The following is a 111,809-nucleotide window of genomic DNA, read 5'->3' as shown; positions in this document are numbered from 1 at the left end:
CAATCGATGGAGCGGAAATCATGGAGCGTATACCAACCGTCTAACGTGGCGGCTGCGTGTTGCGTTTGGGTTGTCGGTGCTGGACGTTCTGACATTAAAAAAACTCCTTTCGAGACTAGGCTTCGCTGACTATTTTACCATACACGTTTGACCGTCTGGCAAATTTGACGCCGCCGTGAGGATAGTCACACTCCGGGCGGGGTAAAGAGATAGGGAGCAAGATTTTTGAAAACGGCTTCACAATGGGCTGTATCAGTCGGAAATGGTAAACTGTTCTATTCATATAATGATTGATTTCAAGCGATTTATGACGAAATGGGCAGAATAGTTTATTTTAAAAATCGTACTGTGTATAATAAAACTCGCATATGGACGAGAGCGTCCGAGAGAGAAAAAATCCGATTTCTTCTAATCGAAAAGGAGTTCATTCACTATGAAACTATTTGACACGTTGAAACAAAAAGTCAGCCCGATTCGCCCGACCATCGTCTTCCCAGAAGGGATCGATGAGCGCGTCCTCGGTGCCGCTGTCCGTTTGAAAAATGATGGCATGGTTGAACCGATCGTCATCGGACCAAAAGCTGAACTCGAAGCGGTCGCTTCGAAGCACGGCTTTGACATCTCAGGTTTGACGCAATACGACCCAGCGACGTACGAAGACATCGATACACTCGTCGAATCGTTCGTTGAGCGCCGCAAAGGTAAAGCGACACCGGAACAGGCACGTGAATTGTTGTCGTCAGACGTGAACTACTTCGGTACGATGCTCGTCCACACAGGAAAAGCAGAAGGTCTCGTCTCAGGTGCGATGCATGCGACTGCCGATACGGTCCGTCCGGCCCTTCAAATCATCAAGATGCAAACAGGCATCAAAAAGACGTCAGGCGTCTTCATCATGGTACGTGACGACGAGCAGTACGTCTTCTCGGACTGCGCCATCAACATCGCACCGGATGCGGCTGACCTCGCCGAGAACGCCTACTTGTCAGCGTTGACAGCGAAGACGTTCGGCATCGAGCCGCAAGTCGCGCTCCTCAGCTTCTCGACAAAAGGATCAGCGAAGTCGCCAGAGACAGAAAAAGTCATCGAAGCGACACGTCTCGCCAAAGAGAAGGCGCCAAACCTTCCAATCGACGGCGAACTTCAATTCGATGCGGCGTTCGTACCGAGCGTGGCGGCGAAGAAAGCACCAGGCTCTGAAGTAGCCGGAAATGCGAACGTCTTCGTCTTCCCAAGCCTCGAAGCCGGAAACATTGGCTACAAGATGGTTCAACGTTTCGGCGGATTCGAAGCGATCGGACCAATCCTTCAAGGTCTCAACAAGCCGGTCAACGACTTGTCGCGTGGCTGTAACGAAGAGGACGTCTATAAATTGACGCTCATCACAGCGGCACAAGCCATCGACGAGCGCAACGAAGCGTAAGTCGCAGCATCCTTCCTGAGCGGAGGATGCTTTTTTTGTGGTCACATTGTAAACTATTGGAAAAGGGGGCGAGGAAATGGATGAAGAGGAAGGCATCATCACATTGCCGGAAGGGCATCGGTACGCCATGTTCGGTGGCGGGGATGATTATCCAATTAAAACGTATTACAAAGGGGTGTTCGAAACAGTATTCGTCGTGTTTCATCCGTTTCTGGTCCCGAAAGACGACCCGACCGCGGTTGACCGTTATGTCGAGTTGGATAAAAACGAGGTCGAACAGCAATTTCGGGCCATCACATGGGCAGATATGCGCCGCCGACTTGATTTCGATGACATCAAACGCATCGATCACGCACTCCGGACGATGATTGCGGCGCTGAAACCGCACGCCGAAGATCAAGAAGGTGCGAATCGAATCATCGAATTTTGCAATCGCGAGAACGTACTTCCACCAGGCGAAGGGGAGCTGTCGAATCTTTTAGAGAATCAGGTGTTACGAGCACTTCTTGAGATGGGAGAAGAGTGGATGTGGAGCGGAGACGAGTTCTGCACGGAACGGCATCTCATCAACATTCGGGAGACGCTAACCTCCGATACGTGGGGGATGCGTCATCGGACGTTCTTCGGACATCAACATGATTGGCTCATCGTACCGCCTTGGGATAGCCATTTCACGTTGATTTGTGGCAGCCGAGCTTGGGTCGAGCAGGTGGTCGAGCGGTGCGAACTCGAAGGCTTCTATTGTGATGAAAACACGACAATCAATTGGAGTTTGCTTGATCGAAAACTGAGGTAAACTAGTAGGGGACAACACTATTAAGGGGGAACTACCATGCAAAACATCCATGCAACTGAATTACGTGAAAAGCTTGAGAACGGCGAAACGCTCCATATCATTGACGTGCGCGAACAAGACGAGTACGACGCGGGCCATATCCCGCACGTGCCGCTCTATCCGCTGTCTGAATTTCCTGGCGTCACGGACAAGCTCGCGAAAGATAACGTTTATCACGTCATCTGCCGCTCAGGCGGCCGCAGTGTGACGGCATGCGACTATTTGGAGTCGGAAGGCTATAAGGTCGTCAACGTCGAAGGCGGCATGCTCGCGTGGGACGGCGATATCGAGGCGTGATGCTCGACAATCCATGGGTCGTCATCCCGCTGTTAATCGCACTCTATTTGACCGTCTATACGTTCGTCAAACGAGTCGATGGCGATAAATGGAGGCTCGTCTGGGCTGTCTGGCTCATCGTCATCGTCATGATGTTGACGATTCAGCTCGTCCAAAGTCTATAAAAAACGAGTGAAGCCCGCACAGGCTTCACTCGTTTTTAGTTATCGCGCTTATCGAATGTGATTGAGGCAATCGCATCGTGCTGATGAATCGACTCTTCGTTGCGGCATTCGACGAAGAAGTTGACGACTTGTTTCATTTCATACAAGTCAGCCGCGATCAAGCGGACCATGTCTTCGACGAAACGCGGGTTCTCGTACGCGATTTCCGTGGCACGCTTCTCATCCGGACGTTTCAAGACAGGGTGAAGCGGGGCCGATGCGTTCGACTCAGCTGCCTCAAGAAGCGCGAGACGCCAGTCGAAACCGTCGAGCGATGCTTCATCGAGACCGGCTTCAATCGTGATGTAGCCGCGTTGGTTGTGGGCGCTGTACTCGCTGATTTCTTTCGAGCATGGGCAGAGCGTTGTCACGTTGATGACGAGACCGACCGTCACGCTTGCCATCCCTGTCTCGAGGTTGTACGTCACGTTGTGCATGACGTCCGCATTCATGAGACCGCTGAGACCTGTGGCCGGGGCTTTCCGGCTGAAGAACCATGGGTAACGGACCGTCAATTGACCTTCCGTCTGTTCCATGCGCTCGGCGAGTTCTTGCGCGAACTCGATGAGCGAGCGGTTCGATAACGTCCAGCCTTGCGTGTGGTACGCGTCGAGCTGTTCTGTCAGACGTGACATGTTGATGCCTTTACGGTCTTGGACGAGCGAAGTCGTCAACTCGAACGTGGCGACCGTCGCTTGGATGCCGTCTGGCGTCTCGATGTTGACTGGGTGTTTGACGTTTGAGATGCCGACGCTGTCAAGCGCGAACAAGAAGTTTTTTGGTGTGTTTTGTAGATCGACCATTTTATCTTTTTCAGTTGGTTTCGTGCCTTTGATGGGCGGGACCGAACCGAATAATTTATGTCGTTCTGCTTTAGTAGGTAAAGCGACATGGCTTGTAGACATAATCGGATTCTCCTTTTTTGAGAGGGCAAATGACTGCCACTCGTTCTTGTTAGGATTTTATCACGAAATGTACATCGACCGGGTACCATTTTGCTCTCTGAACATGCTTTGAACGTGCTTTGCATGTCCTCATAAATAAAAAAACTTCAGCAATTGAAGAAAAGAAGATTGATTTCGTGTTAAATCGGGAATAAAATGTTCCTGTGAACTTAAAAAATAGATCACTGTTAAATATGAAGGAACACAACAGAAAAAGGGGATGTTTTAATGGATTGGCAGTTAATCCTGCAGTACGCCTGGATCATTGTCGTACTCGTCGGTCTAGAAGGGCTACTTTCTGCAGACAACGCACTCGTCTTGGCGGTTATGGTCAAGCACTTGCCGCGGACGGAACAGAAGAAGGCACTATTTTACGGCTTGCTTGGAGCGTTCGTTTTCCGCTTCATCGCATTGTTCCTAATCTCATTCTTGATCAACGTCTGGCAAGTCCAGGCGCTCGGTGCGCTTTACTTGATCGGAATGAGTGCACGACATCTGTATATGACCTATAAGGCCCGCAAGCTAGAGCCGAAACAAGATCTCGCTGCTGAGGCGAAAGAAGAGACGGCTGTCACAGAGAAGCCGGTCACGAAGAAAGAATTCTGGTGGACGGTTGCTAAAGTCGAGTTTGCCGACATCGCCTTCGCGGTCGATTCGATTCTCGCAGCGGTCGCGCTCGCGGTCAGCTTGCCGCCACTCGGTCTCGGTGAAATCGGTGGGATCGACTCTGGTCAGTTCTTCGTCGTCTTGACAGGTGGACTCATCGGGGTCATCTTGATGCGTTTCGCTGCTCGAATTTTCGTCAAACTGTTGCATCAACGCCCATCACTCGAAACAGCTGCTTTCATCATCGTCGGCTGGGTCGGTGTGAAGTTGACGGTGCTCGTCCTTGAACACCCTGGCTTCAAGGAATTGATTGCCGGTACACCGTTCGCGTTCATGGGTCTTCCGGACGGCTTCGTCCACTCGACGGCGTGGACCGTGTTCTTCTGGTCGGTCATGGTCGGTATCGCGGTATGGGGTTGGTTCTCTTCAAAACCGACAGCCGCTGCCAAACATTAAAAAAATGGTCTCTCGCCTTTGAGCGAGAGACCTATTTTTATGCCTTCACGTCTTGTTTCTCGTAAATCGGCACCCAGCCCTCTGTCGTCACGAAGATGCGGACGGCGACGACTTTGCGGTCGTCTTGGAGCGTGAAGTAGTGGCGCGTGTTCACCGGCACCGAGATGAGGTCGCCGGGGTTGAGCTCGATGTTGAAATAGCCACGTTCGGCGTCATCGATGGCGAAGATGCCATGGCCGCTGACGATGAAGCGGACCTCGTCATCCGTATGATGGTGCTCCTTTTGGAAGTTGACGAGCAATTCGTCCAAGTTCGGCGTCGCGTCTGACAATGAGATGACGTCTGCCGTCTCATAGCCGCGGCGCTCCGATACATCACGAATCTCGTCACGGAACGTCGACAAGATCGCTTGTTTGTCCTCGTCCGTCAACTGATAGTTCTCTTGCAGGTTTTCCGGGAGCTTTGTGATGTCCCACTGCTCATATAAAATCCCGCGAGACTCTAAAAAGGCGCTCACTTCAGTTTGATCGACGTAACGCTCTTCGGTTTGTTGGAAATAGACAGTTGCCATGGTTGGTTCCTCCTTATGAATGGACGCCTAGGGCGCGTAGTTTTAATGTATAGCTGAACAAGAACTCGTAAGCCTCTAAATAGCGTTTGGCCGCGGCCGGGGTCTCGCCCCAGACGGTGATGCCGTGATTGCGAATGAGGACGGCACCGGCGTTTGCGTGAATGTGAGGGGCGAAAGCGGCCGCAAGAGTCGGAATGTCCGCATGGTTCTCGATAATCGGTACGCGGACGACCGCATCCTCGTCCCAGAAGCCGAGCGCTTTGATGATTTCTTGACCGGTGAAGACGACTTCGCCGGTGGCGGCATGGAGCTCGGAGATGACATTATTGTCGACCGTATGGACATGGAGCGAACACGTCGCATCCGTCCGATTGAACACTTCGACATGTAGCAGCGTCTCGGCGGATGGTTTTCCTGTCTGTTCGCCGATTAAGCGTCCGCCCGCATCGACATGAACAAAGTCGTCTGGCGTTCGTTTCCGTTTATCGCGTCCACTCGCCGTGACGAGAAATTCGAGCGGGTCGTCAGAGACGCGAATCGCCAAATTCCCACTCGTTCCGGGGAACCAGTCGCGGGCGGCGAGTTCGTCTTTAATCTCGGCCAGTTCAAGCCAACGTGCCGTAAGGCTCATACGGCCACCTCCTTCAAGTGATGGGTGATGTCGTCAAACGTCTCGAACGGGGCGTAACGGATGCCTGCGTCTTCGCAGAGCGTGATGAGTTGACCTCGGGCGTAGACGAAGTCGGCACGCTTCGCGACCTCGAAGTCGGTCACCGAGTCGCCGATGACGATTAAGCGGTCGGCGGGATTGACGATGCGGCGAGCGAGCGTCGGCTTGCAACAGCCGCAATCGTTCGTGCACTGTTCGTCGCAAGCGTGCGACCACGTGACGGTTACCGTCTCAGCAGAGAAGTCGGCGACGTTGCAGTAGATATGCTCGGGGTCGACGTGGCCTGCTAAAATTGGATGGACGAAAAAGTCCATCCCGCCGCTGACGACGTCAAACTTCCAGCCGTGGGCCCGAACTTGTTCTAAAAATGCCGGGAACCCTTGGCGGAGCGTGATCCGCTCCAACAAATAATCACGGTAAGCCCGGGCAGCCGCGCTCGGCAATAGTTGAAACAGTTGACCGACGCCGGAGCGGATTGAAATCCGTTGTTCGAGGACCGCATCTTTCAACTCGACCCAAGCCGGCGGGGCGAACGCTTTCATCAAGGCGATGATATTGTCTTCCGCCGTGATCGTCCCGTCGAAGTCGCACAGGATATGGATCGTCATCGCGACGCCCACGCCTTTAACGCGGTATCGAGTTCGTCCGTCTGTCCTTCGGTGTGACCGAGGACGTGAGTGATGGCTTGGCGGAAAGCACGGGCCCCGGCGGCTGCACCGTCCGGGTGACCATGAATGCCACCGCCGGCGTTGATGACGACATCTGTCCCGAAATCACGAATGATATCGGCGACAAGCCCCGGATGAATCCCAGCTGACGGGACCGGTAAAATTGGTTTCGACCAATGCGGTTCGGCGCTCAAGTCACGAATCGCGAACGCCTCGTCCCGTGGTGTCGCGAGCGAACCGTACGGAGACGGGAAGAGCGTCAAATCGGCCCCGGCGAGACGTGGGAGTTTACCGAGTAAGAGCGAATGACTGATGGACCCGGTCAAGGCGCCGGCAAAGGCCGGGTGGGCCAAAATCGGCACACGGATGTCTGGGTCGTTCGCAAGTTCGCGCAGTGCGTCAAGACCGTACGTATAGACGTTGAATAGGAGCGCCGTCGCACCGGCCTCGATCAGCCGGAGCGCCTGGTCGCGAAGACCGAACACAGGGCCGCTCAGCGTGATGGCGTAGAGGACACGCTTCCCGGTCGCCTCAAAGTGCGCTTGAATGACGGCCGCTCCGATCCGGGCCCGTTCGAGCGACGGCGTGAGCGGATTGTCGTATAAAATCTCGTCGTCTTTGACGATATCGATGCCGCCGGCGAACTGATCGCGGAGTTGCTGCTCGAGAAACGCGAGGTCACGCCCGATGACGCCTTTGAAGATGCTCATGACGAGCGGACGGTCATGGACACCGAGCAACTCGCGAATCCCGTCGACGCCGAACTTGGCGCCTTTGAAATGAGGGGCGAGCGTTTCGGGCAACGTCAAATCGGTTAACCGAATCGAATCGTCGAGGGATAGTTTCCCGAACGTCGTCGTCAAGATGGATGAAAAGTCAGGGCTGACATTATGTAACGGATAGCGGATCGTGAACCGGCTCGTCGTCTCCGTATGGGTGGTCGATACGACCTCACCCCGGTACGCCTGTAACTGCTCTTGCTCTAAATGACGCAGCTCGGTCCATGTGCCGACGGTCAGCTCGAGGGCGATTTTGTCGGCAATGCTTGCGACCGCATCCGTCCGTTTGATTTCATATGTGGCAGTGATACTCATATGGTTCCTCCTTCCAGGCAAACAAAAAATGACCCCATGCCGAGGCAAGAGGTCATCATAAAAAATGAACTCTTATCTCTCAGCTTTCGCTGCAAGAATTAGCACCGTGCCATCTCTGGTCGGTTGCTGCGACATCATCGGGCTCGTCCCTCCGTCTGCTCTTGATAAGAATGTGATTTGAAGTTGTGAAATTTAATTGAATTTTTACACAGATTCGTCACGTCGTCAATTCCTTTTTTTCCAAAAAAAATATTTTGGGAAGTTGTTTCCATATATGCACAAAAAAAAGACGAGTGGCACGGAGAAAAGGACGTTGACAATTGTGACGTCGAGTCCGTAATATTCATCACATAAGTTCACCGAATCGAATAAACCACTCTTATCGCGAGTTGGCAGAGGGAATTGGCCCGATGACGCCGCAGCAACCGACCATTAGGCACGGTGCTACATCCACCAGACGAATGTCTGACAGATGAGAGGAACAACCATTTTGGCTGTGCCTCTTTCTCGCGGAGAAAGGGGCTTTTTTTGTGGGCAACGTACAGGAAGGGGAAAACATCATGTCATATCAACCATTTACAGAACAGTCTGTCGTCGAGCACGTCCGTCAATTAGGATACTTGCAAGACGGAATCGCCGAGTGTGAGGAAATCGGGGACGGCAATTTGAATCTCGTGTTTCGGATTCGCCAAGGCGAACAGCGCCTAATCGTCAAACAGGCGCTCCCATACGCCAAAGTTGTCGGCGAGAGCTGGCCGCTTACACTCGAACGGGCATGGATTGAACAGTTGGCACTCCGTGAGTTTGCGAACGTGGCGCCGCGTTTCGTCCCGGACGTCCTCGGTAGCGACCGGACGCTCGCCTACACGATTTTAGAAGATCTGTCTGATTATGAGATTGTCCGCATCGGTTATTTGAAAGGGGAGAGCTATCCGGAACTCGCGCGTCATGTCGGTGAATTTTTAGGCGAGACGCTGTTCGCGACGTCGGATTATGCGGCCGGCCCGATCGCGAAGAAGCGGATTGAACGTGACTATTACAACCCGGAACTGTGTGACATCACCGAGAAGCTCATCTTCACCGACCCGTTCAAAGACGCGGAGTCGAACAACATCGAGGCGGCGCTTCGAGAAGATGTCGAACGCCTCTGGCAAGACCAGGCGCTCAAGGTCGAGGTGACGAAACTGAAAGTCGGATTTGTCACGAAACATGAGGCGCTTCTGCACGGTGACCTACATACAGGCAGCATCTTCGCGACCCAACAAGAGACGAAAATCATCGATCCAGAGTTCGCATTTTACGGACCGTTCGGCTTCGACCTGGGCCAAATCATCGCCCATTTGACGCTGTCGACGTTCTATGACCCGTTCAAACGCTTCGAACGTTTCACAGACGTCTTGACGGTGTGGGAGACGTTTGAGAAGACGTTCCGGGCCAACTTTGAGCGCGCCGTCGAACCGTTCAACACGGACGGTTTTGTCGACGAGTTGTTGCGGACGATCTTCAGCGACACGATCGGCTACGCCGGTTGCGAACTCATTCGCCGTGCCGTCGGACTCGCCGGTGTCGCCGATCTCGAGACGTTGCCGGAAGCGACGCGGCTCGAACGAAAACGTGACGCGCTTGCCCTCGGGACGGCGCTCATCAAAGAACGCCACAGCGTCGAATCGATTGACGACTTGGTGACGCTTTTGTCGGGGGTGCGCGTATGACGGTCCAAAACATCCGCTTTAATTCGCAAACGGACGAACTCATCGTATTGGATCAGACGTTGTTGCCGCACGAAGAGCGTTACGTGACAATCGAGACGCTTGAACAGGCCGAACATGCCATCGAGACGCTCCAAGTCCGCGGCGCACCGGCCATCGCTTACTTCGGGGCGTTCGTTCTCGCCAAAGAGGCGGGACGGTTAGTCGATGACCCGGACTTCACGCGTCGGCTCGACCTCGTCGGACGCCGCTTGATTGCGACCCGGCCGACAGCGGTCAATTTGCAAAACGTGATTGAATCGCTCCTTGATTTAAATGTCGGGGACGACTTTGAGGCGATTGCCGAGGAAATCAAACGGCGCGCCATCGCTTTGTACGACCGGGACGTCGATACGTATCGGGCCATCGGCGAGCATGCACTGACGGTGTTGCCGGCCGGAGGGAACGTGTTGACGATTTGCAACGCCGGTGCCATCGCGACATCGCGATACGGCACGGCGCTCGCGCCGTTTTACGTCGGAAAAGAACAGGGCGTATCTTTCAACGTCTTCGCCTGTGAGACGCGGCCGCTCCTGCAAGGGGCACGCCTCACTGTCTGGGAACTCGACCGGGCCGATATCGACGTGACGCTCATCACAGACAATATGGCGGCTTGGACGATTCAGTCAAAACGAGTCGACGCCATCATCGTTGGAGCCGACCGTATCACACGGACGGGTCACGTCGCCAATAAAATCGGGACGTTGCAGCTCGCCGTCCTTGCCAAACATTACGGCATTCCGTTCTACGTCGCGGCGCCGCATTCGACGTTCGATTTGACGGCGGATGACACGATTGAAATCGAGGAGCGGAACCCGTCAGAAGTGACACATATCGGCGGTCAACCGACGGCACCCGTCGGCATCACCGTCTTCAATCCGGCGTTCGACGTCACCACACCGGACCTCATCACCGGACTCATCACCGAGGCGGGTGTGTTCGAACCGACAGAGGCCGCCATCACACATCATGTAGGGGGAACGATTCATGTCTAAAAAACTATTGATTTTGTTATTCACATTCGTCTTGGCGCTCGTCGGTTGCACGAACGAGCAAGCGGCCCCATCGAAGCCGGCCGAGAAGACGGCAGAGACGAAACCCGTCTCGGTATCGAACGGGACGTTGCCGAAAGATATCGATGTCGCCCTCATCATGCAGATGTCGATTGGCACGTTCTCGTCGCAGTATATCAATGGGGTGACGGAACAGGTCGAATCGTTCGGCGGCAACGTGAAAGTGTACAACGCCGACAACGATCTGTCGAAGATGGCGAGCTACGTCGACACGGCGACGACGCAAGGCGTCGATGTCATCTTGATTGACCATGGCCGCGCCGATGCGTTGAAAGAACCGGTCCAACGTGCACTCGACAAAGGCATCAAAGTAGTCGCGTTCGACAACGATTTGACGAACGAAGGCGTGACGGTCATCGACCAGGACGACTATTCGCTCGCCTGGCGTTCGCTCAAGGCACTCGCCGAAGATTTGGACGGTGAAGGCACCATCGTCACGATTTGGGTCGGCGGCTTCACACCGATGGAACGACGCCACACGATTTATGATGCGTTCTTGAAACGCTACCCAGGCATTACGGAAGTCGCCAAGTTCGGTTCGGCGACGAATAATACGGCGCTCGATACACAGAGCCAGATGGAAGCGATTTTGAAGAAGTATCCGGAAGGCGAGATTGATGCCGTATTCGCGATGTGGGACGAGTTCGCCAAAGGAGCGAGCCGTGCCATCAAACAGGCCGGACGTGATGAAATCGCAGTCTATGGCATCGATTTGAGTGACGAAGACCTGCAACTCATGCAAGAGGACGGCAGCCCGTGGAAAGTGACGGCGGCGACCGACCCGGCTGAAATCGGACGCATCCAAGTCCGTTACGCGTATCAAAAATTAGCGGGTGAAAAGACGCCGTCGATTCATTCGGTCGACCCATATCTCGTCGACCGTGACGTCTTGCCGGACGAGAAAGTGACGATGGACGACCTCGGCCAATACGTCCCGAACTGGGGCGCATCAGACGCGGCCTGGTCGGACTGGATGAAGGGGACGGACTGATGTTACGGCTCGAACGTGTCACGAAACGTTATGGCGACGTGACGGTGCTCGACGATGTCAGTTTTACGCTCCGCCGTGGCGAGATTCATGGCTTGCTCGGGTTGAACGGGGCCGGAAAAAGCACGCTCGTCAAGCTGTTGAGTGGCGCCATCATCCCGACGTCTGGGACGGTCGAGCTCGACGAGACGGCGGTCACACTCACACCGGCCGAGGCGATTCGCCGCGGGGTCATCACGGTGTCGCAAGAAGTCGATGACGCTCTCTATCTCGATTTACCGATCTATGAGAACGTCGTGCCGTGGCAGGCGGTCGAACGGATTCGTCCTCGCGAACTAAAACAGCGAGCAGCTGTCTATTTGGAACGCGTCGGATTACAGATTGACGTGACCGAACCGGTCGGGCGTTTCCCGCTCAGTGTCAAACAACGTGTCTTGATTGCCCGGGCGCTCGCGAGTGATGCGGCTTACCTCTTGCTCGACGAACCGACGGCCGCACTGTCGACAGATGACGCGGCAGCACTGCTTACGTTATTGCAATCGCTCGCAGAAGAAGGCGTCGGCATTCTTCTCATCACTCACCGGTCAGATGAACTGTCGCGCGTCACCACGACGACGACGTTCCTCCGGGATGGGCGCATCGCTTACGAAGGGCCATTTCAGGCATTGTCAGAACGGGATATACATACGTATTTGAGCGGATCCGACATGGCAGAAGCGTTAGAGAAAGCCGTTCCGGAAACCGAGATACGGATTCAAGCCGACCTCACGTTACCGACGTTCGGAACCGAGTTGTCGTTCACGGCATATAAAGGCGAAGTCGTCGGCATTGGCGGCGTCACCGGGAGCGGGAAGACGGAGTTGATCGAGGCGCTATTCGGTCTCTCCGGTGTCGAACAACAAGTGACGTTGGACGGGAAACCGCTCAAGATTCGTGAACCGCGTCAGGCGGTCCGGTCCGGATTTGCCCTCGTACCAGAAGAACGCCGGAAACAGGGGCTTTTCCTCGACGATTCGATTGAACGAAACGTCCTCGCGATTGAAGGGAAGGCGAACGCGATCACACGCGTATTGGCCTCGCTGCGAGTGAAATACGACCAGGTCGGGCAACCGGTCCGAGAATTGAGCGGCGGGAATCAACAAAAAATCGTCCTCAGCAAATGGCTCCTCGAGGACCGGGACGTCTATCTGCTCGACGAACCAACGAAAGGTGTCGACGTGACGGCGAAACGGGACATTTATGAACTCGTCACCCGCCTTGCCAAAGACGGGAAGACCGTCATCTTCACATCGAGCGAACCGCATGAATTAGAATTGGTCGCCAACCGGACGCTCTGGCTCGACCGCGGCCGTTGGCAACAGAAAGGAGGCGTCTAACATGGCCCAACTCGTCATCAAACAACGCACGAAACGTTTCAGTGGCATCGGTCAATACGGAACGCTGTTCGCGATTCTCGCACTCATCGCCGTCTTCGGTGTGACGAACGACCAGTTTTTGACGTACGCGAACTTTAGCGACATCATCAAATCCGTATCGATCGTCTCCCTGCTCGCCCTCGGGGTGACATTCTCGCTCATCGTCGGCGGATTCGACTTATCGGTCGGCTCGACGGCGAGCCTCGCAACAATCGGGGCGGCATCGAGCCTCGTGTTACATAGTCAAGAACTGCTCGTCGCCCTGCTCGTCCCGATTGCGCTCGGTGTGCTCGTCGGGCTGTTGAACGCGCTCGTGACAATCAAGTTCCGGTTACCGGATTTGCTCGCGACGCTCGCCATCATGTACGTCATCAACGGGGTCCAATTGACGTATACGAAAGGTTTTTCAATCTACGACAACATGCCGATTGAAGGAGGGACGGCACCGGGACGTTTTATCCCGTCGTTCCTCTTCATCGGCCAAGGTTCAATCGGACCTGTCCCGTTCGTCGCCATCTTGATGATTCTCTTCTTCGCCGGGGCGCATCTATTTTTGACGTATTCGAAGACAGGACGCGAATTTTATTACGTCGGCTCGAACGTCGAGGCGGCCCGCCGCTCCGGCATCGCCGTCACGCGCATCAAGCTGTACGCGTATGTGTTGAGTGGTCTGTTCGCAGCCATCGGCGGCATCATCTTGGCGTCGCGCATCGGTACCGGACAAGTATCGGCCGGAGCACCGCTCCTCATGGACGCCGTCGCGGCCGCTTATATCGGTTACGCCGTCTTCGGGACCGGACGACCGAACGTCGTCGGCACGTTGATTGGTGCCGTCTTGATTGGGATTTTGTTGAACGGACTGACGATGTGGGACGTGCCGTATTACGCCCAAGACATCGTCAAAGGCACAATTTTGATTGCGGCGCTCGGCTTGTCATACATCCAAAAGAAACAGCTCACATAGGAAAAGTCCTCAGAACGGTTGGTTCTGAGGACTTTCTTGACGTTCCATCTGAATAAAATCGAACGTGCTCCCGTTCGTCGGTTGTTGAAACGAACCGGTCTGCTTGAACCCGCACGTCTCATAGACACGGATCGCCCGCACGTTGAAGGCGGCGACGGACAAGGTGATGCGATGCGATGAGTAAGTCGCTTTGACGAAGTCGAGAATCGATGTGACGAACGCTCGTCCGCTCCCGTTCCCGGTCAAATCGGGCTTCATGCCGAGACCGATATCGACCGTTTCAGCATCCGTTTGCGCGACGCTCACGAACCCGACGAGTGCACCGTCAGACGTGATGGCGAACACCGACTGTCCGCGCTGTTCGACGTCTAAAAATTCGGCTAAATCGTCTTTGTCGGCCGCCATATTGTAAAACGCATAATCGCCTTCGTAGTGCCATGTGTAGGCGATTGTTTCCGCCTGTGGCTGGGTCAGGACAGCGAATTGATGGGTCATTTGAATTTCCTCGTTTCACGAGCAGGATGTAGTGCTACACTCATCATAGCACCACCAACTTGGAAAATGAGGTGATCACATGGGAATCAAGCTAGATATGATTGGCATCGTCGTCGAAGACATGAAACGGGCGCTCGATTTTTACCGTTTGCTCGGCCTGTCGATCTCGGATGCGATGGATGGGGAAGCGCACGTCGAGGTCGATGACGGCGGTGTCCGGCTCGCCTTCGATACGGTCGAAGTGGCCGAATCGGTGTATGGGGAATGGAAACCGGCGACGGGGCACCGGATCGAACTCGCCTTCTTGTGCGACAGTCGGGATGAACTGGATGCGTGCTATGAAGCGATTGTCGGGCACGGCTATGCCTCACATCGCGAACCGTGGGATGCGTTTTGGGGACAACGTTACGCCATCGTCATCGACCCGGATGGAAACCTCATCAGTCTATTCGCCGCATGACAAAACCCGCGCCGGATTCGGCGCGGGTTTATTCGTCATGTGTCTCGCCCCAAGAGCAGAGCGCCTTCATGGCTGGTTGCAGGCTGAGTGCGTCCTCGGTGAGCGAGTATTCGACGTGAAGCTGTTTCTCGGTCGAATAGTCGATGCGGCGGACCATACCGAGCTGTTCGAGCTCGCGCAGTTGATCGGTCAACACCTTGCGGCTGACGTCAGGGATGGCGCGTTGAATCTCAGAAAAGCGGCGCGGGCCGTTCTCGAGCGTACAGTACACTTGAGGCCGCCATTTACCGCCGATGATGTCGAGCGCCTTATTGACGGGGAACGGGGTCGTCATGTTCAATTCGCCTCGCTTTCGGGTAGTTACTTGAATGTGCGTACTTTTTTTATTGCTTCGATGAAGGTATCGTATCGTTATCCATCAAATTGAGCAAACAAAAAGGAGCGGATGACAGTGACATATCCACGTACATTCTCACATATCGGACTATCGGTCCCGAGTGTGGCAGAAGCAGTCAAATTTTATGAGGACGTGATGGGCTGGTACACCATCATGCAACCATCGGACGTCGTCGAGGACGACTCGCCGATCGGTGTCATGTGCACGGACGTATTCGGACCGGGCTGGGGCAGCTTCAGAATCGCCCACATGTCGACGGGTGATAAGATTGGCATCGAGCTGTTCGAGTTCCCAAACAATGAGAAGCCGGAGAATAATTTCGAGTTTTGGAAGACGGGTATTTTCCACTATTGTGTTCAAGACCCGGACATCGAAGGGCTCGTTGAGAAAATCGTCGCCCATGGCGGAAAACAACGGATGCCAATCCGGGAATATTACCCGGGCGATAAACCGTACCGGATGGTGTATTGTGAAGACCCGTTCGGCAACCTCGTCGAAATCTACTCGCATTCCTATGAACTGACGTATTCGGAAGGAGCGTATTGAGCATGAAGGCTTGGCTACTTGATCAACCTGGATTAGAACATCTGCACATCGGTGAGGTGGAGCGACCGACACCAGATGCGGGCGAACTGCTCATCAAAGTCGAAGCGGTCGCCTTGAACCCGGTCGACTATAAAGTCGGCACGAACGGTAACCCGAACTGGTCCTATCCACACATTCTCGGCGTCGACCTGGTCGGGGAAGTCGTCGAAGTCGGTTCGAGCATCGCCAATATCATTACCGGTTCACGTGTCGCCGTCCACACGAGTCTTGGAAACAACGGCGGCTTCGCCGAGTATGCGGTCGTCGATGCGCGTGCTTGCGCCGTCGTCCCGCCGGAAGTGAGCGACGAGGCCGCTGCGGCCATCCTCTGTGCCGGCATGACAGCGTATGAGGCCATTATGCAGAAGTTGAACACACGCGACAAAGAGACGATTCTCGTCCACGCCGGAGCGGGCGGAGTCGGTGGTTACGCGATTCAACTTGCCAAAAAACTTGGGCTCAAAGTGTTCACAACCGCATCGCCGGAAAACTTTGACTGGGTCACATCGCTCGGTGCCGATGTCGCCATCGACTACAACGTCGAGGATGTGACGGAGAAAATCATGGAACTGACAGACGGTCGCGGTGTCGACTTGATTTTGAACACGGTCGGACGCGACGTGGCGACGGCCGATTTGGATCGACTCGCATTCAGCGGACAGCTCGCTTATATCGCCGGTCCACCTGACATGTCGAACATGAAAGGGTTCACGCTGTCGCCTTCGATTCATGAAGTCGCCCTCGGTGCGGCCCATGCGAGTGAGAACGAGCGGGCCATCCGTAACTTGTCCTATATGGCCGAAGAGATGATGAAGCTGCTCGAGGCGGATGAATTGAACGACCTCGTCACGGACGTCTTGCCGTTCGAACGATTAAAAGATGGTTTGGAACAGCTACAAACACGCAAAGTGCGCGGCAAATTAATCGTCCGCATGCGCGACTAACTTGAGAGCCTCCTGTCTACGGACAGGGGGCTTGTTGTGGAGGGGATGACATGGATTTACGCACATCGTATCAACAGACGTCGCATCAACTGAGCGGTCACGGGAAACGAACTGTCGGCGTCTTGCAACAGGCGTTCGCTGAGGTCGACTCGAATCAGGTGAGCGACCACTATGGGACGGGCGAGGTCATCATGCGGTTCGAGCAAAAAATGGCGCAAGAACTGGGTATGGAGGATGCGATTTTCTTCCCGAGCGGCACGATGGCACAACAAATCGCCTTACGGATTTGGGCGGACGAGACCGGAAATCGAAACGTCGCCTATCATCCGCTCTGTCACTTGGAGATTCATGAGCAGGACGGATTGAAGGAGCTGCATCACCTTGAGCCAATCTTGATTGGAGATGACAAGCGGTTGATGACGCTCGAGGAAGTGCAGGCGTTGCCCGACATCGCCTGCCTATTGATCGAGTTGCCGCAACGGGAACTCGGGGGCTATTTGCCACCGTTCGATGAACTTGAGGCGATTAGTCATTTGTGCCAGGAGCGAGGGATTCGTCTGCATCTAGATGGAGCGCGCCTCCTCGAGACGCTCCCATATTATGAGAAGACAGCGGAGGAAGTATGTGCGTTGTTCGATAGCGTCTACGTCTCATTCTATAAAGGCATCGGCGGTATTGCAGGTGCCATCTTAGCAGGACCTAAACCGTTCTGTGACGAGGCGAGAATATGGAAACGGCGGTACGGCGGTGATTTGATTGGACTGTACCCGTACATCATCCCGGCTGACTATTACTACGAGCTACGGAAAGACCGAATGGGGACGTATGTCGAGCAGGCGAAGGAACTGGCGCGCCGCTTCAATGCGCTCGACGGAGTGTGGACGACACCGGAAGTCCCGGTGACGAACATGTTCCATCTTCATCTCGAAGGGGACGACGAAGCGGTCGCGGCACGGATTCAATCCGTTCAAGAGACGACAGGGGTCGGCGTCACGGGCTATCTCGTACCACATGACGACTATTGTTCGACCGAGATCAGTATCGGGGATGCGTATGGAGAGATTGATGAACATCAACTCAATCGATTATTCGAACAATTAGAGCAATGATGAGCTAGAAAGAAGGGATATCGGTGAAACTAGATTTAGAGAAGACGGTCGATTCGCAGTACATCCAGCAACATCTCGCCAATGAGCGGACGTTCCTCGCCTGGATTCGGACGGCCATCACGGTCATCGGAATCGGCTTTCTCGTGACGAACTTCCACTACTATCGAAGTGAAAATTTGAGCGGGGCCGAGCACCAATTGATTACGGCGATTGGCATCTTGTCGATCATCTTTGGGATCGCGACGATCCTCGTCGGGACCCGGTCGTATTTGAAAAAGGTGCATACGATCAACTCTCAGCAGTTCAAATCGGCGAAGATGAGCCTTGTCGCGCTCGCCATCGGGATGGTGTTCATTTTCACGTTGATTTTGATTGTCAGTTACTTTTTATTTTGACGACAAACAAGCACCGTGCCTCGAGAGGGACGGTGCTTGTTGTTATCGAGAGATGATGGCGTCGAGCCGTTCGAGTTGCGAAGAGAAGCCTTCGACGGCCCCCATCTCGACGACTTGCTGGAGCGACTCGGCGTCCGTGAATTCGGAGCGGCTGATGAACAGTGTGCCGTTCGGGATGTCGACAAACTCGTTCGTGATCGTCATGACGGGAAGTTCGGGATTGACGTGTCCGTCCGCGTCCGAAAATGCGTCCGTATAGACGATTTTTCGGTGCGGATCGATTTCGAGGAACGTCGATTTCCCCCATGACTCCATACCGTAATAGTCACCCTGCTTCTTGTCGACACACGTCATTTTGTAATGCCATGTGCCACCTGCTTCGAACTCGAACGTACGAACCTCTGTCTTCCATCCGGCCGGTCCCCACCATGCTTCGAGGTGGGCCGGTGTTGAGAATGCCTCGAACACGAGCGCACGCGGCGCGTTAAAACTGCGTTCGACGACTAATGTTTTGCCTTCGATTTGAGATTTCACTTTTTCCATTAGAAAGACCCCTTTCTCGAGAAAGAAGATACATCTGTCTAATCAATGTAGTCTCTATTCCCGATTCATGGACCTCTTCAACCTCTTCCGTCAAATAACAAATCGAGCACGGTCTCGCCGATTGGCCGTTCCTTTCCTTCGTACGGGAAGGCGTGGATATGGATGGCCGGATTGAAGTTCAGCTCGATGATGCCGTAATCACCTTCACGCGCGAGCGACGGAATCATCATGTCGACGCCGCATATCGTCGCGCCAATCGCTCGGGCTGACTCGACCGCGATCCGTTTGTATGAATCGGAAATCTGGTCTGTATAGTCGATACTGTCACCGCCCGTGCTGATGTTCGAGTTCTCACGAAGGAAGACGAGTTCGCCATCGGCGAGGACCCTGTCTGGCGTCTTGCCTTGTGGACGCAGGAACGCGACGACGATGTCATCGATGTCAATTTTTTCGAGCGGTGTCTTATAGCCTTTCCCGCGGAGCGGATCCTCATTCTTTTTGGCGACGAGTTCACGAATCGTCGATACGCCGTCCCCGGTCACGTTCGCAGGGACACGGTGTAAAATGCCTGCGACCTCGTCACCGATGACGAGGAAACGATATTCTTTCCCGGGTAGGAACGTCTCGAGCAGGACGACGTCGTCAAACGCAAGAGCGTGACGAAACGCCTCGAGCGCCTCCTCGAACGTCGTCCCGTCCTTGAAGATGTGAATGCCGATCCCGAAGTTCGTCGATTTTGGTTTCAAGACGATTGGTTCATTCGCGAACATAGTCCAGGCGTCCTGTAAATCGGCTTCACTGCGGAGTTCGATTCCTCCCGGAACACGGATGCCATGTTCGGCGAGCACGTGTTTCGTCACCGTCTTGTTTTCCATCATGAGTACCGACACATAGTTGTCTTTCGACGTTTTCGTTGCCTGTTTGACGTACTCGGTCTGGTTGCCGTGTCGGATGCGTAGAAATTGGTCATCACGGTCGATGACATCGACCGCATACCCACGTTTCAGGGCTGCTTTCATCAAAATCTGTGTCGATAGCTCCATGTCCGTGTAGCCGTGCATCCGGAACCGATTGGCGTAGGCGTCTTGATAGAATAGTTCCGCTTGTCGGAGCGACCACTTTGTATAGCCGTCCGTCATCATGGCGGAGGTGAGGCGTGACGCGTAAGTCGCCTCGACATGGTCGATCCGATTACGGACAGAGGCAAAGACGTCGTCGAACCCGAGTGTGTATCGGTCATTGAACGCTTCAATCTCGTCGAGCAAATCACGAGCGTACGTCTGGAGCGGCACCGCCTCACCATCGCGGTACAACATGAGTGTTGGCGATAGACCTTGTTTCGCGACGCGTTGTTGGTTGTGGAACGCCTCGGCCTGCCAATCCACAAATCGTGTCTCGTCTTTCAACGTCAAGTAGAGCAAGAAGACGTGCAAGAACTTCAAATCGGACAGGGCGATACCGGTCTTCTCGAACGGGTTCAAATCGATATTGCGAATCTCGATGTAATCGATGCCGTTCGTCTCGAGTCGTTCCAAGTCATTGCCGCCCCGTGACGTCTTCAACCGAATCGGAGAGTAGAGCTCGTTCGGGTTGGCGATGTCACCTTGGGCGATGAAGCGGCGCACGCTCGCGGTATAGTCCGAGAGCGTTGAATAGTCCGGATAGAGCGGCTCGACATTCGTGTAGCCGCAGTCACTATTGCGGTACGATAACGCCGTCGTATTTGAATACACATCTTCGCTGAGCGCCTGCATTTGACTGACGCAGCGTTCTTCATAGCTCGTGTGGACGGCCGGAGTCCCGCCTAACAGATAGACGACGAGCCAGCGTGTCCGTAAATAGTTGCGGACGAGTTTTAAATACAGGTCGTCCTTGAAACGGTCGTATCGTTCGGGTGATCCTTCATAAAGGGAGGCAATCAACTCGTCTGCGAACGAGAAATTGAAATGGATGCCCGAGATGAGCTGTTTCTTCGCCCCGTATTTTTGGAGCAGGTGTTCCCGATAGCGGCCGGCCTCGAGTCCTGAATTGCCGAAATCCGCGAGCGGGATGACCCCGCCGTCCGGAAGCGCGCACGGCATCGACTGTGGCCAAAGCCGTTCATCGCCGATGTTCAGTGCCGTGACGTCGTACAGTGTTTCTAAGAAATTGTGCGCCGCTTCGACGGTCAGAAACGTCGGGGTGATTAGTTCGATCTGACTTTCCGAGAAGTCGGTCGTAATATATGGGTGCGTCGCTTTGTCTCCGAGTGCTGTCGGGTGCTTCGTAGCGGCGAGCGTGCCATCGGGTGTCACGCGGAGCATTTCACGCTCGATGGCGAAGCGCCCGTGCAACAATTGTTTAGTTAGTTGATTAAATTGCTTCTGCAAGGGAACTCACTTCCTTTTTCATTAGTCGGACATAGAGGGCAGAGACGAGCCCTTTGATGATGCTCGAGAGGGCGATGCTCCACCAGATGGCATCGATACCAAGATAAGGCTCGAGGGCAAGCGCGAGCGGGATGCGGGCGACGGTGAAGACAATGGAAATCGTCGCCGGAATTTTCGGTAGCCCGAGTCCGGAGAAGTAGCCGTTCCCAATCATCTCAAGTGAGGCGAAGATGAGCGAAATCCCGATGATCCGTAAATAGTTCGCACCGATGTCAATCGTTGTCGGGTCATCGACGAACAGCCCGATCAGGACGTTTGGAACGAAGAGGAAGACGAGTGTGATCAACCCGGTATACAAGATGCCGAGCCGCGTCGTCACCCGATACCCCTCATGGACCCGGTCCACTTTGCGGGCGCCGAGATTTTGCCCCGTGTAACTCGCGATGGCACCGTTCAATCCGCCGATCATCATATAGGCGATCGACTCGACTTGAAGCCCGATACGCTGGGCCGCGATTGCCTCGGTCCCGTATGAACCGATCATGCGGGCGAGGAAAATACTGATGACGGTGAACAAGACGCGCTGGATCGCCATCGGGAAGCCGAGGCGAAGAATTTCTCTATAGTCTGTGCGATTCGGTTCAACCGTCTCCTCCCAATCGAACAAGACGCGGGCCCGATGCCAGAAGAAGCCGAACATGACGACGTTCGCGACGAGCGTCGCCAGACCGGCCCCGACGACGCCGAGTCCGAGTGGATAGATGAAGAGCGGCGACAGAATCATATTGAGCGTGACCCCGGTCGCGTTGATGCGCATCGCCGTCGTCGTATTGCCATAAGCGCTGAACAGTCGGGCGAACAACAAGTTGAAAAACGAGAAGATGAGCATCGGTGCACTGACGAGCAAATAACTGTACGCCAACTGCTCGACAGCCGGTGCGTCCATGTTCAAAAAGCCGATAAGCGCCTGGCCGAACGCGGCGAGGACGGTGACGAACAACAGGCCGAGACCAAGATTCATCCGCCTCCCAGCCCGGATGTAGCGCTGAATCAACGCCTGATCCCGCCGTCCGACGGCTTGTGACACTTTGATGCCGGCGCCGACCACAATCAACGATTGGATGGCCTGACCGAGCATGATATAAAAGCTGGCCGCGCCGATGCTGGCGACGGCGTCGCTACCGAGCGCACCGACCCAGAACATATCGACGAGACTATACGTGAATTGTAAAAGCGAACTGCCGACGAGCGGGAGGGCAAGCGCCACGATGACGCGTTGAACCTGACCGGTCGTCAAATCGATGGTTTTCACGATGAAAGACCCCTTCAATACATTTAGTATATAACCGTTTAGTTATATATAAGCACGACGTGACTGAATTCGCAATCGTACGGAACGACTCGACGAAAAATCGACACAAAAAAAGGAATTCGATGTGAATTCCTTAATGGGTATAGGCGCGGATCCAAGTCGTCATATAAACGAGTGTCGAGATGATGAGTGTCGAGGCTAGTGCGTAAATCGGATAGGCGGGGAGCGCGTTCTCGAACAGCGGATAAAACATGAATGACGCCATGAGGAGCGGCACAGTAATCCCGAACGAGACGTAGGCGGCTTTCGTCGCTTTCGCCGTGATGATCTGCTCGCGTTCGTCGACTTCGCTAAATTCCGTCATCCGGACCGACCATTGGCCAAAGCTTAAGTTTTGGTTCGGGCGTGTCTTGAACGAATAGATTGTCCAAATGATAAAGAAGCCGACTAACAGCAAGAGCGGCAATAAGTTAAACTCAATTTCAAATCGGTCGGTCTCGATGACGGTCGACACGTCAGACAAGAACGAACTGAACAGAAATGCCATCAGGACGTACAAGATGATGCTGGAGATGGATTGGATGACGACGTGTTTCAATTTGTTTCCTCCTCGATTGTGAAAATAGATTCGACCGGTTCCTCGAACACGCGGGCGATTTGCATCGCCAGCAGAAGCGACGGCGTGTAGCTCCCTTTTTCGAGCGAGATGATCGTCTGTCTCGTCACACCGACTTTGGCCGCCAAGTCGCCTTGGGTCAATTGATGCCGGGCCCGCAACTCTTTGACGCGATTGATTAATGGCATGCCGCCACCTCATTTCTTGTTTCTATCCTTAGTGTAAAGTAAACTTTACTTAATGTAAAGCTAACTTTACTTATTTGTGGATGGTACAATATAATCAAAGTTGAAAGGGGAGAAGTCGGATGAAGGCGATTTTAGGACAACATCACGTGTCGGCGATGACAGGGGACGCGTCGAAGAACTTGCGATTCTATACGGAGGTACTCGGGATGCGACTCGTCAAAAAGACTGTCAACCAAGACGATCCATCGATGTATCACTTGTTTTACGCAGATGAATCGGGGACACCGGGGACGGATTTGACGTTCTTCGAGCTGCCTTTTCTCGGGCAAACGTATAAAGGGTCGAGCAGCATCTCGCGGACGGCGCTCCGGGTGCCGAACGGCGCATTGTCGTACTGGCTGGAACGATTTTCCGAATTCGGTGTACTCCATGCTCCGTTAGAGGATGTGCTCGGTCGTCCGACTCTTTATTTCGAGGACGAGGAGGGGCAACGGCTCTGTCTCATCGAGGGCGGGTCAGGGACGCCGTGGAAAAACGGAACGGTACCGGCAAACGTCGCCATCTTCGGCCTCGGGTTCAGCGAGTGGACGGTGCGGCGAATCGAGAAGACGGAACGCGTACTGACGGACGTGCTCGGTTATCGCTTCGCGTCTGAGTTCAAACGGAACGGGCAATCGGTTCGTGTGTTCGAGACGGGCGACGGGGGTGTGGCTACAGAGATTCATCTCGTCGACCGTCCCGATTTACCGTCGGAGCGGCCGGGCCGGGGCAGTGTCCACCACGTCGCGATTCGCGTCGAGGATGATGACGAGATGGCGCGTTGGGTCGAGCGGCTCGATTCTTTCGGTATCAGTCATTCGGGCCTAATCGACCGTTATTATTTCAAATCGATTTATTTCCGCGAACCGAGCGGGATTTTGGTGGAACTGGCGACGGATGGCCCTGGATTTGCGACGGATGAGCCGGTCGAGTCACTCGGGGAACGCTTGGCGCTGCCGCCGTTTCTCGAGCCGCGACGAGCCGAGATTGAGGCCAAATTAAAACCGCTATAACAGACAAACCCGACAGACTATTTCAGTCCGTCGGGTTTTGTATGCCTAGCAACATAGCCAGTTCGTTCGTCCGGTTGGCGACGAGGTCGGCAATCGTATAGCGGTCGAGCACGTGCAGGAACGCGAGCATCGCCTCGTTCAAGACGCTCCGCAGGTCGCACGCGGGGGCGATGACACATCGTCCTTCGCCGAAACATTCGACGAGCTCGAGCGGTTCAATCGTCCGGACGACGTCGCCGACATTGATGTCTTCCATCGGGCGGGCGAGCCGGAAGCCGCCGCCACGGCCGCGTACCGATTCCAGATATCCGTGCTTCCCGAGCTCATAGACGACTTTCATGACGTGGTTCTTTGAAATCTGATATTGGTCCGCCACTTCTTGAATCGTCACAAGACGATGGGAGAACGTGGCGCTATACATGAGTGTTCGGAGTGCGTAGTCGCACGTTTGCGTGAGCCGCATGATGATTCACCTCTTCATTCGTTCATTGTACAAGACATCTCGCGAAAGCGCGACGATGGAAGATGTGAAAAAAGCGTGGCGGATTCAAGGCGGAAATTTGAACTTGTATTTAAACAAGTATTTTATATATTGCTTTTGAAGTGACTTACCTCACATAATGAACATGAACTTTCAAAAAGGGGGAAATAAAATGTTAAATCAACAAACGATGGATATCGTCAAAGCGACCGCACCGGTCTTGAAAGACCACGGTGTCGCCATCACGAGTCACTTCTATAAGCGCATGTTCGAAAACAACCCAGAGGTCCGTCAATTTTTCAATCATACGAATCAAAAACGCGGTCGGCAGCCAGAGGCGCTTGCCAACGCCGTTTACGCAGCAGCCGTCCATATCGATCGTCTCGAAGCGATCCTTCCGGCCATCCAACCGGCACTCCATAAACACAAGAGCTTGAACATCCGCCCAGAACATTATCCGATTGTCGGCGAGAACTTACTCGGAGCGATTCAAGATGTGCTCGGTGAAGCAGCGACGCCGGATATCATCGACGCTTGGGCGAAAGCATACGGTGTCATCGCTGACGTCTTCATCTCGCTCGAGAAACAAATGTACGATGATGCACCATGGATCGGTTTCAAACCGTTCACGGTTGCTGAAGTGATTGAAGACACACCGGAAGTGAAACGATTCCACATCAAAGCGAACGACGGAGTCGTCGGGACGGCCATCCCAGGTCAATACATCTCGGTTCAAGCCCGTATCGCTGGGGAAGACATCTTGCACCACCGTCAATATAGCGTCGTCGAAACGACAGAAGACGGTTACTGGATTGCGCCGAAAGCGGAAGGGCTCGTCTCAAACTGGCTCCACGAGCAGACGGTCGGTACGGAGATTCCAGTGAGTGCCCCAGCTGGCGAATTCGTGCTCGAAGCATCGGATCGTCCGCTCACACTCGTCGCTGGCGGGATTGGTATCACGCCGCTCTTCAACATGGCGAAGACGGCACTCGGTCAAGGCCGTTCGGTCACGTTGCTCCATGCTGTCCGCAGCACGAGCCTCCGTCCGCTCGGTGAAGAGCTCGATGAACTTGTGAACGCTGGTCTCCAGCTCATCACACACGTCGATGACGTATCAGGTTGCATGAGTGCGACACAGCTCGAAGCACTCGATGTCGACGGACACGACGTCTACACGTGCGGTCCGACCGCGATGATGGAGACGGTCGTCCAAACAATTCCACAAGCCCGTTACGAGTTCTTCGGTCCATCGGCCGTACTCGCCAAAGCATAAGAAAAGACGACCGCGAAAGCAGTCGCCACACTACCGCAGACCGGTCATCGGTTTGCGGTTTTTCATAACTCAATCGAGTCAATGACTTGATTGTTCTGGTCTAACGTTTGAAGCGTCCAAATTTCTTCCGGCACGTTATGCAATTTCAAAATATGGTAGTTAGAGAATGAATCTTCTTCGGGACGGTTGAGGACGTGGTCTTCTTGCATGCGCTCTCCGATGATGCGGAACGAAGCCACGTGTTGAGGGTTGTTGTTGAGGCGAACGCCCATATAATAAGTGTCTTCATGTTCAAGCTCGATATAGTGAAATGGAGCCGCATCGAGTGTTTCGACAGTGCCGGCACCATAGCCGTCGCCACTCATCTCGGCGAGGCCGAGTACGGTCTCGTCCTCATTTGTGAATAGGGCGAGGTTAGATTTATCAAATTGATCGAATGTATAGGCGTGAAAGCCATCATTCGTCAAATAGTGATCCAGCTTTCGATTCTCAAAAAATGTAGGTCCGTTTTGTATCAAGGCGATAAGTGAGATACAAGCTAACAACACCCCAATGATTTTTCGTTTGAACATTCATCTCTTCCTTTCTTTAGAAACAGCCCATGCCTCTGTTCCGAGTGCATGGGCTGTTTGTTTAGTACGTTAAACTCGCGGCGACGATGATTCCGACGACGAGTGAGGCGGAGAACAGGCTGATGCCGATGGCGAGGTTGCCGTTCTCGACTTCTTTCTCTAAGTTCACGCCTGGTGTCAGGACGTATTCAAATGTCCAGAAGGCGAGCACTTGGGCAAGAATCCCGACGAGTCCCCAGATGAAGGCGTCGAGCAGGTTGACGCTGTTCGCCCACACCGTGTAGATGACGATGGCGAGTCCGATTGCTTTCCCCCAAAGTTTCAAGGCGACGGCGACGTTACCTTCTTTAATCAATTTACGTTCCGAATACTTCGTCGTAAGGGCGAAGACGACGAGTCCGGCTAAAATCAGGCCAAACCCTGTGCCGAGGTGAGCGAGGAAGCTCAAGATGGAATCGAGCGTGATGAACGTCATAAGTTATTCTCCTTTGTTGTGCCGATGGCTAAGTAGTAAGACTGGTTGTTCGTGATCATGCTGCCGGCGCGGACGCCGAGGGCGGACGGATGGCCGTTCAAACAAAAACAGCCGACCATGTAGTGCGTCTCGAGCGGACCGTTGACCGTGTTCGTCAGACGGGTCGGCAGCTCGATGAACTGTTGATACACCGCCGTCTCGTCCGCGTACGTCTGGAGCGCCTCTTTATGGAACGGGACGCCGGCTTGGTCATAGAGGATGACCGAGTCGCCTTCCCGGCCGAAGGCGGGCTTTTGCACGTACGCGCTCTGGCCGATAAACGGATCAGGCTCGAGATACGTCGGTAAAAAATAAGTCTCGATGATGGAACGTTCCGCTTCGTCGAAATATGTATCGACCTCATACAGTTCCCAAATGAGCGCTTGGACGCCTTTAGACTGCATGAGAAACGCCGAGAGCGGATTGAGTACCGAGACGCGTTTGGCCGCGTTTAGTTCGAGCAGGCGGATGCCGATCAAATCACCATTGGGTGCCTGGTCGTCGACCAGATGCTCGATCGGGTACGTCTGACGATATAACACGTCGACTTTTTCCCCAGATGGTGTGAAGACGCCGTCCGCCTCGACGAGCAATCGGTCGAGCGGGACGAATTCGGACGGCAAATCGAGCGTCTCTTGAAGGAAGCGCGTCGTCCATTTGTCCTCGATGTTGTCGTCATGGGCCGTGAAGACGATTTTTGGTGTCCCATCCCGGCCGAGTCGTTGCCACGCGGCGATGACGGCTTTTCGCAATTCGGTCTTGAGCTCAGCAGTCGACGCCGCATTCGGGTCATCGAGTCCGAATTCTGTCGTCACATAGCCGTTCACGTCGAACAGTTCTTTGATGAACGTCGGTGTGTCGGCATTGAATTCCATCAACTTGATGATGCCGTCTTTGACGATCCAGTCATAGCGACCGATAATCGTCTCTTGCGGCAGTGACTTGTCCCGGAGGAACGGCAAGCTCGCCTCAGGGTAACCGAGCAAACGGAGCGTGTCGTCCGGGAGCGTGCGCAGCAGGCGATTCGCCTTGCGGAAAATCGTATCGACGTCACGCGTCGCCTTCCGAATTTGTCTCACCGTGTCACCCGACATGGCGAGACAGTCGTAAAGGGCGTACTCCTCGTCGTTCAAGTCAGGCCAAAAGAAAGAGATTTGGCCGAACAACGCGTCGCGCTTCATCCCCCGAAGCCGCCTTTTGAGCCACTGCCGAGGCCCGAGTTAGAGCCTGAGTTCGATTTGTTCGGGGTGATGCTGCTGGCGCCGCCATTCGAACGGTAATTTTTATAAGACGAGGAATTCTTCAATGCACTCTTTGAATTGAACAGGCTGCCGAGCAAGAAGAAGCTGCCGAAGTGAGGAGAACGCTCATCGTCACAGTAATATGACTCCGTCTCATCATCCCAGTCCCAATCGTCACATTCGTAGCCCGTCGGTTCTTCCGGTAACGTCGCTTGCTCGGTTTCGTCGGTGCCACACGCCGCGAGCGAAGCGGTTAACACTGCGGCCGACAGACCGCTCAAGATTTTTTTGCTTGTCTTCATGTTGATTCCTCCAATGTATAACCTGTAGGGGTGACGTAAATGACATAGACGCCGCGATCCTCATCCGTCTCGGCCGAGTCACGTTCATATTCTTTGCCGGCGACGTACAAATATTGGCTGCCGAGCATGGCAAGGGCGTCGAGATGACGGTCGACGTAATACGCCTCGAGCATCGGATTGTCGAACCGGTCGTCGAGCGTCCGGATCTCGACTTTGATGTCGGTCGTCTCATGCTTGTCGACCGGGCCTTCCGTGTAACGGTCGACGTAAATCAAGAAGTATTGCTCGCCTTCGAGCGCCGATGAGCGTTGCTTGTAGGTCATGCCGTCCTTGACGAAAAATTCGCATTCGCGACGGGCAAGTACTTCATCGAGGCCGAGCGATGTATAATGGTAGAGTGGCTCGAATGAAAGTTCATTTTTATAAAGTCGATATTCCAAAACGATTGAGTTCATGACGTCGTCCTTTCTTTTTTCTTTCTATACGGAACCGAACGTAAGGTGGTTTCGTAAATCAAGTAAGTTGTCTCTAGTATATAGGAAAAGGAGGGGTTTTTCTGTGCATATCTTTTTTCGTGTCTGGCGCGGATTATCGAAATTATCGTTTTTGAACGTCGTCTTGGCATCGCTCGTCATCATCTTGACGGGTACCGTCCTCGGGTTTGTGCTCGAGCCGGAGACGTTCCCGTCGATGTTCGACTCATTCTGGTGGACGATGACGACGCTCACGACCGTCGGATACGGTGACTTTTTCCCGACATCGGTCGCGGGACGTTGGCTCGGGATTTTCTTGTTCCTGTTCGGGATCGGGATTATCGGGGCGTTGATTGGAAAACTCGTTGAAGTCGGCGCGACGTTTCAACGGTTAAAACGGGAGGGGAAGTTAGTGTATCGAGGAGAAGGGCATTACGTCTATATCGGCTGGTCGCCGAAGACGAAAAAGGCAATTGATGAAGTGCTCGTCTATGAGCCAAAGGCTGAGATCGTCTTAATCGATCAGTTGAAGGAAGAAGCGTACGACCACGACAATGTCCACTTCGTCCACGGTGACGCGTCGGATGAGGCCGTACTCTTGCAGGCCAATATTTTAAAGGCGCGCCGGGTCGCCATCTTCGCGGATGCCCGCATCACGGAGACACTCCTCGCTGACGGGAAATCGTTGCTCATCGCGTCAGCGGTCGAAGCGCTCTCGTCTGAACGTGGCGTCGATTTGCATACGGTCGTCGAGGTGTGCGAGGAACGGAACATCTCGAAATTCAAACACGTCCGAATCGACGACTTTATTCTCGCGAACGACTCGGTGTCACTCCTCATGGCGAAAGCGACGCTGCAGCCGGGGACGACATCGATTTTCCGTCAGCTGCTTAGTAAACAGTCAGGCGGCAACATCCAGGCGCTCGCACCGAAACCGGAATGGACGACCATCCGGGACGCTGCGGAAAGTTTGTTGCATCAAGGCGTCACGTTAATCGCCGTCAACGACCGTCTCGATTACGCGACGGTGCTCGATACACCGCTTCAGGCGAGCGATATGCTTTACATCGTCTGTCACGATGACTCGTGGGAGCGACTGAACCAAGGAGGAATTTGATGTATAACGGAACGTTTATCCGCAAGATGACACGCATGCAGAACGTGCAACGATGGGACGAGTATGCGCCGCATTATCATGACAACGCGGCAAGCCACAGTTTCCGCGTCGCTGTCTTCAGCTTGATCGCGGCATACTACGAAGAGAACAAAGGACGGGACGTCAACTTGCTCGACGTGCTCGGCAAGGCGCTGTTCCATGATATGAACGAAGTGCAGACCGGTCCAATCATGCACCGGACGAAAAAAGAACCGACGCTCAAAGAACATATCGAACGGATGGAGCGGACGGCGAGTCTCGGACTCGTCGAGTTGTTGTCGCAGTCGCTCCGGCCGCATTTTTATCGTTTCCTCGTCGAAGCGGAGGACGACTCATTCGAAGGACGGCTCGTCGATGGAATCGACTCGTTCGACGCGATGCTGTTCGTTCGTCGGGAAGTCGGCCACGGCTCGCCCCATTTCGTCGCCAAGCTAGAAGAGATGAAAGCGGCCCTGCGCGAACATCCGCTCGAATCGGTCCGTTGGCTGTATGAACAAGTCGAAGCGGAGACAGACGTGGCGACGTTCATCGAGAACGTCATGCGGATGGACAGTGTCCGGCGGTGGAAAGGCCGATTCAACACGATTGACGATAACGACGCCATCCATGGCTTCCGGGCGGCCGCGCTCGGGATGTTCAGCGGATTGCTCGAGCGTGAGAAATATGACGTCGATGTCGATGTCGCCGAGCTGACAGCGCGCCTGCTCTGTCACGATCTCGTCGAGGGGGTGACCGGGGACGTGCTCGGCCCGGTGAAACATTCAACTGCCGAGACCGGTGCGGCGTTCGAGGCGTATGAACGGGCCGAGAGCGAGGCGCTCTTGTCGCTCCTCCCGGGCTACATGCAGCCGGCGTTCCGGCGCTATATGGCCGATTCGAAAGATGACACGTATGAAGGCATGCTCGTCGACATGATGGACAAGCTCGACGCGCTCATCAAGATGAACATGGAGCGGAAGATGAACGGGGCCGAATATGAGGTCACGTATCGCGAGCAACTCCGTAAAGTGCAGATGCGTTACGAGAACCCGAGCATGTTGTTCTTCTTGGCGTACATCTTGCATGATTTAGATTACGTCACCAGTTAACCAGGTCGCAGACAAATTGTCTGCGGCTTTTTTTATATCATTCATTGACATATATCATTCAACGATATATATTAAGGGTAAGATATATCAATGAATGATATAGGAGGTGGCGGGATGCCGCGTAATGATACGATCGAGCTCGGCGAATTGACCGACAGCATGCTCTATATCCTGCTCGCCTTGACCGAGGCGCGTCACGGCTATTTGATTATGCAGTTCGTCGACGAGTTGACGAACGGGCGGATTAAAATCGGGCCGGCGTCGATGTACACCATCATCAAGAAACTCGTGAACGCACAGCTGATCGAGCCGATTGACGGGGACGGGAAACAGAAACGTTATGTGATCACGGCACAGGGGCGTGCGCTCGTGGCGGAAGACTTGCAACGCAGGCAAGCGATCGTCGATGATGCACGCTTCATTTTAGAAGGGGAGGGACAGCGATGAAACGGAAATATATGTCGAGTTGGGGACTGGCGTTCGCCGAAGAACGGGAAATGAAAAAATTGGAACGGATGGCCGCTCAAGGCTGGCATTTAGAGAAGTTCGCGCCGCTCGGCTACACGCTCGTTGAAGGCGAACCGATGGATGTGCGCTACAGTCTCGATTATCGGAAACAACCGGACGCGGAATATTTCGAGCTGTTCGCCGCGAGCGGCTGGGAGCATGTCACGTCGACAGGTGAAGAGATTCATGTGTTCAAAGGTCGTCCGGACGCGACGCCTCTCTATACCGATCGCCAGACGACCGAAGAGAAATACGGCCAAGTCGAGCGGACGATGGGCCGGGCGGCGCTCATTTGTCTATTGCTATCACTCGGATTCGTGTTCATGTTGCAATTGGATTGGCCACAGACGGCGGAAGCCATCATTTTGGTGTTACAGACGCTTGTCGTCATCGGGCTCGTCTTCACAGGACTCCCGTATCTCGGTTTCCTCGTGAAGCGAAAACGTTTGGAACGGAATGAATGACTAGGCGGATGGCACAAGCCATCCGTTTTGTTTTGGTCGACTGAACTATTCAAGAAAAAAATAGTTAGGCGCAGAGAACTGTTTTATGGAAATCCTCTATTCAACCAAAATAGAATCGGGCATGATAATTAATGAAATCGCTTGCATTCATTTTGAAGAGGAGGAACGGGCATGGGTAAAAGACGGAAAGGGTTAGCGATGACGGCTGGTGTCACCGCGATTGCACTGCTCGCCGGGCAACCGGTCGCACAGGCGGCGACGCCGCAAAACGGTACGATGATGCAGTACTTTGAATGGTACGTCCCGAACGACGGGCTGCATTGGAACCGACTATCGAATGACTCGCAGCACTTGAAAGACATCGGGGTGACGACGGTGTGGATTCCGCCGGCGTACAAAGGCACGTCACAGAACGATGTCGGGTATGGGGCGTACGATTTATACGATCTCGGCGAATTCAACCAAAAAGGGACGACCCGGACGAAGTACGGGACGAAAGCGCAGCTCCAGACCGCCATCTCGAACTTGCGCGGTAAAGGAATCGGTGTGTACGGCGACGTCGTCATGAATCACAAGGGCGGGGCCGATTATACCGAATCCGTTCAGGCAATCGAGGTCAATCCGTCGAACCGGAACCAAGAAACGTCCGGTGAGTATGGCATCTCGGCCTGGACCGGGTTCAACTTCGCGGGGCGCAACAATACATACTCGCCATTCAAATGGCGCTGGTACCATTTTGACGGCACCGATTGGGATCAGTCACGCAGCTTGAGCCGCATCTATAAATTTAAGAGCACGGGCAAGGCGTGGGACACGGACGTGTCGAACGAGAACGGCAACTATGATTATCTTATGTATGCCGACGTCGATTTCGAGCATCCTGAGGTCCGCCAAGAGATGAAGAACTGGGGTAAATGGTACGCCGACTCGCTCGGGCTCGACGGCTTCCGGTTGGACGCGGTCAAACATATCAGCCACTCGTATTTGAAGGAGTGGGTGACGAGCGTGCGCCAGACGACCGGGAAAGAGATGTTCACGGTCGCCGAGTATTGGAAGAACGACCTCGGTGCCATCAACGACTATCTGTATAAGACGGGCTACACGCATTCCGTCTTCGATGTGCCGCTCCATTACAACTTCCAAGCGGCTGGTAACGGCGGCGGGAATTACGATATGCGCAACATCTTGAAAGGCACCGTCACCGAACAGCATCCGTCGCTGTCCGTGACGATTGTCGATAACCACGACTCACAGCCGGGCCAGTCGCTCGAGTCGACGGTCGCCAACTGGTTCAAACCGCTCGCCTACGCGACGATCATGACGCGCGGTCAGGGTTATCCGGCCCTCTTCTATGGAGACTATTACGGCACGAAAGGGACGACGAACCGCGAAATCCCGAACATGTCGGGCACGCTCCAACCGATTTTGAAGGCACGAAAAGACTTCGCCTACGGGACGCAGCATGACTACCTCGATCATCAGGACGTCATCGGCTGGACACGTGAAGGTGTGACCGACCGTGCCAAATCGGGTCTCGCGACGATTCTATCGGACGGTCCGGGCGGCTCGAAGTGGATGTACGTCGGCAAACAGAACGCCGGCGAGGTATGGAAAGACATGACGAACAACAACGCCCGTCTCGTCACGATCAATGCTGACGGCTGGGGTCAGTTCTTCGTCAACGGAGGCTCGGTCTCGATTTATACGCAACAATAACGAAAACACCCGATCGAAGTGAGGTGATCCTCTCTTCGATCGGGTGTTGTTTGAATTTAGCGTTTCCAGACCCACTCGTCACTCTCATATTTGGCGACGAGCTCCTGAATCTCTTGTTGCTGCGCCTCGGTGAACGTCAGCGGTTCGAACGTCAAGTCGAACGCGTCACGGAACCCGTCCGTGAACGCCGCCGCGACCTCGTCGAAGGCGACCGGTCGACCGAGCGTCTCGTTCAAGGAGACGGCCTTGTCACCAAAGCGGGCTTTGGCCTCCACCTTCGCATCGGCCTCGAGATTGAAGCAGTCGAACAAGACGTCATCGTCAATCGACAATGGGATTGAGCCGTGTTGCAGGACGGCACCTTGGTGGCGCACTTGGGCGCTCCCGGCAATCTTTTTCCCGTCGACGGCGAGCTCATAGTACGAGGCGGCGTCAAAACAGACGGCCGACTTCGGTTTTCGAAGCGCCTCACGGTCGGCCTCGGTCAACGGCACCGAGAACTCGGCCGGGACGCCGAGTGCGTGATACCCGCGACGCACCCCTTCGGTCAGGAGGCGATAGCTCTCGATGACGTTCGTCGGCAAGGATGGCATCGTCTCAGGGAGAATGACGCTATACGTCAGCTCGTCCGCGTGCAAGACGGCCCGTCCGCCGGTCAAACGACGGACGACCGGGATCCCATTTAAAGCGAGCGCGTCGCGGTCGAGATCGCGCGTCGCCCGTTGGAAGCGCCCGACGCTGATGGCGTGCGGGGCCCAGGCGTAAAAACGGAGTGTCGGTTTTACGTCACCGCGCGCGACCCAGCCGGCGATGGCCTCATCGATAGCCATATTCTCGGCTGGGGACAGCGGGGCGGTATGAAGCAAATGCCATGTCGTTCCAATCATAAACGTCTCTTCTTTCTCTTAGTCGATTGGCAACATCGTGTGACGACGTGCCTTGTGGACTTGTTCGTCCGCGTGATACGAGGAACGCACAAGCGGTCCGGCCTCACAGTGGGAGAAGCCTTTCGCCAACGCGATCTCTTTCAGCTCGGCGAACTCATCTGGATGGTAGTAGCGCTCGACGTCGAGGTGCTTCTTCGTCGGCTGCAAGTATTGGCCGAGCGTGAGGATGTCAACGTGATGGGCCCGGAGGTCGTCCATCGCTTGAATCAACTCTTCCTTCGTCTCGCCGAGTCCGACCATGATGGACGACTTCGTCGGGATGTCCGGGTTCAGTTCTTTCGACCGTTTTAAAAATTCGAGCGTCCGGTCGTACGTCGCTTTGGCGCGGACTCTCGGTGTCAAACGACGGACCGTCTCCAAGTTATGGTTCATGATGTCTGGGCCGGCATCGATGAGCGTCTGGAGCGCCGAGAAGTCACCCATCATATCGGACGGGAGCACTTCGATTGACGTCTCCGGGTTCATGGCACGGACGGCGCGGACCGTCTCGGCGAATACCGTCGCTCCGTAGTCGTTCAAGTCGTCGCGGGCGACGGCCGTGATGACGACGTGCTTCAGGTTCATGAGGCGGACCGACTCGGCAACGCGTTTCGGTTCTTCCCAGTCGAGTTCGTTCGGCTTGCCCGTCGTAACCGCGCAGAAGCGGCAGGCGCGGGTGCAGATGCTTCCAAGAATCATGAACGTCGCGGTGCGGCGGACGGCCCAGCATTCATGGATGTTCGGACATTTCGCCTCTTCACAGACGGTATGTAGATTTTTCTCGCGCATCATCTTTTTGAGACCGGTGTATGTCTCGTTCGTGTTCAGTTTAATCTTTAACCATTCCGGCTTTCGTTTCAGTTCCCCTCGTGCCAAGATGATTTCCCCCTTTTTGAAAGTTAACCCCTAACAAAAAGAGTTTACCAAAGATGAGGACGAATTCGAACCAGCGAAATTATTGGCTTTGCCAATACAGCTTGGATGTGTGTCAAAACAGAATATATATTTCAAAATGGTTACGCTTTCATGTGAAGTGTTGTTTCCCATTTTTTGAATTGCTATACTGACGTTGACCACCTGAATAAGGACCATATGTAACTGATACGATCAGGCATGGGGTGAACGAGCGTTGGTGAGGCAACGCTTCTTCCTCCATGCCTTTTTGTTTGGGGGTCGGGGAAACTTTCAAAAAGGAGTGGGGAACATGAACAAAGCATTGAACTGGACGGCGACACTGGGGCTAACGACAGCGCTACTCGTCTCATCGGTCCCGATGGCGACTGCGGTCGTAGCGGAGGAGACGTCAGCAACGTCGATTGAGCAGCGTGTGGACGCCAAGCTCGCGTCGATGACGCTTGAACAAAAGCTCGGTCAAATGATCATGCCAGACTTCCGATTATGGAACGGGGCGAACCATACGGCACTCGCGACAGATGTGGCGCGCGTCGTCGATCGGTTTGACCTCGGGGGTGTCATCTTGTTCGCGGAAAACGTGACCGAGACCGAACAGACGACGAAACTCGTCCACGACCTCCAAGAAGTCGTCAAACAAGACGAAAGCAACGACGTACCGCTCTTCATCACGATTGACCAAGAGGGTGGAATCGTGACACGTCTCGGAACGGGCACGAACTTGCCGGGTAACATGGCGCTCGGGGCGACACGGAGCAGCCAGTACGCATACGACGCGGGGAATATTATCGGTTCGGAGTTGAACGCTCTCGGGGTGAACGTCAACTTCGGTCCGGTGCTAGACGTCAACAACAACCCGGCCAACCCGGTCATCGGCGTACGCTCGTTCTCGAGCGACCCAGAACTCGTCGGCGAGCTCGGCTCGGCGATGACACAAGGGATCCAAGACCAGGGCGTCGCCGCGACGGCGAAGCATTTCCCAGGTCATGGTGACACGGCGGTCGACTCGCATTACGGACTTCCGATCGTCGACAAATCGCTCGAAGATTTGCGCGGTCTCGAACTGTTGCCGTTCAAACGAGCCATCACCGAAGGCATCGATATGATCATGACGGCACACATCGGGATGCCACAAATCGAGGATGAGGTCGTCAACTCGCCGCGCGGCACATTCCCGCTCCCGGCGACGCTCTCGGACGACGTCATCACGGGCGTGTTACGGGAAGACATGGGATATGACGGGATCGTCATCACGGACGCTTTGAACATGCAGGCGATTGCCGATAACTTCACGGAAGCCGAAGCGGTCATCAAGACGTTCGATGCGGGCGTGGATATCGCGCTCATGCCGACGATTTTACGGTCGAACGCGGACGTCGTGAAGCTCGAGACGATCTTTGAAGACGTCATAGCAGCCGTCGACGATGGACGCCTGTCAGAAGAGAAGATTGATGCAGCGGTCGAGCGGATTTTGACGCTCAAAGCGGAACGCGGCATTTGGCAAGAATCGGTCGACACGACGACGCTCGAGGCGAAACTCGCTGAGGCGAATGCGGTCGTCGGCAGTGCCGAACATAAAGCGAAAGAACGTGAAATCGCCGAGGCGGCCGTCACGCTCGTGAAAAACGATGACAAGACGCTTCCGTTCAAACCGAAAAAAGGTGAGACGGTCCTCGTCTTGTCACCGGCGAAAGACCAGACGGACAGCATGATCAAGACGATCAAGTCGCTCGAGAAGAACGCCGGCAACATGAAAGACGTGAACGTCATCGCCGCGAACTATACGGCATCGACGAAGCACTTGGATCAAAACCCGGCATTGAAAGAAAAACTCGACGCGGCCGACTATATCATCGTCGGCTCGAACGTGAACAACAGCGCCAAGCTGAAATCGACTTCGGCTGACAATTACGTGCCGGCCGAAGTGTTCCGTTACGCCAACGAGACGGGCAAGAAGTCAGTCTTGCTCAGCCTGCGTAACCCGTACGATGTGGCGGTTCAGCCGGATGCACCGGCCCAGCTCATCATCTACGGCTTCAAAGGTGACCCGAACGGACCGGATTCAGAGGCGGGCAATGCCAAATCGGCAGGACCGAACCTCCCGGCCGGCATTCGCGCCATCTTTGGTGAAGTGAAACCGACGGGCAAACTCCCGGTCGACGTACCGACGTTTGAGAACGGCGTGTTCGGAGATGACTTGCACCTCGAGTTTGGTGACGGATTCCGTAACTGGAACAAGTAAACTAAAACCGCGAGCGCCCCATGAGGGTGCTCGCGGTTTTTCGTTTGATTGTCACGCCTCGAAATAGCCGACGACGAGAAGGCCTGGGCCTGTGTGCGCCCCGATGGCCGAACCGACGATCGTCTTCGTGACGCTCGCCGGGTTCACATGTTCCCGTAACAACGCCTCGAACTGATCGGCTTTGACCGGGTCGTCCCCGTGACCGATGAAGATATGCCCACCCTCGACGAGCGGTTTCGACTCGGTCATCCACTCGACGATGCGGCGTAACACTTTCTTGTGACCGCGCACCTTCTCGATTGGGACGAGTTTGCCGTCTTCGACTGTCAAAAGCGGTAAAATTGTCAACAAATCCCCGATGAACGCGCTCGCTTTCGAGACACGGCCGCCGCGCATCAAATACTCGAGCGATTCGACCGTGAACAAATGCCGGATTTTGCCGACGAGCGACGTCGCGTAGGCGACCGTCTCTTCATACGTATGGTCTTGGCCATACTCGGCGACCGTCTTGACGAACAGCCCTTGGCCGACGGACGCGGCACGCGTATCGAGAATATGGAACGTGCTGTTCGGGTATTCTTCTTTAAGTAGGTTGCCGACCATGACGGCCGTCTGGTATGTACCCGAGAGCTCGCCCGAGAAAGCGAGATATAGGAACGGGATTTCTGATTCGAGATGTTGGCGGAAACAATGCTCAAGTCGGGCCGCCTCGATTTGGAACGTCTTCGGTGTCTTGCCGTTCCGCATCGCGTCGTACACGTCTTTCGGTTGAATCGTTTCCCCGTCTAAAAATTCCTCGTTGTCGATGATGACGCCGAGTGGCAATACCTCGAGGCCGTACTCGATAACTTGGTCTTGGGTCAAATCGGCTCCGGTATCGGTTATGATTTTAAACATGCGGTCACTCCTCTGCTAATTGTTGTTCAATGTCGCGAATCGGTTCGTTGCGTTTCCACATCCGGTCGAGTTGGGTCGCGAGCGTCGTTTGTTCGTTCTCATCGAGCGTGCCAGGTATGAGCCGGCTCATGCCACCGAGGACGGTGTAGGCGCGACGCAACACGTCATCGACAGTGAGCGGGATTCCTAGCAAATCCTCGAGTGACGCCATCGTCTCAGGGACAATGGCCGGATAGGTAAAGCGCGTCGCTTCACCTTGGATGGCTTGCGCATAAAAGTCACGGATGAGCGCGGCCCGTTCACTTCCGCTCTTGCGGACGCTCAAGTAAATCTGGACGGCGACGCCGCCACGGACGCGGCGCTGGGAAATGCCGGCGAACTTCTTGCCGTCAATCGACAAATCGAAGCTGCCCGGGCAGTATGAGCCGACGATTTCGCCAGGCACGATCTCGTTCGTCACATCTTGGAACATGAGTTGGATGAGTGACGTCATCGCCTCGTAGCCGCTATCGATTTGAATCCCGTCTTTCTCGGGTAAAATCAAAGATAAGTTCAACACGTCCGCGTCTAAGACGACGGCCAGTCCTCCTGAATTGCGGACGACAGGACGGAAGCCGTGTTCATGAAGCAAACGGATGCCATCTGCCAAGTGGGGCAGACGGGCGTCTTGAATCCCGAGCACGACCGTGTTTAGATGAACCCAGGCCCGCAGGACGGCACCTGACGTCGCGGTCGAGGCACAGAGCGTATCGTCCGTCGCGAACGATTGCTCGGCTTGGAACGCCGGACCGAGCGAAGACTGGTCAATGACACGGTAGGTCGGTTGTCGTAATAATGGATGGGTCATATACATAATTCCTTTTCAATAAATAATTTCCTTCCCATTATAACATGGGAGGAACCACGCGCTAGAAGTCGAATCCAATCATTAATGAAACGTAGGGGGCAACGTCATGTATACGTCACGAGGTCAATTGTCAGGATCGAAAGTGTTCAAAGATCCGGTTCATCGATATATATACGTCTATGATCATCTCGTCTGGGAATTGATCAATACGAAAGAGTTTCAACGGTTACGTCGCATCAAGCAGCTCGGGACGTCGTTTTTGACGTTCCACGGGGCCGAGCATACGCGTTTCCATCATTCGCTCGGCGTCTACGAAATCGCCCGACAGCTAATCGATCAGTTCCATGAGTATCCGGAGTGGGATGACCGCAACCGGGAGTTGTTGCTCGCGGCGGCGCTGCTGCACGATGTCGGACACGGTCCGTTCTCGCACGCGTTCGAGCACGTCTTCGCCGTCCGTCACGAGGTGTGGACCGAACGCATCATCCTCGGGGACACGGAAGTGAACAAAGTGCTGTCCGAGATGGGGGTCGGCTTCCCGGAAGAAGTGGCGGCCATCATCAATAAGACACACCCGAACCGACTGCTCGTCAATATCCTCAGTTCGCAACTCGACGTCGATCGGATGGACTATCTGCTCCGTGACGCCCATTTCGCCGGTGTCAGTTACGGTAAGTTCGACCTTGAGCGCATGCTTCGGGTGTTGCGTCCCGATGAGGACCAAGTCGTCGTCAAACAGTCGGGCATGCATACGATTGAGGACTATATCATGCGGCGCTATCAAATGTATTGGCAAGTCTATTTGCACCCGGCGACGCGGTCGAGCGACCTGTTGCTCAAAGCCGTGCTCGAGCGGGCGCAAGAGCTGTACGAGTCGGGCTACGCCTTCGAGATGACGCCGAAGCATTTCTTGCCGATTTTCAATCATGAGGACATGACGCTCGAGCATTACTTGAAGCTCGATGAGACGATCGTCTATTTCTATTTCCAAGAATGGATGGACGAGGCGGACCCGATTTTGGCCGATCTCGCGAGCCGGTTCGTCAACCGCCGCCTGTTGAAGTATAAGAATTTCCCGGAAGCGAACCGCGTCCGCTACATGGACCGCTTGCGTTCGACGATGGAGTCAATCGGGTTGCCGACCCGCTACTACTTACTCGAGGACCAGCTCAGTCAACTGCCGTACGACTTGTATAAAGGGCATGGCAAATACGAAGGCATCTACTTGCAAATGAACGACGGCGACCGTCGCGAAATCTCAGAAGTATCGATGCTCGTCCAATCGATTTTGAACTCGCGCCAGTCAGACGAGAAAATCTATTATCCTGAGGACGTGCTCCTCAATTTGAAAGATTATGCGTCAGAAAAAACATGGATGTTGTCAACGTTACGGGGAGAGTGAATCGTTGAAAAGGAAGTGACACCATGGGAGTTGGCACATTGGTCGGCGGGGTCGGGATCTTCTTGCTCGGGATGATGCTGTTGACGGATACGTTGAAAAACATGGCCGGGGAAAGGCTCCGGCAACGCTTGAACCTGTTGGCAGAGGGACCGGTTTCAGGTGCGTTTCTCGGGGCTACAATGACGACACTCTTCCAGTCGTCGACCGTGACGACGCTCATGACGATCAGTTTCGTCAGCGCCGGTCTGTTGACGTTCACCCAAGCGCTCACACTCGTCATCGGAGCGAACGCGGGCAGCGCGACGACCGGATGGATTGTGGCGCTCTTAGGTTATAACGTGGATATTCGCGAACTGTTGCTCCCGCTCATCGGGGTCGGTATGGCGCTACGTTTGATCGGACGGCGCGTCAAGCGCATCGGTATGCTCATGGTCGGACTCGGTCTGATTTTCGTTGGCATCGGGACACTTCAAGAGGCGATGCGCGACGTCGTCACGTTCTCATTCGCCGGTTGGGAAGCGGACACACCGTTGCATCAACTCGCACTGCTTGGGACAGGATTACTGATGACCGTCCTATTACAGTCTTCGAGCATTGGTCTCGTCTTGACGATGACGGCGCTCGCGACCGATACGGTGACGCTCGCCCAAGCCTGTCTGCTCGTGCTTGGACAAAGCGCCGGGACGAGTCTCGTCGTCGCCATCGGGTCGATCGGAGGCTGGAAGTCGGCCCGCCGCATCGTCTTGGCGCACGTGCTCGTCCACGGCTCGATTTTACTCATCGGCTGGCTGACGTTCCCGCTCTTGTTCGGTGTCGTGAACGGTGTGGCCGATCGCCTCAATTGGAACGAACTGTTGCGGCTCGCCTTGTTCCACACCTCGTTCCATTTGCTCGGGGTGTTCACGTTCCTGCCGTTCCATCAGGCGTTCAGTCGTCAGTTGCTCAAGTGGATCCCGAGCCGGGCGGAAAAGCTGACCCGGTTCCTCGACCCGAATATGGCCCGCATCCCGACGGTCGCGCTCGAGGCGGCCCGGCGCTCGTTGATTGAGATTGAGCGCTATTTAGCCAAAGAGACGCAACTGTTGCTGAACGAGGCACGTAAACGCGACGACGAGCTTCAACTCGTCGAGAAGACGCTCGGCGACGTCCGTGTCTTTTTGAGCACGATTCAATTGGAAGAAGGGCGAGGACGCAACGACTACGGCCAACATCTGTCGCTGCTCCATACAATCGACCACTTGGAGCGGTGGCTGTTCGTCATGCGTGAAGTCGACCCGGTCGACGCGCTCCGCGATACGGACTTCCTGGTCGCGCGTCAGCTCGTCTTGCATGAACTCGACATGGTCGAGACGCTTAACCATCACACGCCCCCGGAAGAGTCGCGGCAGTGGAAGACGGCCTCGAAACAGCTCGCTGAATATCGAAAAGCGCATCGGGCCGAACTGCTCGAGGAGACGGCGGCGAATCAGCTCGAGATGGACCAGACGATTCAAAAAGTCCAGGCGCTCCTCTGGCTCGACCGGATCGGCTATCACGTTTGGCGCGCGACGCGTCATCTGATTAAACCGACCGTCCCGAGTGAGCGATTTGAAGTGAATCTGGAAGATTGAAAAACGACCGCCCTCCGAGATGGAAGGGCGGTCGCTGTGTTTACTTCTTATCTGCGTGCATGACGCCGGCTTGGCCGTAGTGCGTCGCGTCCATCTCTTCGATGAAGACGGTGATGTTTTCTTTCGGGGCGTTCGTCGTCTCGGAGACGGCGTCTGTCACCTTTTCAATCAACGCACGTTTTTGTTCGACCGTGCGACCTGGGAGCATTTTAACCGTTACGTATGGCATCACATTTCCTCCTTTTAGTTCGTTCCCTTTCATTCTAGTGAAAGGTGAGGCAAGTGGAAAGCAGAAAATCGATTGGGCGGACGGTACAAATAAAAAATGCAGGTGCGAAATATGTGAAAACGGGGTAAGGAACAAGACAGACTAGTCGTAGGAGGAACAGGCGGATGAAATGGAAGGGTAGACAAGCAAGTCGAAACGTCGAGGATCGACGGGGGCAACGTGTCGGAGGGAAAGGCATCGCAGGAATCGGTGGGGGCTTTGGTCTCATCTTAGTCATCGTCTTCACACTGCTCAACGGGGGCAATCCGGGCGATATCGTCAACAACATCGGACTCGGAGAACCGGAACAGTCCTCTGGAACGTATGAAGGCTCGGCGCGGGAAGAAGAGATGGCCGACTTCGTGTCGGTCGTGCTAAGGGATACCGAAGAAGTGTGGACCGATATTTTTGCGGAGAACGGATTGACGTATCGGGAGCCGACGCTCGTCATCTATAAAGATCAAGTCGAATCGGCGTGCGGGATTGCCGGATCGGCTGTCGGACCGTTCTACTGTCCGGGTGATCAGAAGTTGTATATCGATTTGAGTTTCTATGATGACCTGAGTCAACAGTTCAATGCACCGGGTGACTTCGCGATGGCGTACGTCGTCGCCCACGAGGTCGGTCACCACGTCCAGACGTTGCTCGGCACGACGGACGAGATTATGCCGCTCCGAAACGAGATGAGTGAGACACAGTTCAACAAATATTTGGTCCGCTTCGAACTCCAGGCCGATTATTATGCAGGCGTTTGGGCCCACCACGCTAAAGGGATGGGTTACCTCGAGTCCGGCGACGTCGAAGAAGCGATGAATGCGGCGCACCAAATAGGGGATGACACCCTTCAGAAACAGGCGCGCGGCTATGTGACACCGGATTCGTTCACGCACGGGACGTCCGAACAACGGAAACGTTGGTTCGATAAAGGGTTCCAAAACGGGACGATTCAAGGCGGCGATACGTTCAACGCTAAAAACTTATAACCATGAGGTCAAGCGATGGCTTGACCTTTTTCCATGTCCAAGTTGGCTTGTGAAGAAAGAATCCGCTATCATGGAAACAGAAACTAGAAGTAGGAAGGGGATGACCCGATGGAATCCTTACTCAAAAAAATCGAATTCGCCAAAAGCGAGATGACGTCCGTGGAGAAAAAAATCGCCGACTATATTTTATCCCACTCGACGCTCGTTCCGAATATGACGACGAAAGAGCTCGCTCAAAAGACGGACGTGTCCGAGGCGAGTATCGTTCGCTTTGCGCGTGTCGTCGGAATCGATAGCTTCAAGGCGTTCAAACTCGCCCTCGTCAAAGACTTGGCGATCACCGAGACGACGCTCACCGATTTCAACGTGTTGCAGCAGAAAGACACACCTTACGATTCGTTTCAAAAAGTCATCCATGTGAACAAAATGGCCATCGAGGCATGTGCCGAGGCGATGGACAAGCGTGAGCTCGAGCATGCGATCGATACGTTCGCCCGAGCGAACCGGGTCGTGTTTTATGGGGTCGGCGGTTCGTCGACGGCCGCCTATGACGCGCAATATAAATTCACAAAGCTCGGCTATGCGGCCCAGACATCGCAAGATTTCCATTACATGTTGTCGCTCATTCCGCATCTCGGCCCGAACGACGTTTTCGTCGCCATCAGTACGTCGGGTCGGACGAAAGACGTACTTGAACTCGTCCGCTTCGCCAAGAAAAAAGGGGTGCCGGTCGTCGCCATCACGGACCTCGATAAATCTCCGCTCTATCGAGAAGCGGATGTCCGACTATGCACGCCGAGCGTCGAACGTGATTTCCGGATTGCGAGCATCGCTTCACGGATGACACAGTTGACGATTATCGACACACTTTATATGGGGCTGTTGCACCGAAAAGGCGAGGGATTGATTGATCGCTACGCCGAGGCACGTGACGAGATGGTGAAGTTGCGCCGATGATTCACGTCTATGACGCAACGTGGCGCGATGCGGTGGCGGCGTTCCTCTTACAACAACGGTCGTTCGCGGAATTGAACGGACAGGCGCCCGAAACGTTCCGCGATGAAAACGTGGCCGATTTTGAGACGGAGGAGACTGTCAGCCTCGTCTTTGAGGACGGGGATGTCATCGCCGTCGCCGATTTGTTGAAAAAACACCCGGTCGACGGCTCGCTTTGGCTCGGTCTGTTCGTCGTCGATGAACGGCTGCACGGCACCGGGATTGCGACGCGGTTGTATGAACAGCTCGAACAAACATATATGCGTCCGTTCCAGACGGTGTTCCGACTCGGGGTATTACCTCACAATGAGCGGGCGCGCCGCTTTTGGGAGCGGCAAGGCTATGTGTATGAAAAAGATTCCATCACGGCACGCGGCGATCACGTCCACGTGCTGAAAAAAGTCATCAGCTAAGGCGCTCGGTCCAATAGGGCCGGGCGTTTTTCTATAGATGTATACACGTATACAAATCTAAATGTATACGCCTGACCTGCAATGAAATTTTATTTCCTTATTTTTTTAAATAAGTTTGACTTTTAATTTCAAGTTAGTACAATAAAATTAGAGAGAAGAAAGGATGGTGGCGATGTTAGACAAACTGGCTACTGAAAGACGAAATGAACGAACGATGCACTTGGACGAGATGGCGGTCGAGGAGTTCCTTGCAGTGATGAATGAGGAAGATCAATCGGTCCCACACGTCATTCAAGAAGAACTGTCGGTCATTGCCGAAGTGACGAAGCGTGCCATCGCATCCTTCAAACAAGGCGGACGTTTGATTTACATCGGCGCAGGGACGAGCGGACGGCTCGGAATCTTAGACGCGGCGGAATGTGTGCCGACGTTTGGCGTGTCACCGGACATGGTCGTCGGACTCATCGCAGGTGGCGAACGGGCGTTGATTAAAGCGGTCGAGGGAGCAGAGGATAGCAAGGATTTGGCGGTCAATGATTTGAAAGCGCTTCACTTGAATGCATTCGACACCGTCATCGGGATTGCCGCGAGCGGACGGACACCGTACGTCATCGGTGGACTCGATTACGCCCGCGAGGTCGGCGCGACGACAGCCGCGCTATCGTGTAACAAAGGTTCAAAAATCAGCGAACACGCCGAGTTCAAAATCGAAGTCGAGACGGGACCAGAAGTATTGACCGGATCGACCCGATTGAAAGCAGGGACGGCGCAAAAACTCGTCCTCAACATGATCTCGACGGCGTCGATGATTGGGGTAGGGAAAGTGTATCAAAACTTGATGGTCGACGTGCAGCCGACGAACGAAAAGTTGGAAGTGCGGGCCAAACGGATGATTGCGGAAGCGACAGGGGTCGACGAACAGACGGCCGCGCGTTATTTCGATTCATCCGGTGGTCACGTCAAGACGGCGATTGTCATGATTTTAGCCGACGTCCCGCATGCGGAGGCAGTCGAGCGATTAGAGCGTGCGAACGGATTCGTCCGTGACGCATTATAAGGGGGATTCGAGATGAAGAAAGAAGAGGTTCTTGCACATGCGATATTAGAGCATGTCGGGGGGAAAGATAACATTCGTCAACTCGCGCACTGTATGACACGTGTGCGTTTAGCGCTCAAAGATCCGACGAAAGCGGATCTCACTGCATTGAAACAAATCGATGGTGTCATGGGTGTCATCGATGACGAGACGTTGCAAATCGTCGTTGGCCCGGGGACGGTCAACCGCGTGGCGGACCATCTCAGTCGTGAGACGGGGCTCGCCATCGGGGAAGAGTCGGTCGATGCGAATTTGACGCCGGACGAACGGGCGGCCATCGAACGTCAAAAAGTGAAAGACAAACAGAAGTCGCCGTTCAAGCGCTTCTTGCGTCGCTTAGGGAACATCTTTATTCCGCTCATTCCAGGGCTTGTCGCTTCAGGTATCATTAACGGGGGAGCCAACTTCGCGAAGAACGCCGGCGTTGACCCGACCGAAACGTGGATGCAAATCCTCTTATTGCTCGGTAGCACAGTGTTCGCGTATCTCGCCATCCTCGTCGGTTGGAACACGGCCAAAGAGTTCGGCGGGACGCCGGTACTCGGTGCCATCGCCGGGGGGATTCTCTTCAACCCGGTGCTCGCGGACATCACCATTTATGGGGAACCGCTCGTTGTCGGGCGGGGTGGACTGTTCGGGGTCATCTTTGCCGCTTGGCTCATGACGTACATCGAGAAACACGTTCGTCGCTTCATGCCGACGGCGGTCGATATCATCTTTACACCGCTTCTCACGGTCCTCGTCGTCGGTTTCACGGCGCTCTATGCAATCATGCCGGTCGCAGGCATCTTGTCAGACGGGATCATGCAAGGATTGAACGCCGTGCTTGAAGTCGGTGGACCGGTAGCAGGGGCTGTCCTTGCTGGATTCTTCTTGCCGCTCGTCATGGTCGGGTTGCACCACGGACTCACACCGATTCACTTGGAACTCTTGAACACGGTCGGTAACACGGCACTCTTGCCAATCCTGGCGATGGCAGGGGCTGGACAAGTCGGGGCGGCGCTCGCGATTTTCGTGAAGACGCGCAACCAACGTCTCCGTAACATCATTAAAGGGGCCATTCCGGTCGGATTCCTTGGAATCGGCGAGCCGCTCCTTTACGGGGTCACACTCCCGCTTGGCCGTCCGTTCCTGACGGCTTGTATGGGGGCCGCGGTCGGAGGTGCCTTCCAAGCGACGATGAAGACGGCAGCACTCGGGATTGGGGTCTCGGGTCTCTCGCTTACGCCGCTCATCGACAACGGCATGTACTTGACGTACATCGCAGGTCTTGTCATTTCGTATACGGCTGGCTTCATCTTCACGTATTTCTTCGGCTTCAAAGAAGAAATGGCAGACGGGATTTAACAACTGAGGCGGCTCTTTGGAGTCGCCTTTTCATTTGATGAGGAGGAATTTCTGATGAAGGGATTATCGGTTTATTTGAGCGAACCGCTCACACCGCAGTTCAAGATATGGGTCGGACGCATGCGCGAGATTGGCTTCACCTCGATGTTCACGTCACTGCATATCCCCGAGGACGACACGTCGGTGTATACGGAACGGCTTCGTGACCTCGGGACGCTCGCACGAGAACTCGACATGGAACTGTTTGCGGATATCGCACCGACGTCGCTCGCCGCGCTCGGCAAGACGTGGGACGATGCCCATACACTTCTCGATTGGGGCGTGACGGGGCTGCGCGTCGATTACGGCGTGACGCCGAAACAAGTCGCCGACTTGTCGACCCGAATGACGGTCGCCTTGAACGCGAGCACGCTGTCTGAAGCGGAACTCATAGAGATGAAGCAACACGGCCTCGTGACGGACAACGTCGAGGCGTGGCACAACTTCTATCCGCGCCCGGAGACGGGGCTCAATCGTAACTGGTTCGATGCCAAGAACGATTGGCTGAAGCGGCAAGGGTTGAGCGTCCAGGCGTTCATCCCTGGTGACGGGACACTCCGAGGACCGCTGTTCGAACGGCTGCCGACGCTCGAGGACCATCGCCTGTTGTCGACGTTCGCCTGCTACATGGACCTCATGGATTCAGTCGATCGCATCTTAATCGGCGATCCGGGACTCACCGATGAGACGATTGAACAGTTCGCCTCACACGCCGACAAAATGCTCGTTCTTCGGGCCGAAGCGGAGACGACGATTGAGGCCGCCTTCTATCGTGTCCAGACGAACCGGATGGACCCGGCACGTGACGTCGTCCGCTCGGTCGAATCGAGGGGCTATGGACGTCCGGGGGACCGCTTGCTCGAGCCGATGGCAGCAAGACCGCGTCCGCTCGGAACGATCACGGTCGATAATGCGAAATACGGGCGCTATGCCGGTGAGCTGCAAATCACAAAACGCGATTTAGTGGCAGACGATCGGATCAACGTCCTTGGGCGCGTCATCGAGGCAGACCGGCCGCTCGTCCAATCGATCGGACCGGGCACGAAGTTTCGAATCGAGTGGTGTTGACGTTCCGGATTGCCACATTCCCTCGTCTTTGTGTACAGTAGAGAGGGAGGGAATGCCATGAAAGAGATTAATTTTAACATCGTCGCTGACGATTCGACCGATGGCCACGGCGGTTTTGGGGTCGGTTCGCTCAGTTTGAACAATATGTCTCCAGTCATCATCGATGTCGAGGCGGGGACCGCGGTCATCGATATGGGGGCCATGCATGCCAAATCGGCGATTGAGAAACGCATCAAATTTTTGACGGATCCAGAAGCGGTGCCGAACGGCAAACCGTATTGGATTGTCTGGGTCACGGTCGGACGAAAGCCAGAAGGGTTCTATTACGGCGGTGTCGCAGCTTGTGACATGTCGATCGACCTCGAGGCACGGCGCGGCTATAAACTGTTGCCGTATCACGTCAACCAGATGGACAAGTCGCTCAAAGGCCGCATCTTGATTGACATGATGGATGCACCGTCACGCGACGTGCTCGCTGCCTTTTTGAAAGAACATCGTCCTGAAATCTGGGAACAATCGACCGAACTTCAAACCGAGCTTGAGCGTTTGAGCGCCGAGTGAAAAGATTGGACCGTTTTGGTCTCCAATCTTTTTTGTTTTCATGTGCCCCGATTTGGGAACATGAATTTGTTATCATGTTGTGATTTCACCGTAATTGTATGAATATTCAGCATTATGCTATACTAAACGCACTTGTGTAAAAGAGAAAGGGTGACACGATGAGTGAAACTAAGAAAATTATGATTGGGCTACTGTTGGGGGTAGCCGTCGGTTTAGCATTAGCAGGATTACCGGGCAATATTTATGATATGGCCAATACGTATGTCCTCTCGCCAGTCGGAACCGTATTTTTGAACTTAATTAAAATGTTAGTCGTCCCGATCGTCTTCTTCTCGATCATTCTTGGTGTCATGGGTCTCGGTGACCCGAAAGAACTCGGTCGTGTCGGAACGAAATCATTGCTCTTCTTCTTGACGACGACGGCGCTCGCCATCGTCTTGGCGATGGGTGTCGCTTATGTCATCCAACCAGGAGAACGTGGAGATTTCCCGACGACGGGATTAGAGTTTGATGCGTCAGGTTCGGAAGAATCTTCGAATATCGTGCAGACGTTCGTCAACATGATTCCAACGAACCCGGTTCAAGCACTTGCCGAAGGCAATATGCTTCAAATTATCGTCTTCGCGGCACTCATCGGATTCGCGATGATCGCGCTCGGTGAAAAAGCGCGCACATGGCGCCGATTCGTCAAACAAGGTGACCGCATCATGATGTACTTGATTCATTTGGTCATGAAACTTGCGCCGTACGGTGCGTTCGCTTTGATCGCCTCAGCCATCGGTGGCATTGGATTAGAGGCTGTCCAAGCGATGGCATGGTATATGATTGCCGTCGTCTTGACGTTGGCGCTCCATTCAGTCATCGTCTATGGCGGTGCAGTGGCGTTGCTCGGGAAAATGAATCCCGTCTTCTTCTTTAAAAACTTCTACGAGGCGATGACGTTCGCATTCTCGACGTCTTCATCGAATGCGACACTCCCGGTGTCGATGGAAGTGGCTCAAACGAAACTCGGTGTCCCACGCTCGATTTCGTCGTTCGTCCAACCGCTCGGTGCGACGGTCAACATGGACGGAACGGCCATCATGCAAGGGGTCGCAACGATTTTCATCGCGCAAGTGTTCAATGCTGATTTGACGATGACAGAGCTCTTGACGGTCGTCATCACAGCGGTACTCGCCTCAATCGGGACGGCGGGCGTACCAGGTGTCGGACTTGTCATGCTCGCGCTCGTCTTACAATCAGTCAACTTACCGGTCGAAGGGATTGCCCTGATCATCGGTGTCGACCGGATCCTCGATATGCTCCGGACGTCGGTCAATATTACAGGGGACGCCGCGTGTGCGGTCGTCGTCTCGAAACTCGAAGAGAAACATCTTCCTCCAGTCGACGAAGACTCGTGGGATGAAGTGGACGCAAAATAACCTAAAGGCTGACCCGGTTCATACCGGGCCAGCCTTTTCAAATGAAGTGAGGTTTTAATGAATGGAGTGGGAAGTTCTGCCGATCCCGTTGTTTGTCGTGGTCAGCATCATCTTAAACAGCATCATCGCCATCGCGGGCGTGTTGCCGAGCGCCTTTTTGACGGCGCTGAACGTTCAATTGCTAGGATTCGGACCAGGCGTCGTCGTCTCCATCGTCGGTGAGGCCGTCGGCGCCGTGCTCAGTTTCGTCCTGTATCGCCAGGCGCTCCATCGCTACACGTCACCGGACGGAAAGCGGCTGCGGCGTCTCCGTGAGGCCGAGGGGGTCGAGGCTTGGTTCCTCGTCCTCGGGCTCCGGCTGTTACCGTTCGTGCCGTCCGGTCTCGTCACGCTGTCGGCCGCATTCAGCAAGATGTCCCTCCCCTCGTTCGCTGTAGCGAGCACGATTGGAAAAGTCCCGGCGCTCTTGATTGAGGCGCTTGCCGTCACGGCCGTCCTGACCGTGGCGACCGGATGGCAACTCGTTCTCGTCGCCGTTCTCGCCGTTCTGTACGCCATGTGGCGCTTGTCTCAGAGAAGCGGCGAGAAGATATGACAGAACGCTTCGACGAAGCGTTTGCCGTTCGATTTCTTGCGTAGCATCGACCAGTCGACGAGAATTGATTCATCGAAGTCGTTCAAGAACGCTTCGTGCAACTCTTGAATGGATGACGTCTCGAACTGGGCGATGGTCATCTCATGGTTCAAATACATGCTCCGAAAATCAAAGTTAGCCGTCCCGACGAGCGCAATCTTGCCATCGATGAGGACGGTTTTTGCGTGGATGAAATGACGATTGTATTTATAAATCCGGATATTCCGTTTGAGCAATTGCTCAAAATAATACTCGGTCGCATGAAAGCTGAACCATTCGTCTCCTTTTCCAGGCACGACGATTCGGACGTCGATGCCGCGCTTGCCGGCGACTTCTAACAGCGCGAGCATTTCGGGAGGCGGAATCAAGTAGGGGGTCGTCATCCAAATCGATTCCTTCGCCTGCATCAACAGAGCCATGAGCCCGTCTCGAATCGTCACATCTTTCCCAGGAGATGTGACGAGCAGTTGCGTCGCTCCGTTTTCTTGTTGCGGCTCATCGATAAAGTATTCCGGTAAGTGTTTGCTGTCGGCAAACAAGTCCCACGTCTCTTTGTCTTCTTCATGACCCGCATACAGCCAATTCTCGACGAACAGACGCTGCAGTTCCCGGACGAGCGGCCCTTCGAGACGCAGATGGGTATCGCGCCAAAATCCGAGCTTTTTATGTTTGCCCAAATATTCATCTCCGACGTTCAGGCCACCCGTATAAGCGATCCGTCCGTCGATGACGATCAACTTCTGATGGTTACGGAAGTTGGCGTTAAACACGAGGAGCGGATGGACGACTGGGTCGAATGCTTGGACGTGGACACGCGACTCGCGGAGCGGTTCGATGAAGTCTTCATTGATTTCCTGACTGCCGAGCCCGTCATATAAGAAGCGGACGGTGACGTTCTCGTTGGAGCGCTTAATCAGGGCGTCGCGAATTTTCATCGAAATCTCGTCAGTCCGGAACAGATAATACTGGACGTGGATATGGTGGGTCGCTTGCTCGATATCTTTAATCACTGCATCGAATTTTTGCTCGCCATTGACGAGTAGTTTCGTCGACGTGTGGCCATCCGCGCCGGTCGCCCCGAGTTTTTCGAGCGTGCGCGTGAGCGGATAACGATCGGATACGTCGTTGGACGTCTCGACGCGCTCCTCTTCAATCGCTTGGCGGAACATGCGAATCTCGGTCGAGGTCCGTTTGATCCGACGGTGGCGTCGCGGTGTCCGTCCGAATAGTACCCAGGCGAGGGCGCCGAGGAACGGGATGAACAGGACGGCGAGTAGCCAAGCAAGCTTGGCCTGCGGTTGGACCTGGTCGAATAAAATATGCCAGCCGACGAGGAGCGGCGCCACGATCGCGAGACCAATCAGGAATGGGATCAATCCGTCCACAGAATAGAGGGCGAGGAGAAGGAAGAGGGCGAGTACAATCATGGTGAGGAGTTGCCAGACGCGTCGTTTCAACACGTACACCTTCTTTCTGTTCAGTTGTCATCACTGAATTCATTCCACCGTTTACACATTGTTAATCTAAAATTACGTTTCACGATATGGGCGAAGGGAATTATCGTAACTGTACGACACAACGTAAAAGGGGTGTTAGCGATGAAGAAGAAAGGTGCATTGGCCGCGTCGCTCTTGGCGACAGGCATCATTCTCGGGGCTTGCGGGGGAGCAGACGAAGAACCGATGAACAATGAAGATACGGAAATGCAAGAAGATATGGATGAAGAAGAAGATTAAAAAAACGGCCTAGAGCGGATGCTCTAGGCCTTCATTGCGTCAAAGCGAATACGGGGACGGTTTGCCAAAGTAATAGCCTTGGGCGAGGTCGAATCCGAGTTCACGACAGACGTCGACTTCTTCGGCGCGTTCGATGCCTTCAGCCAGAATCGTGATGTCCATCGATTTGGTCAATTGACGTACATTTTTCAAGAATGTCCGTTTTTCGGCATCTTGATCGCAAAACGAGATGTACGACCGATCGATTTTGACATAGTCCGGTTCGAGGCGTCTCAACATATCGAGCGTCGAGAAACCGGCCCCGACATCGTCGAGGGCGACTTTCATGCCGCGCTTCTTATATGTAGAGAACACGTGCTGCAAGTGGGCCACGTCTTGTACTTTTTCCGTCTCGACGACTTCAAAGATGAAACGGTCGGGACTGAGCCCGTATTGATCGATAATCTCGAACGTGTGTTGCAGACAATAGTCCGGGTTATAAATCGTCGACGGCAAGAAGTTGATGAACGTCTTTTCGTGCGGGGCGACGGCATGATAGGTCGCTTTAATGGCCTCGGCGCGAGCGCGCTGGTCAAGCTTGGAATGCAGGCCGAAACGGTTGGCCGCGCGGAACAGTTCTCCGGGAGAGACGTTATTGCGACTGCGGAGTAACGCTTCGTAACCGAATCGTTCACCGGTATCGAGATGGACGATTGGTTGCAGATGGCTCTCGAATTCACCGTGTTGAATGAGTTCGATCGTATCGCGGTTGGCAATCTGTTCGAGCAGATTGCTGGCCGAGATGATTGCGGTTTGCCGTTTCGTCACTTGATCGACGCAATAGACGTCCTCTTCGACGGTGGAAAGGTGTGCGGTTAATTCATCTAACGATTCATACGGATGGAACGTGTCGTTGACGACGACAAGGCCTCGTTCAAAAAATGGGATGTTCGTAGAGCAGGCAGTACACGGAGACCACATAAGATCCCTCCTTTCGAATGATTAAAGTACTCTCTCTATACTTTATCGGATAAAACTCACATAAAACTCACATGGCAGGACAAATAAATAAAAAAATCGTGCAAATTGCGGGTAGTTTTTGTATACTTCCTATCGTATGAATAAGAAGCGCCTCAAAACGCCACTCGCATACGAACAACTTTTTAATCAGAAAGGGGTTCTATCGATGGACCAAAAATTAAAATTATGGTTTACGGAGCACCAGACAGAAGATTACGGAATCACGTTCCGTGTAAACCACGTTTATGAGAGCGAACAAACGGAGTTTCAACGACTAGAAATGGTCGAAACGGACGAGTTCGGAACAATGTTGTTACTTGACGGAATGGTCATGACGACGGATAAGGACGAATTCGTCTATCACGAGATGGTGGCTCACGTCCCACTCTTCACGCACCCGAATCCGAAGCATGTGCTCGTAGTCGGCGGTGGAGACGGCGGCGTCATCCGTGAGATTATGAAACACCCATCAGTCGAAAAAGCAGTTCTCGTCGACATCGACGGGAAAGTCATTGAATATTCGAAGAAATACTTACCAAATATCGCAGGCGAACTCGACAACCCACGCGTTGAAGTCATCGTCGGCGACGGCTTCATGCATATCGCCGAGTCTGAGAACGAGTACGACGTCATCATGGTCGACTCGACAGAACCAGTCGGCCCAGCGGCCAACTTGTTCACGAAAGGATTCTACGCCGGAATCTCGAGAGCGCTCAAAGCCGATGGAATCTTCGTCGCGCAGACGGACAACCCATGGTTCACGCCAGAGCTCATCCAGACAGTCCAACGTGACGTGAAAGAAATCTTCCCGATCACGAAGCTCTACACAGCGAACGTACCGACGTACCCAAGCGGCATGTGGACATTCACAATCGGTTCGAAGCAGTATGACCCGGAAGCAGTGGCTCCGGAGCGTTTCCACGACATCGAGACGAAGTACTACACGCCGAAGCTTCACAATGCAGCATTCGTCCTTCCTAAATTCGTGGAGGACTTGACGAAATGATTAAACGTTTCGATGAAGCCTATTCAGGCAAAGTGTTTATCGCGAGCCTGCCAGAAGTCGCAGACGCGAAGACGGTCCTTTACGGGATGCCGATGGACTGGACGGTCAGTTTCCGTCCAGGATCACGTTTCGGTCCGAACCGAATCCGTGAAGTCTCAATCGGGCTTGAAGAGTACAGCCCGTATTTGGACGGAGATTTGAGTGAAGCCGCCGTCTATGACGCTGGTGACATCCCGCTTCCGTTCGGGAATGCTCAGAAGTCGCTCGACATGATCGAGTCGTTCGTCAAGGACGTCATTCAAGCAGGCAAGTTCCCACTAGGTATGGGTGGGGAACACCTCGTCACTTGGCCGGTCATCAAGGCGATGCATGATGCATACGGCGACGATTTCGTCATTCTTCACTTCGATGCGCACACGGACCTCCGTGACGAATACGAAGGCGAGCCGTTGTCGCACTCGACACCACTCAAAAAAGCGGCCAACTTGATTGGGCCATCGAACTGCTACTCGTTCGGAATTCGTTCTGGGATGAAAGAAGAGTTCGACTGGGTCAAAGAAGTCGGCTATAACATGTATAAATATGAAGTGATCGAACCGCTCAAACGTGTGTTGCCGACGCTCGCCGGGAAGAAAGTGTACGTCACGATCGATATCGACGTCCTCGACCCATCGGCTGCACCGGGAACGGGAACGCAAGAGATCGGTGGCATCACGACGAAAGAATTGCTTGAAGCGGTCCACGCCATCGCGAACGCTGACGTCGACGTCATCGGGGCCGACCTCGTCGAAGTGTCACCGGCGTACGATCAGTCGGACATGACGGCCATCGCCGCCGCGAAGATTCTTCGCGAGATGATGATCGGGTTCGTGAAGTAACGATGCCGAAAAAAGGTCAGCTCGAGATGGAGCTGAGTGCTCGCATCACCCAATGGGAGAAAGAGTATCTCGGACGCGGTTCCTTGACGTGTAAAGCAGATTTGCTCCGCGACCTGGCGATCGTGACGCTCCAAGGCGTCTTGACCCCGGCCGAGTACGAACTGGCCGCCAAATCGGCCGGACGCGAGCAATTGAAGAAGTACCGCAACAACCTCGTCGAATCCGGTCGGCCTCAGCTCGAGGCCATCGTGCACGACGTACTCGGGCGGCGACTCGTCTCGCTCCATACGGACATCAGCACGAAGACAGGGGAACGCCTCATCGTCTTTCGACTCGATGCACCGTGGGAGAACGGGATTGACAAGCCGTGACGACGTTTTTACACTAGAAGCAGAGACGGTTCAGGATGGGTGGTGTCCGCGAGACATCCCTTCGTCCTGACCCGGAGCTGACTAACTACACATCCGACAGTTGTCGGCTAGACGGAGCGAACGTGTTCGAGCCGTCGGCATGCAGCGCACACCTTTCTTTGGTGTGCGCTTTTGTCGTCTAGGAGGAAATGTATGGAACTATTGACGTTTTTATTGACGAGCGCCCCGGTGCTCTTGTTCGTGACCGGCGTGATTGCTGCTCTCGGCAAATCGAATTTACGAATCCCGGAGTCGCTCAGCATCACGCTCAACTTGTACTTACTGCTCGCCATCGGGTTGAAAGGGGGAATCGGTCTCGCCTCGGTGTCGATGGACGAGTTAGCGCTCCCACTGGCAGTGACGCTCGTCGTCGGCATCATCTTGCCGCTCGTCGCCTTTGGAATCGGCTCGCTACTCAAATTCACGTTCCCGGAACGGATCGCCATGGCGGCCACGTTCGGCTCGGTCTCGCTCGTGACATATGTCGCCGCGACGGCCCAGCTCGAACGTCTTGGTATCGTCTATGAACCGTTCATGACGACGCTCGTCGTCGTGCTCGAGATTCCGGGTCTCGTCGTGGCGCTGCTCTTGTACAACCAGAGCCGTGTCCTCGGGATTACGGCGGCCCCGACTCAATCGCTCACGGTCATCCGCGACAGTCTGCTTTCGAAGAGCATTCTGCTGTTGTTGGCCGGTCTCGTCGTCGGAATCGTCACACCGGATACATCAGCGCTTGAACCGTTTTTCATCGACTTGTTCCCGGGCGTCTTGCTCTTGTTCCTGCTCAGCCTGGGCGTCAAGGTCGGTCATCAGTTGAAGGCGGTGCCGTCCTATGGCCTCAAGTTTTTAGTCATTGGCATGACGTTTCCTCTCGTCGGGGCCGTCATCGGTTACATCGCGGCCGGGATGGCCGGACTGTCGGACGGGGGAACGATTCTCTTCATGACGCTCGCCGCGAGCGGGTCGTATATCGCCGCCCCGGCCATGCTCCAGGCGTCGGTACCAGAAGCGGAGCCGTCGTTTTATTTGACGCTCGCCCTCGCCGTCACGTTCCCGTTCAATCTGCTCGTCGGCATCCCGCTATTCATTTCAATCGTCACCTGAAAACAGGCCCGTTCTCACGAGTTGAGACCGGGCCTGTTTTTATTGATTCACTTTTTGTTCTTCCATACATTTTAACGCCGCCGTCCAACTGCCGAATAGGGCGTTGATGGTCGATGTGCTCGGCACGTTGCGTCCTTCGGCCCATTTCCGATAATGGAGGATGCTGAAGTGGGACAACTCTTGTCTGGCGACACGGAGTGCCTCGATGACGTCTTCTTCATCCCATTTCCGCTTCGGTGGGGCGATATCGAGGACGAACAAGGCGTAGCTCCACGATCCGTACTTCCGCGCAATCGTCGCGACCGTTGGATAGCCACGCTCTTGGGCCCAGATGGCGTAGTGCTGGGATGTGAGACGCTCGAGTTCCTCTGACGCTTCAATCAACGCTTGAATAATCCGTTCTTCATTATTTTTCGCCGCGGTCGTCTGAAGTTTCGCTTCCCGGAGCGCGTTCGACCAAGAGCCGAACCGGCTGCTGATTAACGTGAGTGACGGGGAACGTGTCACTTTCGACCACTCCCGATACGTTTGGCTCGTGAAGAGCGAAAGTTCCTCGGCGGCTTGATTCAATGCCCGAAGGATATCCTCGTCTGAATAGTAATGGAACGACATTTGAATTTGGGCGGCGACGAGTGCTTCGCGCCAAGACCCGAACTGGTGGATGACGGTGGAAAGGGACGGCACGTTTTTGGTTTGCGACCAAACGCTGTACCGTTTCGAATCGAGCTCGGCATGTTCTTGAGCAGCTAACTGCAACGCTTGTACGATTTGAGGGCGTGTCCATTTTTTCATCTTGGTGTCTCTCCTTTGGAGGGAGACGCAGCGAGCGTCTCGGAAGGTCTCTTGGTGTGAATGAACAGCTTGTATTGGTTGGAAGAGTCAACGAGCTAGTCAAAAAGAATGCTTGAAATCGATTTCTACCTCCTTATGTGGCGTTTTAGCTAAGTTCAAAATAATGTAAACGATACCCAATTCGGGTTATGTATATTCCCATTTCCCGTTTGTCCGACAATTATTCATTATGTGAAAGAAATCATGATAATAATTTCGTGAACTCCTTTGTTGCCATCCGTGTCGTTCATGAGAAAAAGCTTGTTTTATCTTTAAATTTGTCGAGAAGAGTCGGGTAGTTTACTAGCATCGACGCATCTTTTGCGCATTCCAACCCACACCACGAACGAACAACTCAGACTCTTGGAGGTGCGAACTACCATGGCAACACTTGTGAACGTGTATCGGAAGAATCAACGGAATTTGCTGTTCTTGTGTCTCGACATCTTGATCGTCTCATTTGTGCTCTATGCGACGTTTGAATTGCTGTTCTCGACGATTACGTCGTACGCGGCGCTCGAATCGAGCGAAATGTTGATGATGGTCGGTATCAAAATCATCAGTTTCAGTCTCGTCGGGACGGTGTTAAAAATCCATCGTATCGACTGGCGTTACGCCTCGGTCCATGAGATGAAACAAGTCGCTATCGCCTTACTGAGCAGTGACTTGGTGTTGTACGCCTACAACCAGTTCCACTTCGGGGCAGGGCTCGGCATGATCATCGCTGTCCAAGGGTTGCTCGCCTTCAACTTGATTTTGTTCACGCGATTCTTGGCCCGCAACCACGTATTCGATGTGTTCAAACCGCACTCTAATCATCCCGGACGAAAAGCGCTCATCATCGGGGCTGGTGATTCGGGCCAGTTGATTGTCCGTGAGTTGAAAGAACATCGGACGACCGTCCTCTGCGTCGTCGGTCTACTCGATGACAACCCGCACCTACAGTCGCTTTACGTGCACGGTGTTCCAGTGCTCGGGGTGACGGACGATTTAGAGCGCATCATCCAAGAGCACGGGATTGAAGTCGTGATTTTGGCCATCCCAAGCCTGTCCTATGCGCGACGCCTTGCCTTGCTCAAACGGATTGAGAAGACGGGTGCTGAGTCCCATGCGTTACCGATGATCTCGGAGCTCGCGACCGGGAAGGTCTCCATCAGTGAAATCCGCGAAGTGAAAATCGAAGACTTGCTAGGCCGAGAACCGGTCCAGTTGGACATATCTGGAATTTCTAGTCATGTGGAAGGAGCGACGGTACTCGTCACGGGTGCCGGCGGATCAATCGGTTCGGAACTGTGCCGTCAGCTCATCAAATTTGCCCCGGCTGAAATGATTCTCCTCGGTCACGGCGAGAACAGTATTTACTTGATTGAACGAGAGCTGCGCGAACTCGGGACGGACACGGTGCTTTATCCCGTCATCGGTGATGTGCAGGATGAGGCCCGGCTTGAAGAAGTGTTCCGGATGTATAAACCGGACATCGTCTATCACGCCGCCGCCCACAAACACGTTCCGCTCATGGAAGACAATCCGCTCGAAGCCGTTAAAAACAACATTTACGGGACGAAACATATGGTCGACGTCGCGGCCCGTCACAAAGTGAATCGCTTCATCATGATCTCGACGGACAAGGCGGTCAATCCGACGAACGTGATGGGTTCGACGAAACGAATCGCCGAAATGGTCGTCCAAGAGAAAGCTCGTTCCAGTGATACGATTTTTGCGGTCGTCCGCTTCGGTAACGTCCTCGGCAGCCGTGGCTCGGTCGTCCCGCTGTTTAAAGAACAAATTCTACGCGGAGGTCCGGTCACCGTCACCGATCCCGAGATGACCCGTTACTTCATGACCATCCCGGAAGCGAGTCGTCTCGTCATTCAAGCGAGCGTCTTATCGCGAGGTGGTGAAGTGTTCGTGCTCGATATGGGTGCTCCGGTCAAAATCATCGATTTGGCGAAGAAAATGATCGAGTTGAGCGGTTTCACGACCGACCAGATTGGAATCGAGGTCACCGGGATTCGTCCTGGTGAGAAGTTATACGAAGAACTGCTGGACGAAAGTGAGCTCGGTCCGGAAGCGAACGTCTTCCCAAAAATCTTTGTCGGTCGGACCCGGCCGTTCAAGACCGTCTCCTCCGTCTTGCATTTGATTGAAACGTTCCGTGATGACCGTGACGCGTTGATGTATCTGTTGCTGTTCATCGCCAACAGCGACGACCTCGACCGAGACGTCGAACGGATTTTCACACACGGGGTGAAACGAATGCGTCCTCATATCGCCGGGTCACGTCTCGCTGATGGGAATTGAACGCCACTACGAGCGAGGAGGAAAGAACGATGGTCGATCAAACAGTGCTCATCGTCGGCGTCGCCAGCTTTCAAGGATTCCATCTGGCACGTCGACTGTTACAGGAAGGGTTTGACGTCGTCGGAATCGACGATGAGGGGCGGCACAAGACGAGAATTGCCAAACAACGTCTCTACGTCCTGACGCACCCACAGTTTCAGTTGATTCGTACGACACTCGCGAACAAGACGGTCATGCGCAGCATCTTGAAGCGACATGAACCACGCCACATCATCTTGTGTTCGACCCGTACCGTCGACGACCCGCTCGAACGATACGAGTTGATGAAGCGATACATCGCGCTGCATACGACACGTGTCCCGCTCGAGTCGTTCATCACGTTCGACCTCCCGGTAAAGGAAGTGAGTGAAGAAGATCCCCCCGCCATCCACTTATTCACGGAAGACGTCTTCGGACCTTGGGATGACTCCTCGACACTCGTGTCCAAAGCGATTGTCGCCGTCGACCGCGGTGTCCGTCTTTCCGGTTATTATGCGACGGATATCATCAACGTCTCCTATATCGATGACGTCGTCGAGTCGGTCGTTCGGCTATTGCGTTTGGTTCAAACGGGACTGTCGCCCGTCGGCTACTTTCAAATTCCAGCCTCGGACTACGTGACCGTTCAAACGTTACTGTCCGATATCGGGCACATCCTCAACAAATCAGCCAAGACGTCGTTGCCGATGCGAACATCCGTGCTCCGGCAGTCGAACATTCCGACGCTCGATACCTTAGTCGGTTTCAGCCCGAGTACATCGCTATTTGAAGGGCTCGAGCAAGTCGTCGACTGGTATATCTCGTATAAAAACATGATGAAGGAGGGCATCAAATGAACATCTTATTATCAAAGCCGCATATGTCCGGACGTGAGATGGCTTATATCGAAGAGGCGTTCGCAAGCAATTGGATTGCGCCGCTCGGCCCGAACGTCAATGCGTTTGAAGCGGAAGTGGCTGCATATGCGGACCATCCTCACGCCTTGGCGACAAGTTCGGGCACGGCCGCCCTCCATTTAGCACTACTTACTATCGGTGTCGGGACAAATGACACAGTCTTCTGTCAATCGCTCACGTTCGTGGCATCGGTCAACCCGATCCGTTATGTCGGGGCGATCCCGGTCTTTATCGATTCGGAAACGACGACGTGGAACATGTCACCGGACGCGCTCCGGAAAGCGTTCGTCCAGGCGGCGACGAAAGGGAAACTTCCGAAAGCAGTCATCGTCGTGCATCTCTATGGCGTCGTCGCGAAAATAGGTGAGATTCGCCACATTTGCCGCGAGTATGGTGTCCCGTTGATTGAAGATGCGGCCGAATCACTTGGTTCGACATGGCACGGGCAGATGACGGGCACGATCGGCGACATCGGCTTCTATTCGTTCAACGGCAATAAAATCATCACGACCTCAGGCGGCGGCATGCTCATGGTGCCGAATGCGGAAACGAAACAGTTAGCGCTCAAGTTGGCCACGCAAGCCCGGGAAGACGCGCCGCATTATGAGCATGAACAAGTCGGGTACAACTATCGATTGAGCAATGTCTCGGCCGGCATTGGTCGGGGACAGCTCGAAGTGATTGAACAGCGCGTCCAAGCGAGACGTCGCGTCTTTTCCCGCTACGAGCGCATGTTCCGGCAACTTGGGACGACGTATCAACAAGAGGTCCCATATTCACGGGCCAACCGTTGGCTCACGGCCATGCAATTGGACCAAACCGAATTGCATCGTGACACGTTGATGCAGCGGCTCGCCACGGCCGGGATTGAATCGCGTCCCGTCTGGAAGCCGATGCACTTACAGCCCGTTTACCGCGATGCGGAATACGTGTCGGTCGACGGAGAAGACGTCAGTCGCCGACTCTTCGAAAACGGCATCTGTCTTCCGTCGGGATCTGATTTGACGCTCGGAGAACAACAGCAAGTCATCCAGACGGTACTCGATACTCGTACAATCGTGACCGAACAAAGTGTCTGAGGAGGACGAACGATGAACCGGGAAGCAGAGATTATCCAGTCGCTTCGAGCCGCTGCATCTCTGACTCCGACCCTCACTGTCAAACAATATCAGCTCTGGAGCCGAGACCGAGACGTCCCGACGTTCCTCGACGTTCTCAATTTTTACGGGTCATGGACCGGTGCGTTAAAAGCGGCCGGTCTCGTCGAATCCCGCAAACAGTATACCCAACAAGAACTCATCGCAGCGCTTCGGCTCGCACTTGAACAGGAAGGGAGATTGACGAGCACCCACTATCAACAGTGGGCCAAAGGTCAAGTCGCCCCTTCCCTAGGTGATATTATTTCCCACTTCGGGTCTTGGAGTCTGGCCGTGAAAACGGTCGAGCGTTTAGAAGAACTCCATTTTACCGTCCAACCAGAACGTGAAAAAGCAGAAATCGTCCAATCGTTACTCGAAGCAAGCCGGGTCGTGGTCCCATTCAACGCCGTCACGTATCAGAAATGGGCCAAACAACATAAACGACCGAGTGTCGCAAAAATATCGCGGCGGTATGGTTCTTGGAAACGGGCACTCGCCGAATTGGAGCTTCGTGAGTCGTGTGATGGAAAGAAGTGAACGTTGAACAGAAATCGCGATGAACGGAACATTTGTCAGCTCGTTAGATTTTAAATTGAACTGCGACATCTTGGAAGGAGGGAAACGCCATGGGCCGACCAATCGTGTTACTTGTCGGGGAACATCGCACATCCGCCTACGTCTATCAGGCGATTCGCAATCTAGGGGTGACCCATGTGATTCGAGAAGATGGTCCGAGCGAGCATCGACCCGAATCGCTCAACCATTGGCTGACACACGCTTATGTCCGGTCGATGGCGCCTCTCATGCGCGTATCCAGCCGGGCCCGGATTCGAGAATTGAAAGGTCGCTATCCGTTGAATGACGAGCCGATTCCGTTCCATCACATCCTGCGGGTCACTTCGTTAAACGATGCGAAGACGACGATGTGGCTCGATCGTCTCGATCCACAACTGATCGTCACCCATGAGACGGGACCGATCGACCCGAGTGTCCTCGCCCGATTCGACTGTCCGGTGCTGACGGTCAAACCGACGATCGCCGAAGGGCAGATTGAGGCATACTGGGCGTTCCGGGCCAAACCGGACGTCTGTGAGGCACGAATCGAACAGTGGACCGAGCGGGGCTGGTCCGTGGTCGACCGGGCCGTGCTCTATATCGGCGGGACGGATAATTTTGCCACGTACCCGTATTTACAGCTCACGACCGTATTGCCCCTGTTAAGACGGCAAATCGAGTTGCTGTTAAAGGAAGATGTCTATGACCGCCGAACGGCGAAATAACGGCCAAAGCGCGATGCTTTGGCCGTTTAGCTTTGGGTGATGCAATAGTGTTGGATGGCGTCGTTATAGTAGACGGCAAGTCCTGGGGCGTACTTGTCATAGAATGCGGTGAAACGCTCGTCCATGACGTACATCTGTCCGAGTCCGCTGAACATGTCGAGCGAGCAGTCATAGAACTGATTGTTGATGAAGGCGTGGTTCGCCTGGACGGCCGCTTGGACACGCGGGTCTTCGGCCAGGACACCGGCCGTGAACAAGTCGACGAGCGGTTTGACGAGATCGACTTGCTGTTGACTGAGGGCTTCCCAGTCTTCTTTCGAGCGCTTGTCGGCGCGCGCACGTGACGTCTTGTACGCCTCACTCTCGCCCCAGCGCTCCACGACCTCGGACTCGTGTTTCGCTTCGTGGGCTTTCAGTTCGTCAAACGATAGGCCGTTGAACAATGATTTGTCTTCCATTGGAATTCCTCCTCTCAGTGAGGTGAGCGTCGATTCCGTCGTCTCGGCGAGTGTCGCGAAATAGGCGGCCTTTGCGCGCAGCGCGGTCACCTGCTCCTCGAGGGCACGAGTCCGATCGAACGGTTCGGCTTCGAGCAACGTCTGAATCGTCTCGAGTGGAAAGTCGAGCGAGCGATATAGCAGAATCGTCTGCAACCGCTCGGCGTCCTGTGACGAGTAACGGCGATACCCGTTGGCGTCACGCTCGGCAACAAGCAGACCGACCGCATCATAGTGCCGTAGCGTCCGTGTGGTCGTGCCAGCGAGTGTGGCGAGCTGTTGAATCGTATACATGTCCTCACCTCCTTGGATTCAGCGTACACGTTGACGTCGCGTCAAGGTCAAGCCTCTTTTTCAAACAAAGAAAAACCATCCCGTTCGCCGATGTACCGGAAGCCGAAGCGGGGATAATAGGCGTTCAAAAAAGAGTTCGTGGCGACGCAGTCGAGGCGAATCCGGTCCGACGTTGCTGCGAGCGCATGACGCATCAGCTGTTCGCCGATTTGTTGGCCTTTCATTCGGTCGTCGACGACGAGCCGATGTAAATAGACGGCCCCCCGGGAATCGTCCCATAAATTCTCATCCCAAGCCGTCGGCGGAATCAAACTGACCGACCCGGTGATGGTTCCATTTGTTTCATATACATACACGGTCCCGTTCGTGACGTCATGAGTCACAAAATCGGTCCGGCTCGGTTCCAAATATTTCACCCATTGCGTTTTTCCGGCTGCCTGAAAAGCTTGGGCTTTCTGTAAAATTAGTTGATCGATTGCCGAAAGATCGGCCTGTGTGGCCAAACGAATCATATAAGTCGCCTCACTTTCATTTCATTTCAAATTCGTGTAGGGTACACGGTGAGTAAGCTGTTGAAACACTCTTTGTATTGATTTCGAATTTTTGTTAAGATAAACGTAGTGCATCGTGCAAACGATTGCGCTAATGCAATATAAAGACAACAGCACTGATATTAGTATATAGGATGCGCAGTGAGTTTAGGGATAAGGGAGTATCATTGAGACATGCAACTTTTACAACGTGACCAACACACACAAACGAAAACACTGAAACGAAACTGGTGGAAAGAAGCCGTCGCTTATCAAATCTACCCGCGCAGCTTCTACGATGCGAACGGCGATGGAATCGGCGACATCCAAGGCATCATCGATAAGCTCGACTATTTGAAAGACCTCGGCGTCGACGTCATCTGGATTTGTCCGATGTATAAGTCGCCGAATGATGACAACGGCTATGACATTAGCGACTATCAGGACATCATGGACGAGTTCGGATCGATGGAAGACTTCGATCGACTGTTGACGGAAGTCCATGCACGCGGCATGAAGCTGTTGCTCGACCTCGTTGTCAACCATACGTCGGACGAGCACCCATGGTTCATCGAATCGAAGAGCTCGAAAGATAACCCGAAACGTGACTGGTACATTTGGCGTGACGGCAAACCCGACGGCTCGAAACCGAACAACTGGGAGTCAATCTTTGGCGGGTCGGCCTGGGAGTTCGATGAGACGACGGAGCAATACTTCTTGCACGTCTTCTCGAAGAAACAACCGGACCTGAACTGGGAGAACGCCGAGATGCGCCAGACGATCTATAACATGATCAACTGGTGGCTCGACAAAGGCATCGACGGCTTCCGTGTCGATGCAATCAGCCACATCCGCAAACATCCATCGTTCGGCGATTTGCCGAACCCAGAAGGCCTCGACTTCGTGCCATCGTTCGAGATGCACATGAACGTCGATGGGATTCACGGTTATTTGGAAGAGCTTCGCGACGAGACGTTCAACAAGCACGACATCATGACGGTCGGGGAAGCGAACGGCGTGTCGCCTGACGACGCCCACCTTTGGGTCGGCGAGAAGGAAGGCAAGATGAACATGGTGTTCCAATTCGAACACATGGGTCTCTGGCGTGAAGACGCCGAGTCGAAGCTCGACGTCGTCCACTTGAAGAACGTCCTGACGAAATGGCAAAAAGGTCTCGAAGAAGACGGCTGGAACGCCCTCTATGTCGAGAACCACGATCAGACACGGACCGTGTCGTCATGGGGTGATGACGAGCGCTATTGGAAAGAGAGCGCGAAATCGATTGCGATGATGTATTTCCTCATGCAAGGGACGCCGTTCATCTATCAAGGCCAAGAGATCGGCATGACGAACGTGAAGTTCGACTCGATCGACCAGTACGACGATATCGCGACACGCAACCGCTATTACATCGGTCTCGAACATGGCAAGAGCCATGAGGAGATGATGGACATCACGTGGAACTCGTCACGTGATAACACGCGCACACCGATGCAGTGGAGCGATGCCCCGAACGCGGGCTTCACGTTCGCCGAGACGCCTTGGTTCGGCATCAACCCGAACTACACGGACATCAACGTCGACGCCCAGCTCGAAGACGACGACTCGATTCTCAACTTCTATAAAGAGATGATTCGTCTTCGCAAGCAAGACGAGACGTTCGTTTACGGGACGTATGACATCGTCTTGCCGGAGCACCCGGAGATTTACGCGTACACGCGCACGCTCGGTGACTCGCAATACCTCGTCATGACGAACTTGACGGGCAAAGAAGCCATCTTTGCGACGGAGCTCACGCTTCGCTCGGAAGACGTCGTCTTGCAAAACATGCCGCTCGAGCCGCATGATGATACGACACTCGTCCACTTGAAGCCGTTCGAGGGGCGCGTCTATAAAATGAGTTAATCGAAGACAGGGACATTCCCTGTCTTTTTTTTTGCGTACAGGGAAATGACGAGAGAGCACGAATTCATATATAGACAAGACGAGGAGGGGTTAGAATGAGACTGTTACTGACATCGGCCGGGATTAAAAATGACCGGATTAAACAAGCGTTACTCGAGTTGTTAGGGAAACCGATTGAGGAGTGTACCGCCCTGTGCATCCCGACCGCGATTTACGCGTTGCCGGGTGGGACGAATCACGCGTGGAACTTTTTCAACGGTGATTTCTCGACGCCGATGTGTGAGTTAGGGTGGAAGTCGGTCGGGGTCCTCGAATTGAGTGCCCTCCCAAGCCTTGATGAAACGGTGTGGAGACCGGCGTTCGACGAGGCGGATGTGTTGTTGGTCAACGGAGGCGACCCCCTGTTCTTGCATTATTGGATGCAGCAGTCCGGTGTCGCGCAGCTGTTACCGGATTGGAATGGCGTCTATGTCGGTTTGAGTGCCGGCAGCATGGTCATGACCCCGCGCATCGGGGAGGCGTTTGTCGGTTGGCAGGCACCGGGCGAGCAGGGCGATAAGACACTAGGGTATGTCGATTTCTCGATTTTCCCTCACCTCGATCATGAGATGTTGCCGGAGAACACGTCCGAGCATGCGACCGAATGGGCAGGCATGTTGGCTGGGCCGAGCTACGCCATCGATGACGAGACGGCGATTCGAGTCGTCGACGGTCGTGTAGACGTGATTTCGGAAGGGAATTGGCTGAAGTTTTAACGAAACGAACGGCCGCGGATGATCACATCCGCGGTCTTTTGCTTGAAGCGGACTTCTTGCACGCACATAATATAAAATTGATCGGGCCCGACGTGTGAAGCGCGTGCGAACCGGGAAAGAAAAAGTTACCGATTCCGGACCGTTCGCGAGATATGGTACGATGGGACAGCGGAAAGGGGAATCACCATGGCAATTGAACCGAAACGCGTACGTGTGCGCCAAAAGACGACGATCAGTGAGATCGCGGAACCGATCGAGCTGCAAGCCGAGGGGCTCTATTATGAATTGAAGACCGGCTTCATCTTGACGTTCAATCAAGAACGGGAAGACGGTGTCGTTCCGACGACAATCAAATATACGACAGGCCGGCTCGCGCTCATCTGTAAAGGACCGATCGAGATGAATCATTCCTTTATTGAAGGACGTTTGACGCAAAGCCTATATAAAAACCCATATATGTCGATGACGATGGCGACGACGACAGAGCGACTCGATGTCGCGGACGGCCGTTGCCGCTTCGTCTACGAGTTATCGATGAACGAAGACGTCGCGGGAAATTATGACGTCGACGTCACATGGACGTTTGAAGGAGGAGAGTTCGCATGAATTTTGCAGAACGCGTGAAAAAGATTGAAGAGATGTTGAACGAGGATTGGTTCGAGATGCTCGAGACGAACGAGGACGAGTATGAAGAGTGGCGTGGCCGCCTCGAGGACCATGCTGAGCAGGTCGTCGGGCACTATGACAACGAGACCGGTGTCGATATGGACTCGGTCGACAAGTTGCTCCAGTTGAACGATGAGTTCCCGCTTCTTTATGGAGAAGATACGGTCCGGCTTTACGTCGCGTTGATCGAGGCGCGGCCGGAAGACAAGTCGGTGTACGAACGCTATATCGATTATTTGGCGGCCATCGGTGACGCGACACATGAGGAATTTTTACGGTTCCACACGCTCGTCGAGGCTGGCCGTTTAGACGAGGCCCGTACGCTCGCCCCACAGATGCCAAAACGACTAGGATTAGAAGACTGACCCGCAATCGATTGCGGGTTTTTTGCTAGATGATTCTATGAAAAAGGCGACATCTCGTCACAGGAACGTCTGTTTTCAACGTGAATAGGCTTCGTTATGATGAAGAGAGACCAATCAATTAGGGGGACGTCAGATGCTACAGCTCGTCAAAACAACGATGGCGCAACAAGCGCAAGTACTCGAATTTTTAAAGGAGTGGCGGGAGCGGGAAGAGACGATCGTCCCGAACGCGGTCGACCGCGACGCGTCTGACTTTGCGTCGTACGTCAAACAGATTCGTGATAAAGAGATACGGGTGAACAACGTCAGTTGGGTGCCGAGCACGACGTATTGGCTGACGGACGGGGACGAGTTGCTTGGGGCAGCGAATATCCGCCACGAATTGAATGACAACCTCCTCAACTTTGGGGGCCACATCGGTTACGGCATCAAGCCGAGCGCACGTGGACGCGGTCTGGCAACGAAACAGCTCGAGCTCGCGCTCGAGAAAGCGAAGGAACTCGGGATTGAGCGGGCGTTGATTACGTGTGACCGGACGAACGTGGCGTCACGCCAAGTCATCTTGAATAACGGAGGAATACCGGACACACCGTTCACAGCGGAAGGCGGGAAAATCGTCGAGCGGTTTTGGATTGAACTGAAAGGATGACGTGAGATGGCGAACTGGATCGTGGTCTATTTAGCACTGATCAATTTTTGGGGAATCTATCTGTTTCCACGAGACCGGGTACCGTCTCAAAAATGGTTCTCGTTTTCGAGCGGGATCGCCATCACGTACTTTTTCATGTATCTCTTGCCGTCTTTGAATAAGCGGCAAGACACGCTCCGGGTCGAATGGCTCGACCTGGCCTTGCCGTCGGAGATTTATGTCATCAGCTTGCTCGGCTTCACCGTCTTTTATGGGACGATGCGTGTCGTTCGAACGCCACACTTCAAAGACGAGACGATTGATCAGAACGTGTCGTATTGGCTCCAAGTGACGCTGTTGACGGCATATATGTCGTTCTCGGCTTACGTCGTTACGGAATCATCCGTCACGTTCGTCGCCCGCAGCTTCTACGCGATGGCGCTCGGCGTCCACTTCCTCGCCGTCGGTCACGACTTGTGTCGCCATTACGGGGAACGCTACCTTCGGCAAGGACGTTATTTGTTGAGCGGCGGCATCCTCATCGGCGGTTTCTTCTCCCGTTTCATCGATCTCGCCTCGCACGTCGAGGCCATCTTGTTCGCATTCGTCGCCGGGGCGATGATTCTGAATATCGTCAAGTTCGAACTTCCAGCCGACCGCAACCTCCACTTCCGGACGTTCGTCCTCGCGGTCGTCGGGTATGGCGGCATCCTCTTATTCTTGAAGCATGTGCTCAATTTTTGACCCCTTCGATAAAAATGAATGACTGTTCATTCATTGTTTGATATACTGAATTCAAGATTGAATCCGTTTTCATAAGGGGGAGTTTTGGGGATGTCTACATTTTTAATCGTCAACTGGATTCTATTCTTGCTCGTCCTCGGCTATGGACTGTATTTGTTCGCCTCGCTGGTCTATCAGCGCTATACGTTCATCAAGCTCGGGAAGCAGGCAGAGTGGAGCCAAACGAATAAGGAACGGCTCGAACAGGTCATGATCAACGTGTTCGGCCAAAAGAAATTGTTAAAAGACAAGAAGAGCGGCATCATTCACGTCATGATGTTCTATGGGTTCATCCTCGTCCAGTTCGGGGCCATCGACTTCATCTGGAAAGGGCTTGCTGTCGGGACACGTTTCCCGCATATCCCGCTCGGTCCGCTCTATCCAATTTTCACGTTCATGCAAGAAATCGTCATGCTCATGATTCTTGTCGCGGTCGTTTGGGGATTCTACCGCCGTTACATCGAGAAGCTCGTGCGCTTGAAACGAAACTTCTTGGCCGGCCTCGCCCTCATCTTCATCGGTGGGCTGATGGTATCGGTCTTGTTCGGGAACGGGTTCTACCTCGTCTATAAGGAAGAACTTCCGATGTGGGGTGAACCGGTCGCGACGCTCATCGGTTCGGCGTTTGCTTGGGTACCGGGAGGGGTCGCCTTCGCCTTGTTCGTCGTCTTCTGGTGGCTTCATCTCTTGTTCTTGCTCAGCTTCATGATTTATATCCCGCAAGGCAAGCACGCCCACTTGATCGCCGGGACGCTCAACGTCTGGCTCGGACGGACGCACCAGGTCGGTCGTCTCGCTCCGGTCGATTTCTCGGCGATGGAAGAAGCCGAGGAATCGGACGAAGAAGTCGTCTTCGGGGTCAATAAAATCGAAGACTTCAACCAAAAACAACTCGTCGATTTGTATGCCTGTGTCGAGTGCGGACGCTGTACGAACGTCTGCCCGGCGACCGGGACCGGTAAGATGCTGTCGCCGATGGACCTCATCGTCAAGCTGCGCGACCATATGAACATGAAAGGGGCCGCCGTCACCCGGAAGTCACCGTGGGCACCGGCGCTCTTGTTCCAAAACACGCAAGGGGCCGAGATTGCCGCCGCGGCCCAAGACGGACATATGCTCGTCGCCGATGAGTTGATCGGCAACGTCATCACTGAAGAAGAAATTTGGGCATGTACGACGTGCCGCAACTGTGAGGACCAATGTCCGGTCATGAACGAGCACGTCGACAAGATTATCGATTTGCGCCGTTACCTCGTCATGATGGAAGGCAAGATGGATCCAGAAGCGCAGCGTACGGTCGCCAATATCGAACGTCAAGGCAACCCGTGGGGGATGAACCGGAAAGAGCGTGAGAATTGGCGCAAAGACCGGGAAGAACTTGTCATCCCGACGGCGAAAGAGAAGAAGAAGGCCGGCGAAGAGTTTGAATTCCTCTTCTGGGTCGGAGCGATGGGCTCATACGACAGCCGTAGCCAAAAAGTCGCGCAAAGCTTTGCGAGCGTCTTGAACAAGGCCGGCGTCTCGTTCGCCATCCTTGGTAACGAAGAGAAGAACTCAGGGGATACGCCACGCCGCATCGGGAACGAGCTGTTGTTCCAAGAGCTCGCCGAAGCGAACATCAAACTGTTCGAGAAGTATGGGGTCACGAAAATCGTCACGGTCGACCCGCACGCGTATAACACGTTCAAAAACGAGTATCCGGACTTTGGACTCACGGGTGTGAAAGTGTATCACCATACCGAGCTCCTCGCCGAGCTGCTCGATACGGGCCGTGTCAAACCGGACTTCTCCGTGAACGAGCGTGTCGTCTATCACGATTCATGTTATCTCGGGCGCTATAACGGTATTTACGACGCCCCGCGTTTCGTCTTGGAACGCATTCCAGGTGTTGAACTTGTCGAGGCGGAGCGGAACCGTGAGAACGGCATGTGCTGCGGCGCCGGCGGCGGTCTCATGTGGCAAGAAGAGAAAGTCGGAACGCGCGTAAACGTGGCCCGGACCGAGCAGTTGCTCGAGACGAAACCGACGGTCATTGGATCGGCGTGTCCGTACTGCTTGACGATGCTCTCGGACGGAACGAAGGCGAAAGAAGTCGATGAGACGGTCGGTACGTTCGACGTCGTTGAACTGCTCGATCGCTCACTTGCTCCAATCGAAGTACCTGAACCACTCGTTCAATAAAAAACAAGGCACGGTCCGCGGACCGTGCCTTGTTCTGTCGTCAGTGCATCTCGGAAGTGGCCAATAAGGAAGACGTCAGGTGTGATAGTCCTTGTGTCGTCTCATTGATGGCCGAAATCGTCTCGACCATTTGGCCGAGGTCTTGTTTGTTCCGTTCGAACGACAGGACGTAATTGCCCATCTCGTCTTTGACGGTCGAGAAGCCAGCTTTGACGGCACCGAGTTGACGCATTGCCTCGTCGTTCGTTCGATGCATCTGTCCCATTTGATCGAGCAGGGCGGCGATGTTCGCTTCATTCTCATGGATGAGGACGTTGATTTGACTGCTCAGCTGTTTTGCATTCTCGGCAAGCGTCCGCACTTCGGTCGCGACGACGGCGAAGCCTTTACCGTGTTCACCGGCTCGGGCCGCTTCGATTGATGCGTTCAACGCCAACAAGTTCGTCTGGTTGGCAATCTGTTCGATACTCCGAGTCATGCTGACGATTTCTTGCGAGCCGTCCTTGAGCGCGGTGATGCGATCGAGCGAGGCGTCGACGTACGTCGCTGACTGTTTGAACTCGGATTCCATCTGTTCGATTTGCTCGCCGTTCGTATGCGTCAAGCTCATCAAGTGACGGCTCATCTTCTCCGTCTGCTCGGTCTCGGACAACACTTGATGGGCTCGCTTGCTCGTCTCGGACATGGCGTGACCGGTCTGCTCCATCGTCGTCGCGACTTCCGTGCTAACGCGGCTGACATCGTTCAATAGCGTCGCTCGGGCGACGTTTGCCGATTCAATCTCATCGAGACGCGCATCGACGTACTGCTCAGTGACGATTTGGGCGTCCAAGTTCATCGCATGGGACAATGCGAGGAGCGATTCGGTCAATGTGGCCGGGTCGTGTTGGTACGTCTCGACGATTTTTGGGACGAGCAACGTGTTGAAGGCAGAATAGGTCGCGAGGAACCAGACGACCGGTACAGCATAGTGGTGATGCGTCTGGCCCATCCGTTTACGCATCGCAAGGAACTTTTCATCGATGTTTCCGGTCAACAAGCTCCGGAAATAGTCAGCGAACACTTTTTTAAGCCGCTCACGTGTCGATGAGGCGTTGGCGATTTGGACCATCTCAGGCTGCAACATCAAGTGGTCGAGGACGTTTTCAAGGACATCGTCTAACACGGATTCGACGAGCGGGGCCATGTCTTGAAGTCGCTTCACTTGCGACGTCGTATAACCCATATAATGGGTGCGCCCGTTCAAATTTTGATCGGTCGGCCGTGCGGTCTTCGCCACATCAGGGAAGCCGATCGATGCGGTGTAGGCGGTAGGTTTTGATTTACGGAACAGTGCCATGTTTCATTCTCCTTTTTCTCGTACAGCTAAAATAGCTTTCTTCTCTATATCGGCAAAAATGTGAAAAAACTGAGGAGCTGATGTGTGATTCGAGAGGTTCTCGAATGGAAGGTAGCGGGAAAGAAGGAAAGGAGAGCGATTCGATCATTTTCTAGAAATGAGGTATCTTTAATGAAAAACACAGTCGTGTTATTGACGATTGTCAGTGCCCTCAGCAGTCAAATCTTGCCTCAAATTTTATTTTTGTCCATCATGGCGGTCGAAGACGGCGTCGGGCGATTAATCCCGTTCATGATTTTTTACGTGGCGAGTATGTCGGGACTGCTTCTATGGGTGTATATCATCGGGCGGCTCGGCTCGAAACGGACGTTTTTAGTGGCGCTATCCGTCTTGGTCGCGGGCCTTGTCTGCTTCTTGTGGCCGTTCGATTGGGCGATTGAATTGAGCGCTTTTCTTGTCGGTGTCGGATCGATCGGTGTCGGGTCGATTATGACGACGATTTTGTCACAGCTGAAGGAACTGTCCACCACAGACGAGTCGACGGATCAGAAAGGGAGTTCGCTCCCGCTCGTACTCGCACTCGTTGTCTGGATCATCATTTTCTCTTATGTGCTGACTCGATCATATGACGAGGCTGTCATCCTCTTCCTCGTCAGTCTTCTCCTGCCTTGGCTGTTCGTGAGAAAGTTGCCGCTCGAGAAAACGGCGACGTGGGCATGGGCGACAGGGAAGTTCGTGCTTGCCTTCATCACCGTCACCGTGTTCACGTTGGTGAGCCGTCTCCTCAGCCTGTTGGAAGGGGCGAGCGGGTATGTGGAAATCTTTTTATTGATGATTATTTTGCTCGGCTACGTCGGGTGGGTATTGTTCCAGGAGCGGACGAGAACGTACGTCAGTGCCACCCGGACGCGCCAAGTTCAACTGCTCGCGTTCGTCGTCGGGTTGTTCGGCGGCTGGACGTTGATTGGCGCCGTATTCATCAGTCTGGCCCTATATTCGTTTCAAGTGCTCTTGTTCTATGTGTTCATGCCGTTCTTGGCGGGCGTCATCGGCTGGATATTATTGAACCGTGTGTTCGACGTGGCGCGTCATCCTTACTACGTCCTGCTCGTCACGTCGCTGCTATTCTTCCTCGGTTTCTTGGAGCCGATCGTGTTTATTCCGGTCCTGTTTGTGAGTGGGTACGTCCAGACGATGTACGCGAGTGCGGGTCACGTCTATCTATATGCATCGTATGGGGACAATAAAGAGTTCGCCTCGCTGCTCTTGCAACTATGGAAACGGTTCGGGATGGTCGTCGCTTATTCCGCGCTTATGGTTGGATTGCTCGGCTACGGTCTATATACCGGCCAGTCCGTCAATGCAGAGTTGTCCTTTAAAATCCCGCGTGGTTGGATGCTCGGGGTGCTCGGTTTGACGTGGATCTTCAACGTCGGATTGATTACGCTGTATTGGTTGCGCATCCAAAAAACCGTTGAAACTTCAAAATAATTTCCTCTAGCTTTTTCATATCGGTTTTGTTTATAATGAGGAGTGATGTTTAACTAGTGACGGAAAAGGAGTGTCCTTTAATGAATAAATCGTTGATCGATTTCGTTTACGAAATTCTTCAAAAGACTGGCGAGCAACCAGTGTCATTTGATGAGATTCGTGAGCTGATCAGACAAAACTATACGTTCGCAAGTGAAGAGGAAGAGCTCGAGAAAATCGCGCAACTCTACACGGACATGAACATCGACGGACTATTCGTCAACTTGGGAGCTAACCGTTGGGCGCTTCGTGTTTGGTATCCGTTCGATAAGTCAGACGAAGATCTCGTCATCGAAGCACGCCAACGCGGTGAGCTCGATGAGTTCGAAGAAGAGATCGATGAGACGGATGAAGGCATCGTCGACATTGAAGACGACCTTGACGTCTTTGCAAAAGGTGAAGATTTTGACGCATCTGAGTTCGATGCCGAGGATGAAGCCGAAAAAGTGGAAGGCCTTGACGAGTTCGAGGACGAAGACTTGGACGACGACCTCGACTTAGAAGACGAGGATGATTTATAAGAGACCGCAAAAAGCCGGGCATTTGTCCCGGCTAGGCGTGTCTCTTTTTCTTTTTTGACAGTTGAAAAAAAGAAAAAATAATGACTTGACGACTGCATCGTCTCTGACGTAAATTAGTCATGGGCTAGTTTAGCACGTAACGATGCAGCAAAAGTGTCCTCCATTTCAGTGGGGGCACTTTTGCTTTTTTTGTTTTTTCGTTTCCCGTTGTGGCATTTAAGAGAGGAGAATGATGATGACAAAGTATATTTTCGTAACAGGTGGGGTAGTATCTTCACTCGGTAAAGGGATCACAGCCGCTTCACTCGCACGTCTACTCAAAAACCGAGGTTTGAACGTGACGATTCAGAAGTTTGACCCGTATATCAATATCGACCCAGGAACGATGAGCCCGTACCAGCACGGAGAGGTGTTCGTCACAGATGACGGCGCTGAGACGGACCTTGACCTCGGACACTACGAGCGCTTCATCGACATCAACTTGTCGCAAAACGCCAACGTGACGTCAGGTCGCATCTACTCGACGGTCTTGAAAAAAGAGCGTCGTGGCGATTATAACGGGGGAACGGTCCAAGTCATTCCACACATCACAAACGAAATTAAAGACCGCGTCTTCCGCGCCGGTCGCGAGACGAACGCAGATGTCGTCATCACAGAGATTGGTGGAACAGTCGGGGACATCGAGTCGCTTCCGTTCATCGAGGCCATTCGTCAAGTGAAGAACGACATCGGCAAAGAGAACGTCATGTACGTCCACTGTACGCTCGTCCCTTACCTTCGCGCTGCCGGTGAGATGAAGACGAAACCGACGCAACACAGCGTCAAAGAGCTCCGTAGTTACGGGATTCAGCCGGATATCATTGTCCTCCGTACCGAGCACGACATCCCAGAAGAGATGCGTGAAAAGATCGCCTTGTTCTGTGACACGCGTAAAGAAGCGGTCATCGAGGCACAAGATGCGTCGACGCTTTACGAAGTGCCGCTCAACCTTCAAAAGCAAGGAATGGATCAACTCGTCAACGATTACTTCGGCTTCAACACGCCGGCCGCTGACATGACGGCTTGGAAAGAGCTCGTACACACGGTCACGCACCTCGAGAAGAAAGTCAAAATCGCTCTCGTCGGAAAATACGTCGAACTTCGTGACGCGTACATCTCGGTTGCAGAATCGCTCAAGCACGCCGGTTACGCCTTCAACGCCGATATCGATATCGATTGGGTCAACGCTGAAGAGGTGACGGCAGAGAATGTCGAGACGCTTCTCGGAGACGCAGACGGGATTCTCGTCCCAGGCGGATTTGGAGAACGCGGCATCGAAGGGAAAATCGAAGCGACGCGTTATGCGCGTGAGAACAACGTCCCATTCTTCGGGATTTGCCTCGGCATGCAGCTCGCGACGGTCGAGTTCGCCCGTAACGTCTTGAAGCTCGACGGTGCCCACTCGGCCGAAATCGATCCGACGACGAACTATCCGATTATCGATTTGCTTCCAGAACAAAAAGATATCGAGGACCTCGGCGGCACGCTCCGTCTCGGCCTCTATCCATGTAAGCTCGAGCCAGGCACGAAAGCGCACGCCGCTTACAACCAAGAGCTCGTCTACGAGCGCCATCGTCACCGTTACGAGTTCAACAACGAGTACCGTGAAGCGTTCGAGGCAGAAGGGTTCAAGTTCTCAGGAACGAGCCCGGACGGCCGTCTCGTCGAAATCATCGAGATTCCAGAGCACAAGTGGTTCGTCGCGTCACAGTTCCATCCAGAACTCATTTCGCGTCCAGAGCGTCCGCAACGCTTGTTCCACGATTTCATCCAAGCCTCACTCGGCGAGTGAGTGGCAGGTCACAGTCTATGACTGTGGCCTTTTTTCTCGGGCAAAAGGCTGATGCGCGCAACAGCTTCAGGTGGATACATGTTGCCCGAAATCCGGGTACACTAATAGTAGAACAGGGAGAGGGCGATGCGACATGCGAGAACGAACTATGATTTATGCAGGATACGGGGGAGCGCTCGTCACGCTCAGCCTGTTGCCGTTCGTCGTCTTGCCGACGCTATTATTGCCGTATCAACTCGGGTGGACCGGAATTGTATTGCTCGCACTGTCGATTGGTCTATTGCGGTCGATTCGCGAGGGCTCGAATACGTACTTGAAACAGATGCTCAAAGTCACGTTCACGTTATTTTTGTTGTTCGTCTTCGTATACTACGTCTCGTTTGGACTCGTCTTGTACGACTCGTACGGGCTCGAACGGTTGCTCGAACAGTATGGCGACCAGGCGATGTGGGTGTTCGCCGCCTTCAGCTTCTTGCAACCGATCGCGCTTCCGGTCCCGGAGGCGGTCAGTGTCCCGATTGGTAGTGTCGCCCTTGGGCCGCTTCGGGCGGCCTTAATCGGGAGCGTCGCGACGACGCTCGGCATCCTCGTCATGTACGGGCTCGCTCGGTTCGGGCGGGAGCGGGTGATGCGGCTTATCGACGCCGACAAGCTCGCGACGTATGACCGTTACGTCGACAAGTACGGGCTCGGTGTGTTGCTCGTCTTGTTCATCATCCCGATTTTGCCAGATGAGGTCATCTGTCTCGCGGCCGGGTTCAGCCGGGTGCCATTCCCGCGATTCGTTTTGATCGCCATCGGCGCGAAGCTCGTCACGTCGTTCGGTCTCGCCTATTCGGTCTCGCTCGGCGAACTGTTTATCACCGGTGCGAGTCCGTTCGCCGTCGTCTCGGTCACGGCGAGCCTATTGCTCGTCATCTTGGCGCTCGTCTGGCGCAAACGGAAAAAAGGGAATTCGAACTGACATCGCGAAACCGTCAAGAGCACAGTTAGAGAGGAAGACGTTATGGTTCGCGATGAAGAATTAGTGATTCGACCGATTGCGTCACGCGACTTGGATCGGTTATGGGAATTGATGTATAAGGACGAGGCGCCGGAATTCAAGAAATGGGACGCGCCGTATTTTGAACATCGGGCGCACACGTATGAGGTGTACTGTCAGAATGCGGGCGAACACGTCGGCCGTGACGACATGTGGGTCATCGAGGTCGATGGGACCGTCTACGGGACGGTTTCCTTCTATTATGAAGACACCGGACAGAATTGGCTCGAGGTCGGGATCATCCTCCATCAAGCCGACCGCTGGAATCGTGGCATCGGCACGCGGGCGCTCAAGCTGTGGGTCGGCCATCTGTTTCAGACGTTGCCGACGGTCCGGGTCGGATTGACGACGTGGTCGGGCAATGAGCGGATGATGAAAGTGGCCGAGAAAATCGGCATGCGACTCGAAGGTCGGATTCGTCAGGTGCGCGTCGTCGACGACGTGCGTTACGACTCGATTCGCATGGGTTTGTTGCGAGAAGAATGGATGACAGAAAGCGCTAAGTCTCGGTAGAGGCTTAGCGCTTTTCACGTGTGGAACAATTGGCGGTATTGGAGCGGGGTCATTTGTTTGTACGTCTTGAACGTGTTGATATAGGCCGTGCACGAGGCGAAGCGATATTTCTCACCGATGGTACAAATCGGCAAATTCGTTCCGAGCAAATCGGCGATGGACGCATCGATGCGGCGGCGCCGGATTCGTTCGGGTACACTCTCGCCGACTTCCTGTTTGAACAGGGCCGACAAATAATTGTTTGATAACCCGATTTGTTGGGCGATCCACGGGAGCGATAGTTCTGGCTCTTTCAAATGCTCTTCAATCAAATGGATGGTCGTCGTGACGTTCGGGTTCGTCGACACGGGAGGGGATAGAAACGCCATCATCTTCGTCAAATGGTCGACGATGACGGGAATGGCATAGATAAAGTCGAGTGTCGTCGTCAGTTCATCGATTAAGATGAGAAGAGCGCTCGTATAATTGAGCGCGGTCTGGACGTTTGGGTTATCGACTGGAATCAGACGGATGACGTGATAGACGAGGCCGCGGTAGTAGAAACGGACACTCATATACTCATCGGAGACCGGAAGTTTCAATAGGTCGAGCGTCAGCGTCTCGAGCAGCTGTTCGGCCCGAATCGGATGGGCGCTGCGGAGCGCACTCACAATGTGTTGATCGAGCGTATAAAAGTTATCCACATGCTGAAAATCATCGAACAAATTTTTGTCACGATGCAGATGATTCAGAAATTGGCGTTTGATTTTGTTTTCCACCGGATGAGTCACTTCTTTCGTCGTACGATCGGGAACCGTTTATTTATTTCGTGGAACGTTCCGTTTAGTCACTTGCTTTAATTCGGCGATTTCGCGAGCGAGCGCTTCTTCACGGGAACGTGCGGATGATTCGAGGTGGTGTTCGAGTTCCTTACTTTTTTGTCGATACGTTTCAGCGACTTCTTTCGTACGCTGTTGATGCTGATTGAGTTGTTTGTTGTACGCATCGAGATCAATTGGCTTTTTCGTCATACATCATATGCCCCTTTCAAAAGACGGTCAAACAGACAGGCGCGGTGCAAGCGAGGCTTGGCCCGCAGTTTCATCGAGGAAACGGTTCCTGTCCTTAGCTTACGAAGGGGGTGAAAGGTTGGAAAGTTAGGTCAACACGAAAGAAGTGGTGAAAAAGATGAAAAATGTGACGAAATTGTGTCCGTAGCATATCCCATTTCTCACACTACTCGATGAATTGCACAAACCACAAAAAAACCGCAGACATGAAGTCTGCGGTTGATGGCTTATTTGACGGCTTGGTCTTTGATTGGGAACCAGCCAGCACGTGTTGTGATGGCGTTCCAGAGCGGAGCCGGGACGGCGAGTTCGGCTTGTTTGTTCAAGTCGAGTTCAGTCTCGATTTCGTCTTCACGATCCGTTTTCACTTTCTCGAGCCAATCCGGGTCGATAATCAGTTCGCGGCCGAGCGCGGCGAGGTCGATGACGTTCAGTGCATCTTCGACTTGACCTGGGCGCTGGAGCTGTCCGACTCCGATGAGCGGGACAGCACCGTTGATGCGTTTAGCGATGCGATCAATCGACCGCTCCGTCACGTTCTCGTTCCGCATTGAACCGATATTGAAGTTCCAGAGCGAGGCGTGGAGGTAGTCGAGGTTTTCTTCGAGCAACATATCGATCAATACGTCCGTATCGTCGAGCGTGATGCCTGGCTCTTCGACTTCTTCAGGCGAGAAGCGGTAGCCGATTAAGAAATCGTCCGCGCCTTCAGCTGCACGCTTGACCGAGCGAATGACTTCACGCGGGAAGGTGAGGCGTGCGTTTACGTCGCCACCGAAGCGATCGTCGCGTCGATTCGAGTGAGGTGAGAAGAACTGTTGAATCAAATACGTGTTCGCACCGTGAATCTCGACACCGTCAAAACCGGCCTCAATGGCACGACGTGTTGCTTCGCCGAACGCCTCGATGATGGCTTCGACTTCTTCGGTCTCAAGGGCGCGCGGCGTGGCGGCACCTTCTCGAACCGGTGCGATGGCGCTGGCGCTCACCGGTTGTTCGTTCGGAACGAGTTCCGGAGGAGACATGCGTCCTGCATGGAAGATTTGAAGAATCGCTTTTGCGCCTTCCGCTCTCAAACTTTCAGCGAGCTGACGAAGCCCAGGGATGAATTTGTCGTCATTCACACCAAAGGCGTTCGGGAACCCTTTGCCGTCTTCGGTCACGTAAGCACATGCCGTGATGGCGAGGCCGACGTTCTTCGCCCGCTTCCGGTAATAGGCGAGTTCGTGTTCCGACACTTCACCCGTCGGTTCTGACGAATAATGGGTCATCGGCGCAAGTACGAGCCGATTGTGGAGCTCGACGCCGTTTTTGAATTGGAAAGGTTGTAACATGCGTTTCATAAAAAAACTCCTCCTTGTTGGTGATACCTTGAAGTCTAGTCTTCTCATTTTGAAATTGCGAGCGGGACGCTTTCTGAGGAGCAGGTTGCACACTCCGTGAGCGGGTCGATGGTTGAATGCTAGAAAATGGGGTATAATACAGGAGAAAAGTTGATAACCGGTTGGAGACTACAGAGAGACCACGACATGGGGGGCGAAGCCTTGTTTTGTTGTGGTCTCTTTTCGCATACATCGAACCGGATTCATTATAGGAGGGGACAAGATGGAAATCAGAAATTTCTCAGCAAAAGAACGTGCCAAACGATATGAACAGTTAACGGGTGAACGTCACGACGTGCTCGTCGTCGGCGGAGGAATCACCGGTGCCGGAATCGCGCTCGATGCCGCGTCTCGCGGAATGAAGACGGCCGTGCTCGAAATGCAAGACTTCGCAGCCGGAACATCGAGCCGTTCGACGAAACTCGTCCACGGAGGGTTGCGCTACTTGAAACAGTTCGAAGTCGCGCTCGTCGCCGAAGTCGGAAAAGAACGCGCCATCGTCTATGAGAACGGGCCACACGTCACGACGCCAGAACGCATGCTGTTGCCGATGCATAAAGGCGGCACGTTCGGACCGCTCTCCACAGCGGTCGGCTTGATGGTGTACGATTTCTTAGCGGGCGTCAAACGCGCCGAGCGACGTTTGATGTTGAAGCCAGATGAAGTCATTCAAAAAGCGCCGCTCGTCAAAAAAGACGGTCTTGTCGGTGGCGGTTATTACGTCGAATATCGGACAGATGATGCCCGTATGACGATTGAAGTCGCGAAAGAGGCGGCCAACCACGGCGCTCTCCTCTTGAACTATTCGAAAGTGACTGGTCTAATCTATGAGCAAGGCAAAGTCGTCGGCGTCCACGTTGAAGACCAAATCGACGGCAAGACGTACGAAGTTTATGCGAAGAAAGTCATCAACGCGACCGGACCTTGGGTCGACGTGCTCCGCGAACAGGACGGCTCGAACAAAGGGAAGATGCTCCGTTTGACGAAAGGGATTCACCTCGTCATTGACCAGTCGAAATTCCCGCTCAAACAAGCCATCTATTTCGATACACCGGACGGCCGGATGGTGTTCGCGATTCCGCGTGACGGCAAAGCGTACGTCGGGACGACAGACACGTTCTTCGATAAGGATAAAGCTCATCCACGCATGACGACCGAGGACCGCGACTATATTTTAGAGGCGATCCATTATATGTTCCCAGACGTGAACGTGACGGCAGATGACGTCGAGTCGAGCTGGGCCGGGATTCGTCCGCTCATCTATGAAGAAGGCAAAGACCCGTCTGAAATCTCACGGAAAGATGAGGTTTGGCAGTCGGAAAGCGGCTTAATCACGATTGCCGGTGGGAAGTTGACCGGTTATCGCAAGATGTCAGAGACGGTCGTCGATTTGGTGGCGAAACTGCTCAAGCAAGAAGAAGGCATCGTCTTCCTCGCTTCGCGCACGAAACATATGCCGATGTCAGGCGGCCATGTCGGCGGTTCGAAAGGGTTCGATGACTTCTTGACGAAGAAGAAAGCTGAACTGAAAAACCTTGGTCTCGATGACGTCAAAGCCGAGCAGCTCGTTCGTCTCTACGGATCGAACATCGATCGTGTCATCGAACGGATGGACTCGAACGCGTACGACCTTCCAGAGTACGTCTATGCACAACTCATGTATGGCATCGAAGAAGAGTCGGTCGTTCGGGCCATCGACTTCCTCGTCCGCCGGACCGGAGCGATGTTCTTCGACATCGACTTCGTCCGCAACTATAAAGACGGCGTGCTCCGTTGCATGGCCGATGTCTTCAAATGGTCGGATGCTCGTCTCGCTGAAGAGCGGGCCGAGGTCGAGAAAGAGATTGATCTCGCGGTCGTCCCTGTCACGGTCGACTAACGAAATAAAAGGAACCTCGCCGCGGCGAGGTTCCTTTTCATATGCCTAATTCTTCATAATACGCCATGATACGTTCGTCGAGCGCCTCGACGACGTCCGGTTCGCCGAACAAATACAGATAAAGATACGTGCCGTCCTCACGATTCACTTCTGTTTCGAGTGTCAGTGTGGTCGGTCGTCCTTTAAAGATGACATCGATTGTGCCGAGGGCGTGCACGTTCGCTTCGTCGAGTTCCGGATCAGAAGCCAGCTTTTTGATGCGGGCGATGTCACTGTCTGCGATTGGCTCATCGAACGTCTCGGATAAGACGGCGAACGTCTCCGGCAATTCCTCGAGATCGGTCTCGACGGCAGCGGCGAGCGGTATCTCTTCTTGGTCTTCCCCGAAGACGTTCACGACGAGTGCGACCATACTTCCAAGTGCCAAGACGAACAATATGTATAACAAATATGGTTTCATGATTTCGCTCCTGTTCGTTTCATGTTTTCAGTATATCAGCGTACCGGGTGTTTAGAAATAGGGAGACAATGGTATTGAAAAAGATGGAAAAGAGAAAGGCGGGGGAGTTACGATGAAACGAGCATGGGCAATCGGTGGCGTCGTCCTCATCTTATTTCTCGGTTGGCAGTTCGTCGATACGAATCGGCTGTTTGCCGACGTCTACTATACGAAAGTGCCGAGCACAAACGTCACCGACCAAGGAAAGAGACATACGTATGAAACGATTGGCTATGATGAAGACGGCAAGAAACGACCAATCACGTTCGAGGCGCCGATTCGGCTGGCCGAAGGCGATTTTTTGAAACTGTATGTGAAAGACGAGCAGACGGTGACGGCCTACGAGCCGGTACCTGAGTCGGAAGTACCGGCCCAGTTAAAGGACGAACAGACCGAAGAACCGGTATCGATACCGTTGCCTTGATTTCAAAATAGGTCCGTCGCCGAACGAAATCGGATTTGGTATGGTTAGACTAGTGCAAACTATGGAGAGAAGGTAGATGGATGTCACGGATGTTGATCGCAGACGACCAAGACGGGATTCGGTTGATGTTAGCGCAAGTGTTCCAAAGCCTCGGCATCGAGGTCGACACGGCGAACGACGGACAGAACGCTTGGGAAAAGCTCGAACAGAACGGATACGATTTAGTATTGCTCGATATGAACATGCCGCGCATGTTCGGTCATGAAGTACTACGCAACATGCGCCAACGGAACATCGACACCCCGGTCATGATTATGACCGCGTTCGGGGAAAAATCGACGCTCGAAGAAGTGCAACGACTTGGCATTACCGCGCAATTTGAAAAGCCGTTCGATATTTATCGGATGATTGAAAAAGTGAAGGAAGTCCTCAAAATCACGTAATTCGTCACGAAGATGACATATGTAAACGCTTGCGCAGAGCCATTTCTATGCCCGAATAGCATAGGCACAAGTTTCGACGTGTGTTATAATGGGAACGAATTGCACGGGGGGCATTTTTCCCAAAGTGCACAATAGCGAACAGACAGGAGGATGTCATTATGCCATTAGTATCAATGACAGAAATGCTTAACAAAGCATTCGAAGGCAAGTATGCAGTAGGCCAATTCAACATCAACAACCTCGAGTGGACGCAAGCGATTCTTCGCGCTGCGGAAGACGAGAAATCACCAGTTATCCTCGGTGTATCAGAAGGTGCAGCGAAGTACATGGGTGGCTTCACAACAGTTGTTAAAATGACTGAAGGTCTCATGCACGACTACAACATCACTGTTCCAGTTGCAATCCACCTCGACCACGGTTCATCTTTCGACAAGTGTAAAGCAGCGATTGACGCTGGTTTCACGTCTGTTATGATCGACGGTTCACACCATCCGATCGAAGAGAACATCGAAATGACGAAACAAGTCGTTGAATACGCACACGCTAAAGGTGCTTCAGTTGAAGCGGAAGTCGGCACAGTCGGCGGCGAAGAAGATGGCGTTGTTGGCGGCGTACAATACGCTGACCTCGACGAGTGCGTACGCGTCGTGAAAGAAGCGAAAGTTGACGCTCTTGCGGCAGCACTCGGTTCTGTACACGGAGAATACCAAGGCGAGCCTAAACTCGGCTTCAAAGAGATGGAAGAAATCGCAGAAGCGACTAAAACTCCCCTCGTTCTTCACGGCGGTTCAGGTATTCCTGAGCACCAAATCAAAAAAGCAATCGAGCTCGGTCACAGCAAAATCAACGTTAACACAGAGTGCCAACAAGAATGGACTCGTGCCGTACGTGAGAAGCTCAACACGGACTCGAAAGTATATGACCCACGTAAAGTCATCGGCCCTGGTGTCGAAGCGATCTACAACGTCGTTACTGGCAAAATGCGTGAGTTCGGTTCAAGCAACCAAGCATAATCCTGTCACATCAGTCGGCTCTCTTTGCGAGAGCCGGCTTTTTTATTGAAACGTAAGCGGTTAGGGTACCGTATATAGATGAAAAGGGGGAGTTTGCATGAAGTATCAAGAACGTTCGACAGAATCATTTTGGCGCATTTTTTATATCGTCGGTCCCATTATTATAATTGGTATGACGTTGGCCTTTGCCGCGCTGCCGGTCATTCTCATCCTCATGAATCCGAAACCGTGGTTGATTCCGCTGTTGTCACTCACTGTACTCGGCGGTTTCGGCGTGTATCGGTTCTTGCAACTGTTTCGCCAGCTGTTCTGGAAAGAGCGGCACCAGTCGCACTATGAAGTGACCGCGACATATATTGAGGGGACGACGTATCGGCACGAGCCGGGTGAGTCAGTCGAGCAATCGTTCCCGCTCGACGCAATCAAGCAAGTCGTCTTCTTCCCGGCCATCGTCCGAAAGACAGAAGCGGCCATGCCGCATCCCTATAGACGACGGACGATCGAGTTGTGCCCGATGCTCGCCATCATGACTGACGAGGATTCAATGGAAATCTTGTTCGACCAACGCGATCTCGCCGCGTTCGAACAGTGGATTCAGTATTTTATCGGAGATAGCGTGCTAGTTTTCTATACACCGAAACGGCTCTACTGGATCGGGGCGAACATCGCGACACGGCGGGAGCGGTTCGACATGCTCCGTCGACCCGAAGAAATCATCCCGTTCACGTATACAGGCAATCTCGTGACCGACGAAGAGACCGCGGTCGGACTTTGGATCGAGACGCATGGGTCGGAGCGCTTAAAGGAAGGGCCGTATCAAGCGTATGAGACAAAACAAAAAAACGTGAAACGATGGACGGCAGTGGGGACGCTTGTTGGCGTTGGTTTACTCATCGGATCGATGTTCGCCATCGCCGCCTTGACGTAAAGGGTGTAGCAATTCCATGACAATTTCCTCATAATAAGAAGTGTAAGCGATCACAACACCATTCGAGGAGGAATTGTACATGCGTTTTTTCATTGATACGGCAAACGTGGAAGACATCAAGAAAGCTCATCAGATGGGCGTCATCGGGGGAGTGACGACGAATCCATCGCTCGTTGCCAAAGAAGGCGTCGATTTCCATACACGGCTACGCGAAATCTGTGAGATCGTCGGGGATCTCTCAGTCAGCGCGGAAGTTATTGCGCTCGACGCAGCGGGTATGGTGGAAGAAGGAAAGGAACTTGCGGCCATCGCGCCGAATATTACTGTCAAGGTACCGATGACGCCAGCAGGGATGGAAGCGGTCAATACGTTTTCACAGCTCGGCATCAAGACGAACGTGACGCTCATCTTTAACGCCAACCAAGCGCTACTCGCGGCTCGGGCCGGCGCGTCATACGTGTCGCCATTCATCGGTCGTTTGGACGATATCGGTCAAGATGGTCTCGACCTCGTCGAGACGATTGCCAATATCTTTGCCATCCATGGCATCGATACAGAAATCATCGCAGCTTCCGTTCGCCATCCGGTCCACGCGACGAAGGCGGCTCTCCTTGGAGCCGACATCGCCACGGTACCATACAAAGTCATCGAACAGATGATGAAACATCCGCTCACTGACAAAGGGATCGAGCAATTCTTAGCGGATTGGAACAACGCTCAATCCAAATAAGTTTGTCGCAGAAAGGTTTGATCTTCGTGGAAATTCTCCATATCGTAGGACAGCAAAAACTTGAAGGAACAGTTGACATTAGCGGTGCCAAACAGAGCGCCTTGCCTTGTCTCGTCGCAGCACTTTTGACGGAAGAACCGGTGACGATTGAGAACGTCCCCGTCATCGAGGACGTCGAAGTGATGCTCAGTCTATTACAAGAACTCGGCGTCGCGATTGAACGGGACGGAGAGCGGATGACGCTTCATGCGAAAGATGCCGTCGCCATGCCGCTGCTCGGCTCAGAGACGCGTAAAGTCCGAGCCGCTGTCTATTTGCTCGGGGTGTTTGCGGCTCGTTTTGGGAAAGGGGCCGTCGGGCTTCCCGGTGGATATGCGATTGGTCCACGACCGATCGATTTACATTTGAAAGCACTCGAACGTCTCGGCATTAAAGTCGAGAACGAGTCGGGACTTTATCATGTGAACGCCGAAAAGCTGGAAGGAAATCGAATTTATCTCGATCTCCGTTCGTTCGGGGCGACAGTGAGCGCCATGCTCGCGGCCGTTCTCGCTAACGGGACGACCGTCATCGAGAACGCGGCCATCGATCCGGAAATCGTCGACGTCGCGACGATGCTCACTTCGATGGGGGCCCACGTCATCGGGGCGGGCACCGACGAGATTCGCATCAAAGGGGTCGACAAGCTCCATGGCTGTACACACACGCTCATTCCCGATCGGTTAGAGGCTGGGACGTTCATGATTTATGGCGCGGTCGCGGGTGAAGTGACGGTTCGAAACGTCATTCCGACTCACTTAGAAGGCGTCATTCAAAAACTACTGGATTACGGGGCCGACGTCGAAGTCGGGGAAGAGACGATCACGGTGCGAGCGAACGCCTTTAAACCGATTGATATCCGTGTCTTCCACTATTCGGGGTATCCGACCGACCTGCAGCCGATCATGTCGGCCGCACTGTTGAAAGCGGACGGAACGAGTATCGTCACCGACAAGCTGTACGCCCAACGGTTCCGCCATATCGCGGAAATGCGGCGCATGAACGCACAGATTACGCTCGAGGACGCTTCGGCCGTCATTCGCGGCGGGACAACGCTTGCCAATGCGGAAATGGAATGTGCAGACGCACGGAGTGGGGCAGCCCTCGCCTTAGCTGGGCTTCAAGCGAGTGGCGAATCCACGGTGATCCATGCGGAAAAATTGAACGATTCATATGTCGATTTCGTCGGCAAACTAAAACAACTCGGCGCACTCGTCTGGGTCGATGAGGTGTCCGAGTAAAAAGGGGAGAATTCGGGTGGAACGTAGTTTATCAATGGAATTGGTCCGAGTCACAGAAGCGGCAGCGCTATCTTCGGCTCGTTGGATGGGTAAAGGCTTGAAAGAAGAGGCGGACGACGCGGCGACGACCGCGATGCGTGAAGTATTTGATACGATTCCGATGAAAGGGGTCGTTGTCATCGGGGAAGGCGAGATGGACGAGGCACCGATGCTCTATATCGGTGAAAAAGTCGGGAACGGCTATGGCTCACGCCTCGACGTCGCTGTCGATCCACTCGAAGGGACGAGTATCGTCGCGACGGGAACGTGGGGAGCGCTTGCCGTTCTCGCTGTCGCTGACGCCGGTGACCTTCTTCACGCGCCGGACATGTATATGGACAAGATTGCCGTCGGTCCGGAAGCGGCCGGATTGATTAGTCTCGACAACTCGATTGAAGAGAATATCGCCATCGTCGCTAAGGCGAAGAACAAGAACGTCGAAGACGTCGTCGTCACGATTTTACATCGTGATCGTCACGAAGAGATGATTCAACGTGTCCGCGCGACGGGTGCTCGTATCAAGTTGATTCCTGACGGAGACGTGGCCGCGGCCATTAACACGGCGTTCCCGAAAACGGGTGTCGATTTGTTGCTCGGTTCGGGTGGTGCGCCGGAAGGCGTCATCGCGGCCGTCGCGATGAAATGTCTCGGCGGTGACTTCCAAGGTCGCCTGCTTCCTGAAGACGAAGCCCAAGAGAAACGTTGCCAAGACATGGGCATCGCCGATACGGGCCGGATTTTGCTGTTGGACGACCTCGTCAAAGGTGAAGATTGCATCTTCGCGGCGACGGGCGTGACGGACGGGGAACTCCTCCGCGGCGTCCAGTTCACCGGGCAAGGCGGTCAGACGCACTCGGTCGTCATGCGAGCCAAGTCAGGAACGGTCCGCTTCGTCGAAGGCATCCACTCCTTGAAGAAAAAACCGAAAATGGTCATGAAACCTTGATTCTCCTGAACCGTGGACACTTCCGTCCGCGGTTCTTTTTTGATGTGTCGTTTCATATTTAACATGCATCGAGAACGGGAATGAGTAGGGAGGAGGTGTGTGTCATGATTGAAGTGGAATCACTCGTCAAAACGTTCGGGGACGTGCCGGCCGTCGATGGCATCTCGTTCTCGGTGCAAGAAGGAGAGATTTTCGCCTTCCTTGGACCGAACGGGGCTGGCAAGTCGACAACCGTGCAAATGTTGACGACGCTCGTCCGACCGACCGAAGGGAAGGCGCGGGTGAACGGATTCGATGTCGTCAAACAAGAGAAAGACGTCCGCCTGTCGATTGGCGTCGCCCTGCAAGAGACCGGAATCGACAAAGTGTTGACCGGGCGGGAACTGCTCGTCTTGCAAGGCCGGTTGTTCAAGATGACGAAACAAGAGGCGGAGACGCGCGCCGAGGAACTGCTCCGTGTCGTCTCGCTCACAGAAGCGGCCGACCGGAGAAGTGGCACATATTCGGGCGGGATGCGGCGTCGGCTCGATTTGGCGCTCACGCTCGTCCATCGACCGATCGTCTTGTTTTTAGATGAACCGACGACCGGGCTCGACCCGGCGAGCCGCATCGAGATTTGGAACGAGGTGAGACGGCTCAACGAGGAGTTCGGCACGACGATTTTTTTGACGACCCAGTACTTAGAAGAGGCGGACGAACTGGCCGACCGGATCGCCATCATTAATCATGGAAAAATCGTCAGCGAAGGGACAGCGGAAGCGTTGAAACGACTCGTCGGCGGCGAGACGATTGCGATGACGTTCCACAGCGATCAAGAAGCATCTGCAGCCGCTGCGTTGTTCGGTCATACGGCGACCGGGCAACACGTGGCGTTCGAGCTCGTCAATCATACGCTGATGGAAGTCGTGCGCCAGCTCGATGAACGGTCGCTTCAACCGGAACGTCTGACCGTGAAGCAACCGTCGCTCGATGACGTCTTTTTGAAAGTGACCGGTGAGTCATATGAAGGAGGTGTGCCCGATGTGGACTGAGACATGGCTCTTCACGAAACGGAGCCTCATTACGACGATTCGGAATCCGTTTTCGTTCATCCCGAACTTGATTATTTCCGTCTTCTTCCTACTCGTTTACACGAGCGGATTATCGAGCGTCGCATCGCTTCCTCAGTTTGATGGGAGCGCCTATTTGAACTTCATCTTGCCAGTCTCCATCGTGTCCGGGGCGGTCGGTGGGGCCGGGGGGACGGGACAAGCGCTCGTCCGTGATATCGAGAGCGGCTACTTCGCCCGCTTGCTTCTGACTCCCGCGACGCGGACGGCGATCGTGCTCGGCCCGATGATTGCCGGGATGTTGCAACTGCTCGTCCAGACGCTCCTCATCTTCGGGGTAGCGTTCTTGCTCGGTTTGTCGATTCCGGTCGGTCTGCCTGGCTTCTTGTTCACGGTGCTGCTTGCCATCGGATTCGGCCTTGGTTTTGCTGGTTACTCGGTCGGTGTCGCGTTAAAGACACGGAACGCTCAGGCTGCACAAGCTGGGACGCTCTTGTTCTTCCCGCTCATCTTCTTGTCGACGACGTTCGTCCCGAAAGAGTTGATTGAGGCAGAATGGCTTAAAGTAGCGGCGACGTTCAATCCGACGACGTACATCTTTGAAGGGATGCGTGCCGTCTTGACGCAACCGACGATCGACTGGAGCGCGTTATCGGCCGGACTTGCCGTCGCCGGGGCGATGAGCGTCATCATGGTCGTGTTCGCGGCGACGAACGCACGCGGTGCCTTGAAACAAAAATGACGAGCGGGGTTCAGTCCCGCTCGTCCTGGTCGATCATGAACGTCACAATCAAAAAGAGAATAAAACTGATTAACGAGACTGTGCCCCCGACGATGAAATACACAAGGGTGACGGTCTCATTCCATTGGAACGGGTTCATCGTGTAGAACCACATCCCGCTCGTCAATCCGATTGATCCGATGACGGCCGTCCATCCGTGAATCGTGACGAGCAGTTGGTTCCGGACCGCATATAAGCGATAGAAGACTCCCCAGGCGAAGACCGATAGCCAACCGGCGAGCAGAATATGGGCGTGAATCGGACGAAAGGCATAACTGCCGGCACCCGACATATGCGACCCGAGCGCCGTCCCGATGACACCGAACAGCGCGGCGAGGCGAATCAAGCGAAGACTCCAAATCTTTTCCATGGCATAGAACAACTCCTTCAACGTGATGGCTTTATCGTAACGAAGCCAGATGAACGGAAGATGAACAGCGATTGAATGTTGGTGCTTCGTGGAACAGCAGTAGAGAAGGAGGGAGACGATGGACCAACTGCGAACGATGTTGCATATTATACTGACTGGTGTGGGGGGCTATTTGGCGATTATCTTCATCTTGCGGGTCTCCGGCAAACGGACACTTGCTAAAATGAACGCTTTTGATTTTATCGTCACCGTCGCGCTCGGATCGATTCTGGCCACGACACTCACGAGTCAACAGACACCGCTATTGAACGGACTGACCGCGTTTGCGACGCTCGTGTTCATGCAATACGTGATGGCCAAGTTGGCGACCCGCTCGAAACGCGTGAATCAATTGATCAAGTCGACGCCGGCGTTACTTTACTATGATGGGACATATTTAGAAGAAACGATGCGGCGGGAGCGGGTGCTCGAGATTGAGGTGTTGCAGGCGATTCGATCGAGCGGTACGGATTTCAATCAAGTCGAGGCTGTCGTTTTGGAGACGGATGGGACGTTCTCGGTGTTGACGAGCACGGACACGGTATTACGAAACGTTGAGACGAAAAAAACGACCCAGTTCCTATGAACCGGGTCGTTTGGTCGTTTAAATTAGAGATATGATCCTGCACCGACATAACGTGGTGCCCAGTAACCTGATGTGAAGCTCGCGTACTTCACGCCGCCTGTTTCAGAGTTGATCATTTGTGTTTTGCTGAGTGCCATTCCAACGTGTTGGATCGTGCTTCCGTTGTGTGAGAAGAACACGAGGTCGCCGGCTTGAATCGCTGACTTCGAAACTTTTTTCGAGTTAGCGTATTGCGAGCGTGAATCACGTGGGATCGATTTGTTGATGGCTTTCTTGTAAACGTGACCTGTGTAACCTGAGCAGTCAAAGCCAGAAGTTGTCGTTCCGCCGTAACGGTAAGGTGTACCGAGGTACTTCTTCGACTCAGCGACAAGTTTTGTACGAGCGCTTGATGCAGAAGCAGTTGTTACTTTCTTCGCAGTAGCTGTCTTCGTGTTTGCTTTCAAGTACGTGTAAGTAGATGAAGCTGAGATATAACGGTGAGTCCCTTTGTAGTTGATTTTGTAGAACGAACCAACTTTACCAAGGTATGTATAGCGTTGGCCTTTGTTCATCGTTGTCGTGACTTTCGAGCTGAGCGACGGTGCTGTGCGGATGTTCAAGCCGTTAACTTTCGAGTAAGCGAATTTACCAGTAGCGGCTTCTGCTTGTTCACCTGTTGTGAAAGCAAGACCCGAGAAAGCGAGAGTGGCAGCGACAATGATAGATGCGAAACGCTTTAACATAGTGTATTTCCCTCCGTTTTTTAAAATAAAACCCTAAGTGGCTGTATATGATCGATGTGTGTTAACAAGATTAGAGCACAAGTTGCGGATATTACCCGGTTTCCTGTGCAAATAAACTATATCATGCGCAAGACCGATGGCATTTTTCAATCACAAGACAAAAACAGTTTTCTTGTAACATATTTGAAACAATATGCGAGAATAGAGACTTATTTGTTACATACATAGTAAAAAGGTTGTTATGTTTTCAACAACAGGGGAATAGACTGACATGAAGCCGTTTTTCAAACAGTGACGGTTTGACTGAAGTGTGATTAGATGAATGAGGAATGAACGTTTACTTTTGAAATATAGAATCATGAAAGACAGGTGACTTGAATGAGTCAAACGACTGAACCGGCTAAAAACTACACGCTTCGGGAACTCGAGACGAAGACGTTGAAAGAGTTATATGAGATTGCGAAAGAAGTGAACGTGCCTCAGTATCGCGAGGCACGTAAACGTGAGCTCATGTTCCGGATATTGAAATCACAGGCAGAATCAAAAGATCTTTATTTCCTCGAAGGAATCCTAGAGATCATTCCGCCTAACCCACAGTCGCAAAACGATGGCGGTTTTGGTTTCCTACGCCCCATCAATTACTCGCAATCGTCTGAAGACATTTATATCGCGGCTTCGCAAATCCGCCGCTTTAACCTCCGTAACGGCGACCTCGTGACGGGGAAAGTCCGGAAACCGAAAGAGAATGAACGGTTCCAAGGGCTTCTCAGCGTCGAGGCGGTCAACGGCGAGACGACGGATTCGACGCGCAACCGGGATTACTTCCCGGCGCTCACGCCGATTTACCCGGAACAACAGATGGTGCTCGAGACGGAGCCAAACCATTTGTCGGTCCGCGTCATGGATATGATCGCTCCCGTCGGCTTCGGGCAGCGAGGGTTGATCGTCGCGCCGCCTAAGGCAGGGAAGACGTCCCTCTTAAAAGAGATTGCCAATTCGATTACGACGAACCATCCGAACGTCGAGTTGATTATCCTGTTGATTGATGAGCGGCCGGAAGAAGTGACGGATATCCAACGTTCGGTGCCGGGCGCAGACGTCGCCTACTCGACGTTTGACGAGACACCGGAGAACCATGCCCGCATCTCGGAGCTCGTTCTCGAACGGGCGATGCGCCTCGTCGAACATAAGAAGGACGTCGTCATCTTGCTCGACTCGATCACGCGTCTGACGCGGGCGTACAACTTGTCCGTCCCGCCGAGCGGACGGACGCTCTCCGGCGGGATTGACCCGGCCGCGTTCCATAAACCGAAGAAGTTCTTCGGGGCGGCCCGTAATATCGAGGACGGCGGCAGTTTGACGATTCTCGGCACGGCACTCGTCGATACGGGTTCGCGCATGGATGACGTCATCTATGAAGAGTTCAAAGGAACGGGCAACATGGAGCTGCACCTCGACCGCAAACTGGCGGAACGTGGGATTTTCCCGGCCATCGACATTCGTCGCTCGGGAACGCGCAAGGAAGAATTGCTGCTCGGCAAAGGCGAACTCGACTCGCTTTGGACGATTCGTCGCACGATGAACGAGTCGCCAGACTTCGTCGATCAGTTCTTGCGCCGGGTCCGCGAAACGAAAACGAACCTCGACTTTTTTGCGGCGCTTGAAGCCGATAAGAAAAAGAGTCGACGCCCGGTGAAAAAAACGAAAACGGACTTGTAAATCCTTGAACCGGGTGCTATTATATTCTAGTGAACTTTCTCTAGGTTGAAAGAATACTTAGGGCAGAAGGAGTTGAAAAGCAATGAAACAAGGAATCCACCCAGAATACCGTAAAGTCGTATTCATGGACTCGACGACTGAGTTCAAATTCATCTCTGGTTCGACTCGTTACTCTAACGAGACAATCACGATGGAAGATGGTAACGAATACCCACTCATCCGTGTCGATGTATCTTCTGATTCGCACCCGTTCTACACAGGTCGCCAGAAATTCGCATCTGCGGACGGTCGTATCGAGCGCTTCAACAAGAAGTACCAACGTTAATCGTCAACTTGTATGCACACCGCCTAGGGATTGCCCTTGGCGGTTTTTATTTTTTTTAGATAGAAGTCAACCCTTTTTCTTCAAGAAAAAGATGGGTATAATCGGGAAGCGATTAACGAAGGAGAGGGCGAAGTAGAATGATGCATGTGACGAACCGTTACGGTTGGATAGAAGTGATTTGTGGGAGTATGTTTTCTGGGAAATCGGAGGAACTGATCCGCCGTGTCCGTCGGGCGCACTACGGGAAAATCCCTGTCCAAGTGTTCAAACCGGCAATCGACGACCGGTATCATGAAGAGAACGTCGTCTCCCACAGCGGCAACTCGGTCGTGGCCGTGCCGATTCAATCGAGTCAAGACTTATACGATGCGGTGCGTGAAGAGACGCAAGTCATCGCCATCGACGAGGTTCAGTTTTTCGACGAAGGAATCGTCGACGTGATCGAGCAATTGGCGTCAGAAGACAAACGTGTCATCTGCGCAGGGCTCGACATGGACTTCCGGGGTGAGCCGTTCACGATGATGCCAGAGCTGTTGTCGCGTGCCGAATTTGTCACGAAGCTGCAGGCCATCTGTCTATCATGCGGGGCGCCAGCTTCTCGGACACAACGATTGATTGACGGTGAACCGGCGCGTTTCGAAGACCCGGTCATCTTGGTCGGCGCTTCCGAGTCGTACGAACCGCGTTGCCGTCATTGCCACGACGTCCCGAATAAACCACGCCCAGTCCGCCATACAGTGGCCGACTGACGTCAACGGACCGCCCTTGGCGGTTCGTTTTTTGCTATAATGAAGACAGTTCGATTTGACGGAGAAAGGACGGATCATCATGTTTGACCGTTTGAGCGTATTAGAAGAACGCTATATGCAATTAAATGAGATGCTCGCTGACCCTGAAGTGCTCAGCGACGCGAATAAATTACGACAATATTCAAAAGAACAGTCGCAACTCGAAGAAACGGTGCAGGCGTACCGTCACTATAAAGAGACGAGCACGGCGTATAAAGAAGCAAAAGCGATGCTTGAAGACCGCACGCTCGATGCCGATATGCGCGAGCTCGCCAAAGAAGAGATGTCACTCCTCGAGCCGGAAGTGAAGGCGCTCGAGGCGAAATTACGCGTCTTGCTGTTACCGAAAGACCCGAACGACGACAAGAACGTCATCGTCGAGATTCGCGGGGCAGCCGGCGGAGACGAGGCGGCACTGTTCGCAGTCGACCTATACAAGATGTACACGCGTTTCGCCGAGCGGCAGAACTGGAAGGCCGAATTGATTGACGCCAACTATACAGAACTCGGCGGTTTCAAAGAAGTGACGTTCCTCATCAACGGGACGGGTGCCTATTCGAAACTGAAGTTCGAGAACGGGGCGCATCGGGTCCAACGTGTCCCATCGACCGAGTCGGGCGGACGCATCCATACGTCGACGGCGACCGTCGCCGTGTTGCCGGAAGCAGAGGACGTCGAAGTGCACATCGATATGAAAGACGTCCGTGTCGACACGTTCACATCATCGGGTCCAGGTGGCCAGTCGGTCAACACGACCCAATCGGCCGTGCGCTTGACGCACATCCCATCGGGGCTCGTCGTCTCGTGTCAGGACGAGAAGTCGCAACATAAAAACAAAGACAAGGCGCTCAAAGTACTCCGAGCCCGCCTGTATGACAAGATGCAAAGCGAACACCTACAAGAACTGTCGGCGCAACGCAAATCGGCCGTCGGGACGGGAGACCGCTCAGAGCGGATTCGGACGTATAACTTCCCGCAGAGCCGTGTGACCGACCACCGCATCGGGCTGACACTCCAAAAGCTCGACCGCGTCCTCGCCGGAGAACTTGAAGATATCATCGACGCCCTCGTCATGGACGAACAGGCCCGTCTGATGGAGGATGTCGATTGATGCGGATCGCGGCGAGGCTGAAACAAGCAGAACGGGAGCTCGCGCTCTCGGGTCGCGACGTCTCGATGGCGGAGTGGTGGCTCATGCACGTCCTTGACGTCGACCGGACGGGACTACTCATCCGTTTGTCCGATGAATTGACGACGGAAGAGGCGAAGTCGTTTGACGCCGGGTTCGAGCGTCTCTTGGCAGGTGAGCCGGTCCAACACTTGATTGGTCACGCCCCGTTTTATGGACGGATGTTCGAGGTCAATCGTGACGTCTTGATTCCGCGTCCGGAAACGGAAGAGCTAATTGAATGGGTCGTCGAGCATGTGCATAATGTCTCCGACGATGAGATCGTCGACATCGGGACGGGCAGCGGCGCAATCGCCGTCACACTCAGTCTCGAGCTCGGTGTCCGTGTCCAAACGGTCGATATTTCCCGGGAAGCAATCGCTGTCGCCGAGCGTAATGCAGCGTTCCTCGGGGCGGATGTGTCCTTCCATGAAGGAGATTGCCTCGCGCCGATTGCCGACAACTCGATTCGCGTCCTCGTCTCAAATCCGCCTTATATCGAGGCGGACGAACTGCTCGATGAGACGGTAGCGGGCTTCGAGCCTCACCTCGCCTTGTTCGGCGGAGCGGACGGGCTCGACTTTTATCGAACGATCATCGCCGACTCGATGCGCGTCCTGTGTGCCGATTGGCAATTGATTGCATTTGAAATCGGGTATAATCAAGGACAAGTTGTGAAATCGTACCTGTCTGAACGTTATCCTGAAGCAGAAACGGGTATTTTAAAAGATATAAACGGCAAAGACCGAATCGTCTACGCCGTGAGGGAAGGGATTGCGCATGGAAACGAAATGGATCAAGCCGACAGAAGTTGAGGAAGGGGTACGTCTCTTGAAGGCTGGCGAGGTGATTGCCATCCCGACGGAGACTGTCTACGGACTCGCCGGAGATGCGACGAACGATGTCGCCATCAAAAAGATTTTCGAGGCGAAAGGAAGACCGTCGGATAACCCGCTCATCGTCCACGTCGCCACGGTCGAACAGGCCGAACATTTCGCGCAAACCATCCCGCCGGTCGCGAGACGTTTGATGGAAGCGTTTTGGCCCGGTGCCTTGACTATCATCTTACCGTCGAACGGTCGGGCGTCGTCACTCGTGACGGCTGGTCTGGATTCGATTGGATTGCGGATGCCGGACCATCCGGCCGCACTTGACTTGATCCGCACGTCCGGTCTTGGACTGGCAGCACCAAGTGCGAACCGCTCGGGACGTCCATCACCGACGTCGGCCCGGCACGTGGCAGATGATTTGACCGGTCGGATCGCGGGTATTATGGATGGGGGACCGACAGGCATCGGTGTCGAGTCGACCGTAATCGATTGCACGGCAGAACCGGCGACGATTTTACGTCCGGGCGGCGTGACGAAAGAAGCGATTGAAGCGGTTATTGGCCCGGTCATTCTCGATGCCAACTTGAGCGATGAAACAGCTGCGCCACGATCACCAGGAATGAAGTACACCCATTACGCCCCGAGCGCACCCCTGTATTTAGTCGAAGGGGGACGTGAAGACCTCGTCCGTGTCGTCATGGCGCGGCAGGAAGCGGGCAAGCGAGTTGGCGCACTCGTGTTCGATGAAGCGACGACCCCGGCTGACGTCACCCTCTCTCTCGGGACTTCGATGGAGACGGCGGCCCAGCGGCTATACGAGGCGTTGCGTAAATTTGATGAGACGGATGTAGAAGAGATTTACGTGAATCGGATTGAACCGACGGGAGTCGCTCTTGCCGTTTATAACCGCCTCTACAAGGCGGCTGGCGGTAAAGTCATCCGTCCATAGGAAGAGGCTTAAGGACATAGAGGAGGATCACGCGATGTCGATGAAACGCGTATTATTCATATGTAGTGGGAACACATGCCGAAGCCCGATGGCGATGGCCCTGCTCCGTTCGAAAGTGACGGGGGATGAGTTCGATATTCGTTCAGCCGGGCTTCGGACGATGCAAGGGTTTGACGCATCAGAAAATGCACTCCAAGTGTTGCGTGAACGAGGAATTGAGCTCGAGCACGTGACGCAAACGTTTGACGACGTCCTCGGACGCTGGTCGGACGTCATCTTGACGATGACACGGGCGCATCGTGAACAGATTCGGGATACGTATCCGGATTTGGCCGATCGCACATTCACATTATATGAGTTCGTCACGGGACTCGAGCGCGATATTAACGACCCGTTCGGAGGGTCGATGAACGTCTACCGCCAAGTCCGAAACGAACTCGAACCACTCGTGAATCGACTTGTGCTAAAATTGACGAATGACGGGTCAAAGGTGACGAAACCACCGAGACGCCTACCAAAGAAGACGGGGGAATGACGGAATGAAAATCGCAATCGGCGCCGATCATGGCGGATTCAATTTGAAGAAAGACATCATCGGATTATTGGAGGAGCTTGGACACGAGTATAAGGACTTCGGGACACACTCGGCCGAGTCAATCGATTATCCGGACGTAGCCATTCCAGTCGCCGAAGCAGTCGCGGCCGGTGAGTTCGACCGTGGCATCTTGATTTGCGGGACTGGAATCGGCATCGGCATTGCCGCCAACAAAGTGAAAGGCATCCGGGCGGCACTCGTACACGACTCGTTCAGCGCGAAAGCGACGCGTCAACATAACGACTCGAACATCATGACGATGGGCGAGCGCGTCATCGGACCGGGTCTTGCACTCGACTTAGTGGCGACATGGCTCGATACGGACTTCGAAGGCGGACGCCACTCGAACCGTGTCGACAAGATGAGCGCTTACGAAACGAAGTGACGACGATGAAGGCGGAGCTTTTGAACTTATTGACGGAGTTGCATGAACGGTTTCCGTTAGATGAGGAAAAGATGCTCGTCATCGGTTGTTCGACGAGCGAGGTCGTCGGCAAGACGATCGGGAAAGCGGGTTCGATTGATGTGGCGTCGGATTTGATCGAGGCGTTCCTTGCGTTTCGGGACAACACCGGCGTCCATCTCGCCTTTCAAGGCTGCGAACATATCAATCGCGCCCTTACGATCGAGCGACGGACCTTGAAACAGTTCGGGTTGACGGAAGTAACGGTCGTCCCAGTCCGCGCGGCGGGCGGGGCGATGGCCGAGAAGGCGTACGAGCGTTTCGACGCCCCGTGCGTCGTCGAATCGATTCAAGCGGACGCCGGCATCGATATTGGATCGACGCTGATCGGCATGCATTTGAAGCCGGTCGCGATCCCGGTCCGGTTGTCGGCGAAGCAGCTCGGTGAGGCGTACGTCACGTTCGCCATCACGCGACCGAAATTGATTGGCGGCCCACGGGCCCACTATCCAGCAAAATAAAGAAAGCCGGTCTGCGCGACCGGCTTTCTTTTGCGTTATAACTCTTCACTGAACAAATATGAGATGACCATCGGGAACCGATCGCGCCAAGCGAGCTCGTTATGGACACCTTCCTCGATGACCTCGAAGCGGATATGTTCGACCTTGTCGCGCAGCAGGGCGTAGACACGCTCGCTCGACTCGAGATACATCTCGTTCGTCGGACCGTCCGCTGACGGCTGTTCGACTTCTTTGCGGCCGACGTCCATATACAGACGTTCGACGCCGTTCAAATCACTCGCGTCGATCAATTGCTCGAGCTCGGTCTGGTTGAACCAGAACGCCGAGGACAATGAAGCCACGCGCTTGAAGACATCGGGATAGACGCAAGCGGCGTAAATCGAAATCAAGCCGCCCATCGAGCTGCCCATCATCGCCGTCTCGTCCGGCTTCGTCCGATAGTTCGCGTCAATCATCGGCTTCAACTCTTGGGCGATGTATTCAATGTAGGCTGATCCTTGTCCACCGAGCGTCACGTCTTGACCGAGCAAGCTCTCGCCGATGTACGGGTTCTCCCACGGACCGTACTCGTCGAGCCGCATCTCGCCGGGGGCGCTGTCGATGCCGACGATGATGATGTCGCGCTTCGAGGCGTCCATATACTCGCCGGCGCGCCAGCTCATCTTATAGCTCGCGTCCTCGTCGGCGAACACGTTCTGTCCGTCATGCATATAGAGCACGGGATAACGTTTATCCGACATGTCGTAATCGGCCGGCGTATAAATCCGAATCGTCCGCTCGCGCTCGAACGGGGTGATGGTAATTTGTTTTGTCTCAATCATAAGTAGCCTCCTCTGATCGTCTTCTTTCATATGATACCCGACTTGCCCGTGGATTAGACGATACCCAAAAAAAGAAGCATATGTTACGATGGGGGTGTTGATTTTTAGACATTCAGAGGGGGTTTCAACATGGTAAACACGACGAAGTTGAAAGTACAGGATGCGGAATTGTTTGAAGCGATGCAAAACGAGCTCGGTCGCCAACGCGAGAACATCGAACTCATTGCCTCGGAGAATTTTGTCTCAGAAGCAGTCATGGAAGCGCAAGGCGGCGTGCTCACGAACAAGTACGCGGAAGGTTATCCAGGCCGTCGCTACTACGGCGGTTGTGAGTTCGTCGACGTGGCCGAGAACTTGGCCCGCGACCGCGCCAAGGAGCTGTTCGGTGCAGAACACGCTAACGTTCAGCCGCACTCGGGTGCCCAAGCGAACATGGCCGTTTACTTCACAGTCCTTGAAGCCGGTGACACGGTGCTCGGCATGAACTTGTCGCACGGTGGCCATTTGACGCACGGAAGTCCGGTCAACTTCTCAGGCGTTCAGTACAATTTCGTCGAATACGGTGTAGACAAAGAGACAGAACACATCGATTATGACGTTGTCGCAGCCCTCGCGAAAGAACATAAACCAAAACTCATCGTCGCTGGTGCCTCGGCGTACCCGCGGACGATCGACTTCGCTAAGTTCCGTGAAATCGCCGATAGCGTCGGTGCCTACCTCATGGTCGACATGGCCCACATCGCGGGTCTCGTCGCAGCCGGTCTTCATCCGAACCCGGTCGAGCACGCGCATTTCGTGACGACGACGACGCACAAGACACTTCGCGGTCCACGCGGCGGCATGATTCTCTGTAAAGAAGAGTTCGCCAAGGCAATCGACAAGTCGATTTTCCCAGGGATTCAAGGTGGTCCGCTCATGCACGTCATCGCGGCGAAGGCCGTGGCGTTCGGGGAAGCGCTCCAACCTGAGTTCAAAGAGTATCAGGCACAAGTCATCAAGAATGCACAGGTGCTCGCGCAAGGGCTAGAAGAGGAAGGACTCCGCATCGTATCGGGCGGTACGGATAACCACCTTCTCCTCGTCGACCTCCGCGGCATCGACATCACCGGGAAAGCGGCCGAGCATGCGCTCGACGCAGCCGGCATCACGGTCAACAAGAACACGATTCCATTCGATCCGGCATCACCGTTCGTCACGAGCGGGATTCGTCTCGGGACGGCCGCGATGACGACGCGCGGATTGAAAGAAGACGATATGCGTGAAGTCGCTCGCTTGATCGGACGCGTCTTGACGAACCATGAAGATGAAGCAGTGCTCGCGGAAGCGCACGAAGCAGTTCGCGCGTTGACGTCGAAGTTCTCGCTCTATCCTGAACGAGGCTGACGAATGGACGTACGGACACTCGCAGATCGGGAACTTGCGGAACTGCCGCTCATCGATATGACGGAATGGCTCGTCCGAAAAGGCGAGCATGACCCGACGTTTCGCCTCGTCGCGAACGAGTTCGGGGTCGTGACGACGCTACTCGACCACGGGTATTATATCGAGGCAAGTGAACGGATTGTACCGCTTCTCGGAATGAAAGTGCCGGCGGCGTTTCATCGGCTCGGGCTTGCGCTCGAAGTGAAGGCGAACGGAAAGAAGGCGGCCAAGCGCCGCTTTCGTTCGTTCTCGCCGGCTGTCACCGGTCATGCGGACTTGTCGGCTTGGCGTAACGCCTTCAAATGGAACAAATCGTGGCTCGGTCTGCCGCTCGTCGTTGGTCTCGGTCTGGTCGCACTCCTCTTTTGGCCGGATTCGGAGCCGCCGCCCGTGACGCCGACCGCATCAAACGAACGGGTCGAAACGGTGACGGAGGACGAGGCGCTCGCGAAACGGTTAGAAGAGCTCGAACAAGAAGTTGCTCGACTCGAGGAAGCGAACGAGGCGCTCCAAACCGAGGACGAGACGACCGAAGCTCCTGAGGCAACGGCCGTCATCCCGCTCGGCGAAGTCGAGACGCTCGTCTCGGACAAACGGTACGAGGAAGCCGATGCGCTCCTCGTCGGCAAGGCGAAAGCCGGTCAGGAACAGGCCGTCGGGTTTTATCGGTTGCTCGTCGACAATAAGCTCGGCGAAGCGGACATCGCCGATTATGCCGCCTATGTCGACACGTATCCAGAATCGGGATATAAAGCTGACGTCTTATGGATGAAAGGCATCGCCGAGAAGAAGGCTGGGGACGACACGTACCGGACGACGCTCGCCGAAGTCGCCGCCATGGACGGGACGTATTGGGCTCCGATTGCCAAATCGGTGCTGGAGGAAGAATGAGGTCGCAGCGCGCTGTGACCTTTTTTCTCATCAAATTTTAATCTGTTTCACCGCACTTTCTCAGCTCGCTCCCGTACAGTAAAGAAAAAGGATAAGGGAGAGGGACATATGCGCTCAACTAGCAGAGGAAAGATTGGAAGATTGATTCGAGGAGTGGCCGTCGGTGCGCTCGCATTGACACTCATGGCGGCAGGTGTCGCCGGGTTCTTATTATTCACCTTGACCGGCAACGCGTGGCTCGACCAAATCACTCAAGTCGGGACTGATTTGGCGTTTCAGGCGGAAGGGATTGAAACGACGTTTGACCGGATGGGCGATTCACTCGAATTGCGCATCGAACAAGCGATTCCAGAAGCAGTTCGTCCGTTTTTTGACTGAGGAATCCGGGAACACTTAAAATGATGCGTCGGGCGGACTGCTCGGCGTTTTTTTTGAGAAAGGATGAATGGAATGCCTACGATTCTCGTCGTTGAAGACGATGCTAAAATTGCCAGATTACTCGAACTTGAACTCATGCATGCCGGTTACGCAGTCGAGGTCGCCCATGACGGGCGGGCTGGGCTCGACCGGGCACTCACTGGTGGGATTGATCTCATGTTGCTCGATGTCATGTTGCCGCAGATGAGCGGTCTCGAAGTCGTGCGCCGCGTCAAAGAAGAGCAGCCGCTTCTCCCGGTATTGATGGTGACGGCACGTGGGGACCGCTACGACAAAGTGAGCGGGCTCGACCTCGGGGCCGATGATTACATCACGAAACCGTTCGAAATGGAGGAGTTACTCGCACGGATCCGGGCGTTCTTACGGATGCGGCAACACGTCCAAGTCGATACGAGTGAACGGGTCCTTTCCTATGAAGGGCTGACCGTCGACGTCAATCGCCACGAAGTGGTGTGTGAGGGGCAAAAAGTCGACCTGACCCGAAGAGAGTTTGATTTGCTCGTCTATCTGCTCGAACATCCGGAGCGCGTACTCACGCGCGATCAACTCGTCGAGCACGTCTGGGGCTTTGACTATTACGGGGACACGAACGTCGTCGATGTGTACGTCCGCTATGTCCGCAAGAAACTCGGAGGCTCTTGGATTCAGACGGTCCGAGGCGTCGGCTATATGCTGAAGCGTGGTGAATAAGGTCAACAACCCACCACTTAACGAACTGACGGTCCGTTTGAAGCGGGGGCTTGCGTCCGTCGAGGACTCGACGGCGCCTCTACCCTCGTAGAGTGCGATTACGCTCGTTCCTGCCCGGTAGTGCGGACGGCGCTAGTGCACCTCCTACCTTCGCGTGGCGGAACATCGGGACGGTTGACCTCGCCCCTGCCACGGGAATCATGCTCCCATGGCACCTGCACCGATGTGTTCGATGCCTTTCCGGTGCAGGTTCATCGCGCCGACCCGGTCGTCGTTCGAACGGTACCGGCAGTTCTTGCATTGGAAGAGGTGCAGCTTCTTGTCCCGATTCGCCTTCTCGGTGTGCCCGCATGTCGGGCAGGTCTGGGAGGTGTGTCTCGGGTCGACGACGATCACCCTTTGCCCGTTCAACGCGGCCTTGTACGCGAGCATTTGACGGAACTGGTGGAACGCCCACGACACGGAGACGTAGCGGTTTCTCGCACGCACCTTCTCTGTGGCGGCACGGATGCCGGTCAGGTCCTCCAACACGAACAGCGTGCCCCTCGGGTGTCGGTCGACGAGTGCCTTCGTGACCTGATGGTTCACATCGGTCACATAACGGTTTTCTCTCGAGCCGAGCTGTCTCAGCCGCTTGCGGGCCGATGGGGTCTGCCGTCGTTGCAGCTGCTTGCGGGTGGCCTTGAGCGTGCCTCGCTTGTGCTTCACCGTTCTTCCGTCGTAGAAGGCGGTCTCGCCCTGGCTGTCGTACGTGACCGCCAGGAAGTTGATGCCGAGGTCCACGCCGACGACGTTGGTGACACGGGCGTCGTCGAGTTCGGGGAACGCCTTCGTCACGGGGATGTGCAGGAACCATTTCTCGTGTTTGCGCACCAGTTTGGCTGTGCCGAACCGCCACGTCCCGTTGAAGTACCGTCTCATGCCCTTGCGCGCATAGTCCAGCTTGATCCGGCCGTCCAGCGTGTTCACGCTGAACCGGTCCCGTGTGAGCGAGTAGTCGCGGTTCCAGACGAGGTCGTACTCGGGACGCTTGAACTCGACCCGGGACCACGCGTGCCCGTTCGACCTCGCCGACTTGTACCGGGCGACCACCGTCTTCATGACCGACTGGGCCATCTGGCTCTTCAGGCCGAACCGTTGCCGGATCTCGGCATAGTGCGCGTCGTTGAGGCTCGCCTGGTTCAGGTCCCCCGTCTCGAAGACGTGACCCGACAGCCAGTCACAGGCCGACCGGTACGCGTCCATCGTTGCCCTCAGAGTAGCGGCTTGAGAGTCTTGGATGTAGATTTGTATTTTTGCAGTGATTGTAGACATGGTACTCACCACCTTTCGCTACATAAACGATACCCGTTTTTTTAGCGGAAAATGAATGGACTTAACTCATAGAAGGGAGGAGGCAAGGTAGGAGTTCATAAGCGGTTATCATGCACATGTTTAGCATGATTGTGTCCCATACCGAAAATGATGGAAATTCCTCCCCCCACTAATCGTCGGGCTGTGCCCGGGACACGATTGAAGTAGGGGTATCCTTGCCGATTAAAGATGAAGCTACGGACGAAAATCGCCTTGGCGATGGCGGGGTTCATGTTGTTCCTCTTAATCACCTCGTTCGGTGTCGCTTGGCTCGTCTCGCGCCAACAGATCGTCGACGCCCGCTATGACGTCTTGCGCCAGGCGCTCAGCTTGCTCGAGGAAGACGAGCGGAACCAACAAGCCGTCTTGTCGTTGCACGAGGACAGTGTCGTGCTCGAACGGCAAGCGAACGACGATTGGGGCATCATCGGCGGCCAGGCCGAAGAGAGTTTACGTTTTCCCGTCAACTTCGGAGAACCGGCGCTCGTCGATGATTGGTTCGTCATCGCGACGTCGAACGGGCTCGGCTACGCGTTTCAAGACGCGGCTGTGAGCGAGACGCTCCAGACGCTGGCCACGATTTTTCTCATCATTTTCTTGATTGCCGTGGCGATGACGTTCCTTGGTAGCCTATGGATCGTCAGGCAAGGGCTCGATCCACTCCGCCGTCTCGAGTCGACGATGGAACGGATCACCGAGTCGGGTACGCTCGAGACAATCGATGTCGGGACGAACCGAGACGAGGTCTCGACGCTCGCGACCGGCTTCAACCAGATGATTGCCCGGGTCGAAGGATCGATGGAGCAACAGCGCCGCTTCGTCGCCGATGTTTCACATGAACTGAAGACGCCGCTCACCGTCATCGAAGGGTACGCCAAACTGCTCCGGCGCTGGGGACAGAGCGACCCGGCCGTTCGTGACGAGGCCATCGACCACATTTTGACCGAATCGCGGCAAATGCGCGAGGACTTGATTGAACCGATGCTCGAACTGAGCCGATTCTCTTCGCTCAAAGAAGTGGAGACCGAGGCGATCGGATTGACTGAGCTGGCCGAACAATTGACCGAACGGTTCGAACGATCGCACGGTATCCATGTTCCGATCGAGGCAATGGGGGAGTGGCACGGTCATCGCGATTCGTTGCAACGGCTCGTAGTCATCTTCATCGATAACAGCTTGAAGTATGCGACTGACACGCGCGTGACGATGACGCCGGACCGCATCGAAGTACGCGACCATGGGACGACGCTCAATGAGGAGGACCGGGCACGGTTATTTGACCGGTTCTATCGACTCGATGAGGCACGGGACCGGAGCGGCAGCGGACTTGGTCTCGCCATCGCCAAGGAAGTGGCGGACTTGAACGGTTGGACGGTCGGCAGTTATGCGAACGCGCCGGACGGCAGCGTCTTCTACGTCACAAAATGACAAAACTTTCGCAGATTCTCATCATTTTCTAATGGAATCCTCGTGGTGCTCTAAGGTCACCGTTCTATGATGAAGATGTAGAACAAGTTCACCACATGAAACGAGGAGGAAACATCATGAAATTAATCGGATGGATTTTAGGAGTCGGGTTGGCGGTACTAGCCGTCGCCGGAATCGGGTTGTATGTCGCGAACGACAAGACGGACACGGTCATCGTCCCACGCGCGGTCGATAGCGTGAACAGCGGAACCGATGATGCCGCAGACGATGCGCAAGATGATGCGAGTCAAGAAGCAGCCACTTCGTCAGAAGGATCAGCATCGAACGATACGCCGGTCCGTTCGGTCGATGACGATGATTATGAATTGTATGGTACCCTCGTCAGCCTATCAGACCGTGACGTGACGATCAGCTTCAGCGGTAAAGAATCGACGTATCCGCTCGCGGCCCGTCATGAGATTGACGACGACACACCGAAAGCCGGTGACCGCGTCAAACTCGAATTCAATCAAAACGAGGAAGTGAAGGAAGTCGACCGTGAAAGTGACGACTTCGACATTTACGGCACGTTCGTCAGCCTGTCGGATCGTGACGTGACCATCGAACGTGATGGCAAGTCAGAGACGTTCAAACTCGCGAGCCGCTACGAGCTTGACGACGAGGCGCCAAAAGCCGGTGACCGGGTCAAACTCGAGTTGAACCTTCAACAGCAAGTGAAAGAGATTGAACGCGACGATGACCGGGATGACCAAGACGATCAAGATGATCAAAACGACGATCAAAATGATGACGACCAAGATGACGACCGTGACGATGATCAAGATGATGATCGCGACGACGACTAAAAAAATGCCACGCAAGTGGCATTTTTTGTTTATTCTTCTAACAAGAGTCGTAATTATTATTGTATGATAAGGTGAAAATGAAAATTTTAGGCGATTCAAACCAAATAAATGTGAAAGGAGGGGACGGGATGAAAAACGTCATCGGACTGATGAGTATAGCCGTCATACTGTTAAGTGGATGCGGGACGAATGAAATCAATGCGCTCAATTTACGACCGCTGTCGACGTATGCGATTCAACAAGACCAAGACATTCCGTTGACGTCTGCGTTGAAGACGCGACTGTTGAATTACTGTGAGCGGCAACCGACAGACGTGTTGCCGACGCGTCGGGCCGAATTGGCGGCCATCACATTCCGCCACCCCTTCTATGACGAATTAGGTAGCAAGACCGTCAAATATTGGCGGAGTGGGGACGAGCGTTACGTCTCTTGTTTGAACAGCAACGAACAAAATGAGCGCGTCTTCCGTACCGATGGAATCGAGGCGTTCGAGTCCGCGGCCGGTTCAGGGCCGAGGGAGGTCGATGTCGGGAGCACGTTATCGTTCATTCCTGAACCAGACGTCACGACCGTGGCGCGCGCCTTCGCGGTCAATGAGACGCATGAGACGATTGTTCCGGGTTCGGTCTTCCGGTATCACACACCGGACCGTGGTGCGCTTCATGTCACCTATCACGTCTATCAAGACGGTGCCGAGGCAGGACAGTTGATTGAGCCGGGACTGTTCGTCTTCGAGAGCGGTAAGAATGAAGGCGTGGCGTTCTTGACCCAGTTGGCCGATCAACGGATTACCCTCCAGATGGGTACAGAACAGGCGTGGGACCGAACCGTGTTACCCGGTTCGCTGTCAAGTGAGTACGTGCAAATTGACTCGATGGAAGCCGTCTTCAATTTAGATGCCGAAGGACGTAGGCTCTTGAAACGAATCGTGCTCGCGGATGAGCCGATCGAAGACGTCTCGGAGCAGGATTCGGCCGTCTTATCGACTCGTTATGATACCGTAATCGAGGTATGGGGGACCGTTCAACGACCAGGAGCCGGTGAATTGACGATCACATCGGAGCAAAAAGAGGCGATGCGGTTGGCGACGTACGAGACGGAGACGAAGACGGCCCACCTCGGAGGCCCGAACACGCGCGAACTGTTCGAACTTTTGTCCCGCGTGAAGACGACGAGTGCCGCACCGACGGGCGAACGACGTGGGACGCTCGCGTTATATGAGCAGTTGACCGAGCAACGGTTCGACGTTTGGATCGAGGAAGGGAGGGATACCCTTCAACTGATGGACGTCGAGACGAAGCGGGTCTATTTGATTGATCAACTGGAATTAGAGGGATTGCTAGACACTTACATATGAGCCAAAACTAATTCTTTTCCCGTTTCATGACACTTTCATGTCGTGAGACGGGTTTTTGTTGTCAAATTGACACTATGTTTTCGTAAAAAACTATCCTATAATTTTTTTTGCGAAGGTTCAACATTACATACACGAATCCGATACATCCATAAAACACACAGCACTAACCTTCTCGTCATTTGAATATAAGAAAAGGGGGAGCAACGAGACACAACTCCATTCAACCATCATCGTCCGTCACCACGTTTTGTCAGTCATCAGGAGAGGAATAGGTAGTGAAATTGAAAAAGTTAATTATGTCTCTAACGGTAGTGTTGTTGATTGTTAGTCTGAACATGTCTAAAACGGGGGCACAAACCATGAACCCACTCGACGGTGTGAAGAACTATCAAGTGTATTATGGCCATCCAACGGCAGCGATTTTGAAAGATATGCAAAACTATGACCTCGTCATCATTGAACCGCTCCATTATACGAAAGCGCAAGTGGAGCAAATCAAAGCACGCGGGACAAAAGTACTCGGATATATTAGCGTCATGGAAGTCGCGACATGGAACACGGGTCTCATGTCAAAACTTCAGTCAGGTGACTTCTTTACGCGTAACGGACAACGTGTCCATTACTCGGAATGGGATTCGTACTTGACGAACATCGCCTCACCGCACTTCCAAGGGTTGCTCCTCACGGAAATCCAGAACCAAGTCGTCGCCAAAGGCATCGATGGCGTGTTCATGGATACGGTCGGTGATATCGATAACGAACATTTGAACAATCCGACCGTGCTCAAGCAGCAACGTGACGGACTCGTCAACTTCTTGAAGCAAGCACGGGCCCGCTATGGTGAGATCGCCATGGTCCAAAACTGGGGCTTTGACACGTTGGAAACGTCAACGGCACCTTACGTTGACGGCATCATGTGGGAGAGTTTCAACGCCGACACGATCAAGAGCGACGCTTGGTCACAAAACATGATTAAGAAATTACAAGCGGTCGACGCGAAGCATTCGGTCAAGACGCTCACGATTTCGACACGTCTTAGCGCGGACAGCCACAAGCTCGCCAAAGATTCTGGCTTCATCCATTTCCACGAAGCGGATGCTTACGTGAACTGGAACGCAGGTCTCGTGACGCGCACACAGGATACGGCGCCGGCACCGGTCGCAGTAGCACCGACGACGAAGCCAGCTACGACGACAACGACGAAGCCAGCTGAAACGACAACGACGAAACCGGCT

At 54.1% G+C, this 111,809-nt stretch carries 122 protein-coding genes and 2 riboswitches (1 of these 124 only partly in view); of the genes, 84 read left to right on the top strand and 38 right to left on the bottom strand.

Going from position 1 to position 111,809, the window contains the following annotated elements:
- Window positions 1-95 carry the 5' end (the start) of a hydrogen peroxide-dependent heme synthase gene (hemQ, locus tag KNP95_RS05395; RefSeq protein ID WP_214835892.1) on the bottom strand. It extends 679 nt beyond the left edge of the window, so the window shows 95 of its 774 coding nt (coding positions 1-95); it begins with the start codon at window positions 93-95; the stop codon falls past the left edge of the window.
- A gap of 338 nt (window positions 96-433) precedes the next feature.
- Between hemQ and pta the strand changes: the two genes are divergently transcribed.
- The 4 genes from pta to KNP95_RS05375 all read left to right on the top strand — a co-directional run bounded on the left by pta (window position 434) and on the right by KNP95_RS05375 (window position 2,719).
- Complete coding sequence (gene pta / locus KNP95_RS05390; protein WP_029594589.1) at window positions 434-1,423, top strand: phosphate acetyltransferase; 990 nt, start codon at window positions 434-436, stop codon at window positions 1,421-1,423.
- Between the two features lie 76 nt (window positions 1,424-1,499).
- Window positions 1,500-2,219: a DUF2711 family protein gene (locus KNP95_RS05385; RefSeq protein ID WP_214803160.1), complete on the top strand. Its 720-nt coding sequence runs from the start codon at window positions 1,500-1,502 to the stop codon at window positions 2,217-2,219.
- 36 nt (window positions 2,220-2,255) lie between these two features.
- Window positions 2,256-2,555, top strand: a complete 300-nt coding sequence (locus KNP95_RS05380) for a rhodanese-like domain-containing protein (protein ID WP_021066010.1) — start codon at window positions 2,256-2,258, stop codon at window positions 2,553-2,555.
- Window positions 2,531-2,719: a hypothetical protein gene (locus KNP95_RS05375; RefSeq protein ID WP_138858686.1), complete on the top strand. Its 189-nt coding sequence runs from the start codon at window positions 2,531-2,533 to the stop codon at window positions 2,717-2,719. The genes KNP95_RS05380 and KNP95_RS05375 overlap by 25 nt, the downstream gene beginning before the upstream one ends.
- A 35-nt stretch (window positions 2,720-2,754) precedes the next feature.
- Here KNP95_RS05375 and folE2 read toward each other — a convergent pair whose 3' ends face one another.
- A complete protein-coding gene (gene folE2, locus KNP95_RS05370; protein WP_021066012.1) occupies window positions 2,755-3,663 on the bottom strand; it encodes a GTP cyclohydrolase FolE2 in 909 nt (302 codons plus the stop codon).
- 267 nt (window positions 3,664-3,930) lie between these two features.
- On the opposite strand from folE2, the gene KNP95_RS05365 reads away from it, so the two are divergent.
- The gene (locus KNP95_RS05365; RefSeq protein ID WP_214835889.1) at window positions 3,931-4,764 is read left to right on the top strand and encodes a TerC family protein; all 834 of its coding nucleotides are present in this window, start codon (window positions 3,931-3,933) and stop codon (window positions 4,762-4,764) included.
- Between the two features lie 37 nt (window positions 4,765-4,801).
- Here the strand turns inward: KNP95_RS05365 and KNP95_RS05360 are convergent, their stop codons facing one another.
- The 4 genes from KNP95_RS05360 to KNP95_RS05345 are packed head-to-tail and all read right to left on the bottom strand — an operon-like array spanning window position 4,802 to window position 7,767.
- Window positions 4,802-5,335, bottom strand: coding sequence for a 1,2-dihydroxy-3-keto-5-methylthiopentene dioxygenase (locus tag KNP95_RS05360; protein WP_138858691.1), 534 nt, complete (start codon window positions 5,333-5,335; stop codon window positions 4,802-4,804).
- Between the two features lie 13 nt (window positions 5,336-5,348).
- The gene (locus tag KNP95_RS05355; protein WP_128123584.1) at window positions 5,349-5,966 is read right to left on the bottom strand and encodes a methylthioribulose 1-phosphate dehydratase; all 618 of its coding nucleotides are present in this window, start codon (window positions 5,964-5,966) and stop codon (window positions 5,349-5,351) included.
- Complete coding sequence (locus KNP95_RS05350; RefSeq protein WP_214835886.1) at window positions 5,963-6,613, bottom strand: 2-hydroxy-3-keto-5-methylthiopentenyl-1-phosphate phosphatase; 651 nt, start codon at window positions 6,611-6,613, stop codon at window positions 5,963-5,965. Before KNP95_RS05350 ends, KNP95_RS05355 begins: the two co-directional genes overlap by 4 nt.
- Window positions 6,610-7,767 carry a 2,3-diketo-5-methylthiopentyl-1-phosphate enolase gene (locus KNP95_RS05345; RefSeq protein WP_214835883.1) on the bottom strand — a complete coding sequence of 386 codons (1,158 nt, stop codon included), beginning with the start codon at window positions 7,765-7,767 and terminating at the stop codon, window positions 6,610-6,612. The genes KNP95_RS05350 and KNP95_RS05345 overlap by 4 nt, the downstream gene beginning before the upstream one ends.
- A gap of 69 nt (window positions 7,768-7,836) precedes the next feature.
- Window positions 7,837-7,938, bottom strand: a riboswitch (SAM riboswitch).
- Between the two features lie 205 nt (window positions 7,939-8,143).
- Window positions 8,144-8,246: riboswitch (SAM riboswitch) on the top strand.
- Window positions 8,247-8,327: 81 nt separating this feature from the next.
- On the opposite strand from KNP95_RS05345, the gene mtnK reads away from it, so the two are divergent.
- The 5 genes from mtnK to KNP95_RS05320 are packed head-to-tail and all read left to right on the top strand — an operon-like array spanning window position 8,328 to window position 13,955.
- The gene (gene mtnK, locus KNP95_RS05340; RefSeq protein ID WP_214835881.1) at window positions 8,328-9,479 is read left to right on the top strand and encodes an S-methyl-5-thioribose kinase; all 1,152 of its coding nucleotides are present in this window, start codon (window positions 8,328-8,330) and stop codon (window positions 9,477-9,479) included.
- Window positions 9,476-10,510, top strand: coding sequence for an S-methyl-5-thioribose-1-phosphate isomerase (gene mtnA, locus KNP95_RS05335; RefSeq protein ID WP_214835878.1), 1,035 nt, complete (start codon window positions 9,476-9,478; stop codon window positions 10,508-10,510). Before mtnK ends, mtnA begins: the two co-directional genes overlap by 4 nt.
- Window positions 10,503-11,579 (top strand): sugar ABC transporter substrate-binding protein, encoded by a 1,077-nt coding sequence (locus KNP95_RS05330; RefSeq protein WP_214835875.1) that lies wholly within the window; start codon window positions 10,503-10,505, stop codon window positions 11,577-11,579. Before mtnA ends, KNP95_RS05330 begins: the two co-directional genes overlap by 8 nt.
- On the top strand, window positions 11,579-12,952 hold the full coding sequence (locus KNP95_RS05325) for a sugar ABC transporter ATP-binding protein (RefSeq protein ID WP_214833980.1): 1,374 nt from the start codon (window positions 11,579-11,581) through the stop codon (window positions 12,950-12,952). The genes KNP95_RS05330 and KNP95_RS05325 overlap by 1 nt, the downstream gene beginning before the upstream one ends.
- A 1-nt stretch (window position 12,953) precedes the next feature.
- Window positions 12,954-13,955, top strand: a complete 1,002-nt coding sequence (locus tag KNP95_RS05320; RefSeq protein ID WP_214719182.1) for an ABC transporter permease — start codon at window positions 12,954-12,956, stop codon at window positions 13,953-13,955.
- A gap of 9 nt (window positions 13,956-13,964) precedes the next feature.
- On the opposite strand, the gene KNP95_RS05315 is transcribed toward KNP95_RS05320, so the two are convergent.
- Complete coding sequence (locus KNP95_RS05315) at window positions 13,965-14,450, bottom strand: GNAT family N-acetyltransferase (protein ID WP_214719184.1); 486 nt, start codon at window positions 14,448-14,450, stop codon at window positions 13,965-13,967.
- 79 nt (window positions 14,451-14,529) lie between these two features.
- Here KNP95_RS05315 and KNP95_RS05310 point away from each other — a divergent pair, with 79 nt between their 5' ends.
- Window positions 14,530-14,910, top strand: a complete 381-nt coding sequence (locus KNP95_RS05310) for a VOC family protein (RefSeq protein ID WP_214788005.1) — start codon at window positions 14,530-14,532, stop codon at window positions 14,908-14,910.
- A gap of 28 nt (window positions 14,911-14,938) precedes the next feature.
- Here the strand turns inward: KNP95_RS05310 and KNP95_RS05305 are convergent, their stop codons facing one another.
- A complete protein-coding gene (locus KNP95_RS05305; protein ID WP_138858700.1) occupies window positions 14,939-15,244 on the bottom strand; it encodes a winged helix-turn-helix transcriptional regulator in 306 nt (101 codons plus the stop codon).
- A gap of 117 nt (window positions 15,245-15,361) precedes the next feature.
- Between KNP95_RS05305 and KNP95_RS05300 the strand changes: the two genes are divergently transcribed.
- From KNP95_RS05300 to KNP95_RS05285, 4 genes are read left to right on the top strand one after another with little or no spacing between them, the layout of a single operon-like run.
- Window positions 15,362-15,853 carry a lactoylglutathione lyase family protein gene (locus tag KNP95_RS05300; protein ID WP_214754523.1) on the top strand — a complete coding sequence of 164 codons (492 nt, stop codon included), beginning with the start codon at window positions 15,362-15,364 and terminating at the stop codon, window positions 15,851-15,853.
- A gap of 2 nt (window positions 15,854-15,855) precedes the next feature.
- Window positions 15,856-16,836 (top strand): zinc-binding dehydrogenase, encoded by a 981-nt coding sequence (locus tag KNP95_RS05295; protein WP_214802400.1) that lies wholly within the window; start codon window positions 15,856-15,858, stop codon window positions 16,834-16,836.
- Between the two features lie 50 nt (window positions 16,837-16,886).
- Window positions 16,887-17,945, top strand: coding sequence for a threonine aldolase family protein (locus KNP95_RS05290; protein ID WP_214835872.1), 1,059 nt, complete (start codon window positions 16,887-16,889; stop codon window positions 17,943-17,945).
- A gap of 23 nt (window positions 17,946-17,968) precedes the next feature.
- On the top strand, window positions 17,969-18,340 hold the full coding sequence (locus KNP95_RS05285) for a YidH family protein (protein ID WP_021066029.1): 372 nt from the start codon (window positions 17,969-17,971) through the stop codon (window positions 18,338-18,340).
- Between the two features lie 42 nt (window positions 18,341-18,382).
- On the opposite strand, the gene KNP95_RS05280 is transcribed toward KNP95_RS05285, so the two are convergent.
- The 5 genes from KNP95_RS05280 to KNP95_RS05260 form a co-directional block, all read right to left on the bottom strand.
- On the bottom strand, window positions 18,383-18,883 hold the full coding sequence (locus KNP95_RS05280; RefSeq protein WP_214835868.1) for an SRPBCC family protein: 501 nt from the start codon (window positions 18,881-18,883) through the stop codon (window positions 18,383-18,385).
- Between the two features lie 77 nt (window positions 18,884-18,960).
- Window positions 18,961-21,252, bottom strand: a complete 2,292-nt coding sequence (gene gshAB, locus KNP95_RS05275; RefSeq protein WP_214835865.1) for a bifunctional glutamate--cysteine ligase GshA/glutathione synthetase GshB — start codon at window positions 21,250-21,252, stop codon at window positions 18,961-18,963.
- Window positions 21,236-22,564: an MATE family efflux transporter gene (locus tag KNP95_RS05270; protein WP_214835862.1), complete on the bottom strand. Its 1,329-nt coding sequence runs from the start codon at window positions 22,562-22,564 to the stop codon at window positions 21,236-21,238. Before KNP95_RS05270 ends, gshAB begins: the two co-directional genes overlap by 17 nt.
- Before the next feature lie 133 nt (window positions 22,565-22,697).
- On the bottom strand, window positions 22,698-23,162 hold the full coding sequence (locus KNP95_RS05265; RefSeq protein ID WP_021066033.1) for a hypothetical protein: 465 nt from the start codon (window positions 23,160-23,162) through the stop codon (window positions 22,698-22,700).
- Window positions 23,159-23,368, bottom strand: coding sequence for a helix-turn-helix transcriptional regulator (locus KNP95_RS05260; RefSeq protein WP_021066034.1), 210 nt, complete (start codon window positions 23,366-23,368; stop codon window positions 23,159-23,161). The genes KNP95_RS05265 and KNP95_RS05260 overlap by 4 nt, the downstream gene beginning before the upstream one ends.
- Before the next feature lie 119 nt (window positions 23,369-23,487).
- Here KNP95_RS05260 and KNP95_RS05255 point away from each other — a divergent pair, with 119 nt between their 5' ends.
- Window positions 23,488-24,420: a ring-cleaving dioxygenase gene (locus KNP95_RS05255; protein WP_214835859.1), complete on the top strand. Its 933-nt coding sequence runs from the start codon at window positions 23,488-23,490 to the stop codon at window positions 24,418-24,420.
- Between the two features lie 22 nt (window positions 24,421-24,442).
- On the opposite strand, the gene KNP95_RS05250 is transcribed toward KNP95_RS05255, so the two are convergent.
- Window positions 24,443-24,883 (bottom strand): RrF2 family transcriptional regulator, encoded by a 441-nt coding sequence (locus KNP95_RS05250; protein ID WP_214719212.1) that lies wholly within the window; start codon window positions 24,881-24,883, stop codon window positions 24,443-24,445.
- Window positions 24,884-25,073: 190 nt separating this feature from the next.
- Between KNP95_RS05250 and KNP95_RS05245 the strand changes: the two genes are divergently transcribed.
- A complete protein-coding gene (locus KNP95_RS05245; RefSeq protein ID WP_214835856.1) occupies window positions 25,074-26,174 on the top strand; it encodes a globin domain-containing protein in 1,101 nt (366 codons plus the stop codon).
- A 62-nt stretch (window positions 26,175-26,236) separates the two neighbouring features.
- Here KNP95_RS05245 and KNP95_RS05240 read toward each other — a convergent pair whose 3' ends face one another.
- The 5 genes from KNP95_RS05240 to KNP95_RS05220 all read right to left on the bottom strand — a co-directional run bounded on the left by KNP95_RS05240 (window position 26,237) and on the right by KNP95_RS05220 (window position 29,258).
- Window positions 26,237-26,746 carry a hypothetical protein gene (locus tag KNP95_RS05240; RefSeq protein ID WP_214835853.1) on the bottom strand — a complete coding sequence of 170 codons (510 nt, stop codon included), beginning with the start codon at window positions 26,744-26,746 and terminating at the stop codon, window positions 26,237-26,239.
- 61 nt (window positions 26,747-26,807) lie between these two features.
- Window positions 26,808-27,221, bottom strand: coding sequence for a DUF350 domain-containing protein (locus KNP95_RS05235; protein ID WP_021066039.1), 414 nt, complete (start codon window positions 27,219-27,221; stop codon window positions 26,808-26,810).
- Window positions 27,218-28,441 carry a glutathionylspermidine synthase family protein gene (locus KNP95_RS05230; RefSeq protein WP_214835850.1) on the bottom strand — a complete coding sequence of 408 codons (1,224 nt, stop codon included), beginning with the start codon at window positions 28,439-28,441 and terminating at the stop codon, window positions 27,218-27,220. The genes KNP95_RS05235 and KNP95_RS05230 overlap by 4 nt, the downstream gene beginning before the upstream one ends.
- Window positions 28,438-28,803 carry a hypothetical protein gene (locus KNP95_RS05225; RefSeq protein WP_214719221.1) on the bottom strand — a complete coding sequence of 122 codons (366 nt, stop codon included), beginning with the start codon at window positions 28,801-28,803 and terminating at the stop codon, window positions 28,438-28,440. The genes KNP95_RS05230 and KNP95_RS05225 overlap by 4 nt, the downstream gene beginning before the upstream one ends.
- Entirely contained in the window at window positions 28,800-29,258 is a 459-nt protein-coding gene (locus KNP95_RS05220) for a hypothetical protein (protein ID WP_021066042.1), read from the bottom strand. Before KNP95_RS05220 ends, KNP95_RS05225 begins: the two co-directional genes overlap by 4 nt.
- A 103-nt stretch (window positions 29,259-29,361) precedes the next feature.
- On the opposite strand from KNP95_RS05220, the gene KNP95_RS05215 reads away from it, so the two are divergent.
- The 5 genes from KNP95_RS05215 (at window position 29,362) to amyS (ending at window position 34,207) form a co-directional block, all read left to right on the top strand.
- Complete coding sequence (locus tag KNP95_RS05215; protein ID WP_214833544.1) at window positions 29,362-30,393, top strand: ion channel; 1,032 nt, start codon at window positions 29,362-29,364, stop codon at window positions 30,391-30,393.
- Window positions 30,393-31,520, top strand: a complete 1,128-nt coding sequence (locus tag KNP95_RS05210) for a YfbR-like 5'-deoxynucleotidase (protein ID WP_214719224.1) — start codon at window positions 30,393-30,395, stop codon at window positions 31,518-31,520. The genes KNP95_RS05215 and KNP95_RS05210 overlap by 1 nt, the downstream gene beginning before the upstream one ends.
- A 114-nt stretch (window positions 31,521-31,634) precedes the next feature.
- Entirely contained in the window at window positions 31,635-31,967 is a 333-nt protein-coding gene (locus KNP95_RS05205) for a PadR family transcriptional regulator (protein ID WP_214833547.1), read from the top strand.
- Window positions 31,964-32,491 carry a DUF2812 domain-containing protein gene (locus KNP95_RS05200; protein ID WP_214835847.1) on the top strand — a complete coding sequence of 176 codons (528 nt, stop codon included), beginning with the start codon at window positions 31,964-31,966 and terminating at the stop codon, window positions 32,489-32,491. Before KNP95_RS05205 ends, KNP95_RS05200 begins: the two co-directional genes overlap by 4 nt.
- Window positions 32,492-32,689: 198 nt before the next feature.
- The gene (amyS, locus tag KNP95_RS05195; protein ID WP_251130297.1) at window positions 32,690-34,207 is read left to right on the top strand and encodes an alpha-amylase; all 1,518 of its coding nucleotides are present in this window, start codon (window positions 32,690-32,692) and stop codon (window positions 34,205-34,207) included.
- Window positions 34,208-34,263: 56 nt separating this feature from the next.
- On the opposite strand, the gene KNP95_RS05190 is transcribed toward amyS, so the two are convergent.
- Window positions 34,264-35,094, bottom strand: coding sequence for a lipoate--protein ligase family protein (locus tag KNP95_RS05190; RefSeq protein WP_214835842.1), 831 nt, complete (start codon window positions 35,092-35,094; stop codon window positions 34,264-34,266).
- A gap of 18 nt (window positions 35,095-35,112) precedes the next feature.
- On the bottom strand, window positions 35,113-36,012 hold the full coding sequence (gene lipA / locus KNP95_RS05185; RefSeq protein ID WP_328585781.1) for a lipoyl synthase: 900 nt from the start codon (window positions 36,010-36,012) through the stop codon (window positions 35,113-35,115).
- 325 nt (window positions 36,013-36,337) lie between these two features.
- Between lipA and KNP95_RS05180 the strand changes: the two genes are divergently transcribed.
- Window positions 36,338-38,287, top strand: coding sequence for a glycoside hydrolase family 3 protein (locus tag KNP95_RS05180; RefSeq protein WP_214802356.1), 1,950 nt, complete (start codon window positions 36,338-36,340; stop codon window positions 38,285-38,287).
- 51 nt (window positions 38,288-38,338) lie between these two features.
- On the opposite strand, the gene KNP95_RS05175 is transcribed toward KNP95_RS05180, so the two are convergent.
- Entirely contained in the window at window positions 38,339-39,184 is an 846-nt protein-coding gene (locus KNP95_RS05175) for a DegV family protein (RefSeq protein ID WP_021066051.1), read from the bottom strand.
- Between the two features lie 4 nt (window positions 39,185-39,188).
- Window positions 39,189-40,037, bottom strand: a complete 849-nt coding sequence (locus tag KNP95_RS05170; protein ID WP_031199988.1) for a lipoate--protein ligase family protein — start codon at window positions 40,035-40,037, stop codon at window positions 39,189-39,191.
- A gap of 100 nt (window positions 40,038-40,137) precedes the next feature.
- Here KNP95_RS05170 and KNP95_RS05165 point away from each other — a divergent pair, with 100 nt between their 5' ends.
- Complete coding sequence (locus tag KNP95_RS05165; RefSeq protein ID WP_058764890.1) at window positions 40,138-41,433, top strand: HD domain-containing protein; 1,296 nt, start codon at window positions 40,138-40,140, stop codon at window positions 41,431-41,433.
- 23 nt (window positions 41,434-41,456) lie between these two features.
- Complete coding sequence (locus KNP95_RS05160) at window positions 41,457-43,043, top strand: Na/Pi cotransporter family protein (protein ID WP_214802353.1); 1,587 nt, start codon at window positions 41,457-41,459, stop codon at window positions 43,041-43,043.
- Between the two features lie 40 nt (window positions 43,044-43,083).
- Here the strand turns inward: KNP95_RS05160 and KNP95_RS05155 are convergent, their stop codons facing one another.
- Window positions 43,084-43,272 carry a 2-hydroxymuconate tautomerase gene (locus KNP95_RS05155; RefSeq protein WP_012727443.1) on the bottom strand — a complete coding sequence of 63 codons (189 nt, stop codon included), beginning with the start codon at window positions 43,270-43,272 and terminating at the stop codon, window positions 43,084-43,086.
- 164 nt (window positions 43,273-43,436) lie between these two features.
- Here KNP95_RS05155 and ypfJ point away from each other — a divergent pair, with 164 nt between their 5' ends.
- The 9 genes from ypfJ (at window position 43,437) to KNP95_RS05110 (ending at window position 51,830) form a co-directional block, all read left to right on the top strand.
- Window positions 43,437-44,294, top strand: a complete 858-nt coding sequence (ypfJ, locus tag KNP95_RS05150) for a KPN_02809 family neutral zinc metallopeptidase (RefSeq protein WP_214835840.1) — start codon at window positions 43,437-43,439, stop codon at window positions 44,292-44,294.
- A 108-nt stretch (window positions 44,295-44,402) separates the two neighbouring features.
- On the top strand, window positions 44,403-45,251 hold the full coding sequence (locus KNP95_RS05145) for a MurR/RpiR family transcriptional regulator (protein ID WP_021066056.1): 849 nt from the start codon (window positions 44,403-44,405) through the stop codon (window positions 45,249-45,251).
- Window positions 45,248-45,703, top strand: coding sequence for a GNAT family N-acetyltransferase (locus KNP95_RS05140; RefSeq protein WP_214835838.1), 456 nt, complete (start codon window positions 45,248-45,250; stop codon window positions 45,701-45,703). The genes KNP95_RS05145 and KNP95_RS05140 overlap by 4 nt, the downstream gene beginning before the upstream one ends.
- A 163-nt stretch (window positions 45,704-45,866) precedes the next feature.
- A complete protein-coding gene (gene murQ, locus KNP95_RS05135; protein WP_256442315.1) occupies window positions 45,867-46,760 on the top strand; it encodes an N-acetylmuramic acid 6-phosphate etherase in 894 nt (297 codons plus the stop codon).
- A 12-nt stretch (window positions 46,761-46,772) separates the two neighbouring features.
- Window positions 46,773-48,146: a PTS transporter subunit EIIC gene (locus tag KNP95_RS05130; RefSeq protein WP_029594632.1), complete on the top strand. Its 1,374-nt coding sequence runs from the start codon at window positions 46,773-46,775 to the stop codon at window positions 48,144-48,146.
- Between the two features lie 54 nt (window positions 48,147-48,200).
- Complete coding sequence (locus KNP95_RS05125; RefSeq protein WP_214835836.1) at window positions 48,201-49,253, top strand: DUF871 domain-containing protein; 1,053 nt, start codon at window positions 48,201-48,203, stop codon at window positions 49,251-49,253.
- Window positions 49,254-49,310: 57 nt separating this feature from the next.
- Complete coding sequence (locus tag KNP95_RS05120) at window positions 49,311-49,814, top strand: YwhD family protein (RefSeq protein WP_021066061.1); 504 nt, start codon at window positions 49,311-49,313, stop codon at window positions 49,812-49,814.
- 158 nt (window positions 49,815-49,972) lie between these two features.
- Entirely contained in the window at window positions 49,973-51,235 is a 1,263-nt protein-coding gene (locus KNP95_RS05115) for a dicarboxylate/amino acid:cation symporter (protein WP_214802347.1), read from the top strand.
- Window positions 51,236-51,296: 61 nt separating this feature from the next.
- The gene (locus KNP95_RS05110; RefSeq protein ID WP_214835834.1) at window positions 51,297-51,830 is read left to right on the top strand and encodes a TVP38/TMEM64 family protein; all 534 of its coding nucleotides are present in this window, start codon (window positions 51,297-51,299) and stop codon (window positions 51,828-51,830) included.
- Here KNP95_RS05110 and cls read toward each other — a convergent pair.
- The gene (cls, locus tag KNP95_RS05105; RefSeq protein ID WP_353048977.1) at window positions 51,806-53,329 is read right to left on the bottom strand and encodes a cardiolipin synthase; all 1,524 of its coding nucleotides are present in this window, start codon (window positions 53,327-53,329) and stop codon (window positions 51,806-51,808) included. The genes KNP95_RS05110 and cls overlap by 25 nt on opposite strands.
- A gap of 138 nt (window positions 53,330-53,467) precedes the next feature.
- Here cls and KNP95_RS05100 point away from each other — a divergent pair, with 138 nt between their 5' ends.
- The gene (locus KNP95_RS05100) at window positions 53,468-53,605 is read left to right on the top strand and encodes a hypothetical protein (protein ID WP_214719266.1); all 138 of its coding nucleotides are present in this window, start codon (window positions 53,468-53,470) and stop codon (window positions 53,603-53,605) included.
- A gap of 39 nt (window positions 53,606-53,644) precedes the next feature.
- On the opposite strand, the gene KNP95_RS05095 is transcribed toward KNP95_RS05100, so the two are convergent.
- Window positions 53,645-54,565: an EAL domain-containing protein gene (locus KNP95_RS05095; protein ID WP_251138465.1), complete on the bottom strand. Its 921-nt coding sequence runs from the start codon at window positions 54,563-54,565 to the stop codon at window positions 53,645-53,647.
- 205 nt (window positions 54,566-54,770) lie between these two features.
- Between KNP95_RS05095 and speE the strand changes: the two genes are divergently transcribed.
- The 4 genes from speE (at window position 54,771) to KNP95_RS05075 (ending at window position 58,002) form a co-directional block, all read left to right on the top strand.
- Window positions 54,771-55,610, top strand: coding sequence for a polyamine aminopropyltransferase (speE, locus tag KNP95_RS05090; RefSeq protein ID WP_029594637.1), 840 nt, complete (start codon window positions 54,771-54,773; stop codon window positions 55,608-55,610).
- Window positions 55,607-56,488, top strand: a complete 882-nt coding sequence (gene speB, locus KNP95_RS05085; RefSeq protein WP_021066068.1) for an agmatinase — start codon at window positions 55,607-55,609, stop codon at window positions 56,486-56,488. The genes speE and speB overlap by 4 nt, the downstream gene beginning before the upstream one ends.
- Window positions 56,489-56,490: 2 nt before the next feature.
- The gene (locus KNP95_RS05080; protein ID WP_021066069.1) at window positions 56,491-56,859 is read left to right on the top strand and encodes a Na-translocating system protein MpsC family protein; all 369 of its coding nucleotides are present in this window, start codon (window positions 56,491-56,493) and stop codon (window positions 56,857-56,859) included.
- Between the two features lie 192 nt (window positions 56,860-57,051).
- Entirely contained in the window at window positions 57,052-58,002 is a 951-nt protein-coding gene (locus KNP95_RS05075; RefSeq protein ID WP_029594638.1) for a sodium-dependent bicarbonate transport family permease, read from the top strand.
- A 39-nt stretch (window positions 58,003-58,041) separates the two neighbouring features.
- Here the strand turns inward: KNP95_RS05075 and KNP95_RS05070 are convergent, their stop codons facing one another.
- Entirely contained in the window at window positions 58,042-58,794 is a 753-nt protein-coding gene (locus KNP95_RS05070) for a homing endonuclease associated repeat-containing protein (protein WP_021066071.1), read from the bottom strand.
- Between the two features lie 420 nt (window positions 58,795-59,214).
- Here KNP95_RS05070 and KNP95_RS05065 point away from each other — a divergent pair, with 420 nt between their 5' ends.
- The 5 genes from KNP95_RS05065 (at window position 59,215) to KNP95_RS05045 (ending at window position 64,488) form a co-directional block, all read left to right on the top strand.
- Complete coding sequence (locus tag KNP95_RS05065; protein WP_214835828.1) at window positions 59,215-61,134, top strand: polysaccharide biosynthesis protein; 1,920 nt, start codon at window positions 59,215-59,217, stop codon at window positions 61,132-61,134.
- Window positions 61,135-61,163: 29 nt separating this feature from the next.
- The gene (locus KNP95_RS05060; protein WP_021066073.1) at window positions 61,164-62,009 is read left to right on the top strand and encodes an NAD-dependent epimerase/dehydratase family protein; all 846 of its coding nucleotides are present in this window, start codon (window positions 61,164-61,166) and stop codon (window positions 62,007-62,009) included.
- Window positions 62,006-63,148, top strand: a complete 1,143-nt coding sequence (locus tag KNP95_RS05055) for a DegT/DnrJ/EryC1/StrS family aminotransferase (RefSeq protein WP_021066074.1) — start codon at window positions 62,006-62,008, stop codon at window positions 63,146-63,148. The genes KNP95_RS05060 and KNP95_RS05055 overlap by 4 nt, the downstream gene beginning before the upstream one ends.
- A gap of 12 nt (window positions 63,149-63,160) precedes the next feature.
- On the top strand, window positions 63,161-63,745 hold the full coding sequence (locus KNP95_RS05050; protein ID WP_021066075.1) for a hypothetical protein: 585 nt from the start codon (window positions 63,161-63,163) through the stop codon (window positions 63,743-63,745).
- 89 nt (window positions 63,746-63,834) lie between these two features.
- Window positions 63,835-64,488 carry a hypothetical protein gene (locus KNP95_RS05045; RefSeq protein WP_214835825.1) on the top strand — a complete coding sequence of 218 codons (654 nt, stop codon included), beginning with the start codon at window positions 63,835-63,837 and terminating at the stop codon, window positions 64,486-64,488.
- A gap of 26 nt (window positions 64,489-64,514) precedes the next feature.
- On the opposite strand, the gene KNP95_RS05040 is transcribed toward KNP95_RS05045, so the two are convergent.
- Window positions 64,515-65,279 (bottom strand): MerR family transcriptional regulator, encoded by a 765-nt coding sequence (locus KNP95_RS05040; RefSeq protein WP_214835822.1) that lies wholly within the window; start codon window positions 65,277-65,279, stop codon window positions 64,515-64,517.
- Between the two features lie 47 nt (window positions 65,280-65,326).
- Complete coding sequence (locus KNP95_RS05035) at window positions 65,327-65,791, bottom strand: GNAT family N-acetyltransferase (RefSeq protein WP_029594645.1); 465 nt, start codon at window positions 65,789-65,791, stop codon at window positions 65,327-65,329.
- A gap of 213 nt (window positions 65,792-66,004) precedes the next feature.
- Between KNP95_RS05035 and KNP95_RS05030 the strand changes: the two genes are divergently transcribed.
- From KNP95_RS05030 to KNP95_RS05000, 7 genes are all read left to right on the top strand, one after another.
- Window positions 66,005-67,714, top strand: a complete 1,710-nt coding sequence (locus KNP95_RS05030) for a glycoside hydrolase family 13 protein (RefSeq protein WP_021066079.1) — start codon at window positions 66,005-66,007, stop codon at window positions 67,712-67,714.
- A 95-nt stretch (window positions 67,715-67,809) separates the two neighbouring features.
- A complete protein-coding gene (locus KNP95_RS05025) occupies window positions 67,810-68,469 on the top strand; it encodes a Type 1 glutamine amidotransferase-like domain-containing protein (RefSeq protein WP_021066080.1) in 660 nt (219 codons plus the stop codon).
- Window positions 68,470-68,655: 186 nt separating this feature from the next.
- Window positions 68,656-69,075: a YwiB family protein gene (locus KNP95_RS05020; RefSeq protein WP_214835819.1), complete on the top strand. Its 420-nt coding sequence runs from the start codon at window positions 68,656-68,658 to the stop codon at window positions 69,073-69,075.
- Window positions 69,072-69,500 (top strand): hypothetical protein, encoded by a 429-nt coding sequence (locus KNP95_RS05015; protein WP_021066082.1) that lies wholly within the window; start codon window positions 69,072-69,074, stop codon window positions 69,498-69,500. Before KNP95_RS05020 ends, KNP95_RS05015 begins: the two co-directional genes overlap by 4 nt.
- Window positions 69,501-69,633: 133 nt before the next feature.
- The gene (locus tag KNP95_RS05010) at window positions 69,634-70,149 is read left to right on the top strand and encodes a GNAT family N-acetyltransferase (RefSeq protein WP_029594648.1); all 516 of its coding nucleotides are present in this window, start codon (window positions 69,634-69,636) and stop codon (window positions 70,147-70,149) included.
- 6 nt (window positions 70,150-70,155) lie between these two features.
- Window positions 70,156-70,872 carry a hypothetical protein gene (locus KNP95_RS05005; RefSeq protein ID WP_214835816.1) on the top strand — a complete coding sequence of 239 codons (717 nt, stop codon included), beginning with the start codon at window positions 70,156-70,158 and terminating at the stop codon, window positions 70,870-70,872.
- Between the two features lie 90 nt (window positions 70,873-70,962).
- Entirely contained in the window at window positions 70,963-73,092 is a 2,130-nt protein-coding gene (locus KNP95_RS05000; RefSeq protein WP_214835814.1) for a (Fe-S)-binding protein, read from the top strand.
- A gap of 40 nt (window positions 73,093-73,132) precedes the next feature.
- Here KNP95_RS05000 and KNP95_RS04995 read toward each other — a convergent pair whose 3' ends face one another.
- Complete coding sequence (locus KNP95_RS04995; protein ID WP_214835811.1) at window positions 73,133-74,431, bottom strand: methyl-accepting chemotaxis protein; 1,299 nt, start codon at window positions 74,429-74,431, stop codon at window positions 73,133-73,135.
- 171 nt (window positions 74,432-74,602) lie between these two features.
- On the opposite strand from KNP95_RS04995, the gene KNP95_RS04990 reads away from it, so the two are divergent.
- From KNP95_RS04990 to KNP95_RS04970, 5 genes are all read left to right on the top strand, one after another.
- The gene (locus KNP95_RS04990; RefSeq protein ID WP_214835808.1) at window positions 74,603-75,922 is read left to right on the top strand and encodes a hypothetical protein; all 1,320 of its coding nucleotides are present in this window, start codon (window positions 74,603-74,605) and stop codon (window positions 75,920-75,922) included.
- An 80-nt stretch (window positions 75,923-76,002) separates the two neighbouring features.
- Window positions 76,003-76,482, top strand: coding sequence for a DNA-directed RNA polymerase subunit delta (gene rpoE / locus KNP95_RS04985; RefSeq protein ID WP_021066088.1), 480 nt, complete (start codon window positions 76,003-76,005; stop codon window positions 76,480-76,482).
- A 235-nt stretch (window positions 76,483-76,717) separates the two neighbouring features.
- Window positions 76,718-78,313 carry a CTP synthase gene (locus KNP95_RS04980; RefSeq protein WP_021066089.1) on the top strand — a complete coding sequence of 532 codons (1,596 nt, stop codon included), beginning with the start codon at window positions 76,718-76,720 and terminating at the stop codon, window positions 78,311-78,313.
- Window positions 78,314-78,446: 133 nt separating this feature from the next.
- On the top strand, window positions 78,447-79,277 hold the full coding sequence (locus KNP95_RS04975; RefSeq protein ID WP_029594653.1) for a TVP38/TMEM64 family protein: 831 nt from the start codon (window positions 78,447-78,449) through the stop codon (window positions 79,275-79,277).
- A 42-nt stretch (window positions 79,278-79,319) separates the two neighbouring features.
- A complete protein-coding gene (locus KNP95_RS04970; protein ID WP_214835805.1) occupies window positions 79,320-79,868 on the top strand; it encodes a GNAT family N-acetyltransferase in 549 nt (182 codons plus the stop codon).
- A 14-nt stretch (window positions 79,869-79,882) separates the two neighbouring features.
- On the opposite strand, the gene KNP95_RS16200 is transcribed toward KNP95_RS04970, so the two are convergent.
- The 3 genes from KNP95_RS16200 to KNP95_RS04955 form a co-directional block, all read right to left on the bottom strand.
- Window positions 79,883-80,551, bottom strand: coding sequence for a helix-turn-helix transcriptional regulator (locus KNP95_RS16200; RefSeq protein WP_214802312.1), 669 nt, complete (start codon window positions 80,549-80,551; stop codon window positions 79,883-79,885).
- 114 nt (window positions 80,552-80,665) lie between these two features.
- Complete coding sequence (locus KNP95_RS04960) at window positions 80,666-80,878, bottom strand: hypothetical protein (protein ID WP_029594656.1); 213 nt, start codon at window positions 80,876-80,878, stop codon at window positions 80,666-80,668.
- 266 nt (window positions 80,879-81,144) lie between these two features.
- On the bottom strand, window positions 81,145-82,260 hold the full coding sequence (locus KNP95_RS04955) for an NADH-dependent flavin oxidoreductase (protein WP_214835802.1): 1,116 nt from the start codon (window positions 82,258-82,260) through the stop codon (window positions 81,145-81,147).
- A 262-nt stretch (window positions 82,261-82,522) separates the two neighbouring features.
- On the opposite strand from KNP95_RS04955, the gene KNP95_RS04950 reads away from it, so the two are divergent.
- Window positions 82,523-84,178, top strand: coding sequence for a glycerol-3-phosphate dehydrogenase/oxidase (locus tag KNP95_RS04950; RefSeq protein WP_058764850.1), 1,656 nt, complete (start codon window positions 82,523-82,525; stop codon window positions 84,176-84,178).
- A gap of 37 nt (window positions 84,179-84,215) precedes the next feature.
- Here the strand turns inward: KNP95_RS04950 and KNP95_RS04945 are convergent, their stop codons facing one another.
- Window positions 84,216-84,638 (bottom strand): hypothetical protein, encoded by a 423-nt coding sequence (locus KNP95_RS04945; RefSeq protein ID WP_214835798.1) that lies wholly within the window; start codon window positions 84,636-84,638, stop codon window positions 84,216-84,218.
- 112 nt (window positions 84,639-84,750) lie between these two features.
- On the opposite strand from KNP95_RS04945, the gene KNP95_RS04940 reads away from it, so the two are divergent.
- The 9 genes from KNP95_RS04940 (at window position 84,751) to KNP95_RS04900 (ending at window position 92,271) form a co-directional block, all read left to right on the top strand.
- Window positions 84,751-85,101 (top strand): YxeA family protein, encoded by a 351-nt coding sequence (locus KNP95_RS04940; protein WP_029594660.1) that lies wholly within the window; start codon window positions 84,751-84,753, stop codon window positions 85,099-85,101.
- Between the two features lie 80 nt (window positions 85,102-85,181).
- On the top strand, window positions 85,182-85,544 hold the full coding sequence (locus KNP95_RS04935) for a response regulator (RefSeq protein ID WP_058764844.1): 363 nt from the start codon (window positions 85,182-85,184) through the stop codon (window positions 85,542-85,544).
- Between the two features lie 158 nt (window positions 85,545-85,702).
- Window positions 85,703-86,557, top strand: a complete 855-nt coding sequence (gene fba / locus KNP95_RS04930) for a class II fructose-1,6-bisphosphate aldolase (RefSeq protein WP_021066099.1) — start codon at window positions 85,703-85,705, stop codon at window positions 86,555-86,557.
- 97 nt (window positions 86,558-86,654) lie between these two features.
- Window positions 86,655-87,485 carry a hypothetical protein gene (locus tag KNP95_RS04925; protein WP_214835795.1) on the top strand — a complete coding sequence of 277 codons (831 nt, stop codon included), beginning with the start codon at window positions 86,655-86,657 and terminating at the stop codon, window positions 87,483-87,485.
- Between the two features lie 79 nt (window positions 87,486-87,564).
- The gene (fsa, locus tag KNP95_RS04920; RefSeq protein ID WP_021066101.1) at window positions 87,565-88,215 is read left to right on the top strand and encodes a fructose-6-phosphate aldolase; all 651 of its coding nucleotides are present in this window, start codon (window positions 87,565-87,567) and stop codon (window positions 88,213-88,215) included.
- A 26-nt stretch (window positions 88,216-88,241) separates the two neighbouring features.
- On the top strand, window positions 88,242-89,495 hold the full coding sequence (gene murA, locus KNP95_RS04915) for a UDP-N-acetylglucosamine 1-carboxyvinyltransferase (RefSeq protein WP_214714450.1): 1,254 nt from the start codon (window positions 88,242-88,244) through the stop codon (window positions 89,493-89,495).
- A gap of 16 nt (window positions 89,496-89,511) precedes the next feature.
- A complete protein-coding gene (gene glpX, locus KNP95_RS04910; protein WP_029594665.1) occupies window positions 89,512-90,480 on the top strand; it encodes a class II fructose-bisphosphatase in 969 nt (322 codons plus the stop codon).
- A 104-nt stretch (window positions 90,481-90,584) separates the two neighbouring features.
- Entirely contained in the window at window positions 90,585-91,511 is a 927-nt protein-coding gene (locus KNP95_RS04905; RefSeq protein ID WP_214835793.1) for an ATP-binding cassette domain-containing protein, read from the top strand.
- On the top strand, window positions 91,501-92,271 hold the full coding sequence (locus tag KNP95_RS04900; RefSeq protein ID WP_131471449.1) for an ABC transporter permease: 771 nt from the start codon (window positions 91,501-91,503) through the stop codon (window positions 92,269-92,271). The genes KNP95_RS04905 and KNP95_RS04900 overlap by 11 nt, the downstream gene beginning before the upstream one ends.
- A 10-nt stretch (window positions 92,272-92,281) precedes the next feature.
- Here the strand turns inward: KNP95_RS04900 and KNP95_RS04895 are convergent, their stop codons facing one another.
- Complete coding sequence (locus tag KNP95_RS04895) at window positions 92,282-92,680, bottom strand: hypothetical protein (RefSeq protein WP_214833699.1); 399 nt, start codon at window positions 92,678-92,680, stop codon at window positions 92,282-92,284.
- 118 nt (window positions 92,681-92,798) lie between these two features.
- Here KNP95_RS04895 and KNP95_RS04890 point away from each other — a divergent pair, with 118 nt between their 5' ends.
- On the top strand, window positions 92,799-93,305 hold the full coding sequence (locus KNP95_RS04890; RefSeq protein ID WP_214835791.1) for a DUF421 domain-containing protein: 507 nt from the start codon (window positions 92,799-92,801) through the stop codon (window positions 93,303-93,305).
- 23 nt (window positions 93,306-93,328) lie between these two features.
- On the opposite strand, the gene KNP95_RS04885 is transcribed toward KNP95_RS04890, so the two are convergent.
- The gene (locus KNP95_RS04885) at window positions 93,329-94,030 is read right to left on the bottom strand and encodes a C40 family peptidase (protein ID WP_021066107.1); all 702 of its coding nucleotides are present in this window, start codon (window positions 94,028-94,030) and stop codon (window positions 93,329-93,331) included.
- A gap of 378 nt (window positions 94,031-94,408) precedes the next feature.
- Here KNP95_RS04885 and rho point away from each other — a divergent pair, with 378 nt between their 5' ends.
- From rho to KNP95_RS04840, 9 genes are all read left to right on the top strand, one after another.
- Entirely contained in the window at window positions 94,409-95,749 is a 1,341-nt protein-coding gene (gene rho, locus KNP95_RS04880; protein WP_214835788.1) for a transcription termination factor Rho, read from the top strand.
- Between the two features lie 82 nt (window positions 95,750-95,831).
- On the top strand, window positions 95,832-96,074 hold the full coding sequence (locus KNP95_RS04875) for a type B 50S ribosomal protein L31 (protein ID WP_021066109.1): 243 nt from the start codon (window positions 95,832-95,834) through the stop codon (window positions 96,072-96,074).
- Between the two features lie 137 nt (window positions 96,075-96,211).
- Window positions 96,212-96,823, top strand: a complete 612-nt coding sequence (locus tag KNP95_RS04870; protein ID WP_021066110.1) for a thymidine kinase — start codon at window positions 96,212-96,214, stop codon at window positions 96,821-96,823.
- A 79-nt stretch (window positions 96,824-96,902) separates the two neighbouring features.
- Complete coding sequence (gene prfA / locus KNP95_RS04865) at window positions 96,903-97,973, top strand: peptide chain release factor 1 (protein ID WP_029594669.1); 1,071 nt, start codon at window positions 96,903-96,905, stop codon at window positions 97,971-97,973.
- Window positions 97,973-98,845, top strand: a complete 873-nt coding sequence (gene prmC, locus KNP95_RS04860) for a peptide chain release factor N(5)-glutamine methyltransferase (protein ID WP_214835977.1) — start codon at window positions 97,973-97,975, stop codon at window positions 98,843-98,845. The genes prfA and prmC overlap by 1 nt, the downstream gene beginning before the upstream one ends.
- Window positions 98,811-99,809 (top strand): L-threonylcarbamoyladenylate synthase, encoded by a 999-nt coding sequence (locus KNP95_RS04855; protein ID WP_021066113.1) that lies wholly within the window; start codon window positions 98,811-98,813, stop codon window positions 99,807-99,809. The genes prmC and KNP95_RS04855 overlap by 35 nt, the downstream gene beginning before the upstream one ends.
- Before the next feature lie 40 nt (window positions 99,810-99,849).
- The gene (locus KNP95_RS04850; RefSeq protein ID WP_241764566.1) at window positions 99,850-100,344 is read left to right on the top strand and encodes a low molecular weight protein arginine phosphatase; all 495 of its coding nucleotides are present in this window, start codon (window positions 99,850-99,852) and stop codon (window positions 100,342-100,344) included.
- Between the two features lie 4 nt (window positions 100,345-100,348).
- Window positions 100,349-100,789, top strand: a complete 441-nt coding sequence (gene rpiB / locus KNP95_RS04845) for a ribose 5-phosphate isomerase B (RefSeq protein ID WP_021066115.1) — start codon at window positions 100,349-100,351, stop codon at window positions 100,787-100,789.
- Entirely contained in the window at window positions 100,786-101,328 is a 543-nt protein-coding gene (locus KNP95_RS04840; protein ID WP_214835975.1) for a TIGR01440 family protein, read from the top strand. Before rpiB ends, KNP95_RS04840 begins: the two co-directional genes overlap by 4 nt.
- 35 nt (window positions 101,329-101,363) lie before the next feature.
- Here the strand turns inward: KNP95_RS04840 and KNP95_RS04835 are convergent, their stop codons facing one another.
- Window positions 101,364-102,149 carry an alpha/beta hydrolase gene (locus KNP95_RS04835; protein WP_021066117.1) on the bottom strand — a complete coding sequence of 262 codons (786 nt, stop codon included), beginning with the start codon at window positions 102,147-102,149 and terminating at the stop codon, window positions 101,364-101,366.
- A 129-nt stretch (window positions 102,150-102,278) separates the two neighbouring features.
- On the opposite strand from KNP95_RS04835, the gene glyA reads away from it, so the two are divergent.
- The 4 genes from glyA to KNP95_RS04815 all read left to right on the top strand — a co-directional run bounded on the left by glyA (window position 102,279) and on the right by KNP95_RS04815 (window position 105,590).
- On the top strand, window positions 102,279-103,532 hold the full coding sequence (gene glyA, locus KNP95_RS04830) for a serine hydroxymethyltransferase (protein WP_214835785.1): 1,254 nt from the start codon (window positions 102,279-102,281) through the stop codon (window positions 103,530-103,532).
- 3 nt (window positions 103,533-103,535) lie between these two features.
- On the top strand, window positions 103,536-104,462 hold the full coding sequence (locus tag KNP95_RS04825) for a hypothetical protein (RefSeq protein ID WP_214835783.1): 927 nt from the start codon (window positions 103,536-103,538) through the stop codon (window positions 104,460-104,462).
- A gap of 108 nt (window positions 104,463-104,570) precedes the next feature.
- Window positions 104,571-104,840, top strand: a complete 270-nt coding sequence (locus tag KNP95_RS04820) for a hypothetical protein (protein ID WP_214835780.1) — start codon at window positions 104,571-104,573, stop codon at window positions 104,838-104,840.
- 72 nt (window positions 104,841-104,912) lie between these two features.
- The gene (locus KNP95_RS04815) at window positions 104,913-105,590 is read left to right on the top strand and encodes a response regulator transcription factor (protein WP_029594676.1); all 678 of its coding nucleotides are present in this window, start codon (window positions 104,913-104,915) and stop codon (window positions 105,588-105,590) included.
- A gap of 198 nt (window positions 105,591-105,788) precedes the next feature.
- Here the strand turns inward: KNP95_RS04815 and KNP95_RS04810 are convergent, their stop codons facing one another.
- A complete protein-coding gene (locus KNP95_RS04810) occupies window positions 105,789-106,904 on the bottom strand; it encodes an RNA-guided endonuclease InsQ/TnpB family protein (RefSeq protein ID WP_214835777.1) in 1,116 nt (371 codons plus the stop codon).
- A gap of 228 nt (window positions 106,905-107,132) precedes the next feature.
- On the opposite strand from KNP95_RS04810, the gene KNP95_RS04805 reads away from it, so the two are divergent.
- The 4 genes from KNP95_RS04805 to KNP95_RS04790 form a co-directional block, all read left to right on the top strand.
- Window positions 107,133-108,371, top strand: coding sequence for a sensor histidine kinase (locus tag KNP95_RS04805; protein ID WP_214835775.1), 1,239 nt, complete (start codon window positions 107,133-107,135; stop codon window positions 108,369-108,371).
- Window positions 108,372-108,487: 116 nt separating this feature from the next.
- Window positions 108,488-109,216, top strand: a complete 729-nt coding sequence (locus tag KNP95_RS04800; protein ID WP_236355746.1) for a hypothetical protein — start codon at window positions 108,488-108,490, stop codon at window positions 109,214-109,216.
- 128 nt (window positions 109,217-109,344) lie between these two features.
- On the top strand, window positions 109,345-110,574 hold the full coding sequence (locus KNP95_RS04795) for a hypothetical protein (RefSeq protein ID WP_214802264.1): 1,230 nt from the start codon (window positions 109,345-109,347) through the stop codon (window positions 110,572-110,574).
- A 359-nt stretch (window positions 110,575-110,933) separates the two neighbouring features.
- Window positions 110,934-111,809, top strand: an 876-nt coding sequence (locus tag KNP95_RS04790; RefSeq protein WP_214835773.1) for a glycoside hydrolase family 191 protein, incomplete at its 3' end; no start/stop codon positions are given.

Origin of the sequence: Exiguobacterium sp. s36 (genome assembly GCF_018618345.1) — a bacterium.
Classification (GTDB): Bacteria; Bacillota; Bacilli; order Exiguobacteriales; family Exiguobacteriaceae; genus Exiguobacterium; species Exiguobacterium chiriqhucha.
This window is presented reverse-complemented; position numbering and strand designations above follow the sequence as displayed.

Excerpts from the sequence above, each read along its gene's own strand:
- KNP95_RS05310 (WP_214788005.1), top strand. The coding sequence starts at position 14,530 with ATGGGAATCAAGCTAGATATGATTGGCATCGTCGTCGAAGACATGAAA.
- KNP95_RS05315 (WP_214719184.1), bottom strand. The coding sequence starts at position 14,450 with ATGACCCATCAATTCGCTGTCCTGACCCAGCCACAGGCGGAAACAATC.
- KNP95_RS04800 (WP_236355746.1), top strand. The coding sequence starts at position 108,488 with ATGAAATTAATCGGATGGATTTTAGGAGTCGGGTTGGCGGTACTAGCC.
- KNP95_RS05355 (WP_128123584.1), bottom strand. The coding sequence starts at position 5,966 with ATGAGCCTTACGGCACGTTGGCTTGAACTGGCCGAGATTAAAGACGAA.
- KNP95_RS04835 (WP_021066117.1), bottom strand. The coding sequence starts at position 102,149 with ATGATTGAGACAAAACAAATTACCATCACCCCGTTCGAGCGCGAGCGG.
- KNP95_RS04990 (WP_214835808.1), top strand. The coding sequence starts at position 74,603 with ATGAAAAACACAGTCGTGTTATTGACGATTGTCAGTGCCCTCAGCAGT.
- KNP95_RS05115 (WP_214802347.1), top strand. The coding sequence starts at position 49,973 with ATGAGTGAAACTAAGAAAATTATGATTGGGCTACTGTTGGGGGTAGCC.
- KNP95_RS05180 (WP_214802356.1), top strand. The coding sequence starts at position 36,338 with ATGAACAAAGCATTGAACTGGACGGCGACACTGGGGCTAACGACAGCG.
- KNP95_RS05005 (WP_214835816.1), top strand. The coding sequence starts at position 70,156 with ATGGCGAACTGGATCGTGGTCTATTTAGCACTGATCAATTTTTGGGGA.
- KNP95_RS04890 (WP_214835791.1), top strand. The coding sequence starts at position 92,799 with ATGGACCAACTGCGAACGATGTTGCATATTATACTGACTGGTGTGGGG.
- KNP95_RS05220 (WP_021066042.1), bottom strand. The coding sequence starts at position 29,258 with ATGAACTCAATCGTTTTGGAATATCGACTTTATAAAAATGAACTTTCA.
- KNP95_RS05125 (WP_214835836.1), top strand. The coding sequence starts at position 48,201 with ATGAAGGGATTATCGGTTTATTTGAGCGAACCGCTCACACCGCAGTTC.
- speB (WP_021066068.1), top strand. The coding sequence starts at position 55,607 with ATGATTAAACGTTTCGATGAAGCCTATTCAGGCAAAGTGTTTATCGCG.
- fba (WP_021066099.1), top strand. The coding sequence starts at position 85,703 with ATGCCATTAGTATCAATGACAGAAATGCTTAACAAAGCATTCGAAGGC.
- fsa (WP_021066101.1), top strand. The coding sequence starts at position 87,565 with ATGCGTTTTTTCATTGATACGGCAAACGTGGAAGACATCAAGAAAGCT.
- KNP95_RS04895 (WP_214833699.1), bottom strand. The coding sequence starts at position 92,680 with ATGGAAAAGATTTGGAGTCTTCGCTTGATTCGCCTCGCCGCGCTGTTC.
- rpoE (WP_021066088.1), top strand. The coding sequence starts at position 76,003 with ATGAATAAATCGTTGATCGATTTCGTTTACGAAATTCTTCAAAAGACT.
- KNP95_RS04940 (WP_029594660.1), top strand. The coding sequence starts at position 84,751 with ATGAAACGAGCATGGGCAATCGGTGGCGTCGTCCTCATCTTATTTCTC.
- KNP95_RS05020 (WP_214835819.1), top strand. The coding sequence starts at position 68,656 with ATGGCAATTGAACCGAAACGCGTACGTGTGCGCCAAAAGACGACGATC.
- KNP95_RS05325 (WP_214833980.1), top strand. The coding sequence starts at position 11,579 with ATGTTACGGCTCGAACGTGTCACGAAACGTTATGGCGACGTGACGGTG.
- KNP95_RS04885 (WP_021066107.1), bottom strand. The coding sequence starts at position 94,030 with ATGTTAAAGCGTTTCGCATCTATCATTGTCGCTGCCACTCTCGCTTTC.
- KNP95_RS04825 (WP_214835783.1), top strand. The coding sequence starts at position 103,536 with ATGGACGTACGGACACTCGCAGATCGGGAACTTGCGGAACTGCCGCTC.
- mtnK (WP_214835881.1), top strand. The coding sequence starts at position 8,328 with ATGTCATATCAACCATTTACAGAACAGTCTGTCGTCGAGCACGTCCGT.
- KNP95_RS04820 (WP_214835780.1), top strand. The coding sequence starts at position 104,571 with ATGCGCTCAACTAGCAGAGGAAAGATTGGAAGATTGATTCGAGGAGTG.
- glyA (WP_214835785.1), top strand. The coding sequence starts at position 102,279 with ATGGTAAACACGACGAAGTTGAAAGTACAGGATGCGGAATTGTTTGAA.
- KNP95_RS04945 (WP_214835798.1), bottom strand. The coding sequence starts at position 84,638 with ATGAAACCATATTTGTTATACATATTGTTCGTCTTGGCACTTGGAAGT.
- KNP95_RS04970 (WP_214835805.1), top strand. The coding sequence starts at position 79,320 with ATGGTTCGCGATGAAGAATTAGTGATTCGACCGATTGCGTCACGCGAC.
- KNP95_RS04805 (WP_214835775.1), top strand. The coding sequence starts at position 107,133 with ATGAAGCTACGGACGAAAATCGCCTTGGCGATGGCGGGGTTCATGTTG.
- KNP95_RS05235 (WP_021066039.1), bottom strand. The coding sequence starts at position 27,221 with ATGACGTTCATCACGCTCGATTCCATCTTGAGCTTCCTCGCTCACCTC.
- KNP95_RS04855 (WP_021066113.1), top strand. The coding sequence starts at position 98,811 with ATGGAAACGAAATGGATCAAGCCGACAGAAGTTGAGGAAGGGGTACGT.
- KNP95_RS05145 (WP_021066056.1), top strand. The coding sequence starts at position 44,403 with ATGGAATCCTTACTCAAAAAAATCGAATTCGCCAAAAGCGAGATGACG.
- rho (WP_214835788.1), top strand. The coding sequence starts at position 94,409 with ATGAGTCAAACGACTGAACCGGCTAAAAACTACACGCTTCGGGAACTC.
- KNP95_RS04795 (WP_214802264.1), top strand. The coding sequence starts at position 109,345 with ATGAAAAACGTCATCGGACTGATGAGTATAGCCGTCATACTGTTAAGT.
- rpiB (WP_021066115.1), top strand. The coding sequence starts at position 100,349 with ATGAAAATCGCAATCGGCGCCGATCATGGCGGATTCAATTTGAAGAAA.
- KNP95_RS04975 (WP_029594653.1), top strand. The coding sequence starts at position 78,447 with ATGCGAGAACGAACTATGATTTATGCAGGATACGGGGGAGCGCTCGTC.
- KNP95_RS05330 (WP_214835875.1), top strand. The coding sequence starts at position 10,503 with ATGTCTAAAAAACTATTGATTTTGTTATTCACATTCGTCTTGGCGCTC.
- KNP95_RS05120 (WP_021066061.1), top strand. The coding sequence starts at position 49,311 with ATGAAAGAGATTAATTTTAACATCGTCGCTGACGATTCGACCGATGGC.
- speE (WP_029594637.1), top strand. The coding sequence starts at position 54,771 with ATGGACCAAAAATTAAAATTATGGTTTACGGAGCACCAGACAGAAGAT.
- KNP95_RS05385 (WP_214803160.1), top strand. The coding sequence starts at position 1,500 with ATGGATGAAGAGGAAGGCATCATCACATTGCCGGAAGGGCATCGGTAC.
- prfA (WP_029594669.1), top strand. The coding sequence starts at position 96,903 with ATGTTTGACCGTTTGAGCGTATTAGAAGAACGCTATATGCAATTAAAT.
- KNP95_RS05030 (WP_021066079.1), top strand. The coding sequence starts at position 66,005 with ATGCAACTTTTACAACGTGACCAACACACACAAACGAAAACACTGAAA.
- KNP95_RS04995 (WP_214835811.1), bottom strand. The coding sequence starts at position 74,431 with ATGGCACTGTTCCGTAAATCAAAACCTACCGCCTACACCGCATCGATC.
- KNP95_RS05360 (WP_138858691.1), bottom strand. The coding sequence starts at position 5,335 with ATGGCAACTGTCTATTTCCAACAAACCGAAGAGCGTTACGTCGATCAA.
- KNP95_RS04935 (WP_058764844.1), top strand. The coding sequence starts at position 85,182 with ATGTCACGGATGTTGATCGCAGACGACCAAGACGGGATTCGGTTGATG.
- KNP95_RS05250 (WP_214719212.1), bottom strand. The coding sequence starts at position 24,883 with ATGCGGCTCACGCAAACGTGCGACTACGCACTCCGAACACTCATGTAT.
- KNP95_RS05225 (WP_214719221.1), bottom strand. The coding sequence starts at position 28,803 with ATGAAGACAAGCAAAAAAATCTTGAGCGGTCTGTCGGCCGCAGTGTTA.
- KNP95_RS05110 (WP_214835834.1), top strand. The coding sequence starts at position 51,297 with ATGGAGTGGGAAGTTCTGCCGATCCCGTTGTTTGTCGTGGTCAGCATC.
- amyS (WP_251130297.1), top strand. The coding sequence starts at position 32,690 with ATGACGGCTGGTGTCACCGCGATTGCACTGCTCGCCGGGCAACCGGTC.
- KNP95_RS05080 (WP_021066069.1), top strand. The coding sequence starts at position 56,491 with ATGCCGAAAAAAGGTCAGCTCGAGATGGAGCTGAGTGCTCGCATCACC.
- KNP95_RS05255 (WP_214835859.1), top strand. The coding sequence starts at position 23,488 with ATGAAGGCGATTTTAGGACAACATCACGTGTCGGCGATGACAGGGGAC.
- KNP95_RS05175 (WP_021066051.1), bottom strand. The coding sequence starts at position 39,184 with ATGTTTAAAATCATAACCGATACCGGAGCCGATTTGACCCAAGACCAA.
- KNP95_RS04875 (WP_021066109.1), top strand. The coding sequence starts at position 95,832 with ATGAAACAAGGAATCCACCCAGAATACCGTAAAGTCGTATTCATGGAC.
- KNP95_RS04850 (WP_241764566.1), top strand. The coding sequence starts at position 99,850 with ATGAAACGCGTATTATTCATATGTAGTGGGAACACATGCCGAAGCCCG.
- KNP95_RS05205 (WP_214833547.1), top strand. The coding sequence starts at position 31,635 with ATGCCGCGTAATGATACGATCGAGCTCGGCGAATTGACCGACAGCATG.
- KNP95_RS04950 (WP_058764850.1), top strand. The coding sequence starts at position 82,523 with ATGGAAATCAGAAATTTCTCAGCAAAAGAACGTGCCAAACGATATGAA.
- prmC (WP_214835977.1), top strand. The coding sequence starts at position 97,973 with ATGCGGATCGCGGCGAGGCTGAAACAAGCAGAACGGGAGCTCGCGCTC.
- KNP95_RS05050 (WP_021066075.1), top strand. The coding sequence starts at position 63,161 with ATGAACCGGGAAGCAGAGATTATCCAGTCGCTTCGAGCCGCTGCATCT.
- KNP95_RS05160 (WP_214802353.1), top strand. The coding sequence starts at position 41,457 with ATGGGAGTTGGCACATTGGTCGGCGGGGTCGGGATCTTCTTGCTCGGG.
- KNP95_RS05280 (WP_214835868.1), bottom strand. The coding sequence starts at position 18,883 with ATGGAAAAAGTGAAATCTCAAATCGAAGGCAAAACATTAGTCGTCGAA.
- KNP95_RS04905 (WP_214835793.1), top strand. The coding sequence starts at position 90,585 with ATGATTGAAGTGGAATCACTCGTCAAAACGTTCGGGGACGTGCCGGCC.
- KNP95_RS05240 (WP_214835853.1), bottom strand. The coding sequence starts at position 26,746 with ATGTTCAAACGAAAAATCATTGGGGTGTTGTTAGCTTGTATCTCACTT.
- KNP95_RS05320 (WP_214719182.1), top strand. The coding sequence starts at position 12,954 with ATGGCCCAACTCGTCATCAAACAACGCACGAAACGTTTCAGTGGCATC.
- KNP95_RS05045 (WP_214835825.1), top strand. The coding sequence starts at position 63,835 with ATGGGCCGACCAATCGTGTTACTTGTCGGGGAACATCGCACATCCGCC.
- KNP95_RS05245 (WP_214835856.1), top strand. The coding sequence starts at position 25,074 with ATGTTAAATCAACAAACGATGGATATCGTCAAAGCGACCGCACCGGTC.
- KNP95_RS05365 (WP_214835889.1), top strand. The coding sequence starts at position 3,931 with ATGGATTGGCAGTTAATCCTGCAGTACGCCTGGATCATTGTCGTACTC.
- KNP95_RS05140 (WP_214835838.1), top strand. The coding sequence starts at position 45,248 with ATGATTCACGTCTATGACGCAACGTGGCGCGATGCGGTGGCGGCGTTC.
- KNP95_RS04810 (WP_214835777.1), bottom strand. The coding sequence starts at position 106,904 with ATGTCTACAATCACTGCAAAAATACAAATCTACATCCAAGACTCTCAA.
- KNP95_RS04925 (WP_214835795.1), top strand. The coding sequence starts at position 86,655 with ATGAAGTATCAAGAACGTTCGACAGAATCATTTTGGCGCATTTTTTAT.
- KNP95_RS05025 (WP_021066080.1), top strand. The coding sequence starts at position 67,810 with ATGAGACTGTTACTGACATCGGCCGGGATTAAAAATGACCGGATTAAA.
- KNP95_RS04960 (WP_029594656.1), bottom strand. The coding sequence starts at position 80,878 with ATGACGAAAAAGCCAATTGATCTCGATGCGTACAACAAACAACTCAAT.
- KNP95_RS05070 (WP_021066071.1), bottom strand. The coding sequence starts at position 58,794 with ATGAAAAAATGGACACGCCCTCAAATCGTACAAGCGTTGCAGTTAGCT.
- KNP95_RS04870 (WP_021066110.1), top strand. The coding sequence starts at position 96,212 with ATGATGCATGTGACGAACCGTTACGGTTGGATAGAAGTGATTTGTGGG.
- KNP95_RS05200 (WP_214835847.1), top strand. The coding sequence starts at position 31,964 with ATGAAACGGAAATATATGTCGAGTTGGGGACTGGCGTTCGCCGAAGAA.
- KNP95_RS05060 (WP_021066073.1), top strand. The coding sequence starts at position 61,164 with ATGGTCGATCAAACAGTGCTCATCGTCGGCGTCGCCAGCTTTCAAGGA.
- KNP95_RS05230 (WP_214835850.1), bottom strand. The coding sequence starts at position 28,441 with ATGAAGCGCGACGCGTTGTTCGGCCAAATCTCTTTCTTTTGGCCTGAC.
- KNP95_RS05130 (WP_029594632.1), top strand. The coding sequence starts at position 46,773 with ATGAAGAAAGAAGAGGTTCTTGCACATGCGATATTAGAGCATGTCGGG.
- KNP95_RS05010 (WP_029594648.1), top strand. The coding sequence starts at position 69,634 with ATGCTACAGCTCGTCAAAACAACGATGGCGCAACAAGCGCAAGTACTC.
- KNP95_RS05100 (WP_214719266.1), top strand. The coding sequence starts at position 53,468 with ATGAAGAAGAAAGGTGCATTGGCCGCGTCGCTCTTGGCGACAGGCATC.
- KNP95_RS04980 (WP_021066089.1), top strand. The coding sequence starts at position 76,718 with ATGACAAAGTATATTTTCGTAACAGGTGGGGTAGTATCTTCACTCGGT.
- KNP95_RS04815 (WP_029594676.1), top strand. The coding sequence starts at position 104,913 with ATGCCTACGATTCTCGTCGTTGAAGACGATGCTAAAATTGCCAGATTA.
- KNP95_RS04900 (WP_131471449.1), top strand. The coding sequence starts at position 91,501 with ATGTGGACTGAGACATGGCTCTTCACGAAACGGAGCCTCATTACGACG.
- KNP95_RS05210 (WP_214719224.1), top strand. The coding sequence starts at position 30,393 with ATGTATAACGGAACGTTTATCCGCAAGATGACACGCATGCAGAACGTG.
- KNP95_RS05295 (WP_214802400.1), top strand. The coding sequence starts at position 15,856 with ATGAAGGCTTGGCTACTTGATCAACCTGGATTAGAACATCTGCACATC.
- KNP95_RS05380 (WP_021066010.1), top strand. The coding sequence starts at position 2,256 with ATGCAAAACATCCATGCAACTGAATTACGTGAAAAGCTTGAGAACGGC.
- KNP95_RS05190 (WP_214835842.1), bottom strand. The coding sequence starts at position 35,094 with ATGATTGGAACGACATGGCATTTGCTTCATACCGCCCCGCTGTCCCCA.
- mtnA (WP_214835878.1), top strand. The coding sequence starts at position 9,476 with ATGACGGTCCAAAACATCCGCTTTAATTCGCAAACGGACGAACTCATC.
- KNP95_RS05040 (WP_214835822.1), bottom strand. The coding sequence starts at position 65,279 with ATGTATACGATTCAACAGCTCGCCACACTCGCTGGCACGACCACACGG.
- KNP95_RS05095 (WP_251138465.1), bottom strand. The coding sequence starts at position 54,565 with ATGTGGTCTCCGTGTACTGCCTGCTCTACGAACATCCCATTTTTTGAA.
- KNP95_RS05350 (WP_214835886.1), bottom strand. The coding sequence starts at position 6,613 with ATGACGATCCATATCCTGTGCGACTTCGACGGGACGATCACGGCGGAA.
- ypfJ (WP_214835840.1), top strand. The coding sequence starts at position 43,437 with ATGAAATGGAAGGGTAGACAAGCAAGTCGAAACGTCGAGGATCGACGG.
- folE2 (WP_021066012.1), bottom strand. The coding sequence starts at position 3,663 with ATGTCTACAAGCCATGTCGCTTTACCTACTAAAGCAGAACGACATAAA.
- KNP95_RS05000 (WP_214835814.1), top strand. The coding sequence starts at position 70,963 with ATGTCTACATTTTTAATCGTCAACTGGATTCTATTCTTGCTCGTCCTC.
- KNP95_RS05345 (WP_214835883.1), bottom strand. The coding sequence starts at position 7,767 with ATGAGTATCACTGCCACATATGAAATCAAACGGACGGATGCGGTCGCA.
- KNP95_RS05170 (WP_031199988.1), bottom strand. The coding sequence starts at position 40,037 with ATGTATATGACCCATCCATTATTACGACAACCGACCTACCGTGTCATT.
- KNP95_RS05305 (WP_138858700.1), bottom strand. The coding sequence starts at position 15,244 with ATGACGACCCCGTTCCCCGTCAATAAGGCGCTCGACATCATCGGCGGT.
- KNP95_RS04955 (WP_214835802.1), bottom strand. The coding sequence starts at position 82,260 with ATGAAACGCATGTTACAACCTTTCCAATTCAAAAACGGCGTCGAGCTC.
- KNP95_RS05075 (WP_029594638.1), top strand. The coding sequence starts at position 57,052 with ATGGAACTATTGACGTTTTTATTGACGAGCGCCCCGGTGCTCTTGTTC.
- pta (WP_029594589.1), top strand. The coding sequence starts at position 434 with ATGAAACTATTTGACACGTTGAAACAAAAAGTCAGCCCGATTCGCCCG.
- KNP95_RS05155 (WP_012727443.1), bottom strand. The coding sequence starts at position 43,272 with ATGCCATACGTAACGGTTAAAATGCTCCCAGGTCGCACGGTCGAACAA.
- KNP95_RS05035 (WP_029594645.1), bottom strand. The coding sequence starts at position 65,791 with ATGATTCGTTTGGCCACACAGGCCGATCTTTCGGCAATCGATCAACTA.
- KNP95_RS05065 (WP_214835828.1), top strand. The coding sequence starts at position 59,215 with ATGGCAACACTTGTGAACGTGTATCGGAAGAATCAACGGAATTTGCTG.
- KNP95_RS05290 (WP_214835872.1), top strand. The coding sequence starts at position 16,887 with ATGGATTTACGCACATCGTATCAACAGACGTCGCATCAACTGAGCGGT.
- KNP95_RS05015 (WP_021066082.1), top strand. The coding sequence starts at position 69,072 with ATGAATTTTGCAGAACGCGTGAAAAAGATTGAAGAGATGTTGAACGAG.
- KNP95_RS05165 (WP_058764890.1), top strand. The coding sequence starts at position 40,138 with ATGTATACGTCACGAGGTCAATTGTCAGGATCGAAAGTGTTCAAAGAT.
- KNP95_RS05055 (WP_021066074.1), top strand. The coding sequence starts at position 62,006 with ATGAACATCTTATTATCAAAGCCGCATATGTCCGGACGTGAGATGGCT.
- murQ (WP_256442315.1), top strand. The coding sequence starts at position 45,867 with ATGGTGGCGATGTTAGACAAACTGGCTACTGAAAGACGAAATGAACGA.
- KNP95_RS05260 (WP_021066034.1), bottom strand. The coding sequence starts at position 23,368 with ATGCCATTAATCAATCGCGTCAAAGAGTTGCGGGCCCGGCATCAATTG.